The organism is Blautia sp. AF19-1 (genome assembly GCF_003479155.1).
GTDB lineage: Bacteria > Bacillota > Clostridia > Lachnospirales > Lachnospiraceae > Fusicatenibacter > Fusicatenibacter saccharivorans.
In genome coordinates, this window is record NZ_QUGQ01000005.1 from 119,296 (window position 1) to 205,367 (window position 86,072).

The window sequence follows — 86,072 nt, forward strand, 5'->3', positions numbered from 1 at the left end:
GCTTCTCTTGGAGCCGGCGGACTGGGGCTGAAACTCCGTGGAAAAAAGAAGAAAGATGACGAGGAGTAAAAAGTTTTCTCGCTGTACACGGAAATAGCAATATCGCTCCTATAGCATAGAAAATTTGACGTACGTCGCTATACTCTGACGGATCAAAAAGCGCATGCAGGATTTTATATTTTCTGTATGCGCTTTTTTGATTCCTTTGACCATTCGAAACATGCTGTGCAAAAAATTCCTGAAATAGATTCGTAAAATCGATCCATAAAAAAAAAGAATAGAAATTGATGAACAGGGTATGACTGATGCACAGTGCTATAAAAAAGCGAACATTGACCGGAAACTGTTTTCCAAGCTTCGTTCTGACAAGTTCTATAGGCCATCCAAGCAGACGGTGCTTGCGTTTACACTGGCTCTTGAACTGCCGCTCATAGAAATGCAGGATATGCTTGGCTAAGCCGGATTCGCTCTGTCACATGCGAGCAAATTCGATATTATCGTGGAATATTTTGTGGAACAGGGGAACTATGATGTACTTGAAATCAACGAAGCACTGTTTGCATTTGATCAGAATTTGATCGGGGCGTAAAAAAATCGTCAGAAAGCTTCAGAAATCAAAAATGTCGCTTTCCATGCGACCACTTCCCGGAAGAAAAGTTTTATCCTGTGGCTATAACAAAAAAGCCCATCCGGGCGAGCATTTTGGGGAGGATAAGCATATGATTACTTCCTATTAGGAACACTGTAAATACAAGGCTTTTCGGATCCTACAAACCAGAAAAAATAATATTTGATCTATCACATTACGCAAAAAGCCGTCCGGCATGAAAAACGGGCGGCTTTTTTGCGTGGATAGACGGAAAGGAGGATCGTAAATGGCCGATGAAAAACTGAACACAGGCCCTGCGGAGAATACTTCCCCGGAGGCCGCCGGGCCTATCACCACACCAGAACAGGCCGCAGCGTCTGAGCCCGACGATGTGGTTGTGTCCTTTGACAAAATCAATGAGCTTATGGCGGAAAAGAGGCAGAACGCCTGCGCCGAAGTCGAAAAGGCGGCCCCTGACAAGCCCAAGCCGTCCAAACGAGACAAAGTGTCCCGAAGTGACGGAAAGGCCCCGGATGCCAAGGAGCCCATTAAGCCTGCACAGGATACGGCACCGAAGGAAACTGCTGCTGTGGAACAGACGGCTCCCGAGCCGACCACACCGCCCCGCCCGGTTGAGGAAGGCAAGCTGGTTTATCTGAAACTTTCCGAGGTTCATCCGTTTCACACATTCCGTCCGCATCCCTTTAAGGTAAGGGACGATGCAAAGATGCAGGAAATCGTTGCTTCTATCCGCGTAAACGGTGTAATGGTTCCCGGTCTTGCCCGCCCGGAGAAAGACGGAAACGGCTACGAAATTGTAGCGGGCCATCGCCGCACCCACGGTAGCGAGCTGGCCGGGTTGGATGAAATGCCCTTTATCGTCCGTGAAATGACCGACCACGAAGCGGTTCAGGCCATGAAAGACAGCAACAAGCAGCGTGACGGGATGCTCCCCAGCGAATTGGCCGCGCTGCTGGAACTCGAAGTTGAGGACATCAAGCATCAGGGCGGGCGGCTGAAAGGCGTTGCGGAAGGCGATGTCGGAAAACGCTCGGTTGAGATTGTGGGCGAGGCGCATGAAATGAACTATAAAAAGGTCATGCGCTACTTGCGGCTCAACTCCCTTGTGCCGGAGCTTCTGGATAAGGTAGACGATAAAAAGATGGGCTTCATGCCTGCCGTGGAGCTGTCCTACATCAAACCGAAAAATCAGAGGCTTATCGTTGTTTCCATTGACGGGGAGCAGGCTTCGCCCTCGCTGGCCCAGGCTAAACGGCTCCGGGAGCTGGATAAGGAAGGCAAGCTCAACGGCGATGTCATTGACGGTATCTTATCAGAACAGAAAAAGGAGGATCGAGGCGTGATTATTTCTACTGCGGAACTGGAAAAGTATTTTGGCAAGGAGGTCATGAGTCGGGAGCAGCAGATCGAGCTGCTGCAAGACTTTATCCGGGAGCAGTTTATTTCGGATGGAATGTGCGCCGACGCTGCCATCCACGACACTGACGGCCACAATCCCCATGCCCACATTCTCCTGACGGTGCGCCCGCTGGATGAGCAGGGACACTGGCAGTACAAAACCGAGAAAGAATATCTCTGCGTCAGAAACGGCGAGGAAAAAGGCTTCACCGCCGCCGAGTTCAAGTCGGCGCAGAACGATGGCTGGGAGAAGCAATATCCCTACAAGGTCGACAAAAAGAAAGTGTACATGACACCACCCGCTACGGCAGACAGAATTCAATCTCCGAACGCTGGAACAGTGAGGAACAGCTTTTGACATGGCGGGCGGCGTGGGCTGACGTGTCCAACCGCCATCTGGAACGTGCGGGACGCGAGGAACGCATTGACCACCGCAGCAACGTTGCACGGGGTTTGGATGAGATTCCTACCATCCATGAGGGCGTAGCGGCGCAGGCGTTGGAGTGCAAGGGAATCATTTCTGACCGCTGCGAGATTAACCGGCAGATCAAGGCCGATAATGCGCTGCTGTGGGAGTTGAAAGCCGAAATCAAAAAACTGGCCGCATTGGTTGCCCGTACTGTCCCCGCCATCGCGGAGAGGCTGGAGACGCAGGAACAGAAATATTCCGCCGAGTTGGATAAGGCTTTGACCGAATACGCTGAACTGAAAGCGCAGGCTACGGAGTTTGACCCGGTGGAGTTGTATGAAGCACGGCGGGCCATCCGTCCTGTACAGGAAAAGGAGTCAGAAAAGCAGTTAGAGGATGCCATGCATGAGAAGCCATTTCTTATTATGCTGCTCGGTGCCAAACAGGAAACATCCAGACTGCTCGGAGAGGATGCAGAAGAACGGCAGGGGCGACAACTCATTGCTCACAAAAGGCAGGAGCAGCATCGAAATTCAATCAGCAAACGAAAAAGAAGTGACCCTGAGCGGTAGTCATGTAAAAGGCGGCGGCTCTTACGAGTCGCCGTCTCTATACATGGGGCATGTCGTTGAGCGTTGTGCAGATCGTTCCCCAGGAAGATTATTGCAGATATCATATGTCGTTCATGTTGTGTTAATTCCTGCTTTTTTCTTGTAATCAACCCATCTGTGCAATATGAAACAAAATGGGTATCAGAACGCAGCGTTTGGATGCTTCGTTCTGATGCCCTTTTACGATATAGTTTCTTTTACAGCGGCGACAACGATTACCGGAATTCCGTCGTCTCTTTCTGCAACACTGCACTCCTTTTGATTAGCGATTTTTTCTCCACACCCCTTGCAAACCAGAAAGAAGCGCGGTATAATATGACCAAATAAACTGAAACGGTCATATTTAAGGAGGCGCGGGCTTGGCTTTTACCGATTACGAGACTGAGCAGCTCCGCAAGGCGTTGCTGAAAGAAACGAGACATTGTGCTGTCACGCTGGGGATGAAGAAAACCTCAGTGGATCAACTGACAAAGGCTGTCGGTATCGCAAAAGGCTCGTTTTATAAATTCTACGAATCCAAGGAGATGGTCTTCTTCGCGGTTTTGGAGAACATTCACTCCGAGCTTTACGGAGTGGCTGACCATGCACTGAGCGAAACTGACGGCTTGCCGCCGTCGGAGCGCGCGGCAAAGGCGGTCCTTGCCGTCTGCCGGCGGCTGTCCGATACCGGCGACATGGCTTTCATTGAAAACGATGCAAAGCTGCTTTTGCAGAGACTGCCGGAGGATGTCAAAAATGTGCATTACCACGACGACGAGACGCACATTCGTCAGCTTCTGGAAAAATATGACCTTGTTCCTAAACGGGGGATTTCACTTGCCGCCGCGACAGTACGCGGACTGATTCTGACCGTCTCACACAAGGAACAAATAGGAGGACTGTACCCGCAGGTGCTGGAAACGCTGGTGTACGGTGCTTGCAGGGAGTTATTTGAATAAGCGAAAGGCCGCAGCAATGCGGCTTTTCCAAGACACGATAGTTAGCGACATCTAATCGAATAACTGCACGTATTGGTTAGGCAAATCTAACACCGAAGGGAATGACAGAGATGCGAGAACACAAGAATTTCTGGGACAAAAATGCCGGTCGGTACGACCGCTTTATGCGAAAGGATCGGGCGGCATATGACGAGATGTATGAGCTGATCCGGCCGGTCGTGCGGCACAAGACGGTGCTGGAGCTTGCTACCGGCACGGGATTGATTGCAAAGCACATCGTGAACGCGGCGGCACACATCGAGGCGACGGACGCCTCCGCAGAGATGATTGCCGAGGCAAAGCGGGATACTCGCTCTGCCAAGCTGCACTTCTCCGTGCAGGATATGTTCTGCCTGCCCTACGCTGAGGAGTCCTTCGATGTGGTGATCGTGTCCAACGCGCTGCATATCGTGCCGCAGCCGGAAAAAGCCCTGCAAGAGATAAAACGGGTACTGAAAGACGACGGCACGCTCATCGCGCCGACCTTCACCCACGCGGGAAACTCGTTTTCCGGCAAGGTCAGGGCATTTTTTATGAAGCGTGTGGGCTTTCCCCTCCACAGCAAGTGGACGAGCGCGGAATACCTGCGCTTTCTAAGTCAGAATGGCTGGACGGTGCGGAAAAGCGTTGTTTTGAAAGCCTCGTTCCCGCTGACCTATGCCGAGTGTGAGAAAACGGAGGTGTGATATGTCATTCTTTGAAAACACCCGCAAGCCCGAGGGCTTTGGCGGGAAAATTATGGTCGCCATGATGAATCTCGGTCACAGCGCCGTGGCTCGGTGGGGGCTCCAATTTCTGAATGCCGCACCGGATGCCAAGGTGCTGGACTGCGGCTGCGGCGGCGGGGCGAACATGAAAATGCTGCTGAAAAAATGCCCACAGGGTATTGTCAAGGGCATTGACTATTCTCCCGTCAGTGTGGAGAAGGCTCGAAGCCTCAACCGAGCCGCGATTCAGGAGGGGCGCTGCGTGGTGTGGCAGGGCAGCGTGGAGCGTATCATTTTCGCAAAGGACTGGTTCGATGCGGTCACAGCCTTTGAAACCGTCTATTTCTGGCCCGATCTGCCCCGGTGCTTCCGGGAGGTTTACCGGGTGCTGAAGCCCGGCGGGACATTACTCATTTGTAACGAGAGCAATGGCGATACGGACAAGGACAAGAAGTGGACGGAGATCATCGGCGGCATGACCATCTATAAGGACGTTGAGTTAAAGGCGTATCTGGAGCAGGCGGGCTTTCACGATGTGCAGATATACAAAAAGAAAAGCTGGCTCTGCATTACAGCGAGGAAATGAGAGGGCTAAATCATGAGTATCTTTGCATCTATCTTACGCAGCGTATACGAGCTCTCCGGCGCGAAAAAGGCGTTCGCCTTGCCGGAGGATGCACTGCGAAAGGAAATTGAAAAGCAGAACCGGCATCGTGGCGTTTTTACGCCCACCGACAGCAAGGCATATTATGAAACGATCGCGGTAAACGGCTTTCCCTGTCTGATCGTGCGAGAGCATCCGAAGCCGTCCGAGCGCGCGATTCTCTATTTCTTTGGCGGCGGCATGGTGATCGGCCCCGATAAGGGTGACCTGCCTGTGATGCGCAAGCTCTGCCGCGAGACCGGCTGTGATGTGTGGTTTCCGTTTTACCCGCTCTGCATGGAACACTGCATTACTGAAACATACGCGATGGTGTACGAATGTTATCGAAAAATGATTACACTGTACGGCGGCGGAAATGTCAGTACTTGCGGCTTTTCCTCCGGCGGTGCGCTGGCGCTTGGCATTGCGGCGCACAACAACGCGCAGCCCGAGTCGCTGCCGCAGCCACGGCACATTGTCGCCGTATCCCCCGGCGAGGTGCCGTGGAACGATGCGGAAAAGGCGCGGATGCAGGCACTCAATGAAAGGGATGTTTCCATTGACTATGCCTTTATGGTGACGGTGGAAAAGTTCATGCGGCATGGCTGCAAGAATGTGCCGGACTATATGCTCTCCGGCTCCCGGGGAGATTTTACCGGCGTAGGCGATATCCACTTCTTCTATTCTGCCGACGAGGTGCTCTACGGCGCATTGCCGGCCTTTGAGGAAGCCTGCAAACGGGCAAATGTCCCCTATACGGTGTCCGCCCGCCCGAAGATGGTGCATTGCTACTGTATGCTGCCGATCTTCAAGGAGGCAAAGGAGGACTTTGCGAAAATCGTGGACATTTTGAAAAAATGAGATCGGAAACGGTCGTGTGATGATTGAAACACGGAGAGAAAACCATGGAACGAAAAGAAGCCATTCGCGGTGCGTACCGAATGACGGGCGGAAACAGTTTTTATGACGGCATGATCACCTGCTCTACTCTGAGCGGGAAAGCGGTGTGCCGCTTGGTGTGGGCAATGAACAAGGCGGAAAACGACGCCTATCTGGAAAAGGCTGACCGCCTGCACCTGAAAAATGTAACCTTCCGGCAGGGAGATGTGGGAGCACTCTCCTATGCAGACAACACCTTCGACATCGTTTTGTCGCTGAACGGCTTTCATGCTTTTCCGGACAAGGAAGCCGCCTATCGGGAGGTTTTCCGGGTTTTGAGACCCGACGGGACATTCTGCGGCTGCTTTTATGTGATGGGCGAGCACAAGCGGACGGATTGGTTTGTCCGGCATGTTTATGAAAAGGCAGGTTTTTTTACACCGCCCTATGAGACGGTTTCCAGTCTGAAAGCACGGCTGAATGGAATGTATACGGATGTGGACATGGGAAACCTGAAAAGCATGGCATGGTTTGTCTGCCGAAAAGCGGGTTAAGTCTGAGATGGTCTCATGCACGCAAGAAAGAACAAGGAGGGAGGCAATCAGATGAAGGACAACGAGCTTCTATTCGACCGCAAAAGCCATGTGCTGTATTCAAAGCCTTGCAAAAAAGAAATTCTGGCGAAAATCGCCCTGCACTATCCGGAAGCAGAGCGGGAGACAGTATGGGAAAAGGTGCAGCGGCAGTACGTGGTCTTTCTCTCCGACTGGCGCACCGACTTGGGCGGCAAAAAGAACTTCCACAACGGCGTAGGCGGCACCTACGACTGCATCGCCATCATGAGCTACTACACAGTCTGCAAAGCCGTCACATCGTTCCATGAGATTGAAGAGATGGAGGAAAATCTGATTCTTCCGACTTTCCGCAAGCTGAAATTTGTGGACTGCAACAAGCCGTTCTGGAGGAAGCTGATGTACAAGGCGTTTGTTCGTGCGAAAAGCGGCTGCGACAAATGGCACGATTACGAGATGTCGGTTGCGCCTTATGAAACCGACAAGCCTATTTATTATGAATTTACGGCGTGTCCGGCGGCGGAGTTTGCCATCCGGCACGGCCTTACGGACATCATGCCCGCCTTGTGCAATGTGGACTATGCGTCCATGGAACTGCTCCATGCAAAGCTTATACGGGCGACTACCTGCGTGAACGGCTGCCGGTGCGACTATACCATCTGCGGCGATCAGGACCCGTATGTAAAAGAACATCCCGAGTATCGGGATGAAGCCGGATTTCGGCGAAACAAGCAACAATTCACGCAAAGGGGGTGAGATAAATGAAAACTTTTCTCGGAATACTGATTCCCTTTCTCGGCACAACGTTGGGTGCGTCCTGCGTGTTCTTTATGAAAAAATCCCTTGGCGATCTGGTGCAGCGCGCCCTTGCCGGCTTTGCCGCCGGTGTGATGGTGGCAGCGTCCATCTGGAGCCTGCTGATCCCCGCCATTGAGCAGTCGGAGGATATGGGGAAGCTGTCCTTTCTCCCCGCTTTTATCGGCTTTTGGAGCGGCGTGCTGTTTTTGCTCCTGCTTGACCGTTTGATTCCCCATCTTCATGTGGGAAGCAATCAGGCCGAGGGCCCGAAAAGCAAGCTCGGGCGCACCACCATGATGGTGCTGGCTGTTACTTTACATAATATCCCGGAGGGAATGGCAGTCGGCGTGGTGTATGCAGGCTTTCTTTCGGGAAATACGCAGATTACTGCGGCAAGCGCACTGGCGCTATCCCTCGGCATTGCCATTCAGAATTTTCCCGAGGGTGCGATCATCTCCATGCCGCTCCGGGCGGAGGGGGAATGCAAGGGCCGAGCGTTTCTCGGCGGCGTGCTTTCCGGCGTTGTCGAGCCTATCGGCGCGGTGCTGACGCTTCTTGCGGCGCAGCTGGTGATCCCGGCGCTGCCGTATCTGCTGAGCTTTGCAGCGGGCGCCATGCTCTATGTGGTGGTAGAGGAGCTGATCCCGGAAATGTCGCAGGGGCGGCACTCGAATCTTGGAACGGTGTTCTTTGCGGTAGGCTTCAGCGTGATGATGGTGCTGGATGTGGCGCTGGGATAAGGAAGTAAATGATGATTTTACAGGTGATTTTGGAAGGCATAGGACTTGGCGTTCTGCTCATTTTGGTTTGCGCCATCGGTATCCGCAAGGGCGCGGTGGGCATGGTGCATCTTTACAGCCCGAAGGTGCAGGAGCGGTGCGTAACGCTGGGACTTACAACACACGCGAAAATCAAGCGGAACGCTTTGATTTTCAAAGCTGTCTGCGTCCCCGGCTACATCGCCTATGTGCTGGTGTGCGTCTATGTGGTGAACGGTGCGCGGGGTTTTCTTGCGGGCTTCTGGCAGCTGCTGGTCATACTGTCCGTTATGAATCTTATAGACCGATTTGGGGTTGACGGCTATTGGGTAGGACATACGAACGCATGGGAAATTCCGGGAACGGAAGACCTGAAACCCTCCATTACAGCCAAGGATAAGGGCAAAAAGTGGCTGTTCGGCACAATTGGTATGGCGGTCATTTCGGCAGCATTGGCGGCAATTATGATGCTTTTTATGAAAATATGAGGTGATAGAAATGCTGTTTCAAACATATGGCGACAGGAGGAATCCTGCCGTGCTGTTCTTTCATGCAATGGGTGTGACAGGAGCGAGCAGCGAACCGATTGCGAGGTATTTGCAGGATCGGTATTTCTGCATTCTGCCCACCTCCACTGTTTACTGCGAGGGGCAGAAATATGTCAGCAAGCTGGACGAAATACGGCAGGTGGAGGACTTTCTGCATCGACAGGGCGTGGAGCGGCTGGCGATGGTGGTCGCTTCTTCCATTGGTGCAGACCTTGCCATGGCGTTTCTGACGCAGACGAAGCTGCCCGTGGAGCACGCTTTCTTTGACGGCGGGCAGTTCGCCCAAATCGGAAAGGGCACGCGCCGTATCATGACGCCGTTTCTGTATTTTGCCATCAAGAGCCTATATTGGTCGAAGGGCGGTACGCTGAAAAAGATACTGTGGTGTGACGACGATTCCATAAAGCCGTATTTTATAGCCGCAGGGGAAAATCTGACCTATACAAATTTGCGACGGCAGATTTCGGACAGCCTGGAGGATAAGCCCTTTCCGTCCCTTCCCGAGGAACTGCAAAAGCACAGCTATTTTGAGTTTGGCAGCATAGAAGATCATTTCAAATACCGTCAGGCAGTGATGGAAGCCTACCCCTGCGGCCATTATCCCGTGTTTGAGGGATACGAGCATATGCAATATCAGATACGCGATCCAAAGGGGTTCGCCGGAATGCTGACCCACATCGCCGAGCGTGACTGTATGCCGGAGCTGCCATTTATCAGAAAGTGAGCGTTACATATGAAATATAAAATAGAGAAAAACACCGTGCAGGAGACTCTGATCATTCCGCTGTATGCGCGGAAGGTCTGCTCAGAACTATACCCGAATCTTTACCGGGATGAAACAGCGGTTCGCCTGATTGACGAGATCGACTACGATTTTTCTGAGGCGGAGAAAAAATCCCGCAGCCTCATGCAGCGTTTCGGTTCACTGGAGGTGGCCGCGCGGCAGAATGACCTTGCTTTTGAGGTGCGGGATTATCTGAAAGGCCACCCCAATGCGGCGGTGGTCAATCTGGGCTGCGGGCTGGACAGCACCGGAAGAAGCTGCGGCAACTGCAGCTGTAACATTTACAATCTGGACTTTCCCGATGTCATAGCCGTGCGCAATGAGCTGCTGCCCGCCGGAGAGCGGGAGGAAAACATCCCATGCGACCTGAACGACACGGCATGGTTTTCTCAAATTGATGCCTCCGGCGGCGCGGTGTTCTTTGCCTCCGGCGTGTTTTATTACTTCCTGACCGAGCAGGTCAAAGCTCTTGTGCAGGGTATGGCAGACACCTTCCCCGGCGGTGTGCTGGTATTCGACGCTGCGAATCGGACGGCGGTGAAGATGATCGCCAAGACATGGCTCAAGAGTGCGAAGATCAGGGATGTGGGCGCTTATTTCGCAGTTTCGGACGCTCTCCAAGAGATCGGCGCGTGGGACAGCCGCTTGCAGGTCACCAGCCGGGGCTATATGCTGGGCTACACCGATTTGAAAGATCCATCCGTCAGCGGCTTTTTCCGTTTTCTCGCAAAGGTCGGCGACGGTATGATGAAAATGCAGATCGTGAAGATCAGATTTGGTGGCAAGCAATGAAAATGAGCAAAGAAAAACGAGCGCTTATTGCGGGCATGATTGGGTGCTCGCTCTATGTGATCGGCGACTTCTTGTTTGCGGCGACCGGGAAAACCCAAAGCACGGAATCCATCGGACTGATGGTCAAAGTCGCCTATCTCGATATGGCCACATGGCGCATGGTGGTCAGCATTATCTGCGGTGTTCTCGGGACGGCGCTCTATTACATAGGATTTCACCAGATGTGGAAGCTCCTGAAGCGGCACTGTGCCCAACCGAAGCAGCAGAAGTGGGTCAAGCTGTTTCAGATCGCCTATCTCACCGGCACGGTCTGCTGGGGCTATGTCCATGCTATGTTTACGAACATGGCACTGATCTTCAAGTTTACCTTTGAGAAATACGGCGATATGCAGGCTGCGGCTGAAATCGCCAACAAGGTGTTTTACTGCAACGCCGCGCCGCTGCTGGCATCGTATATTCTCTGCGATGTGCTGCTTTCTGTCGTGATGATCGTTATGATATGGAAAAAGATGCTCCATCTGAAAAATACAGCACAGCGGATACTCGCATCTTTTTGCAACCCCATCGTTTTTACGGGAATCGTGGGCAACCTGCTCACGTTTCTGCCGTGGCCGCTGGATCAGATCGATCACGGCACGGAATCCGCCGGGCACCTGCTGGTTCTGGCGCTGGGGCTGGTTTTGCTGCGGGAAATGGCGAAAAGCGGAGAATGTAAGGAGACCGTGCAATGAAATACATAGGTATGCCCATGGGAATGTGGGTACTGTTTGCAGGCTCATTCCAAAAACAGCTGATGGTTGTATTCGGCTATGATGCCGATGCGGCAAAAGCCATCACGAAAAAAGCAAAGCCGAAATACAGGGAGATCATCTCCGAGCTGCCCGAATTTGAAAAGGGTGACCGCTTCAAGATGAACATCGTCAACTGCGCAATGCTCGGCGCGTTCATTCTTTCCATGCCGGAGCGCCCGGATGTGGAGCGACTGACTGAGTATTACGCGAAGGCCATGATGACAAAGCCCATGAAATGGTTCTGCCGCAAGAGCGGGAAGAGCAAATTTACCGAAAAGGACATTGCCGGTATGAAAGCCACCGCCGCGTTGAGAGCCGCTGACCGCAACCCCTACTCGTGGAACATGGAGTTTTACGAATACCCGGATGGCAGCGGCTACGAGGGACGCTTCACCAAATGCGGCATCTGTGTGCTAATGAAAAAGCTGGGGCTATATGACCTCACTCCCGCGCTGTGCCATCTGGACTACACCATGAGCGAAGCCGGCGGCGTGACCGACTTTGTGCGGCAGTACACCCTCGCCTCCGGCGGCCCATACTGCGACTGCGGGTATAAAAAGAAGCAAAATAAATAGGGGGAGCGCACGGTGCTTGTCAAGTCTATGACAGAGGAAGAAATTTACGAAATCGGCCATGCCTTCGGTTATTATGACTACGGAGAGGAAATGGGAATGTCCGCTGCTTTTTCCGGGAAAGAAGCCACGGCGAACTATATCTGTGCTTATGTGTGTGGGGTGCTGCGGGGCGGCTTTCTGCACACTACCAGCCAGCGGGGCGAGGGCTATATCGCCTATAAGCTGCCAAAGGAGAAGATGGGCCTCAAGACGATGTGGCCCATTGCCTGCGGAATGCTGCGCAACTCTACCCTGAAGCGTCTTCTGCAGTTCGGTATCGCTATCAAGCGGGGCGGGGCTTCCCTGCAAGATCGCATGGATAAGAAAAAGAAGCCCTACATTTTCGTTGGACTTGTCTGTGTGCGGGAAAAATATCAGGGGCAGGGATATATGCGAAAGGTGCTGGACATTGCCTTTGCCGAGGGAGACCGGCTGGGCGTGCCGGTGATTCTGGAGCGGTGACCAGCAACTATGTCTACTATAAGCTGCTGTGACGATTGGAATGTCGGGGACAAAAAGTTCAGGAATCAAATGCAGATATAACACATAATAAGAGCAACAACCCCCGCACCGATCAGGCCATCGGCGTGGGGGTTGCTGTTGCTGTGGAAAAACGAAATGCAAATTGGACTGTTCAAAGTCGCTGTTTTCTCATTTCCCGATCAATTTATCTTATCTATCCGGACATAACGGCTACACGCCCGGAAGCAGCAGTCAGAGCACCGATACTAATCCGGTGATCATTTTTATTCTGCCAGGTTCCAACCTTCTGCTTTCTTTCGGATGTCGATAAATTCTTTGTATTTTCCGGGAATGTTCACCAGCTCGTCATGCGTGCCCTGCTGGACGATCTCACCGTGATCGACAACGAATATTTTGTCGGCGTTGCGCACAGTTTTCAGCCGGTGAGCGATCATGATGAAATTCGAGACTCCATAATAGATACATATTTCTCTGCTATACTTGAAAAATTGGAGGTGGAACAATGCAGAAGATTTTAGTTGTCGAAGATGATATTGACATTCAGGATATATTGAAAAATCATCTGATTGATGCGGGATATGAAGTTGCTGTCGCTTCTGACGGCGTGGCGGGGATTGCAATATTTGATGATACAATCGACCTTGTGCTGTTAGACATCATGCTCCCTAAAATCGACGGCTATGGTGTATGTGAGGTCATTCGCAAGCGGTCACAAATCCCTATTATTATGCTTACTGCGCTTTCGGATGAAGAAAACCAGTTGCGGGGTTTTGAACAGCAGATTGACGATTACATTCCAAAGCCCTTTTCGCCCAAAATCCTGCTGTGCAAGATTGCGGCTATTCTTCGCCGTAGAACTGCGGAAAATCAAAATCCATCTCTGCTTACTTATAAAGAGCTGAGTATAGATGTTGATGGATTCCATGTATATCAAGGCGGAAACGAGGTTGTTTTGACCAGCAAAGAGTTTGCGCTTCTTAGGCTTATGCTTGAAAGTCAGGGAAAGGTTTTTACTCGGCAAATGCTGCTTGACCGATTGTGGGCGGAGGATTTGGAGGTCGAAGATCGGATCGTTGACAGTCATATAAAGAACATTCGCAAAAAGCTGAATGCTGACTATATCAAAACAATCAGAGGGGTGGGATACAGAATTGACAAAGTACATTAAGCAACGGTTATCCGTCAAGATTTTTATAATTACATTTCTTCTACTGGGTGCAGCTTGCGGCGGAACATATTTTTTCATTTCAAAACTGTTACCTACGACATACTCCAATTTGATAAATGCGGCTACGGAGAAAGCCGCTATGCACCTTGTTGAGCAAATGACAGCCTTTGACAATATATCTGATTGCGAAAATGATATATCTAATTTTTCAAAGGAAACAAATGCCGCTTTTTGGATTGAGGATAGTAACGGTCGTATGATATATCCCGACGAGGCATCAATGGAAACCTCTACTACTTCGGCAGATTACACAGTTACATTCGATGAAGATGAATCGCTCATAGATATGCAACCATCTGGGAAAACTACGACAAAATTTTTACCCGTTCACATTGAAAAACGGTACTGCTTATACATTGGCAGTTCAAACGGATTTGTTCGTTGTACAGCAGGCAACAAAAGTATTGTTGTCTATACTTCCGTATGTCATCCTAATGGTCTTTCTGCTTTCTCTCCTTTGTGCATGGCTCTATACACGGTACATCACTCGACCTATTGTGCGACTGAGCAAGATTTCAAAGCGAATGGCAGAACTGGATTTTTCCGGTCAATGTAGTACAGGACGAGAAGATGAATTAGGTTGCTTGGCGCAAAATCTAAATTCATTATCTGCTTCGCTATCTACTGCATTGAACGACCTTCAAGCTGCCAACCAACAGCTCAAAACAGATATTGAAAAGGAACAGGAGTTAGAAAGACAGCGGGTAGACTTTTTCTCGGCAGCATCCCATGAACTGAAAACACCACTAACCATTTTGAAAGGACATTTGGCGGGGATGCTGAACGGAGTCAGCGGCTATGAAAATCACATAGAGTACATGGAGCGTTCGCTTGCCGTTGTTGATAGGATGGAGAAGTTGGTAAAAGAACTGCTGTATCTTTCCAAAGCGGAGGAACTCAAAAAACTGAATATAAAACCGTTGATTTTGCGGAAATGCTTCGGATACAGATTGCCGCAGTAGCAGATTTATTGGAAGAAAAGAAACAGCACCTTGAAGCAAATATTCCTACCCGCCTTTATTGTGAAGTGGAACAATCACAGATAGAACGGGCAATTCAAAATATATTGGTAAACGCAATTCGCTATTCTCCAAGTGGTGAATTGATTCGTATATCTTTGTCCGAAACGCATGGTACGATTCGTGGTGAAATTGAAAACACAGGTGTCCGTGTGCCTGACGATGCTATTCCACATTTGTTTGAAGCCTTCTATCGGGCAGATACATCTCGTAACCGCAATACAGGCGGAACCGGATTAGGGCTTTATATTGTTCGTAAAGTCATGGAAATGCACCGAGCAAATTACGGCATTTCAAATATAAACAATGGTGTACTGTTTTGGTTTGAATTGCCTTGTAAGCAGCCGGTAGACAACTCCATCTAAAATCCATAATCCATGCAAACTATATCCAAGTTGCTTTGTTATATTATAGCTGTCCTCAAGAGGGCAGCTATAATTTTTAGAAAGCGAGGTCTTATCTATGAAGAACAAAAAAATTTTGGCAATAGGCTTGTGCGGTGCAATCTGTTTAAGCATTGCAGGGGTTACTTATGCAAGTGCATTGGTTTCGGACACACCAAAGGTTTCAACATCCGAAACGGGAAATACATCCGGCGCAGATATTCTCTATCAGGATACAGACGGTGGACAAATCAGCGTTGACGGTAAAAATTGGGTTGCCGAGGCAGATTATGAGAAGAACAATGCGGCACCGGATGTGCAGTGGTGGACAGCCGATGAATACGAAGCGTGGATGAACGAACAGAAAAAAGAAATGGAATCTTTGATTGGAACCGGAGATGGTTGGTATGATGGGCAAGGCGTATTCCACGAATTTACGCAGGAAAGCGTAGATGCTATGATGGACAGCTATAAAGAAACTCTGGAAAGTATCAAAAAGGGAGTATTGTATTCCAAAGACGACGGTGACGGCGATACCTACTCCATGATTCCACCTACTGAAGATGTAGTTTCCTCTTATAGTGTTGATGTAACAAAAGATAACGGAAAAACAGTACACATTGGGGATTACTCCACAGTTGAAGAATTAGACAAAGCCATTTCTGACGCAGTTAAAAATGGTCAACTCACACAAGAAGAAGCGGACTCCGTTCAGAAATAATAACTAAGCCATTCTGCCGGACGACGGCAAAAGAAAAAAAGCCGTCGTAGAGCAGACAATTTGACACGCCCATTTGAAGCGGCGGCTTTGATTTCAGAGCCGCCGTTTCTTTGCGTTTACACAAACCTATGACGACTTGCAGGGACACGGTAGCCGATTGGAGGTTATTTTGCCGTGTCCATTTTATTATTTCATTTTTATCATTGACCGCAGCGGATCCATGAGCGGACTGGAGCAGGACACAATTGGTGGATTCAATTCCATGATTCAGAAGCAGAAAAAAGCGAAAGGGGAGGCTCTAATCTCGACAATATTGTTTGATGATGTAAGCGAGGTCCTGCATGACCGTGTAAATGTAACGGACATTCGACCAATGACAGATCAGGACTACACGGTTCGCGGGTGTACCGCACTTTTGGATGCGATCGGTGGAGCAATTCATCACATTGGCAATGTTCACAAATATGCAAGACCGGAGGATATCCCGGAACATACCATGTTTGTCATTACAACCGATGGAATGGAGAATTCCAGTCGCCGTTACAATCTGGAAAAAATAAAGCATATGATCGAACGACAGAAAGCGAAATATGGCTGGGAATTTCTGTTCCTTGGCGCTAACATAGACGCGGTAAAAACCGCAGGCCAGTTTGGAATCAGTGCAGACCGAGCGGTCAACTATCATAACGACAGTAAAGGAACGGCGTTGAACTATGAGGTCGTCAGTGAGGCGATCTGCACCGTGCGGAGCAGCGCACCGCTGGGAGCGGAATGGAAAAAGAGGATTGATGAAGATTTTAAAAAGCGGGGTTAAACATAGATAGAAAAGTTCTTTGGTGTAAGAAAATTCTGCGATGTTTCAGAATATTGAGTTGAACCGTCTCTTGCATCTTCCCTTCATTTATGAGATGATAATACCGTGTTCTGTCAAGGCATTACACGCACAACAACGGAGGTGACAAGAAATGACCGGCAATGTTTTAGAAAAACACATTACCGACACAATACGTGAATGGCAGGTAAAGATTGGATATGAAGGCGGTTCCATGAAACTGTATTATCCGGCGGAATCCCTTCGCAGATCGCTGTCCTTATCGGAACAGGACGATCTGAACCAGGCTCTTTCCTGCTTTTGTAAGGAAGTACAGCCACGCCTTGGAAATCTTGCAATTTCAGATAACAACAACCGCTACTGTATTGAAATTCCGGAAGAAGGCTGTATCTATATTGAAAAGGAGATTCCTGTCCCGGAACTGCTGCAAAATCTCTTACAGGTAATTACCACACCAGGAAACACGATGAATGAAGTGCGAAAGTGTTTTTCCGACTACGCGGTAAAAATGCACACAACGGTCAGGGAAAATGCGTCTGAGGAACATGAAATGGGACATGTCTTCTCGTTTGCAGATCCTTCCGTGGATGAGTACTGCTACTGCGTAGAGGAAAATGAATTCGGACTGACGTATCACCGTTTTTCGCGGGAAGACTATCAGGCGTTATAACTTTTTGCATGTGTTCATGGTATATTGCAACAATAAGTAGCGTTATGAAAGCGTAGAAGAGTTCTAAAGATCATAAAAATTAAGAGGAGGATAAGAACATGGAATTTTCAAAACTGCTGGAAGAAAGAAGAAGTATCCGCAAATTTGATCCGGAGAAAAAAGTAACTGCAGATCAGATCAAAGAAATTATAAACGCGGCGATTCAGGCTCCATCCTGGAAGAATTCGCAGACGACACGGTATTATGCCGTTGTTACGCCGGAAAAAATCGAGGCTTTTTCCGCTGCATGCCTGCCGGAGTTTAATCAGAAGAGTGCAGCTGGAGCAGCACTTGTGGTTACTACCTTTGTGAAAGACCGCTCCGGATTTGACCAGGAAGGAAATCCGAATAATGAAGTTGGAAATGGCTGGGGCTACTATGACCTTGGTCTGCACGACGAAAACTTTATTTTGAAGGCAAGAGATCTTGGCCTTGATACACTGATTATGGGAATTCGGGACGAAAAAGCGATTCGCGAATTTCTTTCCATCCCGGAAGAAGAACTGTTGGGCTCTGTGATTGCGGTCGGATACCGCGCAATTAACCCGGATAAACCAAAGCGGAAAACGGCAGATGATATCCTGAAAATTTTCTAAAACTCTAACTTTCATCCGCCGTTGGAAAGATCATATATTTTGTACATTTTGATCTTTCCAACGGTGTTTCTATTTCAAATTTTTTCGATACTGTCCCGGTGGAAATCCAAAAAACCGTGAAAACTGCTTACTGAAAGCATACACATCACCATACCCTACCAGACCGGCAATTTCCTTTATTGGCACGCCGCCATCAAGAAGAATACAAGCCTGCTCCATTTTTTTTCCTGTGCGGTACCGGGCAGGAGATATGCCAGTCTGTTTTTTGAACACTTTCCGAAAGGTTTCATATCCAAGCTGCAAAGAAGAGGCCAGCTCTTCCATGGAAATTTCTTCTTCCAGGTTCTGCGATAATGCATCGCATGCGATCTCGACCGGATCTCGTTGCATTTTCTCCGGATGCGTATGATATCCATGCATCCGGAGAATTTCTTTTTGTAATTCCGGGAGCAGAAGCGGAAGCTGGCTGTCCGGTGCAGCTTTCAATTTCCGCAGCAGCTTCTGATACCGCTCAAGATCACCGGGAAACAGCTCTGTGGTCTGAACGGGCGTCTGATCGTATACTCCAATCGAACAGAAGGCCTTGAAAAACGGCTTTCCTATGGAGATAAAAAATTCAAGCCATTTTCCATCCGGATGAATGATCGTAGAGTGTGGCACACCGGGAAGACGCTGAACAAGACTTCCTGCCTGCAGCTGGTAAGAAGTTCCGGTTTCTGACAGATAACGCCCGCTGCCGCGCAGAAGAACAAAGCAGCTGTAATAGGCATTGGAAAAATGGTACTGGGAACGTTCCGCTGTCTCTTTTCGCATAAATCCACAGGCCAGAATTCCATTTTTCATTTCTTTTCCGATGCATCGGTAAATAACATCACTTTTTTCAATTCGCTCGAGTAAAGATTCTGAAACCATACTTTTTCCCTTTTCATCTCCCATTTTGGATAAAAGAAACACCAGTTTAACTATTTTGAAATGCAGCGGTATCTTTTATACTATATATAAATGAAATCGCAGAAAATATCACTATTTTTATAGATAATCGCCAAAAACAGTATAGCATACTTTTTCAGAAAGAAAAACGGTCTTTCCTTTTATCTAAGACCAATCCGGATAAATCTATTTTACCGCGTAGCGAAGCGGATTGCAAATATCCTTTGACTTTTTGAAAAAATTTCAGAAAAGAATTTCTGCGATAACAAAACATGTAGAAGCACACGAAAAAATTTTTCAATGCAGGAGGATTACCCATGAAACAGACAAGAGACTGGGAAAATCAGTACGTAACACAGAAAAACCGCTATCCCATGCATACGCCCTACGGTGCATATGAAACGGTGGAGCAGGCACTTGGCGGAGACCGGATGGCATCTCGATTTGTTACAGATCTGAACGGTAACTGGAAAATTAAAATGTATGGATGCCCGGAGCAGGTGGAAGCGTTCTATGAGAATGGATTTGACCACACTTCCTGGAACGAAATCCCAGTGCCATCGAACTGGGAACTGCAGGGATATGGAAAACCGGTTTACACCAATATGCTGTATCCGTTCAAACGGGAAAACAACGGAACAGAAAAATTTGAACTGGAAATTGCAGAAGGAACGTATGAACTGAATGCTCCTTACGTGCCGGGCAAAAACCTGACGGGCTGTTATTTCCGCACCTTTGACGTTCCGGCAGATTATATGGGAAGACAGCTACTGATCGACTTTGGAGGCGTAGAATCCTGCTTCTATCTCTGGGTAAACGGAGAGCAGGTGGGGTATTCCCAGGACAGTAAACTGAATGCAGAATTTGATATTACCGACTATGTGCAGGAAGGAACCAATACCCTTGCCGTACAGGTCATGCGCTACTGTGACGGTACTTACCTGGAGGATCAGGATTACTGGCATCTGTCCGGCATTTACCGTGACGTCCGGCTTGTATCAAAACCAATGCAGCATATCCTGGATTATAAAGCAGAAACACTGTTTACCCATCCAGATTATACAAAGGCAACACTTTCGGTAACGATCTGGCCGGATAACTCCAAACCACTTTATGGGAAATACCATGCAAAGGTAACTCTGTATGATGCAGCACAGAACAAAGTAACAGAAATGGTTTCCCCTGCTTTTGCAGAGTGTGGATTTTATCTGATGCCCAAATTTATCGCAACGGTAACAGCCCCGGTGGATCATCCGGTTCTCTGGACCGCAGAAACCCCAGTTCTCTATACTCTTGTCGTAGAACTTCAGAATAAGGAAAACGAGACCGTTGACATCGAAAGCTGTAAAATCGGCTTCCGTCAGCTGGAAATCAATGATCGCGGTGTCCTGCTGTTAAACGGAAAGCGGCTGATTATCCGTGGTGTTGACCGTCATGATTTCTGTGCAAAGACAGGCCGGACTGTTTCCGAAGAGCAGATGCGGAAAGAAATTGCAGTTATGAAACAGCTGAACTTTAATGCTGTTCGAACCAGTCATTATCCAAACTCGAACAAATGGTATGATCTCTGCGATGAACTTGGCATCTATCTGGTAGACGAGACAAATCTGGAAACTCATGGTTACGGCGGACAGCTCAGTGCCTCTGCCGAGTGGGCAGCCGCTTATCTGGAAAGAGCAACCCGTATGGTGCTACGTGATAAAAATCATCCTTCTGTTGTTCTGTGGTCACTTGGAAATGAATCCGGCGCAGGTGCAAACCACGCAGCGATGCATGGCTGGATCCGTGAATATGATAAGACCAGATATGTACAGTATGAATCCGGAAATCCGAAAGGGAACATTTCGGATATTATCTGCCCGATGTACCCAACGATGAGCTGGCTGGAAGATGTTATGGCGGATGACTCCGATCTTCGTCCGTTTATCATGTGCGAGTATGCATATGCAAAGAGCAACAGTAATGGAAACTTCAAGGAATTCTGGGATTACGTTAATAAATATCCACGTTTCCAGGGCGGCTTTATCTGGGATTTTGCAGACAAGGCAATTGCAATTCTAAAAGAGGACGGTCATATCCAGTATGGGTACGGCGGTGCATTTGGAGAAGATGTGCTGGATCCGGTTACGGATATGTGTCTGAACGGCGTTGTATTTGCAGATCTTTCCTATAAGCCGGGCGCTTATGAAGTGCGAAACGGCCAGTCTCCGGTTACCATCGAACAGACCAGAAATCTGTATACGGGTGAAACGGCCTGGATTCTGGTAAACCGTTACCATACACTGGATCTTTCTCATCTTCAGATGCGATATGAGATTGTACAGAACGGCGAAGTGACTGCCAAAGGTACATACCCTGCATTCCACACCGCAGCAGGGGAGCAGGAAACGCTTTCAATGCCGGAGTTACCGGAAAATCTGCACGGAGAAGCGTATATCAACTACTATATGGAGCTGGCAGCAGATACGTTCTATGCACCAGCCGGCACGGAAGTATATCGCCGGCAGATTCCTGTTCATGCAGAGATTTTCCAGCCGGAAGAAAATGTTTTGTTTGAAAAACCACTGACGCTTGCAGAAACCGAACAACAGATTCTGATTACAGGTGATGAGACAGAAATCATTTTCCGTAAGGAAGATGGAGAATTCGAAGAATACAAAGTAAACGGTGTTTCTTACCTGACTGGCGGAAAAGACGAATTTTACCGTGCGCCAACCGGCATTGATGAGGGACAGCATGTCACAGAATACGATGCCCTCTGGCGTGCAGCCGGTCTGGACAAGCTGAAAAAGAAGGTAACTGCACTGTCTGCAGTATCTGCTGGAAACCAGGTTCTCCTTGAAGTAAAAGCTTCTTATACGGGTACAGCGGATGAAAAGGTTCTCTTTTGTGTGAACACACTCTATCGGATCGGAAGCGAAGGTATGGAACTGAAAAATGAAGTCATCAACCACAGCGGTCTGGAAACGCTCGCAAGAATCGGCCAGTCGTTCCGTCTGCCTTCGTCTTTCAAAACGCTTATCTGGTATGGAAAAGGACCATGGGAGACATACGCAGACCGAAAAGATGCAGCGCTTATGGGAACGTATACATCCTCCGTTGCCGAACAGCATATTCCATTTGTTGTGCCATGTGAATGCGGCGGCCATGAAGACACAAGATATGCTGTGCTTGGTGATGGCACGCATACCATTCAGATTACAGGCGGCGAAGATTTCCACTTCAGTGCACTTCCATATTCTATGGCTGAGTATAAACAGGCAGCTTATGAAGAAGAACTTCCGGCATCTCCGACTGGCACCTGGCTGATGCTTGACGCTGTACACGCAGGTCTTGGCGGCGATACTGGCTGGACGAAAAACATTCATCCGGAGTATCGCATTTGCGGTGGGAGATACAGCTATACGTTCCGTTTTCATTTTTCATAAAAAGAAGCACATTATTTAGTAGTTATAATAATAAGTGCTTGACAGTTTATAAGCAGCGGTGTAAAGTAAAGGTGTCGCAGGAATTTCATTCTATTACAGGATAGAAATTCCGCTCACAATCCTATACGAAAAGAAGAGGTATGCATGATGAAAGAATTAAAGCCAATCAAAGAGGGTAAGGTACGCGAAATTTATGATAACGGCGACAGCCTGATCATGGTAGCAACCGACCGAATTAGCTGTTTCGATGTCATTCTGAATAACGTGGTAACGAAAAAAGGTACCGTTCTGACCCAGATGTCCAAATTCTGGTTCGATCTGACAGAAGACATCCTTCCGAATCATATGATCTCTGTAGACGTAAAAGACATGCCGGAATTCTTCCAGCAGGAGAAATTTGACGGCAATAGCATGATGTGCCGCAAACTGGAAATGCTGCCTCTGGAGTGCATCGTTCGTGGTTACATCACAGGAAGCGGCTGGGCAAGCTATCAGAAGACCGGAAAAGTATGCGGTATCGAACTCCCGGAGGGCTTAAAAGAATCCGACAAGCTTCCTGAGCCTATCTATACCCCGTCTACCAAGGCTGAAATCGGCGATCATGACGAAAATATCTCTTATGAGCAGAGCATCGCTCACCTGGAAAAATACTTCCCGGGAAAAGGAGCAGAGTACGCAGAGAAACTCCGTGACTACACCATCGCTCTGTATAAAAAATGCGCAGATTACGCATTAAGCAAAGGCATCATCATCGCAGACACGAAATTTGAGTTTGGTCTCGATGAAAACGGAAATATTGTCATCGGTGATGAGATGCTGACTCCGGACAGCTCCCGCTTCTGGCCTGCAGATGGCTACGAACCAGGCCATGGACAGCCATCCTTTGACAAACAGTTTGCACGCGACTGGCTGAAAGCAAATGAAGGAAAGCACGACTGGACACTGCCGCAGGAGATTGTAGACAAGACCATCGAAAAATATCTCCAGGCATATGAAATGCTGACTGGAAAACCGCTGGCATAAAATAGATTTTATGAAAAAGCCCTGTACTCCGAATGGATCACACACCAAATGGAGTACAGGGCTTTTTATGCGATATAAACGCTTTCCTGATTTCTTGACAGAAAACCTGTTCTTCATCGGTAAGGAGAAATATTTCCTTTATGATCAGTGCTCCAATAATGACATTAGCATCTTTTACGTCACATAATTTTATATATTACGCAGGAGTCTTTAAAAAACAGCCGGATTATCTGCAATATGCGAAGAAACTTGCGGAAACCGGGAAACTGCATACTTAAAACTATTATTTAGGCAAAGCATTTGACGGATATGATAAAAGAGAGTAAAAACTGCAACTAGGAGGAATCGCAATATGGAATATACTTTCTTAGGAAAAACAGACATTAATATTTCGAAAGTCTGTGTCGGCTGTATGAGTTTTGGAAAAGCCGGAACGATGCATGACTGGACGCTGGATAAAACAATTGTTTCGTAAAAAACTATGGCATGTAAAACGCCGTCAGACTTGTTGTAGTCTGACGGCGTTTTACGTTAGGAAGCTCTTTGAAGAAACATCTATATTATTTCGTTTCCTGTCCCGCTTTCTTCCGGAACAGTTCTTTTCCACAGCTGATGACAATGATGACACCAAGAACCATCAGCAGAATGGCGATGATGAGCTGCAGTCCCTCAACGAGGAAGACAGCGGTTCCTGCTCCATACGCTTTTACAAGTGCAATGACACGCTCTACCAGTGCGGTAAAGGTGACACAGAGCATGATGATGAGCGGCGGGAACAGGGTTCTGTTTTCACGGCCGGTGACTTTCAGGAAGACACAGAGCGTGATCAGAACGAGTGCACTCAGCATCTGGTTTGCACTTCCGAACAGCGGCCAGATATTGGCATATCCGATCTGGGTCAGGATGTAGCCGCAGAGCAGAGTAACAATGGTAGAGAAATATTTATTGCAGAGCAGCTTTCTCCATCCGGCAGCATGTTCCATATCATCGACAGTGAACAGTTCCTGGAAGGACATACGGCCGATTCGTGCAACGGAGTCAAGACTGGTAAGTGCCAGCGCCGATACACACATCGTCATGAAGCACTGTGCTCCGTATACCGGGATGCCGAACATTTCCAGAAATCCGGCAACACCGGAAGAAAAGATCGCAAATGGCGTTCCGACAGCAGCCGTACCGTCTGCAGAAGCAGCAGCACCGGCAACGCAGAGGGCGAGGACGGCAAGCAGGCTCTCCAGAACCATAGCTCCGTATCCGACTTTCTGCATATCTTTTTCATTCGCAATGGTTTTCGAAGAGGTTCCAGACGATACCAGGCTGTGGAATCCGGAAACAGCACCACAGGCAACGGTGACAAACAGGATCGGGAACAGATCTCCGGATGCCGCATTGTGGAAACCGGTGTACATTGGAAGATTCATTTTCGGGTGTGCAACAACAAGTCCGACAACAGCGCCAAGGATCATGCCGGCAAACATAAAGGTTGTCATAAAGTCACGCGGCTGCATCAGAAGCCACATCGGAAGGACAGCGGCAAGAAAGATGTAGGCAAATACCAGATAAGTCCAGGTTGCTTTGCTTGTTACAAGCGGTACATTCATGCCGATTGCAAAGGCTGCAACAGTGCAGGCAAGGCCGAGTACCATTTCTTTCCAGCCTTTCCACTGCAGTTTTTTCTGGAGCAGTCCGAAGACAACAGCAAAAGCGATAAACAGAAGGGAGATGCTTCCGGCAGCGCCGTTTACAGTTGCCTGGGCAGAAAGCTTTGTGACGCCGTCAACCGTTTCGTAAGCATTAAATGTTCCGGCAACCATATCTGCAAAGGCGGCGATAACGATCAGTGTAAAGAGCCAGCAGAAGAGAAGAAACAGTTTTTTTCCTGTTTTGCCGATGTATTTCTCAATGAGAAGTCCCATGGATTTTCCTTCGTTTTTGACACTCGCATACAGCGCACCGAAATCGGTAACAGCACCAAAGAAGATACCGCCGATCAGGATCCATAAAAGGACGGGAACCCATCCAAAGACAGCGGCCTGAATGGCACCGGTGACAGGGCCTGCACCTGCGATTGAAGAAAACTGATGGGCGAATACGGTCCATCCATCGGTAGGGACGTAATCCTGACCGTCATTTTTTGCAACGGCAGGTGTTTTTGCTTTGGGATCGATGCCCCATTTCTTTGCCAGCCAGCTTCCGTAGAAGGTATAACCTGCTATCAGACATACAGCGGCGATCAGTACAATAACCAACGTGTTCATAATAAAATTCCTCCTCGTTCAAAAATGATATTTCCAGTTTACATGGATTTCAAATGGAAAAAGAAAAGGGAAAAGGCAATTGTGTTGGTATGCTTGGAAACAAAAAAAGCTTCGTCTCCCTGACTTATGCAAGAAGACGAAGCTTTCAAAAAACGCTCCGCGTTACCACTTCTAATTATCGGCTGTTTCTTTTGGTCGATCACTCAGACAAGATCCCCGAAACCATTTGATACACTTTCCGGTGAATCTCTTCTCTGCTAACGGTGAGAGGCCGGTCCGGACTACTTTCCATTTCTGGTTTCGTCTGTACAGCTCACAGGGGATTGTTCTTTGGGATACCTGCCATCTCGCACCAGCCGATGGTTCTCTGCAAAGGCTCACCCGAAAAATGTTGTCCTGCTCATTGCTTTTTTCTGATCCCTTTTTTCTTTTGAACACTTTGCATTATAGTCTCATTTTTCGGTTTGTCAAGCAATTTTTTTAAAAATATCATGTTTTTTCCCTGAAAATAGTAAAAATTTATTTCTTGACACAGAAAACCAGAATTTTTATAATAGAAGAAAAAGCGCAGAACCAGAAGGCTTCTGCGGAAAGGTGGTATTTTTGTATGGGGTATTATGACAAAGAACGTGTAAGGGGATTTTTGCACAATCAGGACGGTATTATGGCGAATGATTTCGGATGTTTCTTCTGACGGAAGAGTTTATGAGAAGATACAAAGACCGCTGGATCATCGGCGCATATGACTGTATCAACGAGCCGATCTCCATGACGCCGCGCCGCGAGGAGCTGACACCGAAGCTGGTCTATTTCTACGAGGAAATTGTGCAGACAAAGAGGTTAAGGTACAGGCAGCTATTCAGGGAGAGACTCTTTTTGAAGGGGTAATGCCTCCTGCCGGTGAGAAAGTAACTTCGGATGTTCATCCATATTTTGCATATGAAACAGCACCGAACACACTCGAACGGTTCACACTCGGTACCGTTACAGGAGAAGGCATTCTGAAAATAGAGGTTCTGGACGGATGTGCACGGTTCGGACAGATTGTGATTCGGAAAAGTGAAAAATAGCAGAACATAACGTTTCTTTATGAGAAATAAATAACAGATCTATCTGCCCGCAGGAATCAAAAAAATCCGACGGGCAGATTTTTTTGATTTTTTTCAGTTTTCCATTGACAATTGCATCACTGGTGCTATAATAAAAACAAACATATGAATAAATGTTCATATGAACAGTGAAAATGAAAAAGGAGATCAAAGGCGATGAAGAAAACGTATAAGATCGATGTTGACTGCGCAAACTGTGCAAACAAAATGGAAGAGGCTGCAAAAAACACAGCAGGTGTAAAGGATGCTACCGTAAACTTTATGATGCTCAAAATGATCGTTGAGTTCGAAGACGGACAGGATCCAAAGAGCGTTATGCAGGATGTTCTGAAAAACTGCAAAAAAGTTGAGGATGACTGCGAGATCTTCCTCTAAAATAAAAAACTTTCATCGGCGGATGGAAGAAAAAGCTGGAGCAGAATAGATTCTAAAACCTGTCTGCGGTTCAGCTCGAGAAAAATCCAGTATTTTCTCTCTGGAGCAGCGGATTTGGATCTGTAAATCTCTGGGATGAAATGCTGGATTTTTTCATCCGGCGGTAAGAACAAAGGAGGCATATGTATGAATAAGAAACAGAAAAAGGTTCTCATCCGCGTCATCGTTGCATCGGTTCTTCTGATTCTCTGCACGGTACTGCCGACAACCGGCTATGTGCGATTTGCAACCTTTATGGTTCCTTATCTGGTCATCGGATACGATATCCTGAAAAAGGCCTGGAAGGGAATCCTGAACAAACAGGTATTTGATGAAAACTTTCTGATGGCTGTTGCAACGGTCGGTGCCATTCTGCTTGGCGAGTATCCGGAGGGCGTAGCCGTTATGCTGTTTTACCAGATCGGCGAACTGTTCCAGAGCTATGCTGTCGGAAAGAGCCGCCGGAACATCAGCGAACTGATGGATATCCGCCCGGATTATGCAAATATCGAGGTAGACGGAAAACTCGAGCAGGTTGATCCGGATGAAGTTGAGGTTGGCACAATCATCGTTGTACAGCCTGGTGAAAAGATTCCGATCGATGGTGTGATCGAAGAAGGAAACACCACACTGAATACCAGTGCCTTGACCGGAGAGAGTGTTCCGCGTGACGCCCGGGAGGGAGACGAAGTCATCAGCGGATGTATCAATATGTCCGGTCTGATTAAAGTAAAAACAACGAAAGAGTTTGGAGAGTCCACCGTATCCAAAATTCTGGACCTTGTGGAAAACTCCAGCTCCAAGAAATCAAGATCCGAGAACTTTATTTCCAAATTTGCGAAATACTATACACCGGCCGTCTGCTACGGTGCGCTGGCACTGGCAATTCTGCCGCCGCTGGTACGGATGCTGTTTTTAAGTGCCGCTCCTGAGTGGAACGTATGGATTTACCGTGCGCTGACCTTCCTGGTTATCAGCTGCCCTTGTGCACTGGTCATCAGTATTCCGCTCAGCTTCTTCGCCGGTATCGGCGGCGCAAGCCATGAAGGTGTCCTGGTGAAAGGTTCCAACTATCTGGAAACACTTTCCCAGACCAAATACGTTGTATTCGATAAAACCGGTACCATGACACAGGGTGTCTTTGAAGTAGCCGGTATTCACCACAATACGATCAGTCAGGAAGATGTTCTGGAATACGCAGCACTTGCTGAGTGTGCTTCGAGCCATCCGATCAGCAAGAGTCTGCAGAGAGCATATGGAAAACTGATCGACCGAAGCCGTGTCACGGACATCGAAGAGATCAGCGGAAACGGTGTAACAGCAAAGGTAGACGGTAAAAATGTCGCTGCCGGAAATGCAAAACTGATGGAGCGCCTTGGCGTTGATTATATCGACTGCCACAGCGTCGGCACCATCGTCCATGTTGCTGTAGACGGCAAGTATGCCGGACATATCCTGATCTGTGATATGATCAAACCGCATGCGAAAGAGGCGATTCAGGCGCTGCGGAAATCCGGTATTAAAAAGACGATTATGCTGACCGGAGACTCTAAGCGGATAGCCGATCAGGTAGCTGCAGATCTTGGAATTGATGAAGTTTACAGCGAACTGCTTCCTGGTGACAAAGTAAGTAAAGTGGAAGAGCTGCTTGCCGCAAAGACAGAAAAAGAAAAACTTGCCTTCGTAGGTGACGGCATCAACGATGCACCGGTACTGTCCCGTGCCGATATCGGTATTGCGATGGGAGCACTTGGTTCCGACGCAGCAATTGAAGCAGCTGATATCGTTCTGATGGACGACGATCCGCTCAAGATTTCCAAAGCAATTCACATTTCCAGAAAATGTATTCACATTGTTTATGAGAATATTTATTTTGCAATTGGTATCAAAGTATTGTTCCTGCTTCTGGGAGCCATCGGTATCGCTAACATGTGGATGGCAATTTTCGCAGATGTCGGAGTTATGATTCTGGCGGTTCTGAATGCAATTCGTGCTCTGTTTGTGAAAAATTTATAGAAAGACGAGGACACAAAATGGCAAAAATCAATCCGGAAGAAGCTGATCTGTGCTGTGACTCCTGTGAGGTTCATGAAAATCTGGTAAAGATTGTCAATGAGACCATGCCGGATGAAACAGAGCTTTACGATCTGGCAGAGCTTTTCAAGGTATTTGGTGATTCCACGCGGATCCAGATCCTGTTTGTCCTGTTTGAGGCAGAGGTATGCGTCTGCGACCTGGCAGAAGCACTGCACATGACACAGTCCGCAATTTCCCACCAGCTTCGCATTCTGAAGCAGAATAAGCTGGTAAAGAGCAGACGAGAAGGAAAATCGGTGTTCTACTCTCTTGCAGATGGTCATGTACGGACAATCATCGCACAGGGACAGGAGCATATTGAAGAGGATTAAAAAAAGCATAAGATAGCAGAAACGTCCCGCAGATGAGAAATTTCATTTGCGGGACGTTTCTGCTTTTCACATTCATTCTTTATTTGGTAAACCATGCTTCCCGAACATGCTGTTTTAGAAGGTTCCGTGCATTTTGGAAGCTGTTTTTTTTACTTTGTTTACATAACCGAATTATGTAAAGTATTTCTTGAATTTCATGATTTATACTCCTCGGAGTAATACGGAATGCAGAGATACATACCGTCCGTGATCTGGTTGGAACTCAGGTGATTGATCTCACGGACCTCAGCAATGTAACTGGAAATATCGGAGTATTCTTCTGTACGGTATTCTTTGGCGATGTCCCACAGTGTATCGCCGGAAGAAACGCGGATACTGGTGTAGTATTTGTAGGTTGGAGCTTTCGGCTCACTGTCTGCCTGCGTATTCTGCGGCGTGAAGTGGAAGATTAAAAGAAATGTGACGGCAACCAGAGACAGGAGAGCGGCGGCTGCGCGGATCTGCAGTTTTCTTCTCTGGATTTTTCGTCTTTCTCTCAGTGATTTTCTTTTCTTTGCATTGGTACTCATGTAAAATTCCCCCTTGATTTGTGATAGAAGAGTAGTTGTGCTACGTGAACATTTGTTCTTTCGAATATATGTTCATTATAATAAAAGAACGTATGTTTGTCAATACGAAATACGAACAAATTTTCGGAACTTTTGTTTGCGTTCCGGTTGGATTTATGGTAAAATTTATTTGGTATATTTTAAGCAAATATCGTATAGAAAGAGGGGACTACCCTAATTCATATAAAAAACGAAACGACAGGAGGAACATACGATGGCTGGAGACAAAAATAAACTGACAGAGAAACAGAGACAGATTCTCGAATATTTAAAACAGGAAATTTTGCAGAGAGGATTCCCGCCGTCTGTGCGTGAGATCTGCGAAGCGGTTTCCCTTCGTTCTACATCCTCGGTACATGCACATCTGGAAACACTGGAGCGGAAAGGCTATATCAAACGAGATGCAACAAAACCGAGAGCCATTGAAATCTGCGATGAAGGATTCCATACCGGCCGCCTTGGTGCAATCCAGGGAATTGCATCGGAAGACACCGCATCCCAGAGCGAGGTTGCACAGATTCCGCTGATCGGCAAAGTAGCTGCCGGAGAACCGATTCTTGCGGTAGAGAATATTGAAGGATATTTTCCGATGCCGGTAGACCGTCTGCCAAACGCAGAAACGTTCCTTTTAAAGGTACAGGGCGAAAGCATGGTAAATGCAGGTATTTTAGACGGTGACCTTGTTCTTGTGGAACAACAGGCAACTGCGGAAAATGGAGAAAAAATTGTCGCTCTGGTCAATGATTCCGCTACAGTAAAAACATTCTACAAGGAAGACGGTTATTTCCGCCTGCAGCCGGAAAACGATGAGATGGATCCGATCCTTGTGAATGATCTGCAGATCGTAGGAAAGGTAATCGGAGTATTAAGATTTTTATCCTGAAAAATAAAAGAAGAAAATAAAAAATGTTGTGAAAAAACGAACAAGAAATCGGCCTGTAAAATTCGGCGGTTTCAGAGGAAAAACCGGTGATTTCTGAAAGTAACTCTTCAACTATTCGAAAAACCTGCGTTTCCCGAATAGTTATATAGAAGAAATACTTCTTTCATTTTCCCGGTTTTCTGTTTAGAAAGGCTCATTTGCAGTTATGAAATCAAAAATTACGTATCACGAACAAACCGATATGGAAAATACACTGAAGCTCCGCGAGGTTCTGAAGACGCTTCCCTCTTTTACTTCCGAATTTTTCCGCGGCATCAGCACAACGACATCGACCAGCACACGGATCAAATATGCATATGACCTTCGGATCTTTTTTCAGTATCTGCAGAAAGAAAATCCGGAACTTGCCAAAATTCCCATGGATCAGATGTCCGTTGATGTGCTTGACCAGGTCACTGCACTTGATCTTGAGGAATACACAGAATATTTAAAGGCTTATATCGGTTCCCAGGAATCTTATACCACCAACGGGGAAAAAGGCCTGAAACGAAAATTGTCGGCACTTCGGACGTTCTATTCCTATTATTTCAAAAAGGAACTGATTGAGACAAATCCTACGCTGCTTATCGATATGCCGAAGCTCCATGAAAAAGAAATTATCCGTCTGGAGCCAAATGAGGTTGCGGAGCTTCTCGATTTTATTGAATCCTGCGGCGACGGGCTGAGCAATCATCAGCGGGCCTACTATGAAAAAACAAAGGAACGTGATTTTGCAATCATTACTCTTCTGCTTGGCACGGGAATCCGTGTGTCGGAATGTGTCGGGTTAGATATTGAGGATGTCGATTTTAAAAACAATGGCATCAAAGTGCTTCGAAAAGGTGGAAATGAAATGTTTGTCTACTTTGGAGATGAAGTTGCCGAGGCACTGAAAAAGTATATCGAAGTCCGCGCAGGTATTACGCCTGTGGCAGGACACGAACACGCACTCTTCTATTCAGCGCAGAGAAAACGGATCAACGTCAAGACGGTGGAAAATCTGGTGAAGAAATATGCGTCCCAGGTGACGACAACGAAGAAAATTACGCCGCATAAACTGCGTAGTACGTACGGTACGACGCTGTATCAGGAAACAGGCGATATTTATCTTGTTGCGGATGTCCTCGGCCATAAGGATGTCAATACGACGAAGAAACATTATGCTGCCATGGACGATGCAAGGCGCCGTCAGGCTGCCACAGCGGTACGGCTGCGGGAGTCCATGCCGGAGCATGAGGAATAAAAATATATCAGAAACCCAAAGAGGAATCAACAGGGATTATATCCCATTCGTTGATTCCTCTTTTTTATGGAGACGACTTCTCTCCTGCTTTTTTTAAGTTACTCCGCCTTAATTGCCCAGCGCATTTTCGTTGAACTTGCACGGCTGTTGCGGATGCATTCTTCTTTGGAAGGACGAATGACTTCTTTTGAATATTCGGAATAAATACCGATCTGATACAGTCCCTTCATGGACTTTTTCACAAGCCGGTCTTCGCCGGAATGGAACGTCAGAATTGCCGCTCTGCCGCCCGGAGCAAGAGCATCCGGAAGTTTTTCCATGAATGCTTCCAGAACCTCATATTCGTTGTTTACATCGATCCGCAGTGCCTGGAAGGTGCGGGCGCAGGATTTTTTGATGGCTTCTTTTTTCTCGTCTTTCGGAAGAAAATCCAGTGCTTCAGCGATCAGATCACGCAGTGCAAACGTAGTGTCAATTTTCTTTCCTTTCCGAAGTGCCCGCGTAACAACCTGGGAAATTTCTTTTGCATACGGTTCATCGGCATTTTCAATGAGCATGCCTTCCAGTTCATCGCGTGCAACCGTGCGCAGACGCTCGGCCGCGGAAATTCCTGCCTCCGGATTCAGGCGAAGATCCAGCGGTCCATCATATTTGTAGGAAAAGCCGCGCTCCGGATTATCAATCTGCATGGAGGAAACACCAAGATCCGCCAGAATGAAGTCAAAGGGGCCGTATTTGGCAGCAACCTGATCAATATTGGCAAAATTCTGATGAAGAATCGTTAAAATCTCAGGGCCGTACCCCTGCGCGGCCAGTCGTTCTTTTGTTTTTGCCATCTCGATCGGATCGACATCCAGCGCACAGAGATGCCCTTTTCCCTGCAGGCATGCAAGCATACGGGAGCTGTGGCCGCCGTATCCGAGTGTTGCATCAAGTCCGTTCTGTCCCGGCTCGATCTTGAGAAAATCGAGGATTTCATCTACGAGAATCGGGATATGCATGCCGGCCGGTGTGCTTCCCTTTTGGATCACATGCTCAATGGTCCCCTGATATTTCTCCGGATTCAGTTCTTTGTATTTCTCATTGTAATTCCGCGGATGTGTGCCTTTGTAGCGGACGCGGCGTTTGTGTTCTTTCTGTTCTTCCATAAAATGTTCTCCTTATACTTCAAATATATTTAATCGAACATGTGCGTTCGAATATTTTCCAGATCAATTGGTTCTCCTGTCATCGGCTGCAGAAAGTGCAGTTTCCAGGCATGGAGCGCGGCACGGGTACCGCCGTCGCGGACTCCGTAGAGCGGATCTCCGAAAAGTGGATGTCCAATAGATGCCATGTGAAGACGGATCTGATGCGTGCGGCCGGTTTCCAGACGGCAGCACACGACGGCCCAGAAAGGATCCTGAAGGACAGCCTCGTAGTGTGTAGTAGCCCACAGGCCGTTCCCTTCTTTACAGATACGCATTTTAGTGATACGTTTCCCAGACGGATCGAAAGAATCAGGGTCATCTCCTGGAATTTGCTCCATGGAAAGACGAATGGTTTCTTTTTGCGTTTCTTCGGAAAAGGGATGGTGTACCAGAGCCAGGTATTCTTTTTTCAGCGCGCCGCTCTCCCGCTGCCGGGACAGTCTGGCAGCAGCCAGCTGATTCTTTGCAAATAGTACCAGACCCGATGTATCTTTGTCAAGACGGCCGATGCAGCGGAGTTCAGAAGGCGCTGTCGGTGTTTTTAACAGGGATGCGGCAGCATGTGTCAGGGAATCGGAATAATGGCCGTGGGAAGCGTGGCAGACCATACCGGATGGCTTGTCTGCGACACAGAGATCACTGTCCTCATAGAGAATCCGTACGCCGGCAGAATCACCTGATACCGGCAGAACCTGATCTTCGGAAAGGTGGGGACACTTCTGCGCATATCGAAAAGTGATCGTATCTCCAGTCTGGACAACTGCATTTGTGCGGCAGGAAACACCGTTTTTCTGAATTCCATCCGGAATATATTTGGCATGGCGGATTTCACGTGGTGTCAGGTGCAGAAAACGTTTTAGAATTGTTTCCACCGACAGTCCCCCCTGTTCCGGAAGGACAAAGTGACACAGCTGCTGATAGTCAAATTGCGGCATAAAAGATTTTCTCCTCTTCACAAGTTCACATAATCATTTTATGTAAACTATATAAATACAAACAATTCAGTACGATGATGGTACACTATCTCTAGACAAAAACAGGTTTCACAGATCTCGCAAACCACGTTCTGTTTTACCGATTCGGCAAACAAAAAAATTTTATTTACAGATCCTCTAAGATCACCGTAAACGGCCCATCATTCACCAGTGATACTTCCATCTCAGCCCCGAACACTCCCGTTTCGACAACAGGAACCTGTTCCCGTGCTTTCGCGACCATATATTCATACAGTTCTTCTGCTCTGTGCGGCTCGCCTGCTTCCGTGAAGCTTGGACGGTTTCCTTTTTTACAGTTGGCATACAGGGTAAACTGTGAAACCATCAGAAGCTGTCCATCCACATCTGCCAGGGACTTGTTCGTCTTTCCATTTTCATCTTCAAAAATACGCAGTCCCAGCAGTTTTTTCATATACTTGTCTGCTGTTGCTTCATCGTCCCCCTGGCCGACACCGATCAGAACCAGAAAACCTTTCTGAATCGATCCAACAACCTTCTCTTCCACCGAAACACTTGCTCTTTTTACACGTTGTATAACAATTCTCATCTTTAAAATCCTTTCATAAAATGACCCTCCTCTTATTTTTAAGAGGAGGGTCGTTTCTCCTATGTTCTGTTTTGATCAGATGCTGAAAATCTTGCGGATTCCCGCTTCTTTAACTTCAATTGCCTGTTTGATCATATCTACGGTTCCATCGATACCGAATACACTGCTGTTCAGGCACAGGTCGTAGCTGTCTACCTCGCCCCAGCGTTTGCTGGTGTAGTAATTGTAGTAGCTTGCACGCTGTTTGTCGATCTTTGTGATCTTGTCTTTTGCTTTTGCATCAGAAAGATCATACAGCTTTGCGATACGGCGGATGCGATCCTGCATATCTGCTTTAATAAAGATGCTCAGCACGTTCGGATTTTCCTCCAGTGCATAATCTGCACAGCGGCCTACGATGACACACGGACCGTCCTGCGAAATCTTCTTGATGGCATCAAACTGCGCCAGAAATACCTTCTGGTTCAGCGGCATATCCATCATGGTAGATCCATAGCCGAAGGAGTAACTGTCCATAACCAGAGAGTATAAAAAGCTGTTGGTTGGTTTTTCATCGTGGTTTTCGAACAATTCCTGGCATAATCCGCTGTCCTTTGCTGCTCTCTCCAGCAGCTCTTTGTCATAGTACTTGATTCCCAGGCCATCCGCTAAAATCTTACCAATGGAATGTCCGGCGCTTCCGTACTGACGTCCAATCGTTATGATAGTTTTCATATAATCCGCTCCTTTCCATTCCGTCACAATAATCTGCTTTCACAGATGTAGTAACTCGCGTTTTTTCGTTACATCTAGTATACTACAGAATTCACAGAAAGTACAGAACATTTTGATAAAACTTATACAAATTAACTATATACTTTTTGAAATATCATTCTTTTTAAGCAGTTTCAGACATTTTTTCGAAACTGCAGCAACAGATTGGAAAAATATTCCGGAAGCGGCGCCTCAAACTCCATATAGGCACCGGTCCGTGGATGGATAAATCCAAGTACCATCGCATGCAGCGTCTGTCCCTGCAGGTTTTTCACCGGGCATTTCTTCGGGCCATAAACCGCATCGCCAAGCAGCGGATGCCCGATACTTGCCATATGGACACGAATCTGATGCGTCCGGCCGGTTTCCAGCTGGCATTCAATATACGTATAATTTCCAAAGCGTTCCAGCACACGGTAATGTGTGACCGCCGGTTTTCCGTTCCGTTCATTAATCGCCATCTTTTTCCGGTCTGTCGGATGGCGGCCGATTGCACCGCGCACGGTTCCCTCGTCCTCTTTCAGATTCCCATGGACAATTGCCCGGTACTTTCGGGTAATGGAATGTACAGAGAGCTGTTCTGCGAGGCTCTGGTGGGCGAAATCGCTCTTACAGATAACCAGGGCACCCGTTGTGTCCATATCGATTCTGTGGACGATTCCTGGGCGCAGAACGCCGTTGATGCCGGAGAGATTTCCGCGGCAGTGATACAGAACCGCATTGACCAGTGTTCCGCTGCTGTGGCCTGCCGCCGGATGTACGACCATCCCCTTTGGCTTATTGACGACCAGAAGATCATCATCCTCGTACAGAATATCAAGCGGAATGTTTTCTGGCTCCACGTTCAGTTCTTCCGGTTCCGGCAGAAGCACCAGAACGGCATCACCGGCGGCAACCTTGCTGCTTGCTTTCTGCGTTTTTCCGTTGATCGAAACCTTTCCGTCTTTTAAAAGCTTCTGCAGAAAAGAACGGGAACAGTCCGAAAAAGATGCGGCCAGGCACTGATCAATCCGTTTTCCGTCAAAATCCGGTGTAACTTCCAAAATCCGTTCTTCTTCAGCCATCGGACTCCTCCTTTTTGGCGTTTTTATGCAGAAATGCGAAGTCTTCGTCCTTGTAGTACAACAGATACAGCAGTAAAAAGACAGCGACCGATACGGTGACATAAATATCAGCTACGTTAAAAACCGGAAAGTTGATCAGCGAAACGTAGATGAAATCAACGACATAGTGATTCAGAAAACGATCGTAAAAATTTCCGACCGCACCAGCCGTCAGAACAGTCAGCACGGCAAAAAGCGGTAAAAAGCGGCGTGTCTTTGGAAGCTTGTAAAAGACGATCACCATGACGATCAGAAACAATACCGTCATCATAGCAAACAGCCAGTACTGATCCTGCAGAAGTCCGAATGCCATACCGCGGTTTTCCAGATAAAACAGCTCCAAAACCCCTGGAATGAGCTCGATCGACGGCTGGTCCTTCAGATACTGCACTGCCAGTGATTTTGTATACTGATCTGCTGCAAGCAGAAGGACAATCGCTGCCGCGCAAACCAGATAAACGGCCAGCGGAGAAAGTTTTTTACTCTTCATCGATCAGATCTCCATTAATAGAATTGATAGCTTCCAGCATTTCTTCATCTGTAACCGTGCGGTCCACCACAGCATGGCCGACAGACTCCAGAAGGATGAATTTGATCGTACCCTGTTCCATTTTCTTGTCCGATTTTGTTGCAGCCAGAATATCTTCCGATTTCAGGCCGTCCACGGTGATTGGCAGATAGAAACCGACGTTCATATCACGAATCTCGTAAAACTCTTCATCGGAGAGATAACTTCTCTTGTAGGAAATATAGGCAGCAGCAACGGTTCCAAGTGCAACGCACTGGCCATGGAGCAGTTCGAAGTTTTTGAGCTTTTCAATGGCATGACCGATCGTATGGCCAAGATTTAAAACGGCACGCTCTCCCTGTTCTGTTGGGTCATTTTCTACAACCTGGCGTTTGATATCGCAGCATTTCTGGATCATTTTCGTTAATACCGGCTCAATCCGCTCTTCGATCTCAGACATGTGATTGATGGTCCAGATGTAGAATTTTTCATCGCGGATCAGACCTGTTTTCAGGACTTCTCCCATACCGCAGGCAAACTGTTCGCCGTTCAGGGATTTTAAGGTTGCCATGTTCATATAGACAAGACGTGGATGATGGAATGCACCGACCATATTTTTGTACTGGTCGAAATCGACGCCCGTTTTTCCTCCAACGCTGGAATCTACCTGTGCAAGCAGTGTCGTCGGAAGCTGAATGAAATCAATGCCGCGCAGATACGTTGCCGCCGCATAGCCGGTCAGATCCCCAACGACACCGCCGCCGAGTGCGAATAAAATGTCTTTTCTCTCAAAGTGGTTTTCAATCAGATGCGTGTACAGATCTTTGACGGTACCCAGATTTTTGCTTGCTTCACCAGCCGGGAAAACAAATGCGGTTACGGTCTCAAACAGCGGGGACAGTGCATTTTTTACCTCTTCCAGATACAGTTCTGAAACCGTGCTGTCTGTGACAATGCAGGCCTTTTTTGCAGGGAGTTTTAAGTTCTCCACACAGCCGGCGAGGCGTTCGTAGCTGCCGTCCCAGACAATTTCATAAGAAAATTCAGTAGATGTGCCTTCTCTTTTAACGGTAAGTGTTTTCATAATTTATGCCTCCTGTATGTTCTTTCATGAAAAAAGCATCAGAATCCTGCATCTGATGCTTTTCCTTTGTTACTAAGTAAATCAATAATTGATCCAGTGGATCCATTTTAATTTACTGCAAAGATAATTTTCTTTAATAATCGGTACGGATATTTGGAAGATCAAAAGCTCCGCTTAAGATATCCTGGATGTCGCCGGAAATTTCTACGCTGGACGGTGTCAGGATGAAAATATAGCTGGAAACTTTCTGCAGACTTCCGCTCATGCAGTAGCATGCACCACAGCAGAAATCAATGATTCTCTGGGCAATATCCACATCAATGCCTTCTAAGTTAAGGACAACGGTACATCCGGCCAGAAGCGTATCCGCGATTTCACGGGTATCCTCCATGGAAGCCGGTTTGATGACGCATACTTCCATATTTAATGCACCTGCTTTCTTTCTCATTGGAGTAACTTTCGGGGAAACCGGAGCAGCTGGCTTTGGAGCTCGTGCAGCAGCAGCCTGGCTTGAAGCGGTGGTCTTTGGCGCCGGCTGTTTACGCGGTGCAGTGTGAACCGTTTTCGCCTGCGGCTCTTCCTCTTCGTCCTCATCCTCGTTCTCCAGTTTACGGAAGAAACGTTTCTTTGGTTTTTCTTCTATATCATCGTCTTCTTCATCGAAGAAGCTATCCGAATCAGCATCCTCTTCCTCGTAATCGTCGTTCAGCCGGATGGCATCCAGAAATTTGTCTAAAACACTCATTCTTATACTCTCCTATTTTTAGTCCTGTGGCATTTGGCCAGACAGCCGTGCAGAATGCGCGGGGTCACTCTTCTTGGAAAGGCTTCCTGTTATCTTTTACTGTAATCCCGTTCGCCAAAGACTCCGGTTCCAACCCGTACTAAAGTGGCGCCTTCTTCTACTGCTACTTCGTAATCGCCGGTCATGCCCATGCTCAAAATGGCCATACGTACATTATTAATGTTTTTGGCGGCAATGTCAACACTTAATTCCTTTAATTTGCGAAAAACCGGACGATTTTCTTCTGGATCTTCCACATACGGTGCAATGGTCATAAGTCCCTCCACATGAATTGCCGGAAGTTTTGCGATTTCTTCAATCAATGGAAGGGTTTCCTCTACGGAGACACCAAACTTGCTTTCCTCGCCGGCAACGTTTACCTCGATCAGGATCGGGATTTCGCAGTTGTGCTTTACCGCTTCCTCACTGATCGTTTTTGCCAGACGAAGAGAATCGACAGAATGAATCAGGGCAACTTTTCCTGCAATGTATTTTACTTTATTCCGCTGCAGATGACCGATCATGTGCCAGTGGATATCCTTTGGCAGCACTTCCTCTTTTTCTGTCAGCTCCTGCACTTTGTTTTCACCGAAATTGCGTTCGCCAAGATCATAGATTTCGGAAAGCATTTCGACCGGTTTTGTCTTGCTGACCGCAATCAGGGTAACTTCCTCCCGGTTCCGTCCGGCTCTTTTGCAGGCTTCTGTGATTTTCTTCTGGACTTCTTCATAGTTCTCTTTCAGCATATCTTTCTAACCTCCAGTATTTAATGCACAATATCTTCTTCACTGACGGTGGATGCATTTTCCACAATATAATCATACTGCGAAATGCCGTATTGCGTTTGTTTTTTTATGATAGAATACTCCGCATTCTGATCGATGATCTGAATTTTGCGGAATACAGCATATCCTTTGTTGATGCAGTAAACACCCTGCAGCGGAACCATTTCTCCAATCTGATACGTTGTGGCGGAATCCTGTGCACGAAGGATATCTCCATCATTAAAAGCGGCCATGTCGACGTAATATTCGACCGGATTATCATTTTCATCATTGACCTGCTCATAGATCGTGGCGTTTACAAATTCTGTCACCGGCTGTCCGTTATCATCCAGCATGACTTTTCCTTTTTTATCGGTCTTTTCCCGCAGGAAACCGGAAGAATTGCTGTCCCCGCCCTGTACGAGCATCTGCGCCGGGATTTTATAGAAATCTTTTTCCGTGATGGCAGTATTTGGAATTTTCAGTCCGCTTCCAGTGTTTGTGACCAGCTCTACTGAAAGAAAACGGTCTTCCGCATAACGGATCATCCCGCTTGTAAACGAAATGACAGCATAGTTCTGATCGTTAATGGACTTTAGATTCAGTGTTCCCGTCTGTGTTTTTCCGTCTTTCAGAAATTTAACTTTTATCGTACTGAAATTGGAAAGTGTAACGACCTGCTTATTCGTCACCGGAACGGCAATTTCCCACTGCTCATCTGTCACCAGACGGTATACTGCATTTCCAGGCTCCGTCTGCGCGCCGGAATCAAAGGAAACCACAGAGGCTTTCGTAGAGAAAAGCTCCGGCGTAAGGCTGTCCTCCGTATAGCTTTCATATCCATCACTGCCGTAGACGACAACACCGTCCTGATCTGCATAAAATATCGTCTGTGATGAGGAATCTCCGTTTTCAGCGGCAGCGGCAAGCAGCTTTGCGGAAAGTTCTGTTTTCAGCTGATAAATGCCGGAAAAGGAACTGGAATCATAATCAGAAGAAAAACGTGCGAGCGAGGAACGAAGCGACGTTCTCGTTGCCGCATCTGCCGAAATACCAGAGGTATCGGCATTTTCTGTTGCGGAAATCCCATAAACAGCGCTTCCGCGGCTGATTTTCGATGCATTTGGGGTATAGAACTGAACATATCCGCTGCCGGAGGAAAGCTGCACGCTCTCTGTCCGCATGGCGAATGCGGTATAGGTATCATTCCGGGATAAAGTTCCCTGCACAACCTGAAAAGATTTGATATGATCGGCGGTCAGGTAAAAGAAAAGTGAAACTGCCATATAGAAAAAAAGGGCTCCAAAGATGATATTTCCAATATTCAACGCCGGAAAAGGGAAACGGATTCTCGAATGCCGGCGGCTGTTCTTTTTCTGCTTAGACAAAATGTATGCTCCTTTTATTGTTTAATCCATGCGCTAAAAGGACGGTGCCGTAAGCGCCGTCCTTTGGTTTTGTCGCTATGCAATTATTATAATACAGTTTCGGTTACAGTGCAACGATAATCTTATCCTGCATGCCTTCCGGAAGCTCTTCTTTATCCATGGAGACACTTAATACGAAGGTAATGTTATACTGCTTGCCAATGCCTTCCAGCTGTTCAACACAATCTGTGATGTCCTCTCCTTCCAGTTTTGCTACTTTCAGGAAGCTGTCGAGATAGACGCTTGCGAGATCGTGGTCCTGAGAAACGATACCGCAGATAAATCCGATAAATTCATCACTGTTTTTCAGAGGATAGTCGGTTGCGGAAATCAGACGTACTTTGTTGTTTAATTCAAACATGTGCTTTGTGCTCTTGTCAATATACACGATATTTCCGTTTGCGGTTTTTACCTCTGCATTTACTTTGTCTAACAGCTGTTTTGTTTTGCCTTTTCCCTTCTTGCCTACAATTAATTGAACCATAGCAGTTTCCTCCTTAGATTAGAATAAGATATTTTCACCAAAAACTTTTAAGTTCATGGTTTAATTATAGTACAATTCACCAACGTTTTCAATGGTAAAATGAAAAAATTCTGAAAAATCTTCTAATTTGCAGGGAAAGGAGCTCTGTTTTTCTAAACGGATACGATAATCTCCCGGAGAGGCAGAAAAAACGCCGTCCGGGGGATTGCAAAACGATTACGTCAGGAGTTGATATTGGAAAGAAGAGTGTTCATGTCCTCGTACAGTTCCACTTTTGTTGATGCATGAAGAATGACAGAGATAAACGGTTCTCCGTATGCATTCTGGGATACCAGTGCCAGGCAGGAACCGGCCTCATCGGTCGTTCCGGTTTTTCCGCCGAGCACCGTCACGTTTTCCGGTGCGTTTTTCTCTCCGGTCAGATATTTGTCCGTGGAGCTTAAATAGATCGTTCCCGCCGTACCGTCCGCATGCGTCATGTTCAGCGTGTAGGAAGACATTGACATCGTATTCTGGAATTCCGTATGCTGATAGGCAGCATACAGCATCAGATAAACATCATATGCAGTAGTGTAATGATTCTCATCGTGAAGACCGTGCGGGTTTGCAAAATGCGTACCGGTCATGGCAAGGGAAGCTGCCTTATCGTTCATCATCTGAACGAAATTCTCTACACTTCCGCCTACCTGGCGGGCAATCGCCATAGCAGCATCATTGGCAGAATAAATCAACAATGCATGGAAAAGCTGATCCATCGTTACCGTATCGCCCACGGCCAGTCCACTCATCTGGGATCCATCTTCCAGCGCAAGATCCTCTTCTGTGATCGTTACCTGCGTATCCGGCTGGTTGTATTCCATGGCAAGGAGAGCCGTCATGATCTTCGTGATGCTGGCCGGGTAGACCTGATCATACATATTCTGCGCGAACAATACTTTTTTGTGATCCAGATCAAACAGTCCGGCCTTTACCTGTGAAGAAAACGAGATATCATTCAGCGGTACGCTCGTCTCACCGACACAGAGATCGGCAGAGAGCGTTTCAGCCTGAAACCGTTTTTCTGCCGAAAGCGGATCGGAGGCAAGCACCATACTTCGCGCAAACGGCTCTGTAATGTCCATCTGGCGGTCCTGACGGTACAGTTTCACACCGATCAGAACCGCAATAACAGCAACACAGACACCCGCGCCGATGATCAGGCGGTTTAAAATATGTTCGGTTTTTTCCGGAGCAGTCCCGTTTTTCTCCGTTACAGGCAGTTTCTGTTCTTTTTCTGTAGTATTAGTCGTTTCTCCGGTAGATTTCACGCCAGTCCATTTCTCCTCTGTCTAATGATTTGATCAGCATTTCTGCCGTTGCAAGATTGGTGGCAAGCGGAATGCTGTGTACGTCGCAGAGACGGATAATCCGATGGACATCCGGCTCATGCTGTTTCGGCTGTTCCGGATCCCGCAGGAAAATCACAAGATCCAGATCATTCTGTTCAATCTGAGAACCCATCTGCTGAACGCCTCCAACGTGTCCAGCCAGATATTTGCGGACGTTAAGTCCGGTTGCCTCTTCTACCAGACGGCCGGAAGTTCCGGTTGCATAAAGAGTATGCTTGGCAAGTACCGAGCGGTAGGCGATACACAAGTTCTGAAGCAGCGTTTTTTTTGCATCATGCGCGATCAATCCGATGTTCATTGATGGTTTTCCTCCTTAGTAATTCATAGTTTCTGGTTACAAAATCCCGGTTCTGCAGCCCGACATTCAGGACAAGCCCCATTCCGATGTAAAGTGTTACAAGGGAGGTCAGTCCATAGCTGACGAACGGAAGCGGTGTACCGGTGTTCGGCAGGATTCCGGTTGCAACACTGATATTCAGAAAGCTCTGAAAGGCAATGAGTCCTGCCATACCGCAGCAGATCAACGTTCCTGACAGATCTTTTGCTTTCCGGGAAGTCCGGATGCATTCGACGAGAATCAGGAACAGGAGCAGGATGATTCCGCAGCATCCAAAGAAACCAAGCTCCTCTCCTGCCACTGCAAAAATAAAGTCATTATGGTTCTGGGAAACGAAATTTCCCTTATTTGCGGAAGAAACTTTATTGTTGTTGAGTCCTTTTCCGGTCAGCTTTCCGGAACCGATGGCTGTAATGGAATTCTGCTGCTGGAGACGGCCGTCGGCGTTGTCGGCATCATCGCTTAACCAGTCCTGAATTCGCCCAAGCTGATAACCAATCGTCTTGTCAAGAGCCGCCGGAAGCTGGAAATTCACCTGCGTAATGACAAGCAGAAGCGCAAGTACCAGTGCTGAACCGGAAACCAGAACAACGGCGATAACTTTGTAGCTTAAGCCCGCCACATACATCATAAAGCAGAACAGAACCATGACCGTAATCGTATTTTTCAAATCCGGCTGACGGTAAATCATAACGAGCGGCGGAATCAGAAGCCCGATCGCGGTAAAAATGGTTTTCGCCGTATTCAGATCTTCTTCATGCTTCATCAGAAACATCGCAAAAAACATGATCAGAAAGATTTTTGACAGCTCGGTCGGCTGAAACTGAAAGCTTCCGATCTGAATCCAACGGGTCGCACCAAACGTGTTTTTTGCGGTAGAACCGCCGAGATAAAGAACGCCAAGCATCATCAGATTTCCGATGTAAAGAACCCAGTAAAAATTCAGAAGCCAGCTATAGTCAAGCAAAGAGACAATAATCATGATGACTACGCCCAATACGACTCCGATGGCCTGTTTTTTCTGGTCTGCACTGTCTGCACTTCCGATCAGAAGCACACCAATGATGCTGATGGCAATCAGAAGAATGACCAGCCGGAAATTATAATTTTTCAGCTTATATCGTCTTAACATGATACTCCTCGTTTCTTTTCAATGGTATTTTCGCTGTCAGTATGACAGGGGTTGTTTGTGTAATGGTGACGGAAATTTCATCCGCCTCAACGGTAAGGTATTTTCCTGCAGCAGCAGAAAGATCATTTTTCAGCATCTGAAGCGATGCCGGAGAACAGTTCAGACGTTCTGCCATTAAAAGATTGGACAGACGTTCTTTTGCAACGAGGCCGGAGTGCGGCTTTCTGCCTGAAAATAAACCCATACCAGTTCCCTCCTATCGCCCGAATACGCGGCGGAAAAATCCCTTTTTGCTGTCAAGATCCAAGTAGGGAACACTCTCCCCGAGGATCCTGTGGCTGATATTCGTAAAGGCTTCTCCTGCCTTGGAACCGCTTCCAGCGATCGCTTCGCCCTGGTTGGTGGCGATTACTACCTGCTCATCATCGGGCAGAATGCCGAGCAGCGGAACAGCAAGAATTTCCTGTACATCATCCACCGACATCATTTCACCGCGTTTTACCATATCCGGCCGGATACGATTGATGACAAGAGAAATATCCCTCAGATCCTGCGCCTCCAGAAGGCCGATGATGCGGTCCGCGTCCCGGATGGCCGAAACCTCCGGCGTAGTCACAACAATTGCCTTATTGGCACCGGCAACTGCATTTGCAAATCCCTGCTCAATGCCTGCCGGACAGTCAAGAAGAACAAAATCAAAGCTCTGTTTTAATTCATCGCAGAGTTTTTTCATCTGCTCGGGCGTTACGCTTGTCTTGTCCCTCGTCTGGGCAGACGGGAGAAGGTAGAGCTGCTCGTACCGTTTGTCGCGGATTAGCGCCTGCTTCATCCGGCAGTTGCCCTCCACAACATCCACAAGATTGTAGACAATCCGGTTTTCAAGGCCGAGCACGACATCCAGGTTTCGAAGACCGATGTCGGTATCTACCATCACAACTTTCTTTCCAAGCTGTGCCAGCCCGATTCCGATATTTGCTGCGGTTGTCGTCTTTCCGACGCCGCCTTTTCCTGATGTAATTACAATGACTTCACTCATCTGGAACCTCCTTGTTGAAAACTGTTCTGCATTTTCATGCCGCAGGATGCGTCCAAACCTTTGTTTAAAAACGCATCCTTTCTCTTTTGCAGCTTTCTTCCCAGGCTTCGTTTCTGCCGGAAAAATTCCTTAGTCTGCTCTCACGCTTGCAACACCGTTGGAGTTTGCCTGACCGGACAGAATATCGTCTGAGAGGCCATAGTAATAATCTAAGATATCCTTAGCTACCAACTCTGCGTTCATAGAAGAATATCCAAACGGAATGCGGACGGCAAGAGCAATATCGTCTCTGCTCTCATAGTGAGAGAAGCCGATAAACAGTCCATGGTTTGCACGTGTACGGTCTTCCTGCGCGGTACCGGTTTTTCCGGAAAGCTCTACCGGCCAGGATTCCGGGAAAATGGTCGCATTGGATACGCTGATTACTTTTCGCATGCCTTCGTGTACCAGATCCCAGATGCTGGAATCAACATCCATTTCTGAATTTACCGTCGGGCCGAAATCTGCGCCCATATCGATGTCATTGCCATCCGAATCCGTTGCTTTCTGCAGAAGGGAAAGATTATAAACCGTACCGGAATTTGCAATCGTTGTGACATAGCGTGCAAGCTGTGTCGTCGTATAGTTGTTGGTACCCTGACCAATCGAGGAAGGGATCGGAAGGGAATCGGTTACATTCGGATCGGTTTCCGAAATTTCGATTCCGGTCTTTTCATCCAGCTTAAACATATCGGCATATTTCTGGATCATTTCCAGAGAGCGCTTCTGTGTAAAGGTGCCGTTCTCATCGAGTCCCAGACGATATCCAAGCGTACAGAAGAACACGTTGCAGGAGTTCTGGATGGCACCGACAATGTTCAGATCTCCGTGGCCGCTCAACTGATGGCAGTGGACATAGTCAGATTCGTTGACAAGTCCTTCCCCGAACAGACCGTTGCAGTTGATGGTACTGGTCGGAGTAATTATGCCTTCGCTTAATCCGGCAACCGCCATCAGTGGTTTAAAGGTGGAACCAGGAGCCGTCTTCTGCTGGGTTGCTTTGTTGTACAGCGGGCTGGATTCATCGGTATTCAATTTTGCCCAGTATGCGGTATCCATCTGGTTTGCCAGGCGGTTGTTGTCATAGCCAGGATAGGAAACACAGGCTAAAATAGCACCGGTATTCGGGTCCGTAATGACAGCAGAACCGGAACACGGATCGAGTGCAAGCTGTGCCGGGGTGATTTCCAGTTTGGCGATTTTATCGGACAGAAGCTGGAACGGTGTCATATTTCCTGCAACATAAGCGGCATAATCGTCATCCTCTTTCGTCAGAAGGTTCTGATCATACATCAGATTGCAGATATCATAGCCATCGAGCATATCCTGCAGCAGCATATAGTGATACATCTTTTTTGCAAATGTTGTATTGTTTGCCAGACGGTCCAGAATAACCTCCGTCAGCTTCTGATAAACCTCCTGAGAATCCAGGTAGGCATCATCCTGCGTCAGTGCTGAGACATCAATCCAGTTCTGGCTTGCCGCATACGTCAGGTAATCACGAAGAGAAATCGTTCCGTCATTCCATGCCTGATAGGTGGCGTCTTTCTCATCAATTGCTGTTGAAGAAAGAATACCCATCGTACTGGAAAGCAGCTTATCCACGATGAAGGTCTCATATTCCTGCATTTCATCGCTGAGGTCGTTGTAAACGGTTGCTGTTTCAACGGTCAGTTCCTGCGTAATCTCGGCAAGCACCTGCTGGAGCTTCTGCTGGAACAGTGCATAGATCCGCTGCTCACGCTCCGTGGCATCCGCCGCCGAGAAATGGGAAATATCAATCGTGCTGTTTTCGATCAGTGCATTGTATACATCGTAAATTGGAATCGGAACGGCATCCGTATTGGCAAGTGTTGAGGTATCAACGGATTTTACATCACTCAGATACTGTTTCAGAATGCCGGCAATTCTCTGTTCCAGAATTTTATATACCGCAATCTGCAGGTCATAATCAATCGAAAGATAGACGTTATTTCCCTGTTTTGGCTCAACCAGGGATCCCTCTACCGTTTCCAGCTCTTTTCCGACGTTATTAACGATAATCTCTTCTGATCCGTCGGTTCCCTGAAGGATTGTCTCCATATACTGTTCCAGACCAGATTTTCCGACGATGGATTCCGTGGAATACGTTTCTTCTTTTCCCTGGCTCTTCAGCTCTTCATTCAGTTCTGTCAGCTCGTCTGAGGACGCCTGGCCCGTATAACCGATCAGAGAGGAAAAATACTTTCCGTCATAATATACACGCTCGGAATCTTCCGAAATGCTGACACCCTGCAGAACATCTTCATTCTCTGCAATCGATGCAGTTGTATTGCTGCTGACGCCGGAAGCAACTGTCACGCGGACATACTTCTGATAATTCGTCTGTTTCATCTTATAGCGGATCACCAGAATTTCCAGACGCTCCTGATTGGAAAGAGAAAGGACCGCATTTCCGGATTCGTCTGTCTGGTATGGAAGACCATACTCTTCAAAATCTTTGGCAGAATATGCGTATTTTTCATCGTCAGAATAGGCATCCAGGCCAAAGCCGTCCGGTCCGGCAAGAAATGTCATCAGCGTTTCGGCACTGGAACTCTTCTGTTCTGCCGTCATATCGTCGATTTTCTTCTGTCCATAAATATCTGCACGGAAACGGTCGCGGATCGTTCCCTCTTCACCTGTAAAAACAAACGCACCGTTCTCATCCACTTCAATCGGGAAGGTGCTGGTGTCAATCGAGTCTCCGTTTGCACGAATCAGCTTACAGAGACGATAGAGTTCTGCGTTCAGAGAGAGAATACGTTCTTTTGTCGTGTTGTACGTTCCGTTATCCTCGATGGTTACGGAGTAGGAAACCTTATTTCCAGCGATCAGTTTTCCGTTCCGGTCATAAATATTTCCTCTTGTACTCTCAAGTGTTCTGGTTTTTGTGATTTGCAGTTCAAAATTATCCGCATACTCTTCTCCATGCACCACCTGCAGGATAAAAAGTCTTCCGATCAGGACGGCAAACATAGCAAGGAAAACCACACCAAGCAATAGGGTGCGGTTTTCACCGAGTCTGTGGAAAAATTTTCTTATCTTCTTAGCCATGGCGACTGTTGTCCTTCCATTTCATTTTCGGTCAGTTTACGGTTGATGATAAATAAAAGCCGGTAAAGCAGAATGGAGAGCACTACCGTGTATACCATTTCCGGCAGAATAATATGCGCCAGATAATCGAAAAAGTGCAGGCGCACGCGCAGCAGGAACTGCAGCACATACATCAGCAGACTGTAGACAAGATCGCTGGCAGCGACCAGTACAATGTGTACCTTAATATCATCGTCATAGAAGACTTTGCAGAAAAAGCCGTTCAGATAACCGATATACATGTAGAGCAGTGCGTAAAATCCAAACAGGCTGCCGTAGAACAGATCAATCATCAGACCGCTGAAAAATCCGACCATCAGTCCCTCTTTTTTTCCGCGCATCAGCCCAAAGGCGGACGTCAGAATCAGAAGAAGGTTCGGCGTTACGGACGCGATCTGAAAATACTGAAATACAGTTGTCTGTAACAGGAAAGCTGCCAGAATCAGAAAGGCAAGCGTGATTTTTCTGCGCATTTACTCTCCTCCCTGCTGTTTTAATTCTTTGATCACGAGAACTTCCTGAATATGTTGAAAATCCACAACAGGAATGATGTATCCCTTTTTCGTCAGGTGATTGGAGTCCTCGGTGATTTCACTGACATAGCCGATCAGAATACCGCGGAGGTATTTATCACTGATGTTCGATGTCACAATCTTTTCGCCCTCAGCTACCGTGTCGGTTGTATTCAGCTGGGAAAAGGCAAGCTTTCCGTCGCTGATCAGGCGCAGATCACCCGATACAATACACGTATCCGAGGTAGATGCTGTCATGGCGCTCACGGAACTGGAGTCATCAATGATAGAGCGGACAGTAGCGGAATTGGAACTTACCTCCTCAACAAGTCCAACAAGGCCGCCGTCTGCAATAACGTTCATATCTTTCTGAATCCCGTCATTTGATCCTTTGTTGATAACAAAGGTATCATACCAGTTGCCCGGATCCTTTGAGATGACCTGTGCTGCTACTTTTTCATATTCCGAGTAGGACTGGTCCAGCTGATACAGCTCCTGAAGACGCTGCAGCTCCTGCTGATCCTGTACAAGCTGATTGTTTTCCTCAGTCAGATCCGTGACCTTCTGTTCAAGCTCCTCTTTCTCGGCAGACAGTTTTTTGACGTTCTGGAAACCGGTCAGACAGTCTGTCAAATACGCACCGATCTGGTTAATTCCGTTCTGAAACGGGATGATCACAAAACCTGCGGCTTCCCGGATCGGCGTGACCGGCATTTTGTCTGCTGCACTGCCTAAAATGCCGGAGAGACACAGGAACGTCATGATGAAAAGTAAATGTTTGCTTTTTAGCTGAAATTTTTTCTTCTTATTCATAGCGGGTCCTTTTTGATAGATTTACTTCTTTTTATTTACCGTGTAAGCCCAGCGATGCAGCGCATCGTGCGTGATCAGTTCCTTGAGCCCACAGATGGTACAGAGGTCATAATACTGGGAAAGCTGTACCGGACAGCCGAGCTGTCTCGAAAGATAGCGGTCAATGTTCGGAATCCTTGTGCTTCCGCCGGTGATGTAAATACCCTCTTTCTGGATATGATCGTGGATCTGCGGCGGTGTACGCTCCAGCGCATGCTTGATTTCCTCGCCGATCTCATTAACACCGGAAAGGAGTGCTTCGTTTACGAGGGAAGAAGTAATGATCCCTTCCATTGGAAGACCGGATGCACCATCTACGCCGCGCACCTTCCGCGCCTCTTTTTTGTCTGTTCCAAGATCCGCCAGCGCAATCTTGACACGTTTGGCTGTTTTGGAGCCAATCTGGAAATTGTTTTTGCGGCGGTTCAGATTGCATATCGATTCGTTGAACTGTTTTCCGCCTACCTGGATGATTCTGGAAAAAATAACCCTCGTGTTGGCGATAACAGAAATCTCTGTGCTCTGCGCTCCGATGTTGACAATCATGGAACCCTTCGTGCGGTTGATCGGAATGCCAAGTGCCAGCGCATCCGCGATTGGTTTATCCACAAGATACATGCGGCAGTTTTTTAAGGCTCCCTTATGTGCAATCGTATAATAAGAACGCCGTTCAATCTCTGTCATATCGCAGGGAACTGAAAAATACAGCTCCGGGCGGTATCCCATGTGGCGCGTACAGCGGTGGAGAAGCGTGTGCAAAACGGCTTCTACCATCAATACATTCGCAATGCGTCCGTTGCTCATGGGGGTAATTACCTCGATATTGGAAGGCGTTCTCTCGTGCATTTCATATGCGTAATTTCCAACGGCAATCACCTGTTCGCGGTTGCGTATGGCAATCATATTTTTTTCTTTTGTGATTGTGTCTTTCTTCAGGTCATAGATTTTGACGGTACTGGTGCCAAGGTCTATGCCGTATACATTTCGAATCTGCATCGTGCTCCTTTAACTTGTTCCCTTCCTTTGGGCATTTCTGCCTCGGATTTTCAGGATCAGATTCCCTGTTCCAGCATACTGGTATAACAGTGATCCCCGATAATAATGTGATCCAGCAGGGTAATGCCGAGCATTTCGCCCGCCCGCCGGATCTGCCGTGTCACGGTAATGTCGTCACCGCTTGGTTCCGGAATTCCGCTTGGATGGTTGTGAACCAGCAGAATATGAACCGCACGGAACTGCAGTGCCGCAAGAAAAAGCTCCCGCGGCGAAATCATCGTCGCATTGACCGTTCCTCTTGTAATTTCCTTTTCTCCGAGAAGCTGATTTTTTGTGTCCAGCATCATGCAGAGAAGAACCTCCTGATCCTCGTGGCGGAGACGTTCCATGTAATAATCCGCAATGGAAGCCGGATCATGAAAGCAGAGACCTTTTCTTGCTCCGGCCGCGGCCATTCGTTTGGAAAGCTCACCGATGCACTGGAGCTGGATCGCTTTTACTTCCCCGACTCCGCGGATCTGCAGAAGTTCCTGTCTTGTACAGTGATAGAGTCCTAACAGGCCCTCCTCTTTTCCGGGAAGGGAAAGAATTTCTCTTGCGAGCTCCAGGGATGTTTTTCCCCTTGCCCCACATCGTAAAATGACAGCCAGAAGCTCCGCGTCGGAAAGGCTTTCCGGGCCGTTTTCCAGGCATTTTTCATATGGCTGTTCCATCGTCGGCAGGTTTCGTAATCCATTTTTTCTCATGTATTCCTCCCACCACTCTTCCGGGAATTTTCATGGAATACATTGGTTTGAATCACCCATCATTCTAGCACAACTTTCCGCAGATGTATAGGAATTATGAAAAATTCATATATTTTTTTGCAATTTTCTCTGCCGTTTTTAATCCGTCCATGGCTGCGGAAGTGATGCCTCCCGCATAGCCTGCGCCCTCTCCGCACGGGTAAAGACCGGTAAGCGACGAACTTTCGAGCGTTTCATTTCTTACAATGCGGACCGGTGACGAGGTACGCGCTTCCACGCCGGAAAGAACGGCGTCCGGACGGGAAAAGCCGTGGATTTTCCGCTCAGATGCACGAATGCCTTCCACAAGGGAGTCTCCGATAAACGTCGGAAGAACTTCCCGCAGATTGGCGAAAGTCCATTCTCCGCAGATGGAAGGGGTTACCTCTCCAAGTGCTGTAGAAACTCTGTTTTCACAGAAATCACCAAAAAGCTGCACCGGAACTTTGCCTTTTCCGGCTTCCCACGCAGCGTGTTCAAGCGCTCTCTGGAATGCCACACCATCGAGTACGTCCGGCGTTCCCTCTACATGGTACGGGCGGTAGTCTTCCGGTGTTACGGTGACAATCATAGCGCTGTTCGCATTTTTACCTTCCCGGTCAGAATAACTCATACCGTTGACGCAGGTGCGTTCCGCTTCCGAGGATGCGTTGACAACATAGCCGCCGGGACACATACAGAATGAGTACACACCTCTTCCGTTTTCACACTGATTGGTGAGCTTATACGGTGCTGCCCCAAGAAAATCCGGTGCCTCCGGTCCGTACTGATCCTCCGTGATCATCTTCTGCGGATGCTCAATGCGGACGCCGACAGCGAAGGATTTTGCTTCCATGGAGATCTTATTTTCGCAGAGTTTAAAGAAGGTATCGCGTGCAGAGTGGCCGATCGCAAGGACTGCCGTCTCCGCGGCAATCTTCTCGGTTTCATTGACGGTTACAGAAGTGAGTCTGCCGTTTTCAATCCCAAAGTCCGTCACTTTTGCTCCGAAACGGACTTCTCCGCCCCATGCCTCGATCTTTTTCCGCATCGTTGTCACAATTCCGATGAGCTGATCGGTGCCAAGGTGCGGTTTCTGATCGTACAGAATTTCTTCCGGTGCCCCGCATTCCGTGAAGATCCGGAGTACCTCACGGTTTCTGCCAGATGGATCCTTCACCGAAGTGTTTAATTTTCCATCCGAAAACGTACCGGCGCCGCCCTCTCCGAACTGTACGTTCGATTCCGGGTTCAGAACGCCGGTTTTCCAGAACGCATCGACACTTTTCTTTCTCTGTTCTGCAGATTCGCCGCGCTCCAGAACGAGCGGACGGTAGCCATGCTTTGCGAGAACGTAGGCACAAAAAAGCCCTGCCGGACCGCTTCCGATAATAACCGGCCGGTGAACAAGAGTCTGTTCTCCGGATTTTGGGAACACATATGGCTTTTTCTCCGCTTTTACGATCTGGTTACTTTTCGCCTTCCGCAATACGGCGTTCTCATCTTTTACTTTTACATCAAGCTGATAAACGTATTTTAATTCGGATTTCTTTCTGGCATCAATTGAGCGGCGTAAGAGCTCAATTTCCTGCAGATCGTGTTTTCCGATTTTCAGTGTTTTTCTTATTTTCTGTTCCAGTTCCTCCTGTGTGTGGGTGACTGGAAGCTTTAATTGCTGTATCCGAATCATGCATGTTCTCCTGCTGCAGCTCTTCCGGCTGCACTTCCGCTGGACCAGGCCCACTGGAGATTGTAGCCGCCGCAGACGCCGTCGACGTCCAGGGCTTCTCCCGCAAAGAAAATACCAGGGTGCTGTACCGATTCCAGAGAATCCGTAAGCTGGTCGAGCGTGATGCCGCCCGCACACACCTGAGCTTTTCCAAAGTCGGTCTGGCCGGTGATCTGTAAACGATATGATTTGATGGCGCCTGCCATTTCTTCCGGAGTCTTTTTCTTTCCGATCAGAACCGGAATGAGTTTTTCCGGAAGAAGACCGATCAGAAGCTCTTTTGGCGCTTTATACGGGCAGATTTCCTGCCGTCTGACAAGTTCTGCAGTAAGCTCCGATTCTGTCAGTTCCGGAAAGAAGTCTACGAGAAGTTCAGCGCGTTTTTTCTGCATGCAGGCGCGCACAGCGAACCGGGAAATCTGGAATACCGGGATGCCGGAGACACCGTAGTCGGTAAGCTGCATTTCTCCCTGTTCCGTCAGAATCTCCTGATTTTCAACCAGAAGCGTAATCTTCGCGCGCACCCGAACACCCGCCCAGGAGGAAAACTGGTTTCCTTTGCAGCGGAGCGGGCAGAGGGCCGGGGAAAACGGAATCGAAGCGAGCTGAAGCTGATCGGCAAATCGAAGTGTATCTCCGTCGGAACCGGCGATCTGGGAAGCACAGCTTCCGCAGCAGATGATGACGCTGTCAGCCGGGTACTGCCATCCTTCGGTGCGCACCAGATAACCATTTTCGGCTTTTTCCACTGCAACAGCCGTTTCCCGTGTCTTGATTTTTACCTTTCGGAATCTGGCTTCCAAAACCAGCAGATCAAGAACGGACTGTGCCTGCTCGCTGGCCGGATAAAGCCAGCCTTCACGGCTCCGGATGCGGATGCCGAGCTGTTCAAAAAACTGTTCGGTGTCCTGTTCGGTAAACTGTTCGAGAACCCGTGATGCACGCTCCTGATTTCCCGTGCGGTAGCACGATGCATCCTGATAACGATTGGTAAAATTACACCGTCCGTTTCCGGTCGCAAGAAGCTTTCTGCCCGGTTTATCGTTCTTTTCCAGAACGGTGACCGCGGCACCGAGACGTGAGGCCCAAATTGCCGCCATCAGTCCGCTCGCGCCGCCGCCGATAATTACCACATTTTTTGCCATTATAATGTCACCATACCGGCATCGACGAGTTTCTGAAGACTCATCAGAATACCGAATTTTGCGTGCTGCCACGTAAGCCCACCCTGGAAATAGACAGCGTACGGCGGTTTGATCGGGCCGTCGGCAGAAAGTTCAATGGAAGAGCCCTGCACGAAAGCGCCAGCTGCCATGATAACTGGGCTGTCGTAGCCTGGCATATCCCAAGGTTCCGGGGAAACGAAGCTGTCGACCGGGGCAGCTGCCTGGATACCCTGGCAGAATGCGATGACGCCTTCCGGTTTTCCAAAGGTCACCGCCTGAATGATGTCGTGACGGCTCTCGGTTCCGTTTGGAACAACGGCAAATCCCAGTTTCTCATAAACATTTGCAGCAAAGACAGCACCTTTTAATGCCGCTGCGGTAACGGTCGGTGCCAGGAAGAATCCCTGGTAGAAGGAACCGTTCACACCGAGTGTTGCGCCAACCTCTTTTCCAAGTCCCGGGGAGAGCAGACGGTATGCTGCATTTTCCACGTACTTTTTCTTTCCAACAATGTAACCGCCGGCCGGAGCCAGTCCGCCGCCCGGGTTTTTGATCAGGGATCCGACCATCAGATCTGCACCGACATTGGTCGGTTCGATCGTCTCCACGAACTCGCCGTAGCAGTTATCAACCATACAGATGACATCTGGTTTGATATTTTTAATAAATGCAATCAGTTCACCGATGCGGGTAACAGAAAGCGTCGGTCTGGTCTGATATCCTTTCGATCTCTGAATCGTCACCATCTTTGTCTTTTTGTTGATGGCATTTTTGATTTCTTCGTAATCGAAAGAGCCGTCCTCTTTTAAATCTACCTGGCGGTAAGTTACGCCATATTCCGCAAGAGATCCGACGGACGGGCGGATGCCGATCACTTCCTCAAGGGTGTCGTACGGTTTTCCAACAGGAGAAAGCAGTTCGTCGCCCGGGCGGAGATTTCCGGAAAGCGCCGTTGCAAGCGCATGGGTTCCGCAGGCGATCTGCGGGCGTACCAGTGCATCCTCAGTGCCGAAGCACGTTGCATAGACCTGCTCCAGCGTATCACGTCCCAGGTCATTGTATCCGTATCCTGTGGTTCCATATAAGCATGCCTCGCTGACCTTGCTTGCCTGCATGGCGTGGATGACCTTTAACTGGTTGTATTCTGCGATTTCATCAATTTTTGCAAAACGCTCTTTTAATTCTTCCTCAATTTTCGTTCCAAATGCGAAAACTTCTTTGGAAATGCCAAGTGTGCTGTACATAGCAGCTTTTTCTGTCAACATGATTGTTCTCCTTCTTCCTTTGCATCGGCCGAAACGATTTCGTTCCAGCGATCCAGCATATATGATAATATTTTTTCTTCGTCGTAGTCAAAATCTGGCTTGTTCAGCCAGATCACATCCTTTTCCCGGCGGAACCAGGTCAGCTGCCGTTTGGCAAAATGACGGGTGTCCCGCTTGATGATATAGACGGCCTCCTCCAGCGTGCATTCGCCCGCAAGATACGGGAACAGTTCTTTGTAGCCCAGTCCCTGCATGGAGACAAGATCTCTTGTGTATCCCATTTCTTTCAAACGGAAAACTTCATCAACCAGTCCGTCGCAGATCATCTGATCGACGCGCCTGTCAATGCGGTCATACAGAATCGAACGTTCGTCGTTCAGCACAAAATAAGCAGAACAGTACGGAGATTCCTTCTGCTTCTGCTCCTCGTTGTGCTCCGAAATCTTCTGTCCTGTCTCGTGATAATATTCCAGCGCCCGGATTACACGTTTTACATTATTCGGGTGAATCGTCTCCGCGGAAGCAGGATCAACCTCGGAAAGTTCCCGGTACAGTTCTGCCGCGCCTTCCTCCGTTGCTGCTTTTTCTTCCAGCTGTTTCCGGATCGGCAGTTCACCGTGCGATTCCGTAAAATCAACTTCTTTTAAAAGCGCCTGAATATAAAAGCCGGTGCCGCCCGTCACGATCGGAATCTGTCCGGCGGCGTATATTTTTTCCATCGCTTCATGCGCCAGTTCCACAAACTTCACGACGTGAAACTCTTCGGAAGGATCGAGCACATCGATCAGATAATGCGGAACGCCGCACATCTCCTCCGGGCGGATTTTGGCAGATCCGATATCCATATGGCGGTAGACCTGCATGGAATCCGCGGAGATAATGGCCCCATTCACCGCTTGGGCAAGTGAAATCGACAGCTTCGTCTTACCGACAGCGGTCGGACCGGTCAGGATAATCAAAGGTTTTTTCAAAAAAATCACCTACACAATTCTCTTAAATTTCTTTTCCAGTTCCCGTTTCGAGAGGGAAATGATCGTCGGCCGGCCGTGCGGGCAGTGATACGGATCTTCGAGCGTCAAAAGCTCGGCAATGAGCTGCTCCGCCTCTGCATAGGAAAGATGATTGTTGCCCTTTACGGCGGCCTTGCACGACATCGTCGCCAGACGGTCTTTTAAAATCTCCAGCGGCTTTTCGCGGACCTCCTCAAGATTGTCGAGAATCTCGATAAACAGCTCCTCCGTCGCAATACCGTACAGGTTGTGCGGCACGGCGTTGATCGCATAGTCTTTTCCGCCGAACGGGGAAATTTCGTAGCCGAAGGACTGGAAAACGTCCATGTAACGGGTCACAAGATCTGCTTCCTGCGGCGTTAAGGAGACGATCAGCGGAGGACTCACCATCTGGGAGGTGACGTTCTTTTCCCGGTAATTTTTCATCATCCGCTCGAACAGTACCTTTTCGTGCGCGGCATGCTGATCGATGATGTAGAGATTCTCGCCGTACTGAATCAGCCAGTACGTATCGAAAACCTGGCCGATGATGCGGTGCGATTTCTCTGCCTCCGGGGTAAGAAACTGCTCATCAAAGAGCTGCATCTGGCCTTCTGGCTCAGGCGAAGCAGATGCAGATGAGGATTCTTCCGGCATGGAAGATACCGTTGGAGCTGCATCTGGCTCCTGCTGATGCTGTATTGCGTCCGCGTTTGAGAGGTCTGCCGTCTTTGGCACGTTTCCTGCACCCGGCTCAAACAGTTCTTCCTCTTCCCGCGTCATTCCCGTCATCTGCTGAACCGGCACATACGTTTTCGCTGCGCGGTATCCATTTCGTTCCACCTCCGGGAAAATTGGCATTCTTCTGCTCTGGCTGGAAACCGGCTCCACCGGAAGGGACTGCCGTGCAAAGCCTTCTTTTACCTGCCGTTTCTGCTCGAACGGTTCCGGAACAACAATCTGTTCTTTCCGTGCCGCTTTTTCCTCTGCTTTCCGTTCCCTGTCGGAAGAAAGCGAAACATTCACAATCTGCTCCCTGTGATTCAGCGCACCTGAGATCATATCGCGCATCTGACGGTAAATCTCCTCCTGATGAGAAAAACGAAGTTCCATCTTCGTCGGATGCACATTGACATCCACCGCCTCTCCATCCATCTGGACATAGAACAGCGTAAACGGATATTTATGCTGCATCATCGATGTTTGATATCCGTCCTCAATCGCACGGGCGAGCAGCTTGCTCCGCACATACCGTCCATTCACGTAATAATTTTCAAAATTCCGGTTTCCCCTCGAGATCACCGGTTTTCCGATAAAGCCGTCGATCGTCATCAGCGGGCTTTCCGAGTGAATCTCGATCAGCTCCCGCGCAATGTCGCGGCCGTAAATATTATAGACCAGTTCTTTTAAATTCCGGTTGCCGCTCGTATGGAGCTTCACCTGTGAATTCACCATATATTTAAACGAAATCCCCGGATGCGACAGCGCAAGCTGCTCCACCACAGAAGTCACCGCATTCGCCTCCGTAACCGGCGTTTTTAAGAATTTCTGACGAGCCGGCGTGTTGTAAAAAAGATTCCGGACCAGAAAGGTTGTTCCGGTCGGGGCACCGACCTCCTCATTGGCCTTCTCCGCGCCGCCCTCAATCACATACCGCGTTCCCGTCAGCGCATCCGGCGTTTTCGTAATCATCTCGATCTGCGCAACCGCCGAGATACTCGAGAGCGCCTCGCCGCGGAAGCCAAGAGATGCAATCTGCACGAGTTCTTCCACGGAACGGATCTTGCTCGTCGCGTGGCGCAGAAAAGCGAGCGGCACCTGTTCGGCCGGAATGCCGCTTCCATTGTCCGTGATCCGCACCAGCGAGATACCGCCGTCGCGGATTTCCACGGTGATCGCCGTCGCACCGGCGTCCATTGCATTTTCCACCAGCTCCTTTACCACGGAAGCCGGCCGTTCCACGACCTCACCGGCCGCAATTTTATCGATCGTATTCTGATCCAGTACTGCTATGGTAGCCATGTTGTTCCTTTCTGTTTCGGATTGATTCTAACTTATGTTCTGATCCAGTATTCCCCTATTTCCAGCGGTTTTTCACCTTTCCCTGGAAACGGTACAGGGTATTTAAAGCATCCATCGGTGTCATATTCGAGATATCAAGCTCCGAGAGCTCTTTGATGATATCATCGTCCTGCACCGTATCGAACAGCGACATCTGTGCCATATCGACCTCGTCGTAGTGAACCGGCTTTGCCTTCGGTTTTTTCTGCATGGTCAGATCCTTGACCGCAGCAGTGATATCGGCATCGCTCAGCTGCTCCACCAGCTCCTGCGCCCGGGAGAGCACTGACTCCGGCACTCCCGCAAGACGCGCTACCTGGATACCGTAGCTCTTATCTGCGCCGCCCTGTACAATTTTACGCAGGAATACGATATCGTCGCCCTTTTCCTTAACGGCAATACAGTAGTTGTGCACGCCCGGAAGCTTTCCTTCAAGCTCAGTCAGCTCATGGTAATGCGTAGCGAACAGTGTCTTTGCGCCGAGCAGCTTCGGATTCGCCACATGCTCAATCACCGCCCAGGCGATCGAAAGACCGTCGAACGTACTCGTTCCTCTTCCGATCTCATCGAGAATCAGCAGACTGTTCGAGGTTGCATTCCGAAGAATATTCGCCACCTCCGTCATCTCAACCATAAACGTACTCTGGCCGCTTGCCAGGTCATCGGATGCGCCGACACGGGTAAAGATCCGGTCCACAATACCGATGTTTGCCTTCGAAGCCGGAACAAACGAACCGATCTGTGCCATCAGCACAATGAGGGCCGTCTGGCGCATATACGTCGATTTACCGGCCATGTTCGGTCCGGTGATGACGGAAACGCGGTGGTCACCGTTGTCAAGCAGGGTATCGTTTGCGATAAACATATCGTTTGGAATCATCTTCTCGACCACTGGGTGACGGCCATCCTTGATATCAATCTTTCCTCGGCTGTTCAGCTTCGGACGCACATAGTGGTTGTGCTCGGCAACGTAGGAAAGTGATGCATACACATCGAGCCGTGCCAGAGCCTGCGCCGTGCGCTGAATCCGCTCCGCCTCACCGGCAACCGTATCGCGCACCGTACAGAAAAGATCGTATTCCAGCGCATACAGTTTATCCTCCGCACCGAGAATCGTATCCTCGAGTTCCTTCAGACGCGGGGTAATGTAGCGCTCCGCATTCGTCAATGTCTGTTTTCTCGTATAGTAATCCGGGACAAGATCTTTAAACGAGTTCGTGACCTCCAGATAATAGCCGAATACCTTGTTGTATTTGACCTTCATATTTTTGATGCCGGTTTTCTCGCGCTCACTTGCCTCAAGCTCACTCAGCCACTGTTTGCCCTCGGTCTTGGCGTGACGGTAATTATCGACCATCTCGTTGTAGCCGTCCTTGATCATACCGCCGTCGCGCATCAGATACGGTGGATCATCCACGATTGCCGCATCGACAAGCTGATAGAGGTCTTCCAGCGGGTCGAGATCCTCCTGAATCTGCGCCAAAGCGCCGCCGTCAAACGAGTTTAAGAGCTGCTTGATGTAAGGCAGCATCTGCAGCGACGATTTAAAGGCGATCAGGTCACGCGGATTCGCGGACTGGTAGCTGATTCTTCCGACGAGACGCTCAAGGTCATAAACCGGACGGAGGTATTCACGGATTTCCTCGCGTAGCATCGCCTGCCCCGTTAGAGCCTCTACAGCATCGAGTCTTGCATTGATTTCATCCTCGTCGATCAATGGCTGCTCCACGTAGCTTCGCAGAAGACGCGCGCCCATCGCCGTGCGGGTTTTGTCGAGAACCCAGAGCAGGGAGCCGCGTTTCTGCTTCTCACGCAGCGTTTCCACCAGTTCCAGATTCCGGCGGCTGGAGCTGTCGATCAGCATATATTTGTCTGTCACATACGGTGTAATCGAATTCATGTGAGACAGATCCGATTTCTGTGTCTCATGCAGATATTGGAACAGCGCACCGGCTGCAATTGTTCCGCAGTTGTAATCGGCGATGCCAAGGCCTTCCATCGTAGCAGCATGGAACTGTTCCTGCAGTGTACGGCGGCAGATGTCATCGTCGAAATACCAGTCTTCCAATGCATTCACGCAGATATGAAGGCGGGTCCGGAGATCCTCCACATCAATCCCGCAGAGCAGGAACGACTGATTGCAGATGATTTCCGCCGGCATAAACTTCGTGATCTCATCCACAAGGCGGCGCGGCTTGTCCATTTCCGTGACGAAGCACTGGCCGGTCGAGATATCTGCTGTAGAGATACCGAAGCATCCCTCCATGCAGACGATCGACATGATGTAGTTGTTCTTCGTCTCATCAAGTCCCTGCGGGATCAGCGTCGTACCCGGTGTGACAACGCGGATGACTTCGCGCTTTACCATGCCCTTTGCCTGTTTCGGGTCCTCCATCTGCTCGCAGATCGCAACCTTATGGCCGTTCTCTACAAGACGGTTGATATACCCTTCTGCAGCGTGATACGGGATACCGCACATCGGAGCGCGCTCCTCCATGCCGCAGTCCTTTCCGGTCAGCGTAAGCTCAAGTTCTTTGGATACCAGGGTGGCATCCTCGAAGAACATTTCGTAGAAATCACCTAAGCGGTAAAACAAAATGGTATTAGCCGGGTCAGTCAAGCCCGTCTTCGTCTGGCAATAATGTACCATCATAGGCGAAAGCTTCTCACACTGATCCAGCGCATCCTGTGCTGTCACAGGCCGCGTGGACATCAGTGCCGGCGCTTTTACCGCTGTGTTTTTTGTTTCTGTATCGTTCATTTGTATTTCATACCTTTTCTCAAAAATAAATATAAGAAGTATAACAAACGTTATACCTGCACAATTTTAGCATGAAACCAGAAATTGTGCAAGATTCACAAGCGTATAAAATGCCCCCTTCCTGCCAGTGGTTTTTTCTCAAAACCAGCCGTCCAGGAAGCGAGCATTCCCTTTAATTTTTCTTTTTTTGTCTCCATTTTGAGAAAGACGAACCAATCAACAGGATCAGCACAAAAACAACGGCAACCGTTTCATAAATCTGCACGCCGGTGTTGACAGGATTGTCGTCAATTGAGCGGTAATCGCGCTCCAGACGCCACAGCATCGCCATCCGGTCCATGAAATCAATCTGCCGCGCGCCGTCCGTCTCGGTCTTAAAGACGGCACAGTAAAGATTCGTGTACCACTGGTCAAGAAGACTGACCCCGGATCGCCCGATCTTTCCGCTGCCGATCTCCTCGTCATTTTCATCATACAGAATCCTGCCGCTTCTCGAACTCTGGTAATCGAGCGGCGTTTCATCTACATCAAGGAAAATCAGTCTTGTATCTTTTCCATAGGAGGTATCCACATACTGCTCCTGCGCATAGCCAAGACACGTACCGGATGCGTCGTAATAGCCGTACGTCGTGCCGGAGCCTTCTCTGTCATTGATGGGCTCATCCTCCACATAGTCAATCGAAAACCACTCCTCCTCGTTGATATAGACCGTATTCTTCTGAAGATAGCCCGCCACTTTTCCGTCTGCCACAATCTTCGTCTTTCGTTTACTTCCATACAGGTCAAAGTAGATTTCTATGGTTTCTGCCGATGTAAGCGCCTCTTTTGCCTCATCCGCAGTTGCAAACTCAGATTCCGGCACTTTTTCTTTTCCGCAGCCGCCAAGCACCAGAGCGGCGGCAAGAAAAAGACCAGCGGCTGTATATATTCTCTTTTTCAACTGCCTTTTTCCTCCGCCTTACTTGTTATCTTTGTAATACTCATTTGCCTCATCGTACATCATATCGAGCAAGGCGTATTTATCCTGGAAATCCATCACCTGCGTACCGTTATCCTCCAGGTTCACATAGAGATTGCACTGTGAACCGGACCAGTCCATCTCTTTTTTCGCAGAACCGATCACCGTTCCGCCCTCTGTATAAATGGTATGTCCATCCTCTGATGCGTAATATGGTTTTTCGTTCAGATCTGCATCGAGAAAAATAATGTAATACGCTTCCGGCATCTGATCCGGTGTCGTCACGCGCTCCTGTGCATAGCCAAGCAGGTTGTTGTCCGGATCATAGAATGCATAGGTAGTAGCGGATTTTGTCATCTTATTGATTTCTTCGTCCGTCACAATTTTCATATGGAACCATTCTTCGCCGGAAATAGAGATCGTCCAGGTCTGATCAAAGAGACCGCTGTTTTTCATATACGCGGCAGCCTTTTCATCCGCATAAATGTTTCCCGAAGCGTCAACGTTATCCAGATCACAGCGCATGCGGACGGACGAAGCCGATGCAAGGGCTTCTTTTGCCACATCCGCGTTTTCATACCCTAACTTTTCTTCTGCCGCCGAGCAGCCGCACAGAAGCAGAAGTCCTGCTGTAAAACCCAAAAACAATTTTGTCGTTTTTCTCATAGATTCCCCTCTCTTTCTTTTGTCAGGACCGATTGGAAAGACCGCCGTCCTTGTCGCGTGCCAGTTCTCTTGCCGCCATCACAGCGAGTGCGGTCAGCTGCGGCAGATATTTTGCATCGTAGACAATCAGAAACGCATTGTCGAACATGATGTTTCCGACGGTAAGATCCATATTGTCGACGATGGCGCCGATCATAGTTCCGTTCAGTTTTACCGAGTAATTGTGGCCGATGGAGCCAGCGTATTCCCGGAGTTCCAGTTTTCCCTCCGGCAGTTCCATCGAGAACTGATCCCGTACGAGTGCAAACTGCTTTTTCAACACACCATACGGCTCGCCGTACAGATAAAAACGGTACGTCGGCAGCGCGTGGAGCAGTTCCTTCGTCATACGGAAGATTTCGGTGTGCATCGCATCGTAGATATAAAATGTTTTCAGCGGCACGGTGCTGTCGATCTCGTAAACCAGGTTTCCGTCTGTATCCTCCAGATCGAAATGCTGGCCCGTCAGGCGGTAATCCTCCGTGAAAGTGTAAATCTGGGACGCCGAAATCTTCTGAAACGGCTGTACCGTTCCGGTTTTGACGAAATGCTCCAGATTCGCTTTTAATTCGCTCTGGAACATCATCAGATCGGAATGGTAGCTTAGATGGTCTGCGAGGTTCTCTGCAACATCTTCATGAATCGGATACACGGGTGTGGTGAGTTTCTTTTTGATAAAGCCTTCGATGAAGGAATATCCCAAATAACCGACATGACCGTCTTTAGTCAGCCAGAAGTAGAGATATTCTCCCTTGGCGTCCGGTCCGAAAACGAGTGCTTTCTGCCGCATCGTGTAGAATTTTGCAAGCCATGCAGAACCGAACGGTGTATCGACGTTCTTGTAAGCCTCATAAAATTCTTCGATTTTCCGCGGCTTCTCCATGGAGATCATGGCAATCATATCCGTCATGGAATTGTAGTTCTCCGGGGTTGCCATGGACCAGATGGCAATGCCGAAAATCAGGACAACCGTGGCGATGGTGAGTGTGATCGTCTCTCCGTAGCCGACCGCCATCAGATAGATGCCAAGCAGCGTGACAGCGCCGCCTGCGATGCGGAATTTCCATTTTCTCTTTTTCAACTGAATACCGCCTCCTCTCTTTTCGTTACTTTTATTGTACTTGCTCCCCTTTTTTGTGTCAATTGAAACTCGCTCCTCCGCTCTATTTTGTTCTGCCTGGCGGGACAAAGAAAGCGTGTCGGCGCATCTTTTTTTGTCAGAATGCATCCGGCACGCTTTGTTTCAAAAATTTAATGAACGAAAAGAAATTATGAAATTGGAATCACGCGTCCCGTTTCTGCCATAGTTCGGTGGGAAATGGAAATTACGGTACGGTTTTTGGAAACCCTTTGCAATGCATTTAATACCATTTTTTCCGTCTCTGCATCAAGGTTTGCGGTAATCTCATCGAGGAGCAGAATTTCAGGCTCCGCTGCGGCTGCACGGGCAATCGAGAGGAGCTGCCACTGACCCTGTGAGAAGAGATCCTGTGTACAGATCGTATCATATTGGTCCGGAAGCGCCTCGATGGTCTTTGCAAGTCCGGTCAGCTCTGCTGCTTTTTTTACATCTGTATCCGAAATCTTTGCATCATACAAAGTAATCTGGTCTTTTACCGATCCCGGCACCATGTGGAACGATTGCTCCACATAGCCGAAAACCTTTCGTTTCTTCGCATCCGGCAGATCGACAGATGGAACGCCCCAAATCAGAACCATTCCTTTCTGTGGCTCATATAAACCGAGCAGCAGTTTGAAAATAGTACTCTTTCCGGCACCCGTTCGTCCCAAAAGTGTTACCTGCTCGCCTTTTTTGATCTGCAGACTTACATCGTTTAAGATGACCTGGCTTTCGTCATATCCAAACGTCACATTTTTTAGCTCAGCCGCTATGCCGTAATCTGTATTTGCAGTCAGCGCAGCCGGCTCTTTCTTCTCTTCCAGGCTGTAAAATTCATTGATTCTTTCCATACCGGCAAACGCAGACTGAATTGTCTGGATTTCCATACCAAGACTTTCGACCGGAGCAAAGATCTGGGAAATATAGTTTATAACAGCAACGGCGGTTCCGGCGGACATGCAGAACAGCTTTAAAACGGTCGGATTGCCGGAGGCCGAAAGCAGCATGACAACAGCAACAACAATGGCATTTAAAATCAGGATGACCGGAGAATAGACGGCATCGTAAAAATTGGTCTTCTCCATTGCGCTGTAGCTGTCATCAATATAGTGCGCATACTGCTGCTCCATATACGTCTCTTTCTGCAGACAGTGAATGGTACGGATGTTGTGCAGCGTCTCTGGAACGTGACCCGAAGCACGGCTGACTGCACGGCGGTTGGCAATCTGGGAGGCCAGCATGTTTTTCTGAACATAACGGGTAAAGAGGAACAGAACAGGGAGTAAAATAATCAGAACAATCGTAAGTCCACGATTAGTCACCCAGATGACGGCAAGAATGCTTAAGATTTTGCACGCATCGGCAAACATACTGATGATCCCGGAGGTAAACAGGTTTTCCACTGTGTCGACGTCACCGACAAATCTTGATACGAGAGCGCCCGGCTCCTGGCGGTTCAGCTCGTTGGCGGAAAGGCGTCCGAACTTTTCCATCAGACTGCTTCGGAGTGCATGTGTAATTTTCTGGCCGAATACCGTCAGAAGACTCTCTCGTGCCGACTCCAGAAGACCCGTCAGGGCAAGAAGTCCGAAATACAGCAGAATTCCTTCCATCCAGAGGGTATGCTTCTTTGTCAAAAGGTCAATCAGCTGTGCCAGCACAAGAGGCGGGAGCAGTGCGAAAATAACCGCACCGCAGACGACTCCCAAAAGTGCGGCTGATAAAACGCCGTGTTTTCGAACGGTTTCTTTGATTACCCGCAATACAGATTCTTTCTTTTGCATCAAAAGCTGCCTCCCTTCGTCTGATTGCTGCAGAGCTCTGCGTAGGACGGAACCGTTGCAAGGAGTTCCTCATGTGTGCCGACCTTCGTATGGCACTCATCCATCCAGATGACCTGATCCATCTGGTCGAACAGATAGAGGCGATGGGAAATGAGGATTATAATAGAGTCTTTTGCCAGCTCCTTTAAATTTAAAAAAATTTGTACTTCCGTCTCTTTGTCGAGTGCCGAAAACGGATCGTCGAGAACCAGAACCGGCCGTTTGTGGTACAGGGTTCGCGCAAGGGCAAGGCGCTGCGCCTGACCACCAGAGAGGCGGACACCGCCCGTTCCGACCAGGGTATGGATTCCGTTTTCCATTGCTTTCACTTCATCTTCCAGGCAGACGACTCGGATCATCTCCTCTGCGTCCTCTTTTCCCCCGAGACGGATATTCTCTTCCACGCTTCCATGGAACAGCTCCGGGTCATGGCCAAGATAACCGACCATGCGGTTCCGGTCTGCTTTTTCCATTTTTCCAAGTTCTTTTCCGCCGAAGGTGATGCTTCCCTCATACGGCGACTCGCAGAGAAAAGTCTTTCCAAGCGTTGACTTTCCGCATGCGACAGGTCCCGTCACACCGATGATCTGGCCAGGAGACGCTTGAAACGACAGGTCATGGATGATCTCTTTTCCGTTTGGATAGGCAAAATGCAGGTGATCGACGTTAAGCTCTGCAGGCGCTGCGGCTGGAAGCTCCGGTTCTGTTTTGGAATTCTGCAGCAAAGGTTTGATTCGTTTCCAGGAAACCTGCGCTTTATGTACCGCATTAAAAAGCTTCGCAGCGCTCGATGATTTGGTGGCAAGCTTTGTGTAGCAGGACAAAAACGTGGTAAATACGGCGATGTTCCACGGTGTCCATCCCTCCTGCAGGACGTTTCTGCCTCCAAAATACAGGATAAACAGAATGCTCGTCATCGAGATCATACGGTAAATCGGCGGCATAGCTGTGTTCCAGATATTGGCGCGCACAGCGGCAGATTCGTAAGCCGAAAGATTCTCCTCATAAGCGGCCTTTCTGTCCTCCTCACAGCCAAAGACACGATACGTGATGGCATTTGTCGCACGGTCCAGGGTTGCAGCACTTAATGCACCCGACTGTACCTTATAGGCAGCGCCCGTTTTCTGTACCATGACCTTCATCTTTTCGGCAATCACGTAGGAAATGGGTGGGAAAATCATGCAGAGAAGAGCCAGGCGCCAGTCGTACCAGAGCAGCATACACGCATAGGCGAGAAGAGCAACACCGGTATCAAAGATTTCCGTTGTAAATTTCCGCATTCCTTCTACGCAATCGTCTACATCGAGAATGGCCTTCGTCAGTATATTTCCGGTACCTTCCGCTTCCAGCTCCAAACGGCTTTTGCGAACCAGCGTTCCGTAAAGAATCTGCTTCATATGCCGGTTGACGTTGTTGGCAAATCTTCTGACATAGAACCGTTTGAAATAGCGGGAAACCTGCACAATGCCAATACTCACGACATAGGCCGTGACCAGCATCAGCATCTGGTGGAAGGTTCCTGTGCCGCCGAGGAGATCAACCAGCTTTCCTGTCATTTTTCCCTCAAACCAGGGGCCTGCAAGAAGTCCCAGATTATAGATGAGACCGGAAACCGTAACAAAAAAGAGAATTTTCCATTCTTCCTGAAAGTAAGAGAGCATCCGGTTCGGGCGAAAGGATTCATCCTTCATCGCCGCTGCCTCCTTCTGCTGTTGCTTTTATTGTTTTATCTGCTTTTTCCCTTAAAATTTTTGAAAGTTCCGCAAAATGATTCTGCCGTTCTCTCTTCGATTTCCAGTACAGCTTGTCCAGTGTTTCGCAGAAGCTCTCTGCCTCTTTTTCCGGAAGCTCTGCAAGCAGCCATTCGTAAAAGAATGTTTCAATTTCCGCTTTGGAATTTTTCAAGGATTCTGCTTTTTCCGTAGCATACAGAAGCTGGCTTCTGCCGTCCCACGGATTCGGTTTCCGGATCAGATATCCCTTTGTCTCAAGGCTTGCAGCGCGCCTTGCAGCGGCTCCTTTATCAATCTTTAACTGTTCGCGCACTTCCGTCTGGGTGATGCCCGGATGATGGCGCACCAGATGGATAAAGTCAAATTCTGCCGTACCGATGCCTTCTTCTTTCATTGCCTGCACCGTAAATTTCCCGGCTTCCCGCGCTATTTTTGTTATTTTCCGTTCTGTTGGATCCATTTTTCTGTTCCTCCTGTCCATTCTCGATCTGTTTCAAATAGATGCATATACAACTAATTAGATGATAGTACAACTAATCGAATTTGTCAATCTATAGATCTTCTGGTTGACGAAGTATCGTCCGAACTTTATAATAGAAGTATTCGGCTGTTAAAAACAGTCAGTCTATCAATAAGGAGATGTATCTTATATGGAAAAGAAACATACGCGCGGCAGCTTTACCGGATCGATCGGCTTCGTGCTTGCTGCTGCAGGAAGCGCGGTTGGACTGGGAAATATCTGGCGTTTCCCTTATCTTGCCGCAAAAGACGGAGGCGGAACCTTTATTTTAGTTTATATCGTACTGGCTCTGACCTTTGGATTTACCCTGCTGACAACTGATATTGCCATCGGAAGAAAAACCGGACAAAGTCCGCTTGTCGCTTACGGTAAGATTCACCCGGGCTGGAACGGTCTTGGCCTTCTCGCCAGTATCGTGCCGGTTGTCATCCTGCCTTACTACTGCTCCATTGGCGGCTGGGTATTAAAATATCTGTCTGTGTTTCTCACCGGACATGGCACTGCTGCTGCCGAGGATGGTTACTTTACCGGCTATATTACCGGTACATGGCAGCCGATTGTGTGGTTGGGAATCTATCTTTTTCTTACCGCATTCGTTGTATATCGTGGTGTCAATAAGGGAATTGAAAACTACAGCAAAATTCTGATGCCGATCCTTCTGATTTTAATCATCGGAATTTCTGTTTTTTCTCTGACCCTGACCCATACCGACGCAGACGGTGTCGTCCGTACGGGACTGCAGGGTATGAAAATTTATCTTGTTCCAAATTTTAAAGGAATGACGCCGCAGAAATTTTTCACCGTCTTTGTCGATGCACTCGGACAGCTTTTCTTTTCGATCAGCGTTGCGATGGGTATCATGGTTGCCTACGGTTCCTACGTAAAAAAAGAAACAAACCTGATGAAATCGATCAATCAGATTGAGATTTTTGACACCATCGTTGCGCTGCTTGCCGGTTTGATGATCGTTCCTGCTGTATTTACCTTTATGGGAGCAGAGGGTATGTCCGCCGGCCCTGGTCTGATGTTTGTCTCCCTGCCGAAGGTCTTTCAGTCCATGGGAGCAGCAGGCGGCGTAATCGGAACCATTTTCTTTCTTATGGTCTCCTTTGCAGCCATTACATCTTCCGTATCGGTCATGGAGTCCATTGTTTCCTGTATGATCGACAAATTTCACATCAGCAGAAAGAAAAGCACGGTTATTGTAACCGTTTATGCATGTCTCGTCGGTATCATCGTATGCCTCGGCTACAATGCGCTTTATTTTGAACTGAAGCTTCCAAATGGCGCAACGGCTCAGATCCTGGATGTCATGGATTTTATCAGCAATAACCTTCTGATGCCGCTTGTTGCACTTCTCTCCTGTATTCTGATCGGATGGGTTGTAAAGCCGCAGGTCATCATCGATGAGGTGACGCTGGGAGGATATAAGTTCGGTCGAAAGAGGCTGTATATCGTCATGGTGAAGTTTATTGCACCCGTGCTCCTTGCCGCACTGCTGCTGCAGTCGTTCGGTATTTTAAACGTCTGATCACTGCGATACCAGATTGCTATGTGCTTTGCACTCACGCAATCTTCAAAAACATTCGTAATCCGCTCATTTTCCTTCGAAAAATGGCTCCTTACTTATGTTTTTGGCGAGTCAAGAGATCAAAAAAGCATGTTTTCCGGTGGCTTTTCCAGAAAACATGCTTTTTTTGTGCCTGTCTGCACATATTTCTAACAGGTGAAACCCTTACATCCTGCGAATTAACGTTCCATTTACACCAAGTATCTCTCCATCAAATTCCCGGGCAAAAAGTACTTCCCCGTCTCCTTTTACTTTTATCTCCTCATCCGATGCGTTGAGCAGAACTTCGATTTTATTTCCCTCTTCGTCTAGTTTAATATACTCTACACACCGATCATTTTCATAACCATTCGGAAAATGGAAATGCAGGCTTCTGCACACTTTTTCATTTCTTCGAAGCATGATCAGTTTCCGCATCGTTGCAATTTTTTTCTGATTCTCTTCGCTTTCAATTTCACTCCAAGGCATACATCTTCTGCAGTCCGGATCATGAGCGCCTTCCATTGCGATCTCCGTTCCATAATAAATACAGGGGCTTCCCGGAAGCGTAAAAAGGATTGCAAGCTGCTGGTAGAACTTGTCCAGATCGTGAAAACGGTTCATCAGCCTCTCGGTATCGTGGGAATCCAGGAGATTAAAAAGTACATCGTTATTCTGCTGCATATACATGGTATAGCAACGGTTTACCATATATTCAAATTCTTCTTTTTTCATTGTTTTATCAAGAAAGAAATCATGGATTCCACTCAGCAGCGGGTAGTTCATGACAGAATCATATTCATCTCCCTGCAGCCACTGGCTTGCATCATGCCAGATTTCCCCCAGAAGATAAATATCCGGCTTTATCGTTTTTAAATGCTCTCTTATCCGCTTTAAGAACCTGTGCGCCACTTCGTTTCCTACATCGAAACGAATTCCGTCGATATCAAACTCCCGTACCCAGTCCTCACAGATTTTACAGAAATACTGTATCACCTCTTCATTGTTTGTATTCAGCTTTGGCATCCCGTCTGTAAATGCAAAGGAATAGAACCGTCGGTCTCTGGTGTCTCCCCTTTTTTGAACCTGTTCCCAGTCCTCTACCATAAACCAGTCCGCATAACGAGACTCTTTTCCATGCTCCAGGATATCTATCCACGGCTCAAATTTTCTTCCACTATGATTAAACACTGCATCTACCATAATGCGGATTCCTTTTTCATGTGCTTCTTTGCAAAGCGCTTTCATTGTATCCGCATCGCCAAAAAACGGATCTATTTTTGTATAATCGGTCGTGTCATATTTGTGGTTGGACTCTGCTTTCATGATCGGATTCAGATAAATACCGGTAATCCCAAGTTCCTGCAGATACGATAATCTCTGACGGATCCCTTCCAGATTTCCTCCGAATTTTTCTTCGTTTGTTACGGTTCCGTGATTTCTCCAGGGTGTGATATCATCTCCGTTTTTTTCCGGTGTCCCGTTGCAGAACCGATCCGGGAAAATCTGATACCAGATCGTTTCGTTTACCCATGCCGGTGTGCGATTGATATCTGCCGGGTTCATCCAGGGCACAATAAAGCACTGCTGCATACGGCCATCCATCCGGAGCTGTTCTTCTGTCAGGAAACCATCCTCAAAATAATACCAGACTTCCTTTTCCGTCCGCAGTTCAAAGTAATATTTGCATCTTTTGTATTCCGGAAGAAGCGTTGTTGTCCACCAGATCTGATAAGGCAGACGTTTTTTATATATCATTTCCTCTCTTTTTCCGATCCACTTTTCTTTTCCGCCCAAAATTCCGGCTTCATAAGGATCTCCGTAATGGATAAAAACCTGTTTTACATCATATCCTGTCTTGATATTGACAATCAGTCTGTCCTCATCCAGGGCATAACTCATCTGTTCTGAAGTTTTATGGTATACACCACTAAATTCCATCTCATTTTCCTCCCGCATAGCTCTAAAGCTGTTTTTTGCATCCTTGTAAGAAACACGATCACTTTTTTGTTTCGTATTGTTTCGTAGCTTTACTATAAGCCTTTTTTATTTCTTCGTCAATCAATTTCCATTTTTCCCTGCGCTTTCGTAAAATTCAGATAATTTTCAGGATGATTTTTGTGCAGGATGCTTTCTTCGAAACTTAACGAAACATTTCTTTTTCAAGGTATTGATTGCTTTTTATCTTATGATTTTATATAATGATACCGGGATCAAAAGGTCTTTTAACACCTATGATAGCTGGGAGTTTACATTTTTTGTTTTGTGAAAGGATTGCCGATTATGACTACCATTCAGGATATTGCTGATAAAATGGGAGTTTCCAAGAGCACGGTATCCAAAGCGCTCAATGACGCGCCTGATATCAGCGAAGCTTTACGGAAACAGGTTTTGGAAACTGCCGTAGCTCTGGGTTATACGAAGCTGCGGCGTTATAAGAAACCGACAAAAAAAGTCTGTATTATAATAGAAAAAGAGAATATGCGGTATCAGGAACCGCATCATTTTGCCTATGATATCCTGGTGGGTTTTCGTCAGATGGCAGAACCGGCCGGATTTGATGTTGAAATTGTGCCTGTTGATATTAAGACCCAAAGAAGCCAGCATTATGATGTTTTCATGCTGAAGCATGATTATATAGGAGCTTTTGTGGTCGGCTTTTCCCTGAGCGATCCCTGGATTCAGGACTTTAAAATCAGCCGCACACCGGCTGTTCTTTTCGACAACTATATAGTAGGGAATCCTTCCACCGCTTATGTAGGTATTGATAATGAGGAGGGAATGGAGCTTGCCGTCTCTTATCTTGCCGGACTTGGACACCGGAAGATCGCTTATCTGAGCAGCTCCCTCGGTGCCCGGGTTCTCCAGGCACGCCATGCTGCCTTTCTCCGTTCCATGCACCAGCATGGACTGAAGACTTCTCCTGCTGCGATCGGCTGTTCTTATTATCTGTCAGAATGTATGGAAAAGCATCTTCCCCGTTTCCTGGAAAACGGAATTACTGCTATTATTTGCAACCAGGATACCCTTGCAAGTGCAACGCTCACGCAATGTCAGCAGCTGGGATTCCAGGTTCCTGATGATATCAGCATTATCGGATTTGATGACCTGCCGATTGCCGCTTGTACGTCACCGCCCCTTACAACCATCAGACAAGATCGGCTGGAGCTCGGAAAAAGTGGATTTTTTGCATTGTCAAGTCTTCTCAATCACATCCCAATCAGTACGTATTTGTTGCATGCACAGCTGATTCAGCGGGAATCGACAAGGAAGATCCCTCTATAAGTTCATCTCATCAACAATATTTGCCGGTTTTGCAGTCATTTCTACCCATGCCGGTATAAAACCGCTTTTGACAGCGTTTCTTACAGATCTGACATTAGACCAGGCGGTACAGTAAAAAGGTACTTTTCCCCTGTTTATGATCTCTTTTGTAAGTCTGCTTGTCAGTGCAGAGGCAATCCCCTGTCGTCTGTATTCCGGCAAGACATCCACACCAATCTGCCACATATCGTCGCAATCGGCAGAACAGGCGGCAAGTCCCACCAGCGTGCTTCCGTCATATGCGCCGACGCCAAGTACATCCAGATTCTTCCGATCTTCGCAAAGCGCATTGCCCCATTCCGGTCGATACAAATCCGCAAAATCTTCCTGTGTCAATACTCGTGTCACATAGGCGCAGGAAAGAGTCGGTATCCGGCTGATGTCCGGCAGATAGTATTCTGCCATGAAACATATTTTGTGCCCTTTTTCAACTAAACGTTCATTCAGCCAATGCATGTTTGGTGTCTCAAAACAGTGGTAAAATTCGAATTTGTCTACATACGCAGATACCAGATCCATCGTCTCCGGTATGGAAGCCGCCATGATATTATTTCCATAGGAAACCAGATTGCAGGTAATAGGCTCTTTCAAATATTTGCGGGCCTTCTTTCCTAAATTTATGGGAACAACAACATTTTTGTCCGCCTTGAGATCTTCCACACGGCACCCCATATCTTCCGCAGACTGCCTCATGGCAATCTCCATCATTTCACGATTCGTCATATGCTTTTCTCCATTCTATCAGTTCAGTAACTTGGGGATGCGCAGACATGTCCATTTTGGAAACAGTGTCTATCATTCTCTGCATCCAGCCACTCAATCCTTCCGATTCTTTTCGCTTCGCAGATCATCTGCCAGGTATCTGCAGAATATGAAGCAGCACTCCCGCTGCCCGCTCCATTGCTGCCGGATCAATGGAGGAATAATTCATGACATACGTATTTTCCTGCTTTGCCGCCTCCGCTGTGTCTGCGTAATAGCCGGAGAGCGGCTTTAATTTCACACCACGGGATTTCGCCTGCGTGACAATCGACTCTTCTTTCAAATCCGTGCGAAGATGCATCAGAAAATGAACGCCGGCTTCTTCCTCCTCGATGGTCACGTAATCACCGAGCGGCTTCTTTTCGAGTGCCTGTAAAATCAGATCTCGTTTGTTCTGATAATAGTTTCGCAGCCGGTTGATATGTTTTTCGAAACTGCCATTCTCAATAAACTCTGCCAGTGTGTACTGCTCAAAGTTGGAGACGGTGCAGGAATAAAACGACAGCTCGCGGTAAAATTTCTCTGCCAGTGTCTGCGGAAGCACCATGTAGCTGATCCGTACCGTGGAGGCAAGTGTTTTCGTAAAGGTATTCATATAGATAACTTTGTCCGAAACGTCGATACTCTGCAGTGTCGGAAACGGCTTTCCGCCGAGACGCAGCTCACTGTCATAATCGTCCTCAATGATATAGTGATGATCTGATTTTGCCGCCCAGCCGAGCAGTTCATAACGGCGGCTGACCGGCATGACTGTCCCGGTTGGAAAGTGATGGGACGGGGATGTATGAATAATATCAACCGATCTTTTTTCCAGCTCCTGCACCGAAACACCGTCCTGATCGAGCGGCACTGGCTCGTACCGTACCTTCATACTCTCATAAATCCGCGCAATTTTGTGATATCCGGGATCCTCTACTCCATAAACAAGATCGTTTCCGAGAAGCTGAATCAGAAGGTTATGCAGATACTCCGTTCCTGCGCCGACAATAATCTGCTCCGGCAGCACCTGCATTCCACGAAACTCGCGCAGATATTTTACAATCGCACTGCGCAGCTTTAAAATCCCGGCGCACGGAGAATTGATCATGAGCTGGATCCGGTTGTCATTCAGGACAGCACGCACCGTCCGCGTCCAGATTGTAAACGGAAAAATCTCGCTGTCCGTCTGGTTACTGGAAAAATCCGCAAAATAGGAAGTCTCCCCGTTTGCCACCTGCAGGATCTCTTTTGGCACCGCATCCCGCATGGAATCCTCAATTTCCAGATCAGCTGCATAAAATCCGCGCTTTGGCATGGAATACAGATAGCCTTCCGCAACAAGCTGCGCATAGGCATTCTCGACGGTAATGACGCTGATACCCAGATTTTTCGCGAACGTCCGTTTCGACGGCAGCTTCTCTCCCGGACGGATGTTTCCCAGTAATATGTCGTTTTTGATACATTTATATAAATATTCATACAGGGAATCTGACCCTATATTGGAAAAATTATACGTCAGCATTCGACCATTCTCCTCTTATCTGACCTTACTGAATATATTTGTTTTGGCGATTTTTTTATAGTCACTTTACCAGTATACTGTGAGGCATAACAAAAGTAAAGCCAAAACAGAAACAAAATTTATCACCTGATATTTATCAGGCAGGGAGGAGATTATTATGACAGCAACAAATGAGAGATACAAACTGAACAAAGAACTGGCACAGATGTTAAAAGGTGGTGTGATCATGGATGTTACCACACCGGAACAGGCCCACATCGCAGAGGAAGCTGGTGCCTGTGCCGTTATGGCACTGGAGCGGATTCCTGCAGACATCCGTGCAGCCGGCGGCGTTTCCCGTATGAGTGATCCGAAAATGATCCGCGGCATCCAGGAGGCCGTTTCCATCCCGGTTATGGCAAAATGCCGCATTGGCCACTTTGTAGAGGCGCAGGTGCTCGAAGCCATCGAAATCGACTACATCGACGAGAGTGAGGTTCTCTCCCCCGCGGATGATGTCTACCATATCAATAAACGCAATTTTAAAGTACCCTTTGTCTGCGGTGCAAAAGATCTCGGTGAGGCACTCCGCCGGATCAATGAGGGCGCATCCATGATCCGTACCAAAGGTGAACCGGGAACCGGCGATATCGTACAGGCTGTCCGCCATATGCGGAAAATGAACAGTGAAATCCAGAAACTGACCTCAATGCGTGAGGATGAGCTGTTTGAGGCAGCCAAGGTCCTGCAGGTTCCGTACGATCTTGTTCAGTATATTCATGACAACGGCCGTCTCCCGGTTGTTAACTTTGCAGCCGGCGGTGTGGCAACTCCAGCCGATGCAGCGCTGATGATGCAGCTTGGAGCAGAAGGTGTCTTTGTTGGTTCTGGTATCTTCAAATCCGGCAACCCGGCAAAACGTGCCGCTTCTATCGTAAAAGCTGTTACCAACTACACCGATGCCAGACTGATCGCAGAACTCTCCGCGGATCTCGGTGAGGCTATGGTCGGCATCAATGAGCAGGAAATCGCCTTACTGATGGCAGAAAGAGGAAAATAATGAAAATTGGAGTGCTTGCACTGCAGGGTGCGTTTGCAGAACATGAAAAAGTATTAGAGCAGCTTGGCGCGAAATGCATCGAACTGCGGCAGGCCCGCGATCTTGGCGAATCTTACGATGCACTTGTACTGCCGGGAGGCGAAAGTACCGTTCAGGGAAAGCTTTTAAAAGAGCTTGGCATGTTCGATATCATGAAAAGCCAGATTGAAAACGGCATGCCGGTTCTCGCGACCTGTGCCGGTGCGATTCTTCTGGCCGAAAAGATCGACGGACAGATCAAGGGACAGCCGGAACAGTATTTCGGCACGATTCCGATGTGCATCAGGCGGAATGCCTACGGCCGCCAGTTAGGCAGCTTCCACACAGAAACACCGGTTGCGGGCATTGGAACAGTGCCGATGACGTTTATCCGTGCGCCGTATATCGCATCTGTGGGGGACGGCGTGGAAGTGCTCGCGGTTGTGGAAGAGCGGATCGTCGGTGTAAAATACAAAAACCAGATGGCCTTCTCCTTCCATCCGGAGCTCGACCCGGATGTGCGGATTCATAAGGCGTTTTTGGAGATGATATAAGACGGATAAAACAATAGCAGACTCAAAAAGCAATGCAAAAATCTGATCGTAAAAAGCTCCAGCTTCAAAGAGAAACTGGAGCTTTCTCATTGTGTTTCGCTGCTGTTTCGCCGCACAGGAGTGTGACGCAGCGCTTTTTCTGTTTGAGAAACTATTTGATTCGTTTCAGTTCATACTGTCTCGTACCAAGACCAATTTTCTCTGCCTGGTCGAGGGTTGCCTCCCATTCAATATTCGGGTTGGAATCCTTGAAATGGTCGTGGTGACAGTGCCATCCCGGCTCTGCAAGGTGCTCGCCAAGCTGACTGTTTTCGATCGGCGTTGCCTTCAGGCAGGCATCGGCACACGCCTGGTCAAGGGCAACCGGGTCGAAGCTTGCAAACATTCCGATATCCGGCAGGATCGGAGCATCGTTCTCCCCATGGCAGTCACAGTTCGGGCTGATATCCTGTACCAGCGAGATATGGAAGCACGGACGTCCATGGCAGACAGCCTGCGCATACTCCGCCATTTTCCGGTCAAGAAGCTCGTTTGCACTGCTGTTTGGATTATAAACCGCATCAAAACTGCAGGCACCGATGCATCGGCCACAACCTTTACATTTATCATAGTCAATGACCGCTTTTTTATCTACATAGGAAATCGCGTCACTTCCGCATTCTTTTGCACAGCGGTGGCAGCCACGACAGACATCCGTATTGATCGCCGGTTTTCCACTGGCATGCTGCTGCATCTTTCCGGCGCGGCTTCCGCATCCCATACCGATATTTTTCAGTGCACCGCCAAAGCCCGTTGCTTCATGGCCTTTGAAGTGGCTCAGACTGATAAAAATATCTGCGTCCATGATTGCATGGCCAATCAATGCTGTTTTGCAATATTCTCCGTTGACAACCGGAACTTCGATTTCATCGGTTCCTCGCACTCCATCTCCAATGATAATCTGGCATCCTGTGGTAATGGTATTGAATCCATTCAGATTCGCACAGTCAAGATGCTCCAGGGCATTTTTTCTGCTGCCCGGATATAACGTATTGCAGTCTGTCAGGAACGGAAGACCTCCCTGCTCTTTACAGAGATCGGCAACCACTTTCGCATAATTCGGACGAAGAAACGCCATGTTTCCCAGTTCGCCAAAATGCATTTTGATTGCGACGAATTTGCCTTCCATATCAATGTCTTTGACGCCAGCAGCAATACAGAGCTTTTTCAGCTTGTCAAGCTGACTCGTTCCAACCGGACATCGAAAGTCGGTAAAATAAACCGTTGACTTTTCCATTTTGTCATTCCTCCTGATTTGTCATTTTTTGACAGCATATCACTTCAAGCTAGGTTGAAGTCAAGTATAATTTGTGGTCTTCTGTTTGTCTCATGGGCTTGTCTTTTTTCTGGATTTTTCGTATACTGAACATAGTTTTTAAGCAACTGAAAATACAGAAGTGCTTTGGAGGTCATGTTTATGATAAAGGCAGTATTATTCGATATGGATGGTATCCTGTTTGACACCGAGATTGTAATGAAAGAGGGCTGGCAAAAAGCTGCCCGGGAGCTGAATTTTACGCTCACGGAGGAACATCTTTCGCAGATGCGCGGCAGTGCGCTTCCGCGGAGCAGAAAGCTGTTTGAGGAGTGGTTTCACGGACAGGTGACATACGATGAAGGACGCGCAATCCGCACGGCGTATCTAAACGATTATATTCGACGCAACGGTGTCCCGGAAAAGCCAGGGCTTCATGAGTTTCTTTCCTGGCTCAAAGAGCATTCGATCAAAGTTGCCGTTGCTACTTCTACAACGCGGCGCGTTGCGGAAGACTATTGGAAACAGTCTGGCATTGACCAGTATATCAATGCTTCAGTCTGCGGGGATGAGGTAATCAACAGCAAGCCGGATCCGGAAATTTTCTTAAAAGCAGCGTCTCTTCTGAAAGTTCCGATTGCTGCATGCATAGTAGCCGAAGACAGCATCAATGGTCTGAAGGCCGCGCGTGCAGCTGGTGCCATCTCCTGCATGATCCCGGATCTGACACCGTATACAAAAGAGCTTTTTCCATTTTGTGATTATGTGAGTCCTTCTCTTTTGGACTGTAAAGAAATTCTGCTGCAGACTCCGGAAGCGGACAAACTGAAAAGCTGGAAGTAAAAAATCATACATAAATTCAATTATTTTACTGTAAGAAAGTCCTCCACACAGAATCTTTCTGCTGCGGAGGACTTTCCTTAACACGTCTTCATCATCTGTTCGTTTATTCTACATCTACCGGCGAATCATACGATTCCATAACATTGTAGATCTGTTCTGCTGCTGTTGTACGCAGTTTCTGCTGTGTGCTCTGGTTTGCGCATTTTTCGTATTCACGCATGAAGGCAGTTGCTGCGGTGTCAACATCTTCGGCATTTTTCAATCTGTCCAGCAGATTCGGATTGTAGTCGGAAAGGTAGGCCATCAGACTGTCGAGCTGGCCGGACAGACTTCCAAGGCTCTTTCCAAGATCAATGGTATATCGGCACAGATACTCTTTGATCGTTGGATCTGTAAAACCACAGAGACCATATCCATATCTTCCGCCACTGTAAAGGCCAAAACGGGAACTTCGGATCACTTCGTCACGGGAAATGATTCCGGCATCAACAAGGTTCGTGTACTGCTCTCCGCTCAGGCTTGTGCGGCTGGTAGAGCCATACTCAAGCAGTGTCGGATTGAGGTCTGTGGATGCCTCGTTTGCAATATTTCCCATAATACCGGCGGCTCCTTCTTTTGTAAATCCGTGCATCAAGAAGTAATTCCAGATCTTTTCTGCGTTCGTTTCTCCGATTTCATCGTCGGCTGCAAAACGACGGATCGTCAGAATCGTGTCACAGTCCACCGGGCGGTCGCAGGTGATACCGGCGTTTTCATTCAGCGCTTCTACGATTTTTCCTTCTCCGTCATACAGCGCCACATGGCCATTATAGCAAATAACATCGCCTGCGCGTGCCTCATCCAGGCTTGCAACCTCCGTTCCAAGGCTGCGCCATCCGCCGGAGGTCGTATATTCACCATCGTACGCACCGCAACGGGTCAGAATCTGCCATACAAAATGAGAGCAGTCAATACCGTCCGTCAGGGAGTTTCCACCCCAGACGTATGGTCTGCCAACGAACTGTTTTGCAAATGTGATAATACCGTTTCCGGTTGAGGTTTTTACTTCATAAACCGTTTCTTTTTTATAGGGAAAGGCTTCATTTTCAGACGGATCAATCACCTGATCCGCCAGTTTCATCTGATCCTCTCCGGTGCCGGTTACATATTCCAGCGCCTCTTTTCCCTGCTGCAGATAATCCGTACGGACAAAACCGCGGACATCGCCCGATTCAATATAAACCCACTCCTGATCCGCATCGGCGATCACAAAGCAGAGTGCCTTTGCCGGAAGTGTTCCCACGATCCGTGCGCTGGTGGAACCGCTTTCGCGGACGTTTAATCTGGTATCGACCTTTGCGTAGGCGTACGCTTTGTCGACCTGTGCGAAACCTGCGCGGAGATCTTTTTTCATGGAGCTGATATATTTTCCGTAATCAATCGTCTGAATCCAGTCATCCGCCTGTGTCTCATCATTTTTCGGTGTTTCTGTCGGTGCTGGTGCAGGTGTCTCGGTTGGCACCGGTGTTTCTGTTGGTTCCGGGGTTTCGGACGGAGCTGGAGTCGGCGTTTCACTTGGGGATGGCGTTACCGACGGTTCTGGAGTTTCGCCTGGAGTTGGTTCCGGGGTTTCACTTGGAGATGGCTCCGGCATCTCGCCTGGATTCGGGTCTTCCGGTGTCTCCGTTGGAGTCGGATCCTCTGTCGGTTCTGGCGTTTCCGGTACTTCTGGCTCCTCTGTGGAAGCGGCATTTTCATCCTGAGATGGTACGGACGGTTCTTCTGCTGGTGTCTCGGTTTCCTGTGTTTCTACAGCCGGAACAACGGCTTCTTCTGTGTTTCCGTTTTCCGTTTCACTTTGCGTGGCCAGTGCATCCGCCTGATCTTTCTGCGTTTCCTGCACCGTTTTCGCTGTCTCCTCTGCATGCGCCGGTGCAGCCGAACCGAGAAGCATTCCGGCTGCCACGCCGAACGCTGTTACCGTTGTGCCAAATTTTTTCTTTGAAATCATATATGTTTTGCTCTCCTCTCTGCTGTTTGTCGATTTCTGCCTGCCATTTTCTGCTTTTGAGGCCGTTCGGATGAAATCACAAAAACGTATCGTTCCTGTAAAGTCTGGCCTCTTTTTTTGAAGATAAACCAAAAATGATATCATTCGTTTTCATTGTGCAAAAAATTTCACGTATTTTCTATATTGTATCACAGACAACAGCAGATGCAAAGAAACAAATCACATATTGAGGAATTTTTCTGTTTAACGCGTGAAATTGAGAGAGATTCTCTGTAAATTCTCAGGAACCGGACGGAATGCGGACCAGCAGCCGTTTTCCATTCTGCTCTGATACCGTCAGAACCGGAATATGTTTCTTGCGGAGCTGGTGCATGACCGGATAGGCCGCAAAGAGATCACCGCTGACACAGACAGCCTCCGGCTTTTCTTTTAACAAGTCCGACAGGTATTCCCGCAGGCGTATCTTCCATTCTGCTTTTTCAAGTGATGACACGGCATAACTGCCACAGATGTTCAGTTCCGGGGCCTCCGGCAGCGGTTTATGAAGAATAACTGCATGCTCCATGCCCGGCATCTGCCGCAAAAGCGCGTCATCCGCATCGATCGCATCGGTACCGATGTGGATCAGAACCGGTGCTTTTGGCATTCCCGCAAGGCTGATGCGACAGGCAGCGACGGCATCGTCAAGCGTTTCTGCGGTGAGAAGAAATCCTCCTTTGTGGCAGAAAGACACATCGGAAAGCCCCGTCGCTTCCTGCAGTGCTTCTTTTTCCAGGCCAAGCCATGTTTCCGGAAAATCATACTTGTAATTGAATGAATTTTCTTTTCGAACCGGCTGCACGCAGCAACCGCCGCGGTTCGATGGGAATATCAGAAATGCAATTTCAGTCGCGGAAAGCTGTTTCTGACATGGAAAAAATTCCGACAGAATCAGAATCTTTTCATCCATTGTTCCTGCCTTTTTCTCCGCTGCGATCCGCTTCCTGTGTTCGGCAAGAAGAGCTGCAAACTGCTGCTCCGCCCGCTCATCCGCACGAAAACGCTCCCATTTATGTTCCAAAATCCGTCCGGCCACTGCCACCGCTTCCAGGAAAGCTGCATCGCTTCCGCTGTTATCATCCCATACCGGATTGAACATGCCGATCATACTGGCGAGTTCATTCTTTTCTCCTGTATTATCATTGAGATCGAGCGGCTGTACAAACTTCTCGTCAAACCGCGCGGCCATCTCCGGACTTAAAATTTCTGTGCCAAGTGCCTCCCATAAAAGGCCAAACGCCGCGTACGGAACCTGGTTTTCCCGGATCCGGCTGTCTTTCTGGTGATGGTCGTATTCTCCTCTTCCAATATCAAAAACAATCCCGTCAAAATCCTCCGGCACACGATTTCCGCGCTGGATGGTAAGCTGCGGATTAAAATGCAGAAGCAGTGCCGCAGAGAACACATCATCCGCATGAAATTTTCCGCCGTGCGTAAAAGCAGCGGCATGTTCTTTTTGTATCTGTTCTAATAATGTCATAAAATTCCAACTTCCTTTTTCTTAAGATCTGCTCTATTTTACTCTATCTGGCGGCTGTTTCGCAACGGTTCTATGTAAAGAAAAACTTGAAAACTTCCTGGCACATCTTTATTAAAAATCATTTCCGTAGTCTGCACACTTATCTACGAAAATTCTTTTGTGGGTATTTGGAAAATCAAAATGAGCGGCTCCTCTTCCAAGGTTCCGCTCATTTTGATTTTTCTTCCTTTCATACCTGAATCCGGTCTGCAGCTGCATCACACATTGCAATCCGTTTTCCATCCATGCCAAGGATCAATCCACCGTTTATTCTCTGGATGACCTGTACGGTGCTGCCTTCTTTGATTTTACGGCTTCGGAGGAAATCCAGAACATCAGGGATTCCAAACATCCATTTGATGGTACAGATATCACCGGTTTTTTTCTTTGAAAGTGCCTGCATGGTATCCCTCCTTTTTACTTTTTCTATATTGTATTCCCTGAGGAAATATTTAGTCAATAAGAACAATTGGGATACGCTTCTAACTAAAGTTTGTGTGCAAAGCGCTAGAGTGTGTTTGAAAAAGGCTTTTCGTAGTCTGCATGTTCCAATTTGTGGGAGATTTTGTCTGAATGAAGGAGGCGTAGCGGGCTACGGCGACTGAATGAGGGCAAAATATACCGCAAAGCGGGGCGTGCAGGCTGCGGAAATGGTTTTTCAAACACACTCTAGTTTGATCGAGTAGGAGGCGGCTTTCGCCGCCGACCTCTCACACCACCGGACATGCGGTTCCGCATCCGGCGGTTCAGTTAACTTAACATCTTGTTTGACAAAAATATTCCTCTGCTGAGAGTAACCCGAACTTTTTCAGACGTGCATTTGACATTGCATAGCAAATAGTTTCTGTACGACAAACCCGAGCATATCCATGGAACCCTGCCGCACTTTTTGCATTCTTTTTACTAACACCCAGTTTTACCAGATTTTTATATCTGGTTTTAGGATTTTTCCAATGTTTCCATATGCACATTCTGAACCTGTACCTAATAACCGTATCGAGTCTTCGGGTTGCTGTAAGAATTGAGCCAATTTTAAAGTAATTGATCCAGCCTCTTACCACTTCCGCTATCTTTTGGGCTTTATATGAGTTACTTACACCCCACTTGCGGCTCGTTAATTTTCTGACTTTCTTCATTACCTTATCCAATGACTTTTTAGGGACTTTTATCTTATATTTCTTTTCTTGAAACTGATAATAGAAGGCAAATCCCAGATATTGTATTTCTGTGGGTCTCCCTATTTTACTCTTGCCCCTGTTCACTTTCAGCCGCAGAACATTTTCAACATACTTCGTGACCGATTCCATTACCCTTGCCGCAGCTTTTTCGCTTTTGACAAAAATAATACAGTCATCTGCATATCGTGCAAATTTAAGTCCTCGGCTTTCAAGTTCCCAATCCAATTCATTGAGCAGTATGTTAGCGAGAAGTGGTGAAATATTTCCCCCTTGTGGGGTTCCGATTTCTGTTTCTTCTATCTGTTCTCCAACCATAACTCCACTTACTAGAAATTTTCGGATTAGCGAAAGTATTTTTCCATCCTTAATCTCTTTGTTCAAAACAGATATTAACTTGTCGTGTTCTACCGTATCAAAAAACTTTTCCAAGTCAATATCCACGACCCAGTTATATCCTTCATTCATGTATTCAACTGCTTTTAATACTGCCTTCTGTGCACTTTTTCCGGGTCTGAATCCATAGCTGTTCTCATGAAATTTTCTTTCATATATAGGTGTTAATACCTGTGCAGCTGCTTGTTGTACCATGCGATCTGTGACAGTTGGAATACCAAGTTTTCGTTTGCTTCCGTCTGCTTTAGGGATTTCCACTCTCTTTACTGGCATTGGTTTGTATGACTGATTTCTTATACTCTCTCTGAGTTGCTGGCCATTTACTTTCAAATGAGAAAGCAAATCGGCACATTCCATTCCGTCTATTCCTGCCGCACCTTTATTCTTTTTCACCTGTTTGTAGGCACGATTCATGTTTTCATTTGACAGAATGCGTTCTATAAATATTCCTTGTTCCTCCATGCACTGTTTCCTTTCCTTTTCGTGAGTTCCGACCACTTAGTACTTGTGGTACTCCTCTCGGCATGTGTTTCGTCTAAAACTCTCAATTAGGACGTACTCCAGATGATTAACTGTTCTGTCCTTTGCTCCATCCGGTTTCCCGGACTTCTTCGCTACTATGACATCTGCTGACTTCCTATGATTCGTTGTTACTATGGCTGATGAAACCACTCATAGGATCTCCCCGGTTAAAATACGCTATCTTTCTCATCACCTATCCGCCATGTCTACTACCAGTCCTCTGTTAGCTATTGGACTTCAACTTGTTCAGCAGTCTTATCCGAACTGTAAGCCTTATACATGATTTCTGTCCGTCGGACCAATGGTTTGCCTCAGGCTTCCTTCAGATTCCATCTCACAATGGACACCCTTGCCTTGTTGGCTATGTGCTTCCCGCTAACAGGCGCACTTAGGACTTTCACCTTTAAGAATAACGTTCGCGCCGGGCGAACTGAACCTCACATGACTAAAGTCACGTGCTTCAGACCGCTTTAGGCGGCAGACAAAATATCGGCGGATACGCCTGTTTCTTAGATCTTGCGCGGATACGCGCTTCTTCCATGCCGGATACGGCAGGTCTCCACATAACAGGTAGTCCACGGTATATCTGCCTGTGTTTATGCTGCTTTTCGCAGTTCCATTTCTGAAATTAAGTCTCTCAAATCCGCATAAACACATGAGGTTCTACGCTTTACTGCAGGAACTTTTGCCTCCAGCAAAGACC

85 protein-coding genes and 3 pseudogenes (1 of these 88 running past the window's edge) are annotated in these 86,072 nt (G+C 47.9%); 42 read left to right on the forward strand and 46 right to left on the reverse strand.

Annotated elements, in window-relative coordinates; genetic code table 11:
- The 18 genes and pseudogenes from DWX26_RS04765 to DWX26_RS04840 form a co-directional block, all read left to right on the forward strand.
- Positions 1-69, forward strand: the 3' portion of a protein-coding gene (locus DWX26_RS04765) for a penicillin-binding Tp47 domain C-containing protein (RefSeq protein ID WP_118600948.1). 4,776 nt of this gene lie to the left of the window's left edge; the window shows 69 of its 4,845 coding nt (coding positions 4,777-4,845); its start codon lies beyond the left edge, outside the window; the stop codon is at positions 67-69.
- Between the two features lie 229 nt (positions 70-298).
- Complete coding sequence (locus DWX26_RS17840; RefSeq protein ID WP_330422980.1) at positions 299-457, forward strand: hypothetical protein; 159 nt, start codon at positions 299-301, stop codon at positions 455-457.
- Positions 458-875: 418 nt separating this feature from the next.
- Positions 876-2,048, forward strand: a pseudogene (locus DWX26_RS17490) (ParB/RepB/Spo0J family partition protein); the annotation flags it as partial.
- Positions 2,049-2,051: 3 nt separating this feature from the next.
- Positions 2,052-2,366, forward strand: coding sequence for a MobA/MobL family protein (locus tag DWX26_RS17640; protein ID WP_334295234.1), 315 nt, complete (start codon positions 2,052-2,054; stop codon positions 2,364-2,366).
- Positions 2,330-2,989 carry a MobA/MobL family protein gene (locus DWX26_RS17080; RefSeq protein WP_330422986.1) on the forward strand — a complete coding sequence of 220 codons (660 nt, stop codon included), beginning with the start codon at positions 2,330-2,332 and terminating at the stop codon, positions 2,987-2,989. The genes DWX26_RS17640 and DWX26_RS17080 overlap by 37 nt, the downstream gene beginning before the upstream one ends.
- A 398-nt stretch (positions 2,990-3,387) precedes the next feature.
- Positions 3,388-3,966 carry a TetR/AcrR family transcriptional regulator gene (locus DWX26_RS04780; protein WP_118600949.1) on the forward strand — a complete coding sequence of 193 codons (579 nt, stop codon included), beginning with the start codon at positions 3,388-3,390 and terminating at the stop codon, positions 3,964-3,966.
- A 110-nt stretch (positions 3,967-4,076) separates the two neighbouring features.
- The gene (locus tag DWX26_RS04785; protein WP_118600950.1) at positions 4,077-4,691 is read left to right on the forward strand and encodes a class I SAM-dependent methyltransferase; all 615 of its coding nucleotides are present in this window, start codon (positions 4,077-4,079) and stop codon (positions 4,689-4,691) included.
- 1 nt (position 4,692) lies between these two features.
- Entirely contained in the window at positions 4,693-5,298 is a 606-nt protein-coding gene (locus tag DWX26_RS04790; RefSeq protein ID WP_118600951.1) for a class I SAM-dependent methyltransferase, read from the forward strand.
- A gap of 12 nt (positions 5,299-5,310) precedes the next feature.
- On the forward strand, positions 5,311-6,216 hold the full coding sequence (locus tag DWX26_RS04795; protein WP_118600952.1) for an alpha/beta hydrolase: 906 nt from the start codon (positions 5,311-5,313) through the stop codon (positions 6,214-6,216).
- A gap of 44 nt (positions 6,217-6,260) precedes the next feature.
- Positions 6,261-6,788 carry a class I SAM-dependent methyltransferase gene (locus DWX26_RS04800; protein WP_118600953.1) on the forward strand — a complete coding sequence of 176 codons (528 nt, stop codon included), beginning with the start codon at positions 6,261-6,263 and terminating at the stop codon, positions 6,786-6,788.
- Positions 6,789-6,839: 51 nt separating this feature from the next.
- Positions 6,840-7,562: an L-2-amino-thiazoline-4-carboxylic acid hydrolase gene (locus tag DWX26_RS04805; protein WP_118600954.1), complete on the forward strand. Its 723-nt coding sequence runs from the start codon at positions 6,840-6,842 to the stop codon at positions 7,560-7,562.
- Positions 7,563-7,567: 5 nt separating this feature from the next.
- On the forward strand, positions 7,568-8,344 hold the full coding sequence (locus DWX26_RS04810) for a ZIP family metal transporter (RefSeq protein WP_118600955.1): 777 nt from the start codon (positions 7,568-7,570) through the stop codon (positions 8,342-8,344).
- 8 nt (positions 8,345-8,352) lie between these two features.
- The gene (locus tag DWX26_RS04815; protein WP_243030529.1) at positions 8,353-8,850 is read left to right on the forward strand and encodes a hypothetical protein; all 498 of its coding nucleotides are present in this window, start codon (positions 8,353-8,355) and stop codon (positions 8,848-8,850) included.
- Between the two features lie 49 nt (positions 8,851-8,899).
- Positions 8,900-9,634, forward strand: a complete 735-nt coding sequence (locus DWX26_RS04820; RefSeq protein WP_243030531.1) for a hypothetical protein — start codon at positions 8,900-8,902, stop codon at positions 9,632-9,634.
- A 9-nt stretch (positions 9,635-9,643) separates the two neighbouring features.
- Positions 9,644-10,486 (forward strand): class I SAM-dependent methyltransferase, encoded by an 843-nt coding sequence (locus DWX26_RS04825; protein ID WP_118600957.1) that lies wholly within the window; start codon positions 9,644-9,646, stop codon positions 10,484-10,486.
- Positions 10,483-11,217: a DUF6796 family protein gene (locus tag DWX26_RS04830; RefSeq protein WP_118600958.1), complete on the forward strand. Its 735-nt coding sequence runs from the start codon at positions 10,483-10,485 to the stop codon at positions 11,215-11,217. Before DWX26_RS04825 ends, DWX26_RS04830 begins: the two co-directional genes overlap by 4 nt.
- Positions 11,214-11,852: an L-2-amino-thiazoline-4-carboxylic acid hydrolase gene (locus DWX26_RS04835; protein ID WP_118600959.1), complete on the forward strand. Its 639-nt coding sequence runs from the start codon at positions 11,214-11,216 to the stop codon at positions 11,850-11,852. Before DWX26_RS04830 ends, DWX26_RS04835 begins: the two co-directional genes overlap by 4 nt.
- Before the next feature lie 12 nt (positions 11,853-11,864).
- Complete coding sequence (locus tag DWX26_RS04840) at positions 11,865-12,353, forward strand: N-acetyltransferase (RefSeq protein WP_199676794.1); 489 nt, start codon at positions 11,865-11,867, stop codon at positions 12,351-12,353.
- A gap of 284 nt (positions 12,354-12,637) precedes the next feature.
- Here DWX26_RS04840 and DWX26_RS04845 read toward each other — a convergent pair whose 3' ends face one another.
- Positions 12,638-12,808: a hypothetical protein gene (locus tag DWX26_RS04845; protein WP_199676795.1), complete on the reverse strand. Its 171-nt coding sequence runs from the start codon at positions 12,806-12,808 to the stop codon at positions 12,638-12,640.
- Positions 12,809-12,876: 68 nt separating this feature from the next.
- Between DWX26_RS04845 and DWX26_RS04850 the strand changes: the two genes are divergently transcribed.
- The 8 genes from DWX26_RS04850 to DWX26_RS04885 all read left to right on the forward strand — a co-directional run bounded on the left by DWX26_RS04850 (position 12,877) and on the right by DWX26_RS04885 (position 17,862).
- On the forward strand, positions 12,877-13,542 hold the full coding sequence (locus DWX26_RS04850; protein WP_118600961.1) for a response regulator transcription factor: 666 nt from the start codon (positions 12,877-12,879) through the stop codon (positions 13,540-13,542).
- The gene (locus DWX26_RS17085) at positions 13,526-14,158 is read left to right on the forward strand and encodes a hypothetical protein (RefSeq protein WP_243030533.1); all 633 of its coding nucleotides are present in this window, start codon (positions 13,526-13,528) and stop codon (positions 14,156-14,158) included. Before DWX26_RS04850 ends, DWX26_RS17085 begins: the two co-directional genes overlap by 17 nt.
- Entirely contained in the window at positions 14,127-14,564 is a 438-nt protein-coding gene (locus DWX26_RS04855) for a histidine kinase dimerization/phospho-acceptor domain-containing protein (RefSeq protein ID WP_243030536.1), read from the forward strand. Before DWX26_RS17085 ends, DWX26_RS04855 begins: the two co-directional genes overlap by 32 nt.
- Before the next feature lie 8 nt (positions 14,565-14,572).
- Positions 14,573-14,986 carry a sensor histidine kinase gene (locus DWX26_RS04860; protein WP_158580586.1) on the forward strand — a complete coding sequence of 138 codons (414 nt, stop codon included), beginning with the start codon at positions 14,573-14,575 and terminating at the stop codon, positions 14,984-14,986.
- 97 nt (positions 14,987-15,083) lie between these two features.
- Positions 15,084-15,725: a hypothetical protein gene (locus DWX26_RS04865; protein WP_118600964.1), complete on the forward strand. Its 642-nt coding sequence runs from the start codon at positions 15,084-15,086 to the stop codon at positions 15,723-15,725.
- Between the two features lie 220 nt (positions 15,726-15,945).
- Positions 15,946-16,539 (forward strand): hypothetical protein, encoded by a 594-nt coding sequence (locus DWX26_RS04875; protein ID WP_118600990.1) that lies wholly within the window; start codon positions 15,946-15,948, stop codon positions 16,537-16,539.
- A 151-nt stretch (positions 16,540-16,690) separates the two neighbouring features.
- Positions 16,691-17,227: a DUF3877 family protein gene (locus tag DWX26_RS04880; protein WP_118600966.1), complete on the forward strand. Its 537-nt coding sequence runs from the start codon at positions 16,691-16,693 to the stop codon at positions 17,225-17,227.
- A 98-nt stretch (positions 17,228-17,325) separates the two neighbouring features.
- Entirely contained in the window at positions 17,326-17,862 is a 537-nt protein-coding gene (locus DWX26_RS04885; RefSeq protein WP_118600967.1) for a nitroreductase family protein, read from the forward strand.
- A 69-nt stretch (positions 17,863-17,931) separates the two neighbouring features.
- On the opposite strand, the gene DWX26_RS04890 is transcribed toward DWX26_RS04885, so the two are convergent.
- Complete coding sequence (locus tag DWX26_RS04890; protein ID WP_158580587.1) at positions 17,932-18,774, reverse strand: AraC family transcriptional regulator; 843 nt, start codon at positions 18,772-18,774, stop codon at positions 17,932-17,934.
- A gap of 335 nt (positions 18,775-19,109) precedes the next feature.
- On the opposite strand from DWX26_RS04890, the gene DWX26_RS04895 reads away from it, so the two are divergent.
- From DWX26_RS04895 to DWX26_RS17365, 3 genes are all read left to right on the forward strand, one after another.
- Positions 19,110-22,220: a glycoside hydrolase family 2 TIM barrel-domain containing protein gene (locus DWX26_RS04895; RefSeq protein ID WP_118600969.1), complete on the forward strand. Its 3,111-nt coding sequence runs from the start codon at positions 19,110-19,112 to the stop codon at positions 22,218-22,220.
- Between the two features lie 147 nt (positions 22,221-22,367).
- The gene (locus DWX26_RS04900; protein WP_118600970.1) at positions 22,368-23,243 is read left to right on the forward strand and encodes a phosphoribosylaminoimidazolesuccinocarboxamide synthase; all 876 of its coding nucleotides are present in this window, start codon (positions 22,368-22,370) and stop codon (positions 23,241-23,243) included.
- Between the two features lie 352 nt (positions 23,244-23,595).
- On the forward strand, positions 23,596-23,718 hold the full coding sequence (locus tag DWX26_RS17365; protein ID WP_279220559.1) for a hypothetical protein: 123 nt from the start codon (positions 23,596-23,598) through the stop codon (positions 23,716-23,718).
- Positions 23,719-23,803: 85 nt separating this feature from the next.
- Here DWX26_RS17365 and DWX26_RS04910 read toward each other — a convergent pair whose 3' ends face one another.
- Positions 23,804-25,501 (reverse strand): carbon starvation CstA family protein, encoded by a 1,698-nt coding sequence (locus tag DWX26_RS04910; protein WP_022462875.1) that lies wholly within the window; start codon positions 25,499-25,501, stop codon positions 23,804-23,806.
- Between the two features lie 705 nt (positions 25,502-26,206).
- Here DWX26_RS04910 and DWX26_RS04915 point away from each other — a divergent pair.
- The 5 genes from DWX26_RS04915 (at position 26,207) to DWX26_RS04940 (ending at position 29,432) form a co-directional block, all read left to right on the forward strand.
- Positions 26,207-26,389, forward strand: coding sequence for a hypothetical protein (locus DWX26_RS04915; RefSeq protein ID WP_147398107.1), 183 nt, complete (start codon positions 26,207-26,209; stop codon positions 26,387-26,389).
- Positions 26,389-26,571, forward strand: a complete 183-nt coding sequence (locus tag DWX26_RS04920) for a hypothetical protein (RefSeq protein WP_055266077.1) — start codon at positions 26,389-26,391, stop codon at positions 26,569-26,571. Before DWX26_RS04915 ends, DWX26_RS04920 begins: the two co-directional genes overlap by 1 nt.
- 195 nt (positions 26,572-26,766) lie before the next feature.
- Positions 26,767-26,985 (forward strand): cation transporter, encoded by a 219-nt coding sequence (locus DWX26_RS04925; protein WP_055266075.1) that lies wholly within the window; start codon positions 26,767-26,769, stop codon positions 26,983-26,985.
- Between the two features lie 186 nt (positions 26,986-27,171).
- Positions 27,172-29,040, forward strand: coding sequence for a heavy metal translocating P-type ATPase (locus DWX26_RS04935; RefSeq protein WP_118600971.1), 1,869 nt, complete (start codon positions 27,172-27,174; stop codon positions 29,038-29,040).
- Positions 29,041-29,057: 17 nt separating this feature from the next.
- Positions 29,058-29,432, forward strand: coding sequence for an ArsR/SmtB family transcription factor (locus tag DWX26_RS04940; protein ID WP_055217845.1), 375 nt, complete (start codon positions 29,058-29,060; stop codon positions 29,430-29,432).
- Positions 29,433-29,626: 194 nt separating this feature from the next.
- On the opposite strand, the gene DWX26_RS04945 is transcribed toward DWX26_RS04940, so the two are convergent.
- Entirely contained in the window at positions 29,627-30,001 is a 375-nt protein-coding gene (locus DWX26_RS04945) for a LysM peptidoglycan-binding domain-containing protein (RefSeq protein ID WP_022462870.1), read from the reverse strand.
- A gap of 253 nt (positions 30,002-30,254) precedes the next feature.
- Here DWX26_RS04945 and lexA point away from each other — a divergent pair, with 253 nt between their 5' ends.
- Together lexA and DWX26_RS04955 are read left to right on the forward strand one after the other, a co-directional pair.
- Positions 30,255-30,923, forward strand: coding sequence for a transcriptional repressor LexA (gene lexA / locus DWX26_RS04950; protein WP_055217843.1), 669 nt, complete (start codon positions 30,255-30,257; stop codon positions 30,921-30,923).
- A 205-nt stretch (positions 30,924-31,128) separates the two neighbouring features.
- On the forward strand, positions 31,129-32,205 hold the full coding sequence (locus tag DWX26_RS04955; RefSeq protein WP_022462868.1) for a tyrosine-type recombinase/integrase: 1,077 nt from the start codon (positions 31,129-31,131) through the stop codon (positions 32,203-32,205).
- A gap of 98 nt (positions 32,206-32,303) precedes the next feature.
- Here DWX26_RS04955 and rsmH read toward each other — a convergent pair whose 3' ends face one another.
- From rsmH to DWX26_RS05120, 33 genes are all read right to left on the reverse strand, one after another.
- Entirely contained in the window at positions 32,304-33,353 is a 1,050-nt protein-coding gene (rsmH, locus tag DWX26_RS04960; protein ID WP_022462867.1) for a 16S rRNA (cytosine(1402)-N(4))-methyltransferase RsmH, read from the reverse strand.
- 29 nt (positions 33,354-33,382) lie between these two features.
- Positions 33,383-34,330 carry an RluA family pseudouridine synthase gene (locus tag DWX26_RS04965; RefSeq protein ID WP_117761504.1) on the reverse strand — a complete coding sequence of 316 codons (948 nt, stop codon included), beginning with the start codon at positions 34,328-34,330 and terminating at the stop codon, positions 33,383-33,385.
- Between the two features lie 166 nt (positions 34,331-34,496).
- Positions 34,497-34,937 (reverse strand): D-aminoacyl-tRNA deacylase, encoded by a 441-nt coding sequence (gene dtd / locus DWX26_RS04970; RefSeq protein WP_022462865.1) that lies wholly within the window; start codon positions 34,935-34,937, stop codon positions 34,497-34,499.
- 75 nt (positions 34,938-35,012) lie between these two features.
- Complete coding sequence (locus DWX26_RS04975) at positions 35,013-35,651, reverse strand: cytidylate kinase-like family protein (RefSeq protein WP_118600972.1); 639 nt, start codon at positions 35,649-35,651, stop codon at positions 35,013-35,015.
- A gap of 173 nt (positions 35,652-35,824) precedes the next feature.
- Positions 35,825-36,754 carry an RluA family pseudouridine synthase gene (locus DWX26_RS04980; protein ID WP_055228144.1) on the reverse strand — a complete coding sequence of 310 codons (930 nt, stop codon included), beginning with the start codon at positions 36,752-36,754 and terminating at the stop codon, positions 35,825-35,827.
- Positions 36,747-37,283: a signal peptidase II gene (gene lspA / locus DWX26_RS04985; RefSeq protein WP_022462862.1), complete on the reverse strand. Its 537-nt coding sequence runs from the start codon at positions 37,281-37,283 to the stop codon at positions 36,747-36,749. The genes DWX26_RS04980 and lspA overlap by 8 nt, the downstream gene beginning before the upstream one ends.
- Complete coding sequence (gene aroB / locus DWX26_RS04990) at positions 37,273-38,385, reverse strand: 3-dehydroquinate synthase (protein ID WP_022462861.1); 1,113 nt, start codon at positions 38,383-38,385, stop codon at positions 37,273-37,275. The genes lspA and aroB overlap by 11 nt, the downstream gene beginning before the upstream one ends.
- 133 nt (positions 38,386-38,518) lie before the next feature.
- Positions 38,519-39,130, reverse strand: a complete 612-nt coding sequence (locus DWX26_RS04995; protein ID WP_022462860.1) for a cell division protein SepF — start codon at positions 39,128-39,130, stop codon at positions 38,519-38,521.
- Positions 39,131-39,219: 89 nt separating this feature from the next.
- Positions 39,220-39,915, reverse strand: a complete 696-nt coding sequence (locus DWX26_RS05000; protein ID WP_022462859.1) for a YggS family pyridoxal phosphate-dependent enzyme — start codon at positions 39,913-39,915, stop codon at positions 39,220-39,222.
- Positions 39,916-39,935: 20 nt separating this feature from the next.
- Entirely contained in the window at positions 39,936-41,219 is a 1,284-nt protein-coding gene (locus tag DWX26_RS05005; protein WP_147398108.1) for an HlyD family efflux transporter periplasmic adaptor subunit, read from the reverse strand.
- A gap of 205 nt (positions 41,220-41,424) precedes the next feature.
- Positions 41,425-41,844, reverse strand: coding sequence for a hypothetical protein (locus DWX26_RS05010; protein ID WP_022462857.1), 420 nt, complete (start codon positions 41,842-41,844; stop codon positions 41,425-41,427).
- 221 nt (positions 41,845-42,065) lie between these two features.
- Complete coding sequence (locus DWX26_RS05015) at positions 42,066-43,151, reverse strand: D-alanyl-D-alanine carboxypeptidase family protein (protein WP_022462856.1); 1,086 nt, start codon at positions 43,149-43,151, stop codon at positions 42,066-42,068.
- The gene (gene mgsA / locus DWX26_RS05020) at positions 43,126-43,530 is read right to left on the reverse strand and encodes a methylglyoxal synthase (protein ID WP_022462855.1); all 405 of its coding nucleotides are present in this window, start codon (positions 43,528-43,530) and stop codon (positions 43,126-43,128) included. The genes DWX26_RS05015 and mgsA overlap by 26 nt, the downstream gene beginning before the upstream one ends.
- On the reverse strand, positions 43,505-44,701 hold the full coding sequence (locus tag DWX26_RS05025) for an FtsW/RodA/SpoVE family cell cycle protein (protein WP_022462854.1): 1,197 nt from the start codon (positions 44,699-44,701) through the stop codon (positions 43,505-43,507). Before DWX26_RS05025 ends, mgsA begins: the two co-directional genes overlap by 26 nt.
- Positions 44,685-44,945 (reverse strand): cell division topological specificity factor MinE, encoded by a 261-nt coding sequence (locus DWX26_RS05030; RefSeq protein WP_022462853.1) that lies wholly within the window; start codon positions 44,943-44,945, stop codon positions 44,685-44,687. Before DWX26_RS05030 ends, DWX26_RS05025 begins: the two co-directional genes overlap by 17 nt.
- Before the next feature lie 12 nt (positions 44,946-44,957).
- Positions 44,958-45,737 (reverse strand): septum site-determining protein MinD, encoded by a 780-nt coding sequence (gene minD, locus DWX26_RS05035; RefSeq protein ID WP_022462852.1) that lies wholly within the window; start codon positions 45,735-45,737, stop codon positions 44,958-44,960.
- A gap of 129 nt (positions 45,738-45,866) precedes the next feature.
- The gene (locus DWX26_RS05040; protein ID WP_118600974.1) at positions 45,867-48,851 is read right to left on the reverse strand and encodes a penicillin-binding transpeptidase domain-containing protein; all 2,985 of its coding nucleotides are present in this window, start codon (positions 48,849-48,851) and stop codon (positions 45,867-45,869) included.
- On the reverse strand, positions 48,836-49,363 hold the full coding sequence (mreD, locus tag DWX26_RS05045) for a rod shape-determining protein MreD (protein ID WP_022462850.1): 528 nt from the start codon (positions 49,361-49,363) through the stop codon (positions 48,836-48,838). Before mreD ends, DWX26_RS05040 begins: the two co-directional genes overlap by 16 nt.
- Positions 49,364-50,215 (reverse strand): rod shape-determining protein MreC, encoded by an 852-nt coding sequence (mreC, locus tag DWX26_RS05050; protein WP_022462849.1) that lies wholly within the window; start codon positions 50,213-50,215, stop codon positions 49,364-49,366.
- Positions 50,216-50,236: 21 nt separating this feature from the next.
- Positions 50,237-51,250, reverse strand: a complete 1,014-nt coding sequence (locus DWX26_RS05055; protein WP_022462848.1) for a rod shape-determining protein — start codon at positions 51,248-51,250, stop codon at positions 50,237-50,239.
- Positions 51,251-51,306: 56 nt separating this feature from the next.
- Complete coding sequence (radC, locus tag DWX26_RS05060; RefSeq protein ID WP_022462847.1) at positions 51,307-51,996, reverse strand: RadC family protein; 690 nt, start codon at positions 51,994-51,996, stop codon at positions 51,307-51,309.
- 94 nt (positions 51,997-52,090) lie between these two features.
- Complete coding sequence (locus DWX26_RS05065) at positions 52,091-53,704, reverse strand: NAD(P)/FAD-dependent oxidoreductase (protein ID WP_118600975.1); 1,614 nt, start codon at positions 53,702-53,704, stop codon at positions 52,091-52,093.
- The gene (locus DWX26_RS05070; RefSeq protein WP_173816154.1) at positions 53,701-54,888 is read right to left on the reverse strand and encodes an NAD(P)/FAD-dependent oxidoreductase; all 1,188 of its coding nucleotides are present in this window, start codon (positions 54,886-54,888) and stop codon (positions 53,701-53,703) included. Before DWX26_RS05070 ends, DWX26_RS05065 begins: the two co-directional genes overlap by 4 nt.
- On the reverse strand, positions 54,888-56,174 hold the full coding sequence (locus DWX26_RS05075; protein WP_118600976.1) for a methionine gamma-lyase family protein: 1,287 nt from the start codon (positions 56,172-56,174) through the stop codon (positions 54,888-54,890). The genes DWX26_RS05070 and DWX26_RS05075 overlap by 1 nt, the downstream gene beginning before the upstream one ends.
- Complete coding sequence (gene miaA / locus DWX26_RS05080; protein ID WP_117509148.1) at positions 56,168-57,145, reverse strand: tRNA (adenosine(37)-N6)-dimethylallyltransferase MiaA; 978 nt, start codon at positions 57,143-57,145, stop codon at positions 56,168-56,170. The genes DWX26_RS05075 and miaA overlap by 7 nt, the downstream gene beginning before the upstream one ends.
- A gap of 9 nt (positions 57,146-57,154) precedes the next feature.
- Positions 57,155-59,185 (reverse strand): DNA mismatch repair endonuclease MutL, encoded by a 2,031-nt coding sequence (mutL, locus tag DWX26_RS05085; RefSeq protein WP_117508923.1) that lies wholly within the window; start codon positions 59,183-59,185, stop codon positions 57,155-57,157.
- Between the two features lie 55 nt (positions 59,186-59,240).
- A complete protein-coding gene (mutS, locus tag DWX26_RS05090) occupies positions 59,241-61,877 on the reverse strand; it encodes a DNA mismatch repair protein MutS (RefSeq protein WP_118600993.1) in 2,637 nt (878 codons plus the stop codon).
- A gap of 280 nt (positions 61,878-62,157) precedes the next feature.
- Positions 62,158-62,925: a hypothetical protein gene (locus DWX26_RS05095; RefSeq protein ID WP_118600977.1), complete on the reverse strand. Its 768-nt coding sequence runs from the start codon at positions 62,923-62,925 to the stop codon at positions 62,158-62,160.
- 18 nt (positions 62,926-62,943) lie between these two features.
- Positions 62,944-63,609 carry a hypothetical protein gene (locus DWX26_RS05100; protein WP_055228134.1) on the reverse strand — a complete coding sequence of 222 codons (666 nt, stop codon included), beginning with the start codon at positions 63,607-63,609 and terminating at the stop codon, positions 62,944-62,946.
- Between the two features lie 22 nt (positions 63,610-63,631).
- A complete protein-coding gene (locus DWX26_RS05105) occupies positions 63,632-64,729 on the reverse strand; it encodes a hypothetical protein (protein WP_117508921.1) in 1,098 nt (365 codons plus the stop codon).
- Between the two features lie 188 nt (positions 64,730-64,917).
- Positions 64,918-66,552: an ABC transporter ATP-binding protein gene (locus DWX26_RS05110; RefSeq protein WP_118600978.1), complete on the reverse strand. Its 1,635-nt coding sequence runs from the start codon at positions 66,550-66,552 to the stop codon at positions 64,918-64,920.
- Positions 66,552-68,282 carry an ABC transporter ATP-binding protein gene (locus tag DWX26_RS05115; RefSeq protein ID WP_118600979.1) on the reverse strand — a complete coding sequence of 577 codons (1,731 nt, stop codon included), beginning with the start codon at positions 68,280-68,282 and terminating at the stop codon, positions 66,552-66,554. The genes DWX26_RS05110 and DWX26_RS05115 overlap by 1 nt, the downstream gene beginning before the upstream one ends.
- Positions 68,272-68,784, reverse strand: a complete 513-nt coding sequence (locus tag DWX26_RS05120) for a MarR family winged helix-turn-helix transcriptional regulator (protein ID WP_118600980.1) — start codon at positions 68,782-68,784, stop codon at positions 68,272-68,274. The genes DWX26_RS05115 and DWX26_RS05120 overlap by 11 nt, the downstream gene beginning before the upstream one ends.
- A 190-nt stretch (positions 68,785-68,974) precedes the next feature.
- Here DWX26_RS05120 and DWX26_RS05125 point away from each other — a divergent pair, with 190 nt between their 5' ends.
- Positions 68,975-70,375, forward strand: coding sequence for a sodium-dependent transporter (locus DWX26_RS05125; protein WP_117508917.1), 1,401 nt, complete (start codon positions 68,975-68,977; stop codon positions 70,373-70,375).
- A gap of 204 nt (positions 70,376-70,579) precedes the next feature.
- On the opposite strand, the gene DWX26_RS05130 is transcribed toward DWX26_RS05125, so the two are convergent.
- A complete protein-coding gene (locus DWX26_RS05130; RefSeq protein WP_118600981.1) occupies positions 70,580-72,334 on the reverse strand; it encodes a glycoside hydrolase family 13 protein in 1,755 nt (584 codons plus the stop codon).
- Between the two features lie 342 nt (positions 72,335-72,676).
- Between DWX26_RS05130 and DWX26_RS05135 the strand changes: the two genes are divergently transcribed.
- On the forward strand, positions 72,677-73,678 hold the full coding sequence (locus tag DWX26_RS05135; RefSeq protein WP_055228127.1) for a LacI family DNA-binding transcriptional regulator: 1,002 nt from the start codon (positions 72,677-72,679) through the stop codon (positions 73,676-73,678).
- Here DWX26_RS05135 and DWX26_RS05140 read toward each other — a convergent pair.
- Together DWX26_RS05140 and pdxR are read right to left on the reverse strand one after the other, a co-directional pair.
- Complete coding sequence (locus tag DWX26_RS05140; RefSeq protein ID WP_022461528.1) at positions 73,673-74,440, reverse strand: GNAT family N-acetyltransferase; 768 nt, start codon at positions 74,438-74,440, stop codon at positions 73,673-73,675. The two genes, DWX26_RS05135 and DWX26_RS05140, sit on opposite strands and share 6 nt — an antisense overlap.
- A gap of 124 nt (positions 74,441-74,564) precedes the next feature.
- Entirely contained in the window at positions 74,565-75,980 is a 1,416-nt protein-coding gene (pdxR, locus tag DWX26_RS05145) for a MocR-like pyridoxine biosynthesis transcription factor PdxR (RefSeq protein ID WP_118600982.1), read from the reverse strand.
- 157 nt (positions 75,981-76,137) lie between these two features.
- On the opposite strand from pdxR, the gene pdxS reads away from it, so the two are divergent.
- A complete protein-coding gene (gene pdxS, locus DWX26_RS05150; protein WP_118600983.1) occupies positions 76,138-77,019 on the forward strand; it encodes a pyridoxal 5'-phosphate synthase lyase subunit PdxS in 882 nt (293 codons plus the stop codon).
- The gene (gene pdxT, locus DWX26_RS05155) at positions 77,019-77,591 is read left to right on the forward strand and encodes a pyridoxal 5'-phosphate synthase glutaminase subunit PdxT (RefSeq protein ID WP_118600984.1); all 573 of its coding nucleotides are present in this window, start codon (positions 77,019-77,021) and stop codon (positions 77,589-77,591) included. The genes pdxS and pdxT overlap by 1 nt, the downstream gene beginning before the upstream one ends.
- A gap of 151 nt (positions 77,592-77,742) precedes the next feature.
- On the opposite strand, the gene DWX26_RS05160 is transcribed toward pdxT, so the two are convergent.
- Positions 77,743-78,867 carry a DUF362 domain-containing protein gene (locus DWX26_RS05160; protein ID WP_118600985.1) on the reverse strand — a complete coding sequence of 375 codons (1,125 nt, stop codon included), beginning with the start codon at positions 78,865-78,867 and terminating at the stop codon, positions 77,743-77,745.
- A 180-nt stretch (positions 78,868-79,047) separates the two neighbouring features.
- Here DWX26_RS05160 and DWX26_RS05165 point away from each other — a divergent pair, with 180 nt between their 5' ends.
- Complete coding sequence (locus tag DWX26_RS05165; protein ID WP_118600986.1) at positions 79,048-79,728, forward strand: HAD family hydrolase; 681 nt, start codon at positions 79,048-79,050, stop codon at positions 79,726-79,728.
- A gap of 103 nt (positions 79,729-79,831) precedes the next feature.
- Here DWX26_RS05165 and DWX26_RS05170 read toward each other — a convergent pair whose 3' ends face one another.
- From DWX26_RS05170 to DWX26_RS17645, 4 genes and pseudogenes are all read right to left on the reverse strand, one after another.
- Entirely contained in the window at positions 79,832-81,718 is a 1,887-nt protein-coding gene (locus DWX26_RS05170; protein WP_118600987.1) for a phage tail tip lysozyme, read from the reverse strand.
- A 280-nt stretch (positions 81,719-81,998) separates the two neighbouring features.
- Positions 81,999-83,237, reverse strand: coding sequence for an MYG1 family protein (locus tag DWX26_RS05175; RefSeq protein WP_117804952.1), 1,239 nt, complete (start codon positions 83,235-83,237; stop codon positions 81,999-82,001).
- A gap of 229 nt (positions 83,238-83,466) precedes the next feature.
- Entirely contained in the window at positions 83,467-83,679 is a 213-nt protein-coding gene (locus tag DWX26_RS05180) for a ferrous iron transport protein A (RefSeq protein WP_022461118.1), read from the reverse strand.
- 79 nt (positions 83,680-83,758) lie between these two features.
- Positions 83,759-83,878: pseudogene (locus DWX26_RS17645) on the reverse strand (DUF6783 domain-containing protein); the annotation flags it as partial.
- Between DWX26_RS17645 and DWX26_RS17650 the strand changes: the two are divergent.
- Positions 83,846-83,962 (forward strand): annotated as a pseudogene (locus DWX26_RS17650) (DUF6783 domain-containing protein). The pseudogenes DWX26_RS17645 and DWX26_RS17650 sit on opposite strands and share 33 nt — an antisense overlap.
- 69 nt (positions 83,963-84,031) lie before the next feature.
- Here the strand turns inward: DWX26_RS17650 and ltrA are convergent.
- A complete protein-coding gene (gene ltrA / locus DWX26_RS05190) occupies positions 84,032-85,309 on the reverse strand; it encodes a group II intron reverse transcriptase/maturase (protein WP_082426135.1) in 1,278 nt (425 codons plus the stop codon).
- Between the last annotated feature and the right edge of the window lie 763 nt (positions 85,310-86,072).

Excerpts from the sequence above, each read along its gene's own strand:
- DWX26_RS05110 (WP_118600978.1), bottom strand. The coding sequence starts at position 66,552 with ATGCAAAAGAAAGAATCTGTATTGCGGGTAATCAAAGAAACCGTTCGA.
- DWX26_RS04945 (WP_022462870.1), bottom strand. The coding sequence starts at position 30,001 with ATGAGTACCAATGCAAAGAAAAGAAAATCACTGAGAGAAAGACGAAAA.
- pdxS (WP_118600983.1), top strand. The coding sequence starts at position 76,138 with ATGACAGCAACAAATGAGAGATACAAACTGAACAAAGAACTGGCACAG.
- DWX26_RS05115 (WP_118600979.1), bottom strand. The coding sequence starts at position 68,282 with ATGAAGGATGAATCCTTTCGCCCGAACCGGATGCTCTCTTACTTTCAG.
- DWX26_RS05005 (WP_147398108.1), bottom strand. The coding sequence starts at position 41,219 with ATGGCAGTTTCACTTTTCTTTTACCTGACCGCCGATCATATCAAATCT.
- DWX26_RS04785 (WP_118600950.1), top strand. The coding sequence starts at position 4,077 with ATGCGAGAACACAAGAATTTCTGGGACAAAAATGCCGGTCGGTACGAC.
- DWX26_RS04795 (WP_118600952.1), top strand. The coding sequence starts at position 5,311 with ATGAGTATCTTTGCATCTATCTTACGCAGCGTATACGAGCTCTCCGGC.
- DWX26_RS04790 (WP_118600951.1), top strand. The coding sequence starts at position 4,693 with ATGTCATTCTTTGAAAACACCCGCAAGCCCGAGGGCTTTGGCGGGAAA.
- DWX26_RS04835 (WP_118600959.1), top strand. The coding sequence starts at position 11,214 with ATGAAATACATAGGTATGCCCATGGGAATGTGGGTACTGTTTGCAGGC.
- DWX26_RS05175 (WP_117804952.1), bottom strand. The coding sequence starts at position 83,237 with ATGACATTATTAGAACAGATACAAAAAGAACATGCCGCTGCTTTTACG.
- DWX26_RS04845 (WP_199676795.1), bottom strand. The coding sequence starts at position 12,808 with ATGATCGCTCACCGGCTGAAAACTGTGCGCAACGCCGACAAAATATTC.
- DWX26_RS04810 (WP_118600955.1), top strand. The coding sequence starts at position 7,568 with ATGAAAACTTTTCTCGGAATACTGATTCCCTTTCTCGGCACAACGTTG.
- DWX26_RS04805 (WP_118600954.1), top strand. The coding sequence starts at position 6,840 with ATGAAGGACAACGAGCTTCTATTCGACCGCAAAAGCCATGTGCTGTAT.
- DWX26_RS05065 (WP_118600975.1), bottom strand. The coding sequence starts at position 53,704 with ATGATTCGGATACAGCAATTAAAGCTTCCAGTCACCCACACACAGGAG.
- DWX26_RS04825 (WP_118600957.1), top strand. The coding sequence starts at position 9,644 with ATGAAATATAAAATAGAGAAAAACACCGTGCAGGAGACTCTGATCATT.
- DWX26_RS04915 (WP_147398107.1), top strand. The coding sequence starts at position 26,207 with ATGAGAAGATACAAAGACCGCTGGATCATCGGCGCATATGACTGTATC.
- DWX26_RS04800 (WP_118600953.1), top strand. The coding sequence starts at position 6,261 with ATGGAACGAAAAGAAGCCATTCGCGGTGCGTACCGAATGACGGGCGGA.
- DWX26_RS04935 (WP_118600971.1), top strand. The coding sequence starts at position 27,172 with ATGAATAAGAAACAGAAAAAGGTTCTCATCCGCGTCATCGTTGCATCG.
- pdxR (WP_118600982.1), bottom strand. The coding sequence starts at position 75,980 with ATGCTGACGTATAATTTTTCCAATATAGGGTCAGATTCCCTGTATGAA.
- DWX26_RS05140 (WP_022461528.1), bottom strand. The coding sequence starts at position 74,440 with ATGACGAATCGTGAAATGATGGAGATTGCCATGAGGCAGTCTGCGGAA.
- DWX26_RS17365 (WP_279220559.1), top strand. The coding sequence starts at position 23,596 with ATGGAATATACTTTCTTAGGAAAAACAGACATTAATATTTCGAAAGTC.
- mutL (WP_117508923.1), bottom strand. The coding sequence starts at position 59,185 with ATGGCTACCATAGCAGTACTGGATCAGAATACGATCGATAAAATTGCG.
- DWX26_RS05130 (WP_118600981.1), bottom strand. The coding sequence starts at position 72,334 with ATGGAATTTAGTGGTGTATACCATAAAACTTCAGAACAGATGAGTTAT.
- DWX26_RS04830 (WP_118600958.1), top strand. The coding sequence starts at position 10,483 with ATGAAAATGAGCAAAGAAAAACGAGCGCTTATTGCGGGCATGATTGGG.
- DWX26_RS04940 (WP_055217845.1), top strand. The coding sequence starts at position 29,058 with ATGGCAAAAATCAATCCGGAAGAAGCTGATCTGTGCTGTGACTCCTGT.
- mgsA (WP_022462855.1), bottom strand. The coding sequence starts at position 43,530 with ATGAACATCGGATTGATCGCGCATGATGCAAAAAAAACGCTGCTTCAG.
- DWX26_RS04850 (WP_118600961.1), top strand. The coding sequence starts at position 12,877 with ATGCAGAAGATTTTAGTTGTCGAAGATGATATTGACATTCAGGATATA.
- DWX26_RS04880 (WP_118600966.1), top strand. The coding sequence starts at position 16,691 with ATGACCGGCAATGTTTTAGAAAAACACATTACCGACACAATACGTGAA.
- DWX26_RS05165 (WP_118600986.1), top strand. The coding sequence starts at position 79,048 with ATGATAAAGGCAGTATTATTCGATATGGATGGTATCCTGTTTGACACC.
- DWX26_RS05055 (WP_022462848.1), bottom strand. The coding sequence starts at position 51,250 with ATGCAGATTCGAAATGTATACGGCATAGACCTTGGCACCAGTACCGTC.
- DWX26_RS04855 (WP_243030536.1), top strand. The coding sequence starts at position 14,127 with ATGGCAGAACTGGATTTTTCCGGTCAATGTAGTACAGGACGAGAAGAT.
- DWX26_RS04895 (WP_118600969.1), top strand. The coding sequence starts at position 19,110 with ATGAAACAGACAAGAGACTGGGAAAATCAGTACGTAACACAGAAAAAC.
- DWX26_RS05010 (WP_022462857.1), bottom strand. The coding sequence starts at position 41,844 with ATGGTTCAATTAATTGTAGGCAAGAAGGGAAAAGGCAAAACAAAACAG.
- DWX26_RS04955 (WP_022462868.1), top strand. The coding sequence starts at position 31,129 with ATGAAATCAAAAATTACGTATCACGAACAAACCGATATGGAAAATACA.
- DWX26_RS04965 (WP_117761504.1), bottom strand. The coding sequence starts at position 34,330 with ATGCCGCAATTTGACTATCAGCAGCTGTGTCACTTTGTCCTTCCGGAA.
- DWX26_RS05070 (WP_173816154.1), bottom strand. The coding sequence starts at position 54,888 with ATGGCAAAAAATGTGGTAATTATCGGCGGCGGCGCGAGCGGACTGATG.
- DWX26_RS04920 (WP_055266077.1), top strand. The coding sequence starts at position 26,389 with ATGCCTCCTGCCGGTGAGAAAGTAACTTCGGATGTTCATCCATATTTT.
- DWX26_RS05100 (WP_055228134.1), bottom strand. The coding sequence starts at position 63,609 with ATGAGAAAAACGACAAAATTGTTTTTGGGTTTTACAGCAGGACTTCTG.
- DWX26_RS05135 (WP_055228127.1), top strand. The coding sequence starts at position 72,677 with ATGACTACCATTCAGGATATTGCTGATAAAATGGGAGTTTCCAAGAGC.
- mreD (WP_022462850.1), bottom strand. The coding sequence starts at position 49,363 with ATGCGCAGAAAAATCACGCTTGCCTTTCTGATTCTGGCAGCTTTCCTG.
- minD (WP_022462852.1), bottom strand. The coding sequence starts at position 45,737 with ATGAGTGAAGTCATTGTAATTACATCAGGAAAAGGCGGCGTCGGAAAG.
- DWX26_RS05040 (WP_118600974.1), bottom strand. The coding sequence starts at position 48,851 with ATGGCTAAGAAGATAAGAAAATTTTTCCACAGACTCGGTGAAAACCGC.
- DWX26_RS04900 (WP_118600970.1), top strand. The coding sequence starts at position 22,368 with ATGAAAGAATTAAAGCCAATCAAAGAGGGTAAGGTACGCGAAATTTAT.
- aroB (WP_022462861.1), bottom strand. The coding sequence starts at position 38,385 with ATGAAAACACTTACCGTTAAAAGAGAAGGCACATCTACTGAATTTTCT.
- radC (WP_022462847.1), bottom strand. The coding sequence starts at position 51,996 with ATGAGAAAAAATGGATTACGAAACCTGCCGACGATGGAACAGCCATAT.
- lexA (WP_055217843.1), top strand. The coding sequence starts at position 30,255 with ATGGCTGGAGACAAAAATAAACTGACAGAGAAACAGAGACAGATTCTC.
- DWX26_RS05030 (WP_022462853.1), bottom strand. The coding sequence starts at position 44,945 with ATGGGTTTATTTTCAGGCAGAAAGCCGCACTCCGGCCTCGTTGCAAAA.
- DWX26_RS04980 (WP_055228144.1), bottom strand. The coding sequence starts at position 36,754 with ATGGCTGAAGAAGAACGGATTTTGGAAGTTACACCGGATTTTGACGGA.
- dtd (WP_022462865.1), bottom strand. The coding sequence starts at position 34,937 with ATGAGAATTGTTATACAACGTGTAAAAAGAGCAAGTGTTTCGGTGGAA.
- DWX26_RS05025 (WP_022462854.1), bottom strand. The coding sequence starts at position 44,701 with ATGTTAAGACGATATAAGCTGAAAAATTATAATTTCCGGCTGGTCATT.
- DWX26_RS04865 (WP_118600964.1), top strand. The coding sequence starts at position 15,084 with ATGAAGAACAAAAAAATTTTGGCAATAGGCTTGTGCGGTGCAATCTGT.
- DWX26_RS04890 (WP_158580587.1), bottom strand. The coding sequence starts at position 18,774 with ATGGTTTCAGAATCTTTACTCGAGCGAATTGAAAAAAGTGATGTTATT.
- DWX26_RS05075 (WP_118600976.1), bottom strand. The coding sequence starts at position 56,174 with ATGTTGACAGAAAAAGCTGCTATGTACAGCACACTTGGCATTTCCAAA.
- DWX26_RS04815 (WP_243030529.1), top strand. The coding sequence starts at position 8,353 with ATGATGATTTTACAGGTGATTTTGGAAGGCATAGGACTTGGCGTTCTG.
- ltrA (WP_082426135.1), bottom strand. The coding sequence starts at position 85,309 with ATGGAGGAACAAGGAATATTTATAGAACGCATTCTGTCAAATGAAAAC.
- DWX26_RS05170 (WP_118600987.1), bottom strand. The coding sequence starts at position 81,718 with ATGATTTCAAAGAAAAAATTTGGCACAACGGTAACAGCGTTCGGCGTG.
- DWX26_RS04975 (WP_118600972.1), bottom strand. The coding sequence starts at position 35,651 with ATGAAAACTATCATAACGATTGGACGTCAGTACGGAAGCGCCGGACAT.
- DWX26_RS05000 (WP_022462859.1), bottom strand. The coding sequence starts at position 39,915 with ATGCTGAAAGAGAACTATGAAGAAGTCCAGAAGAAAATCACAGAAGCC.
- mreC (WP_022462849.1), bottom strand. The coding sequence starts at position 50,215 with ATGAATAAGAAGAAAAAATTTCAGCTAAAAAGCAAACATTTACTTTTC.
- DWX26_RS04925 (WP_055266075.1), top strand. The coding sequence starts at position 26,767 with ATGAAGAAAACGTATAAGATCGATGTTGACTGCGCAAACTGTGCAAAC.
- DWX26_RS05160 (WP_118600985.1), bottom strand. The coding sequence starts at position 78,867 with ATGGAAAAGTCAACGGTTTATTTTACCGACTTTCGATGTCCGGTTGGA.
- DWX26_RS04995 (WP_022462860.1), bottom strand. The coding sequence starts at position 39,130 with ATGAGTGTTTTAGACAAATTTCTGGATGCCATCCGGCTGAACGACGAT.
- pdxT (WP_118600984.1), top strand. The coding sequence starts at position 77,019 with ATGAAAATTGGAGTGCTTGCACTGCAGGGTGCGTTTGCAGAACATGAA.
- DWX26_RS05180 (WP_022461118.1), bottom strand. The coding sequence starts at position 83,679 with ATGCAGGCACTTTCAAAGAAAAAAACCGGTGATATCTGTACCATCAAA.
- DWX26_RS04875 (WP_118600990.1), top strand. The coding sequence starts at position 15,946 with ATGAGCGGACTGGAGCAGGACACAATTGGTGGATTCAATTCCATGATT.
- rsmH (WP_022462867.1), bottom strand. The coding sequence starts at position 33,353 with ATGGAAGAACAGAAAGAACACAAACGCCGCGTCCGCTACAAAGGCACA.
- DWX26_RS05120 (WP_118600980.1), bottom strand. The coding sequence starts at position 68,784 with ATGGATCCAACAGAACGGAAAATAACAAAAATAGCGCGGGAAGCCGGG.
- lspA (WP_022462862.1), bottom strand. The coding sequence starts at position 37,283 with ATGAAGAGTAAAAAACTTTCTCCGCTGGCCGTTTATCTGGTTTGCGCG.
- DWX26_RS05125 (WP_117508917.1), top strand. The coding sequence starts at position 68,975 with ATGGAAAAGAAACATACGCGCGGCAGCTTTACCGGATCGATCGGCTTC.
- mutS (WP_118600993.1), bottom strand. The coding sequence starts at position 61,877 with ATGATGGTACATTATTGCCAGACGAAGACGGGCTTGACTGACCCGGCT.
- DWX26_RS17840 (WP_330422980.1), top strand. The coding sequence starts at position 299 with ATGACTGATGCACAGTGCTATAAAAAAGCGAACATTGACCGGAAACTG.
- DWX26_RS04885 (WP_118600967.1), top strand. The coding sequence starts at position 17,326 with ATGGAATTTTCAAAACTGCTGGAAGAAAGAAGAAGTATCCGCAAATTT.
- DWX26_RS04910 (WP_022462875.1), bottom strand. The coding sequence starts at position 25,501 with ATGAACACGTTGGTTATTGTACTGATCGCCGCTGTATGTCTGATAGCA.